Raw genomic sequence first — 112360 nt, 5'->3', positions numbered from 1 at the left:
TTCGGGCTGCTGCGGCGGACGCAGGCATCCCTGGCAGATGACCAGGGAGCGGTTGACCCTGGCATCCTGCTCGGCCTCGCTGCCGTCCTGCGCTTGCCACCACTCCTTCGAATGGGGCTGAAGTCCGGCTTGCGAGCCGTTCCGCTCGGATCGGGCCGAGGTCCGCGCTGGCTGTGCTGCTGCCCGCGGCCGATTGGGATCCTCGCCGGCGCCATCCCAGGCATAACGTGCAGGCTTGAAGGCGGGATCGGAGGCCAGATGCGCTTGTGGCGCCACGGCACATCCGGCGAGCGCCAGCGACAACAGGAGGAAGGCGGGCGCTTTGACCATGATGCGACACTCTGTACGCGAGAACTGAGGAAGGGTGCGCCGATCATGTTTAAAATTCTCTGAACGATTGCGGCCGCGCCGGCGACAAACGCGCATGCGCTATTTGATGCTTCTGCTCGCTCTGTTCGCCTCCGCCGCGCGCGCCGAGGATGCAAAGCCGTTCGATCCCTCCGACTATCCGCCCGGCGTGCAGAAGGCACTGCGCTACGCCAATGAGGAATGCACCAGCCAGGACGGTGGCGAGGTGACCTTCGCGCCCGATACGGTGCGCAAGATCGACCTGACCGGTGACGGCCGCGACGACTACATCGTCGATTTCCAGGACACCAAATGCGGCGATCGCGAGACGACCTATTGCGGAACTGGCGGCTGCGTCATCAACATCCTGGTGACGCTGCCGGACGGCAACATTCGCCCGGTGTTTGACGGCTATGTCCTCCGCTACAAGATCATGGCCCCGCCGATGAAGCGCGGCGCTGCGCGCACCGTCCGCTTCGATCTTCATGGCAGCTTCTGCGGCGGCTTTGGCCCGCAGACCTGCGTCAAGCAGAAGGCTATCACGGCGACGCCGTTTGCGTTCAAGCAACCGTAGGGGAGCCGTGCATCCGGCGGCCTTGCAGGGGCGCGGGCGATGGCGATAAATGGACTGCAATGAGCCGGCGGCCAGCGCGCCGTCAGCCCTCGAAGAGGAATTCCCATGCAGCCCCTGCGCATGTCGCGCCGCGTCATGAATCTCGCTTACATGCTGACCCAGAATGCCCGGCGGCATGGCGCGCGTCCCGGTTTCGTCTGGGGTGACAAATCCTGGAGCTGGCGGCAGATCGATGCGCAGGTCTCGGCGTTGGCCGCAGCGCTCGCCGCGCGTGGCATTGCCAAGGGCGACCGTATCCTGGTCCATTCCAAGAATGGCGACGAGATGTTCTTCTCGATGTTCGCCGCGTTCCGGCTCGGCGCGGTCTGGGTGCCCACCAATTTCCGCCTGATGCCGGATGAGGTCACCTATCTGGCAGAGGCCTCCGGCGCCAAGGCGTTTCTGTGCCATGTCGATTTTCCCGAGCATGCGGCGGCGGTGAAGGGCGGTGCGCTGGAGTTCACTTGGAGCGTCGACGGCAAGGGCGCGTTCGGCGAGCGCTCGGTTGCTGAGGCCATTGCCTCGCAGGCCGGCGCCAATGTCGCGAATGTCGCTGTCGAACACGACGACCCCTGCTGGTTCTTCTTCACCTCGGGCACCACCGGCCGCCCCAAGGCCGCGGTGCTGACCCACGGACAGATGGGCTTTGTGATCACCAACCATCTCGCCGATCTGACGCCCGGCGTCACCGAGAATGACGCCTCGCTGGTGGTGGCGCCGCTGTCGCATGGCGCCGGCGCGCATCAGTTGGTGCAGACCGCGCGCGGCGTCTGCACCGTTTTGCTGCCGACCGAGAAATTCGACATCAACGAAGCGTTCCGCCTGATCGAGACCCATCGGGTCGCCAATCTCTTCACGGTGCCGACGATCCTCAAGATGATGGTCGAGCACCCCGCCGTCGACAAATACGATCACTCCTCGCTTCGGCACGTGATCTATGCGGGCGCGCCGATGTATCGCGAGGATCAGAAGACCGCGCTGAAGAAGCTCGGCAAGGTCATCGTGCAGTATTTCGGCCTTGGCGAGGTCACCGGCAACATCACCGTGCTGCCGGCGGCGCTGCACGATCCCGTGGACGGCCCGCACGCGAAGATCGGCACCTGCGGCTTCGAGCGCACCGGCATGCAGGTCTCGATCCAGGATGATGAAGGCCGCGAGCTCGCAGCCAACCAGAGCGGCGAGATCTGCGTGATCGGGCCGGCGGTGCTCGCAGGCTATTACGACAATCCCGAAGCCAATGCGAAGGCGTTCCGCAACGGCTGGTTCCGCACCGGCGACCTCGGCCACATGGACGAGGAGGGGTTCGTCTACATCACGGGCCGCGCCTCCGACATGTACATCTCCGGCGGCTCCAACATCTATCCGCGCGAGATCGAGGAGAAGATCTTGACGCATCCCGCGGTCGGCGAGGTCGCCGTGCTCGGCGTGCCCGATCCGACCTGGGGCGAAGTCGGCGTCGCCGTCTGCGTGGCGCGCGAAGGTGCGAAGGCGGTGAGCGAGGCCGATATGGCGGCGTTCCTTTCGCCGAAGGTGCCGCGCTACAAGATGCCGAAGCGGTTCTTCTTCTGGGAGGCCTTGCCGAAATCCGGCTATGGCAAGGTGCCGAAGCGCATGGTGCGTGATGAGCTCGAGGCGCGCGGGCTGCTCGATCTCGACAAGACGAAGGCGGGCTGAGCGCAGGTGATGCGGAATATCAAGCAGCCGGGCGCGCCCATCGCGGAACGCATTCAATGGGTGGAGGCGAGGGGGCGCGCCTTCTCCTTCACGCTTCAGGCAGGTCTGCCGCTGCTGGAAGCCGCGCGGCGCGGCTTTGCGGCCGAAGGTTTTACGAGCGGCGTGCTGAACTTCAGGCAGGGCGCGCTCAAGCCTTTCGCCTATGTCATGCCGGCGCTGTCGAAGACCGGCGAGAACGCGGCGTTCTACAGCGACACGTACCGGCCCGGCGGCGTGACGCGCACGAAGCTCGGCTCCATGACGCTCGGCACGCGCGACGGCGCGCCGTTCTTTCACTGCCATGGGCTGTGGACAGAGGCGGATGGCAAGGCCAGCGGCGGCCACATGCTGCCAGACGAGACTGTTGTCGCCAAACCGTTCGAAGTCGACGCCTTCGGCATTGACGGCGCGATGTTCACTGCCGAGCCCGATCCCGAGACCAATTTCAAGCTGTTCGGGCCGGTGGCGGCTGCGCGCAGTGGCGCACGCACGACGAGCCGCGCCTTCGCGCTCCGGCTGCGCCCCAATCAGGACTTTGCCGGCGCGCTCGAAGAGTTCTGCCGTGCGCACGGCATCGCGCGCGCGAAGATCCATGGCGGCGTGGGCTCGACCATCGGCGCTCGCTTCAGCCATGGCAGGGTGACCGAGCCTTTCGCGACTGAGCTTGCGGTAACGGCCGGGCTGATCGGGCCCGGGCCCTCTGGCGCGCTCGAAGCCGCGCTCGACGCCGCGCTGGTCGACTACTCCGGCGGCTTGGCGGAGGGGCGCCTGGTCCGCGGCGACAATCCCGTGCTGATGACGATGGAGCTGGTGCTGGAGGCGCTGGACTAGGCTGCGACCGGGGCTCGCGCCGGGAGCCCCCTGCCACTTGCGTGGCATCATTGTTCCCGTTACGTTCCGGCTTGGAATGCCGGTCGCGGAACGGACGGAGAGACGGCTATGAGCCGGCGAGGTCATCGCACGATCAACCTGCCGGCGCCGTATCTGAAGCGGATCTGGCTCGACCCGTCGAAAGTTCACGATCGCGAGGCTTATCCGTTTTGCCTGCCCATCTTCCCGGATGATTTCGAGCTCAGCTTCGACACCGCCATCACGATCATCGTTGGAGAGAACGGCACCGGGAAGTCGACGATCCTCGAAGGCATCGCATCGCTCGCCGGCTACGACGATGCCGGGGGCGGCAAGGGCTACATGCCGGTCGATCATTCAGAGGCGCGCGAGAAGATGGGCGGCCAGCTCGGCAAGGCGCTGCGCGCGAGCTGGCTGCCGAAGATCAGCAATGGCTGGTTCTTTCGTGCCGAGAGCTTTTTCTCGGTCGCGCGGTATCTGGACAAGGCCGCGCGTGACGCCGGCCAGGTCGGTCCCGATTTCCTGTCGCACTCCCACGGCGAAGGCTTCCTGCGCTTTTTCGAGGAGCGCTGTCAGCGCCAGGGCATCTTCATCTTCGACGAGCCGGAATCGGCGCTGTCGCCGGCGCGCCAGATCGAGTTCTTGAAGCTGCTGCGACGCATGGAGGATTCCCGGATCTGCCAGGTCATCATGGCAACGCATTCGCCGATGCTGATGGCTTACCCGAATGCGCGGCTGCTGCGGCTCGGGAAATACGGGCTGGAGCCGGTGACGGTCGAGGCGACGGATCACTACCGGCTGATGCGCGAGTTTTGTTCGGATCCGCACGGGTTCGTCGAGGCGACGCTGGCGGAATGAATGTACCATCCGGTGCTCCTTCGCGCGGTTTCCCGTTCTCGCGGCACATCGTGCCCGAGCTTTTGCTTCACGTGCCGCCCTCAAAAATGCCGAGGGCGCAGGGAAGGCCGGGTGCCGGCTGGCACCCGCGGTCCACTGTGCGAAAGCGTGTGCTTAAAAAGCTGCACAGCGGCATACAGGTGAAGCCAAACATCCGACCTTCCCTGCGCAGTGGTTTTACGGCTTATGTCGTGATCTCCCCGGGGAGCGATGCACTATTGCCCCCGTCGCCTTGCGGATAGCTGATGCGCGCGCCCGGTCGGGCCGCAACATCACCGCAACACTTGGCGCACAGACCCCGGGCGCCAGGACCACACGATTTTGCCGTACGCAGGCTGCACCGGTCGTGTGCGCGTTAGTCCTTGCTCACGGTGTGACCCGCCCTGCAAACCACCTTCGCGCCGACGCAGCCCGCGTCCACCACGTCCCATCCCGCGTGTCGTGACGATCGCGATGCGCCCCTCGGCCGGGTTGGGATGTCCTTCTATACGATAATCCGAACTTCTGATAAAGAGAAATATTTCAACTCGGTGGCGTTGACCCTCCCATGGGTGTTTTGCCCGCCGGGTCGCGCAACAGCTTGTGGGTCGTGCCGAGCTCCGCCGCAACGGCGCCACGAACCGGTCTCCCCTCGGCCCCAAAATGCGCTAGGATGACCGCAGCGCGCATTCCAAGTCGCGCACGATCAACTGGACGTATGAGGAAACGAGATGAGGGTGACGATTGGACGGCGCACGGCCATGGCTGCGGCGCTGGCTGTGGTTGGGGCGGCAGGCTTGACGGCGACTTTGGGCCCGGCTTTTTCACCGGCGGCCTGGGCGCATGGGCCGACCCGGCAGAAGGTGCGGGAATCCATCGAGATCAACGCGCCGCAGGACAAGGTCTGGGCCGCGATCCGCAACTTCCAGGACATGGGCTGGCTTCCGCCCGTCACCAAGACCACCGGCGAGAAGGGCAACGAGGTCGGCGCGACGCGCCAGCTGACGCTGACGGGCGGGGCGACTGTCGATGAGGAGCTCTACAAATACGAGCCCGACATGATGAGCTATTCGTACCGGATCACCAAGGTCGACGTGAAGGTGCTGCCGGTGACAAATTATTCCTCGACGTTGACGGTGTCGCCGGCTTCCGACGGCAAATCCAAGCTGGAATGGGCCGGGGCGTTCTACCGCGGCTTTCCCAACAACGATCCGCCGCCGGAGCTGAGCGACGAGGCCGCGATGAAGGCCGTGAGCGGGCTCTACAAGACCGGCCTCGAAGCCCTGAAGAAGAAGATCGAGAGCGGTAGCTGATCGTGCGGATGCTGGTTCTGGCGGCGCTTGCCGCCAGCCTTTGTCATGCCAGCCTCGGCAGCGCCGCTGCCGAGGAGGCGTTCGTCACCAACCAGCTCAGCGACGATCTGATGGTCGTGGATCTCGCCGCAGCACGCAGCGTCGCGACCATCCCGATCGGCGGCAAGCCGGCCGGAATCGCCGTCAGCGCCGACGGACGCTTCGCCTATGTCACGAGCCCGGATGCCAAGGCGGTGACGGTGGTGGACGCCGCAACGCGGCAGGTGACGGGCCGGATCGAGGTCGGCGGCGGGCCGCTCGGCATTGCGGTGGCGCCCGATGGCAAGTCCGTCTATGTCGCCGATTGGTACGCGGCGGCGGTGCGGGTGATCGATGCGGCCTCGCGCAGCGTCACAGCCAGCATCGCGGTCGGCGCTTCGCCATCGGGTCTTGCGGTGACGCCCGACGGCAAGCTGCTGCTCTCGGCGGACCGCGATGACGACAGCGTCTCGGTCGTGGACACCGCGACGCGCCAGCGCAAGGCGACGATCAAGGTCGGCACCCGTCCGTTCGGCGTTACCATCGATGCCGACGGCAAGCGCGCCTACACCGCCAATGTCGGCTCCGACGACGTCTCCGTGATCGACATTGCAGAAGGGAGCGAGATCGGCCGCGTGCCGGTCGGCATGCGCCCCTATGCGGTGGCGCTGACGCTAGGCCGCGGCTTCGTCACCGATCAATATGGCGGCACCGTCAGCGTGTTCGATCTGGCGAGCCTGAAGCCGATCAAGCGCATCAATGTCGGCGACTATCCTGAGGGCATCAACGCCACCGCTGACGGCAAGCGCATCATCGTCGCGTGCTGGGAGAGCAATACGCTTGATATCATCGACGCAGCCGAGCTGAAGGTGATCGGCGAGATCAAGACCGGCGATGGCCCAAGGGCGTTCGGAGCGTTCCTGCGCAAGACGGAGTAGGGTGTGTAGGGCGGATTAGCGCAGCGTAATCCGCCATCTTGCATCGGCGATCGATCGGCGGATTACGCTGCGCTAATCCGCCCTACGATTGCACACCGCGTCTGCAATCTCCTCCATCCGCTCAAACACGTGATCCGGCCCGTGTGCCCGCAGCGCTGCCGGTGCCGCATAGCCCCAGCACACCGCGCCGCAGGCAATCCCGACGCTGCGCGCTGCCTCGATGTCGCGCACCTCGTCGCCGATCGCGATGACCTGGCCGGGCTCCACGCCGGCGCGCCGGATGACGCGGCGGAATTTCGCGGGCTTGCCGAACAGCGAGGCCGAGCAGTCGAAATGCGAAAACAGCGCGGCGGTCTCGCCAAGCTTCTCGCGCGCATTGGCCTCGCTGTCGGACGTCACCAGCGCGAGCTGCACGTCGTTGTCCGTCAGCGACCGCAGCACGGTCTCGACGCCCGCAAACAGCGAGATCTCGCCAGTTGCCTCCGCCTTCAGCCGCCGCGCATGCCCCGCGATTGCCGGTAGCTTCCACAGCGGCACTTCGAGGCGGCTGAGGATCTCCCGCGTCGAAGCATGCCGCAGCCCCTCGACGTCCTCATCCCGCACGCGGCGAAAGCCGAAGCGGTCGGCGATGTCGTTGACGGTGCGCAGGAACCACGGAAAGCTGTCGGCGAGAGTGCCGTCGAGATCGAAGATGGCGAGGGAGTAGGGCATGTGAGGAAAGGCTCCGGATGTCGCTTCGTCCATCCGGCGATTGAACTAGAATTTCCACACGGTGTCTTCGGTCCAGCCCAACGCAGCGAACTCGGCGGCCCGGAGCGGGGCTTCTCCCTCGGCAAAGAACTCGTCGAGCTGAGGCGGGGCGACGGCTGTCTCGGACAGCATGGCGTGCGCCTGACCGCGATGATGGATCTGATGCTGGAAGAGATGCATCAGGAGCCGGTCGCGGCGCTCGGTTTGCACCTGCGTGTCGCGATTGATCTTCACGATGTCATCGAGTCGTGCGGGCGTCAGCGTATCGCAGATGGCGATCAGCCGCTTGTCGAGCGCAGCTTGAGCGGGCTTCAGCGCGGCAAGGGAAGGGTAGGGCACTTCGTTTTTCCAGGCCGCCGGTCCGAGCCAGCCCCCCTCCAGCGCATCGATATAGAAGAGATCGATGACATGGATGTGGTTCAGGGTGCGCTGCAGGCTCGGAAAGAAGCCGGTGCGGTGGGCTTCGAATTCAACCTGGGACAGCGCGGCGCAAGCCGAGAGCAGCCGATGGTTGGCCCAGGCATTGTTGTGGGCGAAGGCGCGATAGGTCTGCACGAGTCCAGCGGACATGTTGGTTCGTCCCGATCGGATAGTGGCGGATTACGCTACGCTAATCCGCCCTACAGCGCTGCGGCTTCAATGCAAAGCTGCTACTCCGCCGCCTCGCTCGTGCTCCTTCGCTTCGGCTTCCGTGCCTTCTTCAGCACCGGCTCCAGGAATTTGCCCGTGTAGCTCCGCGGCGCCTTCGCGATGTCTTCCGGCGGGCCCCAGGCGACGATCTCGCCGCCGCCGTCGCCGCCTTCGGGGCCGAGGTCGATGACCCAGTCGGCGGTCTTGATGACTTCGAGATTGTGCTCGATGACGACGACCGTGTTGCCCTGTGCGACCAGCTCGTGCAGCACTTCCAGGAGCTTCTTGACGTCGTGGAAGTGCAGGCCGGTGGTGGGCTCGTCCAGGATGTAGAGCGTGCGGCCGGTGGCGCGCTTGGACAGCTCTTTTGCCAATTTGACGCGTTGCGCTTCACCGCCCGAGAGTGTTGTCGCCTGTTGGCCCACGTGAATGTAATCGAGACCGACGCGGTGCAAGGTTTGAAAAGTCTCGCGCACGCGCGGCACCGCCTTGAAGAACTCGGCGGCTTCCTCGACGGTCATGTCGAGCACGTCGGCGATTGACTTGCCCTTGAACAGGACTTCGAGCGTCTCGCGGTTGTAGCGCTTGCCCTTGCAGACGTCGCAGGTGACGTAGACGTCGGGCAGGAAGTGCATCTCGATCTTGATGACGCCGTCGCCCTGGCAGGCCTCGCAGCGGCCGCCCTTGACGTTGAAGGAGAAGCGGCCGGGCTCGTAGCCGCGCGCCTTGGACTCGGGCAGGCCGGCGAACCATTCGCGGATCGGCGTGAAGGCCCCGGTGTAGGTTGCAGGGTTCGAGCGCGGCGTGCGGCCGATCGGCGACTGGTCGATATCGATGATCTTGTCGATGTGCTCGAGGCCCTCGATGCGGTCGTGCGGGGCGGCGCCCTCGCTGGCATTGTTCAGCTTGCGGGCGATGGACTTGTAGAGCGTGTCGATCAGCAGCGTCGACTTGCCGCCGCCGGACACGCCGGTGACGGCGGTGAACAGGCCGAGCGGAATTTCGGCGGTGACGTTCTTGAGATTGTTGCCGCGCGCGTTGACCACCTTGATGGTGCGGCGGTGGTTCGGCGGGCGCCGCTCCGGCACCTCGACCTCGAGCTCGCCGGTCAGGTACTTGCCGGTCAGCGATTTCGGGTTGCGCATGATCTCGGCGGGCGTGCCTTCGGCAATGATGTTGCCGCCATGCATGCCGGCGCCGGGGCCGATGTCGAGGACGTGGTCGGCGAGCAGGATGGCGTCCTCGTCATGCTCGACCACGATCACGGTGTTGCCGAGGTCGCGCAGTCGCTTGAGGGTGTCGAGCAGGCGGGCGTTGTCGCGCTGGTGCAGGCCGATCGAGGGCTCGTCCAGCACGTAGAGCACGCCCGTCAGGCCCGAGCCGATCTGCGAGGCCAGGCGGATGCGCTGGCTCTCGCCGCCGGACAACGTGCCGGAGGAGCGCGACAGCGTGAGGTAGTTGAGGCCGACGTCGAGCAGGAAGGTCAGGCGCTCGCGGATTTCCTTCAGGATGCGGCCGGCGATCTCGTTCTGCTGCGCGTTCAGCGCCTCCGGCACGGTCTCGAACCATGCACCGGCGCCCTTCACCGACAGCTCGGAAATCTCGCCGATGTGCTTGCCGCCGATCTTGACGCAGAGCGCCTCGGGCTTGAGCCGAAAGCCCTTGCAGCCCTCGCAGGGCACGTCGTGGAAATACTTCGCCAGCTCCTCGCGCGCCCACTCGCTCTCGGTCTCGCGGTAGCGGCGGTTGATGTTGGTGATGACGCCCTCGAACGGCTTCTTGGTGTCGTAGGAGCGCACCCCGTCCTCGTAGGAGAACTTGATCTCGTCCTCGCCGGAGCCGTGGAGGATGGCGTTCTGAGTCTTCTTGGCCAGGTCCTTCCACTTGGTGGTCAGCGTGAACTTGTAGTGCTTGCCGAGCGCGGTCAGCGTCTGCACGTAATAGGGCGACGACGACTTGGCCCAGGGCGCAATCGCGCCCTTGCCGATCGCGAGCTCCTTGTCGGGGATGACGAGGTCTTCGTCGACATGCTGCTCGACGCCGAGGCCGCCGCAGGCCGGACACGCGCCGTAGGGGTTGTTGAACGAGAACAGGCGCGGCTCGACCTCGGGGATGGTGAAGCCGGAGACCGGGCAGGCGAACTTTTCCGAGAACAGGATGCGCTCGGGGCCGCTCTTGTCGTGGATCTTCGCCGTCTTCTTTTTCTCTTCCGCGGGCGCGGCCGCGGGTGCGTCGGCGAACTCGACGACGGCAAGGCCCTCGGCAAGCTTCAGCGCGGTCTCAAAGCTCTCGGCGAGGCGCTGGCCGATGTCGGCGCGCACCACGATGCGGTCGACGACGACGTCGATGTCGTGCGGGAATTTCTTGTCGAGCGTCGGCGCCTCGGCGAGCTCATGGAAAGTGCCGTCGATCTTGACGCGCTGAAAGCCCTTCTTGAGCCATTCGGCGAGCTCCTTGCGGTACTCGCCCTTGCGGCCGCGCACGACCGGCGCGAGCAGATAGAGGCGGGTGCCCTCGGGCAGCGCCAGCACGCGGTCGACCATCTGCGACACGGTTTGGCTCTCGATCGGCAGGCCGGTGGCCGGCGAATAGGGCACGCCGACGCGCGCCCAGAGCAGGCGCATGTAGTCGTAGATCTCGGTCACGGTGCCGACGGTGGAGCGCGGGTTCTTCGACGTCGTCTTCTGCTCGATCGAGATCGCCGGCGACAGGCCGTCGATCTGGTCGACATCAGGCTTCTGCATCATCTCGAGGAACTGGCGCGCATAGGCCGACAGCGATTCGACGTAGCGGCGCTGGCCCTCGGCATAGATGGTGTCGAAGGCGAGCGAGGATTTGCCGGAGCCGGAGAGGCCGGTGAACACCACCAGCTTGTCGCGGGGAATCTCGACGTCGATGTTCTTGAGGTTGTGCTCGCGCGCGCCACGGATAGTAATTGCGCGCAGGCTGGAGCCCGCGTTCTGTTGTTGGCGCTTCGCCTTGATCACTTCATCCATCCGAGTTGCCCTCAAGGAATCCCATGGGTGCGCGACCGCGCCAATAAAAAAGGCGCGCTCGCCCGGAACCGGGATCGGCGCCGATGGGGTTGTCAGCGAACGTAGGAAGAACGGAGACGGATTTCCAGTGGGACTTGCGAATCGTCAACGGAATGTTGGCGCGCTGGCGGCATCTGGCAGCAGGAGCTTTTCGGAACTGCGCGGCAAGGTGCCGCAAAAACAAAAAGGCCGGCGCAAGGCCGGCCTTTCGTGACGATGGGACGTCGGTAGCGATCAGGACTTCAGATCAATACCGGGCGACCACGGGGCCGCCGAAGGTGTAGTTGAGGCGGACGGTACCCATGTCGACGTCCTGCTTGATCCGGTCGATGCGGTCGTTGACGCCGAGGATCGTGAACGAGTTGTTGCGCTTGCCCATGAACAGATGGTCGTATTCGATCGCAACAGACCAGTTCGGTGCGAAGCCGAATTCGATGCCGGTGCCGACCGCGCCACCCCAGCGGGTCTCGCTCGCGCTATCGAGGACGACGCCACCCAGCAGACCGTTATATTTGGCGTGCGTGACGGCCGCGCCACCCTTCACGTACCAGAGCACGTTGTTCCAGGCATAGCCGACTTGGCCGGTGAACAGGCCAATTGCGTCGATCTTGGTCTGGTTGACCAGCGGGCCAAGCACCAAGCTCGTATTCGAGCCCTTCAGGTTGGCCCAGTCGCCCTGAGCTTCGAGGCCGAACACCCAATTGGCCGACTGCCAGCGATAACCGACCTGGCCGCCGACGACGCCGCCGGTCGCATTGTGACAGCCTTCAGCCGTGTCCGGACCGGCAATGCCGAAGATATTGTTGACGTCCCAGCAGTTGCGGCTCGAGGCGCCGCCGCCGTTGATACCGATGTAGAAACCGCTCCAATTGTACATCGCGATCGGCGCGACCGGAGCCTTGGTGTAGGGGCGGGCCGCCAAATCGGCCGCCGAGGCGGGTGCCAACGCGCTAAGTGCGAACAAGCTGGCCGAAGCCAGCAAAAGCTTCTTCATATCCATTCCCCAGTTCCGTTTCTCTTTCTGGACTTCCGAAAAGCGGAAGAGCCAGCGGACCTATAATGTCATTGCTTTACACCATTAAAGCCAAAGGTTGTGTCACCCGGGGGCCACATCTCTGCGAAAACGCGAGCGGGCCGGTTGGCGCGCAAAAAACAAAAAGGCCGGCGCGAGGCCGGCCTTTCGTAACGCGAGGCGTTGAAGTGTAGCTTAGTACTTGGCGACCACGGGGGCGCCGAAGTGATAGTTCACGCCGACCTGCACGGTGTGGAAGTTGAGCGTGCCGGTGGTGACCGGAGCGCCGAGACCGGAGAAGTAGGTCTCGCCGCCGAGGCTGCGATAGAGGTACTCGCCCTTGACCGACCACTGCGGAGCGAAGAACGCCTCGACGCCGGCGCCGACGGTCCAGCCCGAGTGGAACTTGCTGTCGGAGACAGTCACGCCGAGCGCGCTGACGCTGACCTTGTTGTCGATCCAGGCGTAACCACCGGTGCCGTAGAACAGCACGTTGTTGACGGCCCAGCCGATGCGGCCGCGGACGGTGCCGAGCGCGTCGGTCTTGGACGACACGGTGATGCCGAGAGCAGTCGCCGAGGCGCTGACGTCAGCCCAGGAACCATCGGCCTCGATGCCGAACACGACGTTGCCGGCCTGCCAGTTGTAGCCGGCGGTGCCGCCGACGAAGCCACCCTTCATCTTCGGGTCGCCGGAAGCGTTTTCCCAGGCGCCGCCACCGACGATACCGAGATAGAAGCCGGTCCAGTTGTAGACGGCAGCCGCCGGAGCGATCGGAGCCTTGGTGTAGGGGCGGGCTGCGAGGTCGGCCGCCGAAGCGGGCGCAGCGAGAGCGAACAAACAGGCCGAAGCCAACAAAACCTTCTTCATTTTCAACTAATCCCAGTCCCAGTTTCTGTTGTTGCCTTCCTGACCGGAAGGGCAGCGGACTCAACGGCCCAACTAACGCCGTGCTTACACCACTAAAGCCGCAAGTTGTGTCTCCGAAAAGCCACATCGGTCGAAAAGGTGATGGTTACTGACTTATTGCCCCCCGTTCATGTCTCGCCAAACGAAAAAGGCCGGCGCGAGGCCGGCCTTAAACGTCAATGATGTCAGAGGGATATCAGTACCGCGCGACGCCCTGCGCACCCCAGTTGAAGTGATAATTCACGCCTGCCTTGACCGTGTGGACGGTATCGGTCCACTCGGACCGGTTGGTCACGACGGGGCTGTACTGAATCGTGCTCTTGCCGAAATCGATATAGTTGTATTCGACCTTGGCCGACCAGTTCGGAGCGAACATGTATTCCGCGCCGGCGCCGACGGTCCAACCCCAGCGGGTGTTGTTCTGGATGAAGACGTTTCCGGGGACGCCATCGTAGCGATGCTGAATGTCGCCGACCGCAGCGCCGCCGCTGACGAAGAAGAGAGCGGGGCCGGTCGAGTAGCCGAGACGGCCCTTGATGTCGCCGAAACCGCGGATTCTCGTGAAATAGGTGTCGCCGAGGCCGGCATTGATCTCGGCCGAACGACCGTTGATGTCAGCCCAATGATAGTCGCCCTCGATGCCGAACACCCAGTTGGCCGCCTGCCAGTTGTAGCCGACCACGCCACCGACAAAGCCGCCGGTGGTGTCGTAGTTCTGACTTCCCGCAAAGAGCGCCGTATTCGGACCGCCAAAGAAGGTTTCGTCGCTGCGGCCCCAGGCACCACCGCCCTGCACACCGAGGTAGAAGCCGGTCCAGGTATAGATCGGAGCGGGGGGCGCGACCGGCGCCTTTGTATAGGGACGCGCTGCGAGATCCGCAGCACCGGCCGGAGCCGAGAGGGTCAGCGCAACCGCGCCGGCGAAGCCAAACAAAATCTTCTTCACTGTAATCTCCCCAGTCGTGTCCGCCTCTCTGAGTTCCCCAAGGCGGACGATCAGGCGCGAGGCCCATTGCATCAATTCCAGGCACGACGATAGCTCGATTCTGCGGCAGAGTCCGTGCCCGGAGTGCAACAGTTGGATGTAATCGACCTACCTCTAACTTAATGAATGTTAAGTAGTTTTTGCCGTTCACGGGAACCCGATTTGGTTCCATCCCGATTGCCATCGCAGCGCCATCTGGATGCCATCGCGTCTCCACATTTGGCGGCGATTTCTGAAGGAACAAATCTGGAACAGATCGCCGGTCGGTGCTATATGTGGGGATAACCTCGGGGGTGATGGGCTGATCAGCCCCTGCAAGCGTATAGGGTCGCCTTAACAGGGCGCAGAGGAACGCGGGCAGCGCGCTCGGCCTTAGGAAATTCAGTGGCATTCGGAGTGGAGAGCGGCGATGGCGGGAAGCGTCAACAAGGTCATTCTGGTTGGAAATCTCGGCAAGGATCCTGAAATCCGCCGCACCCAGGACGGGCGGCCGATCGCGAATCTGAGCATCGCCACCTCCGAGACCTGGCGCGACAAGAACAGCGGCGAGCGCAAGGAAAAGACCGAGTGGCATCGCGTCGTGATCTTCAATGAAGGGCTCTGCAAGGTCGCCGAGCAATACCTGAAGAAGGGCGCGAAGGTTTACATCGAGGGCGCGCTCCAGACTCGCAAATGGACCGACCAGAGCGGCGTCGAGAAGTACTCGACCGAGGTCGTGCTCCAGGGCTTCAATTCGACGCTCACGATGCTCGATGGCCGTGGCGGCGGCGGAGGAGGCGGCAGCTTCGGCGACGAGCCGGGCGGCGATTTCGGTTCCTCCGGGCCCGTCAGCAGCGCACCGCGCCGTCCCGTCGCCGCCGGCGGCGGTGGCCGCAACAGCGACATGGACGACGACATCCCGTTCTGAGCACGGACCGGGACGATGAGGGGGCGCTGGCCGGCTGAGCGGCGCCTTCTCATTTCGTGTCAGCAAACCTTACTAATCGGCAGGAAGGGCTCGGGTTTTCCGGGCCCGCTTCATGTTTGGGTTGAACTCGGATTGCCCAGCGCAATCGCGTCGAAGGGCGCGTTGACGCGCGATCGACAGGGGTCCCAGAGGCGATTTCGGAAGGCCTGTTCCCGGTCCCTCCGAGACGCTCCCCTTAAGGCCGTAAGCTATTGGAAAAATAAGCGGAAAAAGCGCTTCCCTGAAGCCTGCGAGGGTGGTTATCAGGGTCTCGATGCGCTATATGATTCCCAGATAAAACCTCACCGGATTTCCCCTTGGCTGACGACGACGACAAGCCCGGCGACCAGCCGGGGCAACCCTCGGATATTCGCCCCGTCTCCATCTTCGAGGAGATGAAGAAGTCCTATCTCGATTACGCCATGAGCGTGATCGTGGCGCGGGCGCTGCCTGATGCCCGGGACGGTCTGAAGCCGGTGCACCGCCGCATCCTGTTCTCGATGAACGAGCAGGGGCACACGCCCGACAAGAAGTACGTCAAATCCGCCCGCGTGGTCGGTGACGTCATCGGTAAGTATCACCCGCACGGCGACCAGTCGATTTACGACGCCATGGTCCGCATGGCGCAGGACTTCTCGATGCGCGTGCCGTTGATCGACGGCCAGGGCAATTTCGGCTCGGTCGACGGCGATCCCCCGGCTGCCTATCGTTACACCGAAGCGCGCCTGACCAAGGCCGCGCTGGCCCTGCTGGCCGACATCGACAAGGACACTGTCGACTTCCAGCCGAACTACGACAACAACGAGACCGAACCGTCGGTCTTGCCGGCCAAGTTCCCGAACCTTCTCGTCAACGGCGCCGGCGGCATCGCGGTCGGCATGGCGACCAATATCCCGCCGCACAATCTCGGCGAGGTCATCGACGCCTGCGTCGCGCTGATCGACAACCCCGCGCTCACCATCGACGAGCTCATCAACATCGTGCCCGGACCGGATTTCCCGACCGGCGGCGTCATTCTCGGACGGCAGGGCATCCGCTCCGCCTATCACCTCGGCCGCGGCTCGATCGTCATGCGCGGCAAGGTCGCGATCGAGACCATCCGCAAGGAGCGTGAGGCGCTCATCATCACCGAGATTCCCTACCAGGTGAACAAGGCGACGATGGTCGAGCGCATCGCCGAGCTGGTGAAGGAAAAGAAGATCGAGGGCATCGGCGACCTGCGCGATGAATCGGATCGCGAAGGCTACCGCGTCGTCATCGAATTGAAGCGCGACGCCGTGCCGGATGTGGTGCTGAATCAGCTGTACCGTTTCACGCCGCTGCAGACCAGCTTCGGCGTCAACATGGTGGCGCTCGACAGCGGCCGTCCACGGATCATGCATCTGAAGGACCTGCTCGCGATCTTCGTCGACTTCCGTGAGCGGGTCGTCACGCGGCGCACCAAGTACCTGCTCGCCAAGGCGCGCGACCGCGCCCATATTTTGGTCGGTCTGGCGATCGCGGTGGCCAATATCGACGAGATGATCCGCGTGATCCGGACCTCGCCGGACCCGACCACCGCGCGCGACACGCTGATGTCGCGCGACTGGCCGGCCCGGGACGTCGAGGACATGCTGACCCTGATCGACGATCCCCGTCACCGCATCAGCGCGGACGGCACGATCCGGCTGTCGATGGAGCAGGCGAGGGCCATTCTCGACCTGCGCCTTCAGCGCCTCACCGCACTCGGCCGCGACGAAATCCGCGACGAGCTCGACAAGCTTGCCGGCGAGATTGCCGATTATCTCGACATCCTGCGCTCGCGCGAGCGCGTGCTGGGCATCATCAAGACCGAGCTCGCCGAGGTGAAGGCCGAGTTCGCCACGCCGCGCCGCACCGTCATCATCGAGCAGGAAGGCGAGGTCGAGGACGAGGACCTGATCCAGCGCGAGGACATGGTCGTCACGGTGTCCCACGCCGGCTACGTCAAGCGCGTGCCGCTGTCGGCCTACCGTGCGCAGCGCCGCGGCGGCAAGGGCCGCGCCGGCATGCAGACCCGCGACGAGGATTTCGTCAGCCGCCTGTTCGTGGCCTCCACGCACACGCCGGTGCTGTTCTTCTCCTCGCGCGGCCAGGTCTACAAGGAGAAGGTCTGGCGTCTGCCGATGGCCGCGCCGAACGCGCGCGGCAAGGCGCTGATCAACATCCTGCCGCTGGAGCAGGGCGAGCGCATCACCACCATCATGCCGCTGCCGGAGGACGAATCCACCTGGGGCGAGCTCGACGTGATGTTCGCCACGACAGGCGGCAATGTCCGCCGCAACAAGCTGTCAGACTTCGTCGACGTCCGCCGCTCCGGCATCATCGCCATGAAGCTGGATGACGGCGAGTCGATCGTCGACGTGCAGATCTGCACCGAGCGCGACGACGTGCTGCTGACCGCCGCCGGCGGCCAGTGTATCCGCTTCCCGGTTCCTGATGTGCGCGTGTTCACCGGGCGCACCTCGATGGGCGTGCGCGGAATCGCGCTCGGCGAAGGCGACAAGGTGATCTCGCTGGCGATCCTGCGCCACGTCGAGACCACCTCGGACGAGCGCTCGGCCTACCTGAAGATGCGCCGCGCCGTCGCCGGCGAAGCTGCGGCCGAAGATGCCGCCGCGGACGCCGAGGCCGAGGAGACCTCCGGCAGCTTCCAGCTCGCGCAGGAGCGTTACGCCGAGATGTCGGCGCAGGAGCAGGTCGTGCTCACCGTCTCCGTCAACGGTTATGGCAAGCGGACATTGTCCTACGAGTACCGCACCACCGGCCGCGGCGGCAAAGGCATCGTCGCCATGAGCGTCAACAACCGCAACGGCAATCTGGTCGCGTCCTTCCCGGTGGAAGATGCCGACCAGATCATGCTGGTCACCGACAAGGGCCAGCTGATCCGCTGCCCGGTCGAAGGCATCCGCATCGCCGGCCGCTCGACGCAAGGCGTGATCGTGTTCGACACCGCCGAGGACGAGCATGTCGTCTCGGTCGAGCACATCACGGAAGAGGCCGAGAGCGGGAATGGCGAGAACGGGAACGGGGCGTGATGCCCCGTTCTACACGCCGTTCGCAAGCTCGCTCGTGAGGTCGGCAAGCGCCTCTCGCTTGCCGATCTGTGCCATCCAGCACCAGAGCTCCAGCGTGCAGTACAGCCGATAGAGATCGAGCGTCTCCTGCCAGTCGGGGCGCCCCATCTGACCACAGCCGGCGAGCAATCCGTCGCGCTTTGGCGCATCCTTCGGCGTGAAATAGTACAGCGCCTTCGCGATATCCATCAACGGATCGCCCGATGTCGCGTTCTCGAAGTCGACGATGCCCGTCAGGCGTGGTGCGCCCTGCGACGTCACCAGCACATTGCCAGCATGGAAATCGTAGTGGCACAGTCGAGGGGTGATTGCTGCCTCGAACAGTTGCTGTCGTGCCGTGACGCTGTCGCGAAGACGCGCGGCTAAAGCTGGATCGCCGCCGCGTGTGAGAAACTCCCTGAGCTTTCGGTCGAACTGCGCCGACATGTAGGCTTGGTTGCTCGGATGGGCCGTCCAGACCCCGTTGGGGCCGATATAGCCAAAGCTGTCGAGCATGACGTCGTTGATCCGGCGCAGCGTCGCGCCCATCTCGGCGTAGATCGCAAACAGCTCGGTCTCCGACAGCGTTGCCTCGCGTCGGCCGAGTACCGTGCCGTCGAGCCGGGTCATGAGCAGATAGTTCAGCTCGATCGCCGTTCGCGTGTCGTCGGCAAGCAGGATTTTGGGAATGGACGTGCCGAGGTCTCGCAGGAGCCCCAGGACGTAAATCTCCTTGGCCATCTTCCATTGCAGCGATTCCGGATAGACCTTGAGGATGCAGGGGCGCGCATCCGCCAGCGCGATCTTGAGCACGGTGCTGATCTCCCCGCCATGTAGCTCTGTGATGCCGAGCAGCGATGCCTGCGGGTAGATCCGGCGGATGATCGCTTGCACCTGATCGGCCGAGACCGGCAGGCGTGGCTTCAGCTTCAAGGAAGGAGCGTCACTGGTTGTCATGGCTTCAAGGTCAGGCTTGTATCCTGGATGGAGCGAAGCGAAATCCGGGTTCTCGCAAGGCTCAAAAGTCCCGGATTGCGCTGCGCTCCATCCGGGCTACGCGCCATGCCCTAAATCTCCAGCTCCGTGCCGAACTCTACCACCTGCTTGGTCGGAACGCCGAAGAACGCGGCCGAGCGTTCGGCGTTGCGCTGCAGGAAGGCGAACACGCCTTCGCGCCAGACCCACATGCCGGGAATGTCCTCGCTCGGAATGATGGTCTCGCGGCCGACATAGTAGGTGATGTCGGAGAGGTCGATGCCGGGCAGCTTGCTCTGGCGACAGACGAGATTCAGGCCTTCATAGATCGTCGGGTTCTGCATGAAGCCGTAATGCAGGATCACGCGGGTGATGCCGGGAATGATGTCGATCACCTCGGCGCGTTCCTCGTCCGCGATGTGCGGAAGCTCCTCGATCAGCACGGTGACCAGCAGCACGCGCTCGTGCAGCACGCGGTTGTGCCTGACGAACTGGGTGAGCGCGAGCGGCACGCCGCGCGGTGCGGAGGCCAGGAACACGGCGGTCCCGGGCAGTCTTGCGCTGCACTTGTTCACGGCGGTCTCGATCAGGTCTTCCTCGGGCTGCCGGAGCCGGCCCCTCGCGGCCTCGACCAGCTTCACGCCGGCGCGCCAGGTCAGCATCAGGAAGGCGACGAGGCCGGCGAGCAGCAGCGGAAACCAGCCGCCCTCGAACAGCTTGATCGAGTTGGCCGAGAAGAAGATCACGTCGATGACGAAGAAGGCGCCGTTCACGGCCACCACGAGCCAGGGCGAATAGCCCCACTGGATCGCGACCAGCGCGGCGAGCAGCGTCGTGATCGCCATCAGCAGCGACACCGCGATGCCGTAGGCGCCGGCAAGCGCGTCCGACGTGCCAAAGCTCAGGACCGCCCCGAGCGTCGCAGCTGCAAGCAGCCAGTTCACCAGCGGCACGTAGATCTGGCCGATCGCGTGGCTCGTGGTGTGACGGATCAGCATGCGCGGCAGGAAGCCGAGCTGGATCGACTGCTGGGTCAGCGAGAACACGCCGGAGATGATCGCCTGCGAGGCGATCACGGTCGCGACCGTCGAGAATGCGACCAGCAGATAGTGCAGGGCGTCGGGGCAGAGCTGGAAGAACGGATTTTCGATCATCGTGGGATCGGTGATCAAGAGCGCGGCCTGGCCGAAATAATTCAGCACCAGCGCGGGCAGGCAGATGGCGAACCAGGCGAGGCGGATCGGCAGGCGGCCGAAATGTCCCATGTCGGCATACATGGCCTCGCCGCCGGTCACCGCGAGAAAGGCCGCGCCGAGAATTCCGAACGAGATGTGGAAATCCTGGTGGATCAGGAAGTCGAAGGCATAGAGCGGGCTGAGCGCCACCAGCACCGCCGGCGCCTTGACGATGCCGTGGATGCCGAGCGCCGCGAGCACGACGAACCAGGCCAGCATCACAGGCCCGAAGATGCGGCCGATGAAGCCGGTGCCCTGCTTCTGCATCATGAACAGGCCGATCAGGATGGCGACGGTCACGGGCACCACGGCCGGCGCAAGCGAGGGGGCGTCGACCTTGAGGCCCTCGATGGCTGAGAGCACCGAGATGGCCGGCGTGATCGCGCCGTCGCCATAGAGCAGCGCAGCGCCGACGAGCCCGACCACCAGGAGATGGGCGCGCCATGTGCCTGGCTGGGCGTGGCGGGCATGGAGCAGCGCCAGCAGGGCGACGATGCCGCCTTCGCCGCGATTGTCTGCGCGAAGGATCAGCAGCGCATATTTCAGCGAGATGATCAGCAGCAGGGCCCAGAGGATCAGCGAGGCAATCCCCAGGACTGCATCGTGACTGAGTGTGCCGCCATGGGCAGCCGCCTTGGCGGCTTCCTTCAGGGCATAGAGCGGGCTGGTACCGATATCGCCATAGACCACCCCGAGGGCGCCCATGGTCATGGCAAGCGGTAGCGGATCAGGATGGTGGCCGGAAACGACAGCGGGCGTACTGGACAATGGCAACCCCCCGATAGGATCGCGCCCGACGGGCCATTCCGGCGGGCGCGAGCAACGCAGTCTGCGACGAGACGTCGCAAAACTCCATCGGGATTATGTGACGTGAAGCTGACAGGCCTACGGGGTGCGGTTGGCGGTCACGAGGCGGGCCTCGCGGACATTCGCCTTGGTGCCGGCCTTGCGCAGGCAGGAGGCCTCGAAATTGGGCCAGGCCTGCTGCGAGCAGTCCTTGCCGATGGCGCGGATATCGAGCCGGTCGCTCTTGGCCAGCGGCTGCGGCACGCTGGCCTCGACGCGCGGGGCAAAGCCGGGCAGGAGGGTAAGGGCGGCGGCGACACACGCAGACAGAGCGATCGCTGAAAGAGCCTTGATCATTTGACAGTCCCCTGTGATGCGGCCGCCTACGCCCAGTGTGCGGCCCGTCATTCGTTGGCCGGATTAGTAACCATGGCCAGTTTCCGGACGTCTTCGCCGGCACGGGAAATGGTTTCGTGTCCGCGCCGCTTTGTTTCGTGGTCGCCCTCAGGACGAAACAAACCGGCCATCGCCGACAGGGCCGGCGGGATATTTCGCCGGAAAATGGCTGGGGAACCGGCCCGGCTTGCCGGGCCGGGCCGGGCGCGGTAGGACGGGGCCATGCCGCGCATTGCCTTCTATCCCGGTTCCTTCGACCCCATCACCAACGGCCATCTGGACGTGGTCCGGCACAGCGTTTCCCTGTGCGACCGGCTCGTGGTTGCGATCGGGGTCCACCCCGGCAAGAAGCCGCTGTTCTCGACGGAGGAGCGGCTGCAGATGCTCCATGACGTCTGCGGGCCGCTGGCCGCCAAGGCCGGCTGCGTGCTCGAAGCCGTGACGTTTGATGATTTGTCGGTGACGGCGGCGCGCAAGCACGGTGCGACGATCATGATTCGGGGCCTGCGTGACGGCAGCGATCTCGACTACGAGATGCAGCTCGCCGGCATGAACGAGGCGATGGCGCCGGAGGTGCATACGGTCTTCCTGCCGGCCTCTCCCATGGTTCGCCCGATCACCGCCACTTTGGTGCGCCAGATCGCCGGCATGGGCGGGGACGTCTCGGCCTTCGTCCCGCCGCAGGTTGCGGCCCAGCTCAAGGCAAAATTCGCCGCATAACGGCGCGCTTCCTTTCTCTCTGATCCGGAGTTGTCATGATCCGAATTCTCGCAGTTCTTGCCGCGCTTGTGTTCGCGGTGCCGGCGGTGGCGCAGCAATTGCCGGCCAATCTCGACAAAGCCAACGCCATCGTCATCGACACCACCAAGGGCCGCATCGTCATCAAGCTGCGCACCGACATCGCGCCCCAGCATGCCGAGCGTATCAAGCAGCTCGCGCGCGAGGGCTATTACAACAACGTGCCGTTCCATCGCGTCATGGACGGCTTCATGGCGCAGACCGGCGACGGGCAGAACTTCAACGGCACCGGCGGATCGAAATATCCGAACCTGAAGCAGGAATTCTCCAAGGTGCATTTCGCCCGCGGCATCGTCGGCATGGCCCGGCGCGGCGACAGCGTCGACAGTGCCAACTCGCAGTTCTTCATCATGTTCGCCGACGGCGGCAGCCTCGATAACCAGTACACCGTAATCGGCGAGGTCGTGCAGGGCATGGAGGTCGTCGACAAGCTTAAGAAGGCTCCTCCCGGCTCCCCCGGCGGCGCCGTGACCGATCCCGACAAGATGGTGAAGGTGCAGGTCGCCGCCGACATCAAATAGGAGAAGGCGATGGCACGTTGTGGCGACAGGCTCCTGCTGGTTGCTGCGGTGCTGTTGCTCGGCGTGTCCAGTGCGGCCGCCGAGGATAGGCAGGTCAATACCATCCAGGATATCTTCCGGCACCTGCGCACCTGCTGGAAACCGCCGCCGGCCGCCAAGGCTCGCCCACTCGACATCACCGTCGTCGTGAGCTTTAACCGGTCCGGCGACATTCTGGGCCATCCGAGGATCTCCTATGAATCCGCGGAGGCCTCCGACAATGACCGGCTGCAATACCGGATCGCGGTGATGGAGGCGTTGCAACGCTGCACGCCGATGCCATTTACCGATGCAATGGCCGGCGCCGCCGCGGGGCGACCATTCGCGATCCAGTTCCGCAGCCGCAAAACGCCTGACAAGACTTCACCTCCAACGCAAGAGAGACGAGCATGAGCGCCACCGAAAACACCCTGATCCTCGAGACCACCCAGGGCCCGGTCACCATCGAGATGCGGCCCGACCTCGCGCCCGGTCATGTCGCGCGCATCAAGGAGCTGGTCCGGGAGGGCTTCTACGACGGAATCGTGTTCCACCGCGTGATCGACGGCTTCATGGCGCAGACCGGCTGCCCGCAGGGCACCGGCACCGGCGGCTCAGGCAAGAAGCTGAAGGCCGAGTTCAACAAGGAGCCGCATGTGCGCGGCACCACCTCGATGGCACGCGCCGCCAACCCGGATTCCGGCGACAGCCAGTTCTTCATCTGCTTCGACGACGCCCGCTTCCTCGACAACCAGTACACCGTGTGGGGCAAGGTCACCGAGGGCATGGAGAACGTCGACAAGATCAAGCGCGGCGAGCCGGTGCAGAACCCCGACAAGATCGTCAAGGCGCGGATGGCGGCTGACGCTGAGTAAGCAATTCCCCTCATGGTGAGGAGGCGCGAAGCGCCGTCTACGGACGATGCTTTGCATCGCCGAGCGAATCATGAAGGCCGAGCTGATGCAGCCGGGCCTTCATCCTTCGAGACGCGCGTTCCGCGCTCCTCAGGATGAGGAGTGACTGCACGGCGCTGAGCCCGACATGCGCACCGACCTGTTCGATTTCGACCTGCCCGCCGAGCGCATCGCGTTGCGTCCGGCGAGCCCGCGCGACTCCGCGAAGATGCTGGTCGTGGAGAACGGCGCACTGCGCGACCAGACCATCGCCGACCTCGCACAATGGCTGAGGCCGGGCGACCAGCTCGTCGTCAACGACACCAAGGTGATCGCGGCGCAATTGAAGGGCCGCCGCATCGGCCGCGAGACCGAGCCCAGAATCGAGGCGACGCTGATCAAGCGGCTCGACGGCTCGCGCTGGCAGGCGCTGGTGAAGCCCGCGAAGAAGCTTGTCGCCGGCGACCGCATCCGCTTCGGCAATGAAGGCAAGGTCTGCCTGCTCGGCCATCTCGATGCCGAGGTCGAGGCCAAGGGCCTCGAGGGCGAGGTCACGTTGTCGTTCTCGTTCCACGGCCCGGCGCTGGATCAGGCCATCGCCGATCTCGGCAGTCCGCCGCTGCCGCCCTACATCGCCTCCAAGCGCACGCCCGACGATCAGGATCTCGCCGACTACCAGACCATGTTCGCCGTGAACGAAGGCGCGGTCGCAGCGCCCACCGCGGGCCTGCACTTCACCCCGGCGCTGGAGCAGGCGCTGCGCGCGCGCGGCGTCGGCATCGTCAGGGTCACGCTGCATGTCGGGGCAGGGACGTTTTTGCCGGTGAAGGTGGACGACACCGAAGGCCACAAGATGCATGCGGAGTGGGGCACGATCTCCGCCGAGACGGCGGAGCAGCTCAACGCGGCACGAAAGAACGGCGGCCGTATCATAGCCGTCGGCACCACGTCATTGCGCTTGCTCGAGAGCGCCGCGAGCGAAGACGGCACCATCCAGCCGTTCGCGGCCGAGACCTCGATCTTCATCACCCCCGGCTATCGCTTTCGCGCGGTCGATATCCTGATGACCAATTTCCATTTGCCGAAATCGACGCTGTTCATGCTGGTGTCGGCGTTTTCGGGGCTGGAGACGATGAAGCAGGCCTATGCGCATGCGATCGCGAGCGGGTATCGGTTCTATTCGTATGGCGATGCGTGCTTGCTCTTCAGGTCGCGCGGCTAAGCGCTGGCGCCGTAGGGTGGGCAAAGCGAAGCGTGCCCACGTCTTTCTTGAATTGGGGGTAAGAGTGGTGGGCACGGCGCTTGCGCGCCTTTGCCCACCCTACGATACCAGTTGCTAGGACATCGACTACGCCATCACCCGCTGCGGCAACAGCTCCGCGATCTGAACCGCATTCAGCGCAGCACCCTTGAGAAGCTGATCCGCCGCCACGAACATCGAGATCGAATGCCCGGAGGGATCGCTGAGGTCCTTGCGGATGCGGCCGACCAGGACGTCGTCCTGGCCCGAGGCGTCGATAGGCATCGGGAAGTAGTTCTTGACGCGGTCATCGACGACCTTCACGCCGGGCGCCCGGGCCATGATGGCGCGGACCTGGTCCTCGGTGATCTCCTTCTCGCATTCGAAGGTGATGGCCTCGCAATGCGCGCGCAGCACCGGCACGCGCACGCAGGTGACGCCGATCGCGATCCTCTCGTCCTCGAAGATCTTGCGGGTCTCCTTGATGACCTTGGTCTCTTCGTCGTTGTAGCCGGTGTCAGGGTCGACGGCAGTGTTGTGGTTGAAAAGGTTGAAGGCGTAGGGGTGCGGCATCACCTTCGGCGTATAGACCTGCCCGTTGAGATTGGCGCGGGTGGATTCGACCAGCTCCTCCATCGCGGCCGCGCCGGCGCCGGAAGCGGCCTGGTAGGTCGAGATGATGACGCGCTTGATGCGGTTCGTCTGATGGATCGGCCACAGCGGCACCAGCGCGGTGATCGCGGCACAGTTCGGATTGGCGATGATGCCCTTGTGGTCGCGGATGCGGTTCGCGTTGATCTCGGGGATCACGAGCGGCACGTTCGGATCCATGCGGAAGGCGGAGGAGTTGTCGACCACGACCGCGCCGGACTTCACCGCGATCGGCGCAAACTTCTTGGAGATGCTGCCGCCAGCGGAGAACAGGGCGATATCGACGCCTTCGAAGGAGCGCTCATTGAGCTCCTCGATCACGACCGGCTGGCCGCGGAACGACACCGTCTTGCCAGCCGAGCGGGCACTGGCCAGCGCCTTGAGCTTGCCGACGCGAAAGCCGCGCTTGTCCATGGTGGCGATGAATTCGGCGCCCACTGCACCGGTGACGCCGACAATCGCGACGACGGGATCGTTACTCACTTTGTCCTCCATTGCATTTCGGTTGAGCTGAGATTTAGGCAACAAAAAAGCCCCGGACCAACGAGGGCGGGGCTTGCCGTAGAGCTGATGCGTTTTAGTCGACGACTACGCGCGCACGCCTCCCCGGGCCCCTGAGGCCGTGGTGGTTTTGGTCGTGCGTTTGGTGGTCGTGAACATGGCGGCGACTTATGCGGGAGAGTTTTGCGGTCGTCAATGGCTTTTCACCCCGGTCGATGCCGGGGCCGAACTCCCGTTATTTCGCCCTGGCGCCCGGCGGCTCGAGGGTGACCTCCTTGAGGTCGTCGCCGCTGACGACGACGATCGAAAAGTTGAGCCGGCCGCGTTCGCGCACCAAGCCGCCGCTGATCGCCTTGCCCGAGGCGGCGCGTTCGGCGACGCGGACAGCATCGGCGAGGCGGTGCCTGATCGCACCGAGCGCTGCGAGGTTGTCGCGATCCTCGTGGTCGAGCTCAGTGAGGGGGAGGGCGGCTTCGCCGCCGACGAGCTCGCCGGTCGATGCATTGATGGTATGGCGCCAGATCCGGTCGTTGTGCAGGGTCTTCACCCGATACACCGGCACGCGGGCGGCCCCGTCGAAACTCACATCCGCCGTGGTGGCGCCGGCGTGCCGGGCTTCGGCGATCGACATGGCCTGGCTGATCGAGATCGACGAGCTGCGGAAGCGCTCGATCTCGCGGCTGACGGCTTGGCGGTCGGCCTCGGCATCACCATCTGTGTCGCTGTGAAGGGCGGTCGGTGTACCCGCGGTCACGATCGCTCGCGCAGGCGCGGCGAGGAGCAGCGCGGAGAGGGCGATCGCAAGCAATCGCGAGATATGTCGTTCAGTTGTCTTCATGCTCGAAACCTCTGGCCGGCGAGCGGGCCTGATCATCCGAAAGAAGACGCGGCCGACCTTGGGCATCGGTCGGCCGCGGAGCGTCGTGACGGGCTGTACCCGCCGCGGCGATCGAAGCGATACGGACCTCTTTGGGGCTGGTGAAAAAGCGGTCCGTATCGCCTTATAACTAAACCATACCGTATCGTTTTATTTTGGTCAATGCCGCCGGCCTCACCCCAGTGGGGATAGATCGCGCGCTCACGGAATTGTCAGCGGGAGGGGCGGCGGCGCTGCGTGCTGCCCTTGGTGTCCTGGGCGCGGTCGGCAGGCCCCAGCGCGCCGGCCAGGAACAGCTTGATCGCCGCGCGCATGCGCTTCTCGGCGGCCTTCATCTCGAGGGCCGTTCCGAAGGTCGCCATACGGTGGGTGTGACCGACGACCACGTCGAGAAACACCTCGGCTGCAATGTTGGTGTCCTCGACGTCGAGCGCGCCTTGCGCCACCAGACGGTCGAAGAAGCGCGCCGTGGTGGCGACGGCTTTCATCCAGCCTTCCTCCTTGCCGAGCTTGGCAACGTCGGGGAAGTTGATGGCCTGCGACGTCATCATGCGGCTGAAGGCGACGGCGTCGGGTCCGCAGGTGAATGTCAGCATCTCGCGCCCGATCTCGACCAGCCGCTGCTCGACCGAGATGTCGGAGGCGCTGGAGAGCTGCGTCTCGGCGGCGGCCGACAATGGCGCAAGCCAGCGCGCAATCTCGCGCCTCAGCACGGCGGCAAACAGGCCGCGCTTGTCGCCGTAGCGGGAATAGACGGTGGGCTTGCTGACCCGGGCCGCTTCCGCGACCGCGTCGAGCGAGGTGGCGTCGAAGCCGCGGTCCAGGAACAGGCGGGTGGCGACCTCGATCAGCCGCTGGTCGCGCTCGATGGCGGCGGTCTTCGTCGGCCGGCCGCCGCGGGATTTCGGCACCTCGCGCCGCGGCGCTGCTGGTCTCGTCCTGGTCGCAGTCAATCCCATGCCCAATGATTCCTGCGCGTTTCTGACAGTCGCCATTCGCTCTATATCGCGCAGGAGGGGAGGCGTCATCGCGAATCTGGCCGAATTGGCCGTATCGTCAACGGTTTCGGCAGGGCCTCGTTCCGTCTCGGGAAGCTCACGGCACCGTCGAGCTCCAGGCCTGACCGGCAGCGGCCTTGTCATATCCGTATTGGTAGAGCGCCCGCATATAGGCGGTGTCGAACCCTTCCGACGGCGGCGCCGGATACTCGCGCGCGATGTAGGAGAGGTGGAAGCCGAGACGGTTGCGCTTGGCGAAATCATAGGTCGAGAAGATGATCGAGCGCGTCTGCGACTGGGTGATTGCCGACAGGCTGCGCGAGGCGACATCGATGGTGCCGTTGGAGACCAGCTCGAAATTGCGTTCGATCTTCTTGTTGACGAGGATGTAGATGTCCATCTTCGCGTTGCCGGGCAGGCGGTTGCCCTGGAAAAGCAGGGCTTCCGGCAGCGTCAGCACCGGCGCGGTCACGCCGCCGTCGACATGCATCTCCTGAAACTTGCGGCCCTGACCCTCGGCGTCGATCATGATCGGCGGAAACACAAGGGGGATGCTGGCGGAGGCCGCCATCACGTCGCGAAACAGTTTGAGCGCCTCGGGCGTGCCGACCGCGGCGATCTTGCCCATGTCCCAGATCGCGGTGCGCTGGGTGTCGAGATCGGTCGTCACCACCAGGAGCTTTCGGCCCTTGGCATTCTCGCGCGCGACTTGCGCCATGATCTCCGGCCCGACATAGCGGGCGACGAGCTCGCGCAGCCTCGTGTTGCCGAACAGGCCGGATCCGAACAGCACGCGCATGATGCTGGGATCGTTCAACAGGGTCTCGGCGATGCCGCTGGTATAGACCTCCTTCAGCGTATCGTCGTATTGCGAGCCCAGAAACGCGAAGGGCGCGATCAGGCCGCCGGTGCTCACGCCCGAGACGACGGAGAAGGTGGGGCGGGTTCTGGCCGCGGTCCAGCCGTTGAGCACGCCGACGCCGTAGGCGCCATCGGCGCCGCCGCCGGAGAGCGCCAGATAGGACTTCGTCGCGGTGCTGGTGTCCTTCTCGAAGCTGAATTTCGTGATGGGCTCGTCGGCGTAGCGCCTGAGGCCATCGATCTCGAGCACGCGCGATGTGCTGGCTTCTGCGGCCGTATAAGGTGTCCGGGGCATCGAGGTGCAGGCGCCGAGCACCAGGCTGCACGCCAGGACCAGAAATCCGGCCAGGCGGCCGCCTGTCTGCCTGATCCAGTCATGCGAGCGGCCGGCGACGTCAGTCGAGCAGGAAGCGAAGGGCATTGTCGGTGGCTGGCGATCACGCATTTACCGCCGCCGGCAAATTCGCCGCGGCATCTCGTCCAGTCCCCAGGATAAAACTACACTGTATCGTTTTGTTTAACAAGGGTGGCGGTACGACTTTTCGCGTCGATTATGTCCCAGTCCGAGGCACTGACCGGCCACTGTGTGGGTTGGGCGGGTTGATCGGCTTCCTCCGACACGCAATAAGCACGGCCATGAATCCGGACCATGATCTTCCCAATCACTTTGAGTTGCTCGGCACTGATGGCGCCGCGCGGACCGGGCACCTGACCACGCCTCATGGCGTGGTGCGCACGCCCGCCTTCATGCCGGTCGGCACCGCCGGCGCCATGAAGGGCATGCACTGGCGCGAGGTGCGCGATGCCGGCGCCGACATCGTGCTCGGCAACACCTATCACCTGATGCTGCGTCCAAGCGCCGAGCGGATCGCAGCCCTTGGCGGTTTGCAGAAGTTCACCGGCTGGAACGGGCCGATGCTGACGGATTCCGGCGGCTTCCAGGTGATGTCGCTGTCGGACCTGCGGAAGGTCACCGAGAACGCCGTCACCTTCCGCTCGCATATCGACGGTGCCAAGGTCGAACTGTCGCCGGAGCGTTCGATCGAGGTGCAGCGCTTGCTCGGCTCCGATATCGCCATGCAGATGGACGAGTGCGTGCGGCTGCCGGCCGAGCGCGCCGACATCGAGCGTGCGATGCAATTGTCGCTCCGCTGGGCCGAGCGAAGCAAGCGCGCCTTCGAGAGCGCGCCCGACGGCTACATGCTGTTCGGCATCGTGCAGGGCGGCGACATCCCGCAGCTTCGCCACGAGAGCGCGCAAGGTCTCGTGGCAATCGGCTTCCACGGCTATGCAATCGGCGGCCTTGCCGTCGGCGAGCCGCAGGCCGTGATGCTGGCGATGATCGACGAGACCGCACCATTGCTGCCGAAAGAGCGCCCGCGCTATCTGATGGGCGTCGGCACGCCCGACGACATCCTCGAAGCCGTCAAGCGCGGCATCGACATGTTCGATTGCGTGATGCCGACGCGCAATGGCCGGCACGGCGTCGCCTTCACCCGCTTCGGCCAGGTGAATTTGCGCAATGCCCGCCACGCCGACGATCCGCGTCCGCTGGATGAGGAGAGCTCATGGCCGTCGGCGCGCAACTGCGCGCGCGCCTATCTGCATCATCTCGTCAAGGCGGGCGAGACGCTGGGGGCGATGCTGCTGTCTGAAATCAATATCGCTTACTACCAGTTCCTGATGCAGGGCATCCGGGACGCGATCGCACATGGAAAATTCGATGAGTTCTATCAGCGTACGCGCGCGGACTGGGCGAGGGGCGATATCGCCCCGCGCTAGATCAACGGTCCAAGCTCAGTTGCACACGATCCGCTGCTTGACGGCGTGCTTGGTGACAAAGCCATAGCCGCAATTGTCGCAGGTCCAGAGATAGCTGATGAAATGGTCCGACACATACGCAGATGCTTCGGCGGCGACCATGGAGTCGGCGCACACGGGACAGGTCGGCAACTCGCTGCAACGCGGATCACGCCTTAGCGCTACGGTCGGCATCACTTCAGCAACTGCTGACATCGTGTGACCTCCCTGCTTTGAGACCTAAGTCTAACATAAGCAGAATCAGTTGACGAGGTCGCAACACAAATGCGTTGGTTTTCTGCTAATTGAAGCTCACCGCGATTTTGCGATGCAGCGTATTTAACATGTGCCGCATTCTCGCTTGCGTGTCGTCGCAGGCTATCCGTAACTGCGCATGAGCTGCGTAAGAAGCGCAGGTGTCGTCACAGGGAGTTCATCATGGACGCATCGTCCACCACGGGTGCAGCGCACCAACCCGGCCGCGGCCGGATCTATGACTCGATCGTCGACGCCTTCGGCAATACGCCGACCGTGCGCTTGCGCCGGCTGCCCGGCATGCACGATGTGAATGCCACGATTTTGGCAAAACTTGAATATTTCAATCCGGCCGCGAGCGTGAAGGACCGCATCGGCGCGGCCATGATCATCGCGATGGAGAAGGCGGGAATCGTCAAGCCCGACACCGTGCTGATCGAGCCGACCTCCGGCAATACCGGCATCGCGCTCGCCTTCGTGGCGGCTTCACGCGGCTACCGCCTCAAGCTGGTGATGCCGGAATCGATGTCGATCGAGCGGCGCAAGATGCTGGCCTTTCTCGGTGCCGAGCTGGTGCTGACGCCGGCGGCGCAGGGCATGAAAGGCGCGATCGCCGCCGCCGAGGAGCTGTTGAAGACGACGCCGAACTCGGTGATGCCGCAGCAGTTCAAGAACCTCGCCAATCCCGAGGTGCACCGCCGCACCACCGCAGAGGAGATCTGGAACGACACCGGCGGCAATATTGATTTCTTCGTGGCCGGGGTTGGCACCGGCGGCACGATCACCGGCGTCGGCCAGGTGCTCAAGCCGCGCAAGGCCTCACTTCGCGTGGTCGCGGTCGAGCCGGAGGAAAGTCCGGTGCTGTCAGGCGGACAGCATACGCCGCACAAGATCCAGGGCATCGGCGCTGGCTTCGTTCCCGACATCCTCGACCGCGCCGTGATCGACGAGATCGTGAAGATCAACTCGACGACGGCGATCGAGACCTCGCGCGCGCTGGCGCGGCATGAGGGCATTCCAGGCGGCATCTCCTCGGGCGCGGCGATCGCTGCGGCGATCCAGATCGGCAAGCGGCCGGAAGCGGCGGGAAAGACCATCCTGGCGATCGTGCCGTCCTTCTCGGAGCGGTATCTTTCGACAGCGCTGTTTGAGGGAATCTAGGACATGGCGGATCAACCCCCGAGGCGGCCGCGCACGCTCGGAGATGCCAGGACCGAGGCCGAGGCGGCATTCAAGAAGGTGACAGCCAAGGTCGCCGCAGCGCCGCCGAAGCCGAACGTGGCGCCGGGAATCAGGGAGCAGGTGACGCTGCGCATCGATCAGGACGTGCTGGAGTTTTTCCAGGAGGGCGGACCGGGTTGGCAGGACCGCATCAACGATGCGTTGCGCAAGGCCGCGGGGAAGTAGCCAACCTCGCAATGGCGGGCATGCTGCGACACCGTCGCACCAAAGAAAAAGCCCGGTGGGAGCCGGGCTTTTGTGTTTTCAAGCTTACCGCATCTCAGCGGCGGAACATGCCGCCCATCATGCCACCGACGACGCCGCCCACGAACGCCGCGCCGGCAGCATCGCCGGGATTGCTGCGCTGGGGAGCCGGTGCCGGTGCCGGTGCGCTGCTGCCTGCGGGCGCGGCGGCACGGCGGGCCGCCTTCTGGCTGTTGTCGCTCGCGGTCGGCGGGGCGGCCTGGACCTCCGAGATCAGGGCCTTGTGCTGGTGCTTGTTGAGGTAACCCGATGAGGGATAGCCGCGCGCGGCCTGCCAGCGCTTGAGCACGGTCCGGGTCTCATCGCTGAACACGCCGGTCTGCTTGGTGTCGAAGCCGAGCCCGGTGAGGCGACGCTGCACGTCGCGGCGCTGGGTCTTGTCGAGGCCGATCTGATCCTCGGTGAGCTGGGTGGCCTCGTCGGTGAAGGTCGCGGGATCGACGCCGGCGTTGAGGGTGCGTGTCGCGGTCGACGGGCCGCTCTTGATGGCCGCGAGGCGTGCCAGCGCCAGCGCCTTGAACTGACCGTTCGGATAGGCGGAGAGATAGGCGTTGAGCTCTTCCGGCTTGTTGGACTCTTTCACCGAGCGCCAATATTCGAGCTCGACGCCGTCCGAGCTGCCGCTCGCCGCCGGCACGATGCCAGAAGCGGTCGGCGCCGCGTTGGCGACCTGGGTTGTCGGAGCCTGGTTGAGATAGACCGAGCCGGTCAAGTTGGTGTGGCCCCAGGGCAGCTGACCCTTGCGGGTCTCTTCATTGACCTGGGCGCGCACCGACGTCATCGCCTGCTGGATCTCGATGCCGGGCTTGGTGATGTTGTCGATCAGCGCACGGGTGAAAGGGCTGTTGTTGCCCTCCTGACCGTCGAGCGCGGTCTGGCCAGGGCCGGTGGCGAACGCGATGAGGGTGCCTTCGCCGGATTTCATCTCGGCAAGACCGCTCTGCACGTTGACGCTGCGCGTCGCGGAGTTCGACTTGATCTTGGCGGCGAACGGGTTGTCGCGGCAGGCATCCAGGAAGACGAGCTTGACCTTGGCATCGCCCATGGTCTGCTCGAGCGTCAGATCGATGTTGATGGCGGCGCCCAGCTTGACGTCCATCTCCGACTTGATGTCGGCGTCGACCGGCAGCAGGTAATTGGTGCCGCTGACGGCGATGCCGTGGCCGGCATAATAGAACAGCGCGATGTCGGAGCCCTGCGCCTTGCGGCCGAAGTCGAGCAGCTTCTCCGTCATCTGGTCGCGGCTGAGATTGGAGCCTTCGATCACCTCGAAGCCGACATTGCGCAGCGTCGCCGCCATCGCCTTGGCATCGATCGGCGGGTTCGGCAATTGTGCGACGTTCTTGTAGGAGCCGTTGCCGACGACGAAGGCGACACGACGGTCGGCCTTCGCGGCACTGACCGACAGTGCCACGCACATGAGCGAAGCGAGGAGGGTGAGATAGCGCATTCTGAAATCCCCAGAATCGAATTGCAGGCAGCAACGAATTGGCAACGAACCTACACGAAGTGCCCGACTTCGCGCCACCGAAACGGCGGTCCGTTGCGTGCAACCCGCTGCTGTGTGGCCGAATGTGCACGACGGGAATGATTCCCAACGTGATCCAAATCACACGGCCACTTTGTTTTGTCGCGCGAGGCAGCGCGAGGTTCACGGCGCGCGGGCGGGAACCGCTGAGGCCGGCTTCAAATTCAGCAGATTGCCACACAGGATCAGCACAGCGCCGAGCACGGTCCAGGCGTCGAGCCGCTCGGAATACAGCAGCCAGCCGGCCGTCGCAGTCAGTGGAACCCGGAGGAAGTCCATGGGAACCACGATCGTCGCGTCGGCATGTCGGAGCGCGCTGGCAAGGCAATAGTGCGAGAAAGTGCCGCAGACGCCGATGACGAACAGCCATCCCCAAAGATAGGCTGACGGCCAGGTCCAGACGGCGAATGTCGGCAGCAGGCCCACGACCATCTGCACGATGATCATCCAGAACAGGATCGACAAGGCGCTCTCGGTCCGAGTCAGCGACTTCGCCAGGATCATCGAGACGCTGAAGCCGATTGCAGCCCCGAGCGCGATCAGTTGGCCCGGATTGATCTCGCTGGTGGCGGGTCGCACGATCATGACGACGCCGACGATGCCGAGCACGACGGCGGCGATCTTCCAGATCGTCATGCGTTCAGACAGGAACGTTGCGGCCAACACCGCAGTCCAGATCGGCATGGTGAACTCGATCGCCACCACCTGCCCGATTCCGATCAGCGTCAGTGCGTAGAACCAGCCGAGCTGCGCGAAATAATGGACCCCATTGCGTGCAAGGTGCTGCGGCAGGCGTTTGGTCGCGACCGCCTTGAAGCCGCCGGCGCGGTAGATGAGCGGCAGGAGCAGCGTGAGACCGATCACCGAACGCACTTCCATGATCTGGAAGACGTTGAGCTCCCGCGTGGTCTCGCGCCCGGCAACCGCCATGACCAGCATCAGCGACAGCCAGCCGGCCATCCACAATGCAGCCATCGTTTTGGACGGTGTCGCGCTCATTGAGGCAGGGTGCTGGTGGATGGAATGTGAAAGGACGGCCGGTATCGACGACATCGCCGCCGTTTGCAACGGCCAAATCTGCGGATGCAGCGATGCACCGCAACGTGCTAAGGCATCAACGAACAACGACAAAAAATGGGAGAACTCAGCTCATGCAGATCCTGCAGCCGGCCGAATGGAAAAAACCGCGCGGCTTCTCTCACGGCATTGTGGCGGAAGGCCCTGGCCGCTGGGTGGTTTTGGCCGGCCAGACCGGCGGCGACGAGGCCGGCAATTACACGCCCGACATGGCCGCGCAGGTCGCGGCCGCGCTGAAGCGGATCATCAAGCTTCTGGCCGAGGCCGGCGCCGGCCCCGAGCACATCGTCCGCCTGACCTGGTACCTGACCAGCCGCAGCGAATATGAAGCAGCCGGTGCCGGCATCGGCGCCGCCTGGAAGGAAACGCTCGGACGCAATTTCCCGCCTTCGACGCTGCTCTATATCGGTGGCCTCGTGGACGAGCGGGCCAAGGTCGAGATCGAGGTCACGGCGTTCGTGCCCGGCGCATAAAAAAAGTCGACCCGGCGCGCTCGCCGGATCGACTGCCGTGTCGCTTTACGGTCTTACTTCGACAGCGAGATGTTGGCGCCGCGGAATTGGCTATCCGCGCGGATCGAGACGTTCTGCTTGTTGCCGGACGTCTTCAGCGAGAGGTTGGCATTGAAACCGGCGGCCGAGGCGACCAGCTCGTAGTTTCCGCCGGCACCGCGGCCCTGAAGCGAGCCAGAGATGTTGCGGCTGGCCTCTGACCAGCTGCCGGCGATCGCGCCGCCTTCAGCCTTGACGTTGGCTCCGAGGTTGAACTTGTAGGCGTCGCTGGCGCAGGTCAGCGACATCTCCATGGTCGGTCCGATCGGGGCGTATCTGGCCCGGCAGCGGATCCGCTCGGTCGAGCCGTCGTCCAGGGTGACGACGCCGCCGCCGCTCCAGGTACCCGCCAGCGGGGCGAAGGGGCCCGACTGGGCCATGCTTTCGGTGTTGGCGATCCCTGCCGCAAACAAAACGGCGGCCGCAATCAGCAGCCGCCGGTTCCGGGCGCGAGACTCAATTGGTTTATTGGCGCGATGCTTCCCACCGCCCGCTGCACGGTATGCCTGCAGATGCTCCATTCCACTTCCCCGATCCGGCGTTGCCGCTGAGTTGACCGTTGGCATATGCACCATTGATCGAAACTTTCACAAGTCCCCCGCTGCCGATGGTGCCGGAAACGTTAGCGCCGGGCGCGGTGATCCGGCCGTCGGCAACCGTCAGCATGGAGCTTGCGGTCGGCTCGCAGGTGCCGCTCTTGGTGACGATGATGACCTGCCAGTTGCCGTCATAGGGGCTCTGGGCGAGGGCGGGAGCGGCGAGGGTGCCGGTCAAAACTGCAGCGGCACAGAACGCCGCGATGCGACCAAAACGCATGAATTCCGTCCTTGAATTTGTCTGATATGCTGACGCTTATTCGGACGAAATGTGACGGAAATTTGTTGCAATGCCAAATCGAAAATTGTTCCTGTGGAAACAATGGTTTATTTGCGATCCCGGCTCCAATTTTCGAAGCGGAATCAAGGCCCCTTCACGTTAAGGTTAAACGTCAGGAGAGACTCGGTGCAGAGGTCGCGAACTGCTCGTCCTGAGTCTTGGACGGCAGCGCCTTGTGGACCTTGGCATAATCGATTACGTCGGCGAGCAATTTGAGGCCGAGCGGAGCGAGCGCGCGCTCCCAGAGCTCGCGGGCGGTCTCGCCCTTCTTGACGAAGCACCAATCCTGGGCGGCGATGGCGCCAGCGTCCATGCGGTCGGCGAGATGATAGATCGTGCCGCCGGCAATCGGATCGCCTTCCTTGATGGTCCATTCCACGGCGGCCTTGCCGCGATGGCGTGGCAGCAGCGAGGGGTGGTAGCCGATCCCGCCGAACTTGGCGGCGGCGAGCGCGTCCCTGCCGATCCGGGCGTGGCTGTGCGCCGTGATGATCAGGTCGGTATCGGGGGCAATCTCGGAGGCCACCACCAGCTTCGGATTGGCTTGGACCGCGACCTCGATGCCGGCCGCCTTGGCGGACGCGGCCAGCCGATCCTCGGCATCGGCGACGACGACCCGGACGACCGAGACGCCGTGCTCCCGGAGCATGTTCAGGGTGGTCACGCCGAAATGGCGGGAGCCGACGAGGGTAATGCGCATGGGTGTCCGATCCGGTCTCGCAACTGCGTCATCCTCCCGATAACACGTCCGGACGCCCTGTCACCCCCCGCGCGGCGTTTGCGCCGGTTATCAACAATGTGCCGGCGGGGCGCGACGGATTTCGCGATTGCGCAGGCGACCGTTCCGGTGCTCCATAGCTGCATTGCACGGCTCGGGAGCGAGTGCATGCGAGGCGCCTGGCTTTTCCTTTTCGCGATGCTGATCGTAGCCCCTCCGGCCCATGCCGGCGGGCCGTACCCTGCTGTGCCGCCGGAGACCGGAGTCGCGCCGTTCGTGGGGCCGACCTGGGACGCCTATCGTTGCGCCGGAGGGCCTGTCACCAATTTCTATCACGGTGCCTATTACGGTGAGGAGCCGCCGGCGCTCTATCGCAGCTACGCTTACCGGCCGCACTATCGCTACGGCGCCTATCGCAGATATCCGCGCACCTATTTCTGCGTCACGGACTAAAGCGTGATCCGGAGAACCGCTGCGCACTTTTCCGGAGCATGTTTTGGCGTTGCCGCACGGCCACGACGGGCCTGCATGCAGGCGATAAAACCGGTTCCTGTGTTTCGTTTTTAACAGAGGTATTTGCGGCCGGCTGCTAGACCTGCGCCTACCGGGGCTGGCGACATTTCAACCCGCATCCGTTTTCGAACCCGGCTTTGGCCGCTGGCATAATCGCCAGCGGCCTTTTCGTGCCACGCATCACGAAATCATCGAATGGTAACACGATCTCAACCAGCCTGGCGTATCGACGAATCCGTCGCGGATTTGTATTGCGTACCGCGACACCGAAAATGTCCCGCCGGCCTTTGTGCGCCGCGCGGGCCTTTTTCGCCGGGACAGATTTCATGCCGAGCGCAATTGAGCAGATTGTCGACAGCTATGTGCGGCTGAAGAACCGGCGCGGGCTCGATCAGCTGATGATGCACAGACAGCGGCTCGCGGTCGATCTGAAGAGCAGGTCCGGCTATGATTTCAGCCTGCCGATCGGCCAGATCGACGAGGAGATCGCGATCATCGAGGCCGGCCTTGGCCGGCTCAAGGCGGAAAATTCCAACGCGGTCTAGCGGGGGCGGCGAGGCGGGCTCCCGCGCGGAGTGGGGACGACGCATCGTCGCAGGCCGAAAACCGGTTCATGCATGGTTCAGGCCGGCCATGTCTCAATCCCCGGGTTGTTTCGTGGGACACGAATCCTGCTAGGCTTGTCCCCGTGATTTGGAGGAGACGTCATGATCGAGCTTGCGCTGGCCGGCCTGCTTGCATTCGCAACCGTGCCTGCGGCATCGCCGGAGCCCATGGTGCAGCAAGTTCAGTTCAGGGGTGGTCCGGGCGGACAATGTCCGCACGGCTATGATTACAACCACTCGAACGGCCGCTGCTATCCCAACGACTATCATTCGCCGGGTGTCTATACCCGGGATCCAGGGCCAGGCGAATACTACGGACGACGACGCGGCGGCGGCCTCTGTCCGCACGGCTACGACTACAATTACTCGAACGGCAGCTGCTATCCGAACGGGGCGCACGGGCCCGGCGCTTACGGGCGTCCCGAAGCCTACGGCGGACGACGCGGCGGACTCTGCCCGGACGGCTACGATTACAACTATTCGAGCGGACAGTGCTATCCGAACCGCGCACGCGCGCCCGGCATGTACGGGCGGTAATCGATCGCCGTACTGAGGCGGGCGCTCAGTCGCGCCGGCCGCCGTCGATCACCGTGAATAGCGGCCGAGCCGGGGTCGGCTCGACCAGCAATTCCTCCACCAGCGCGGTGGCTGCATCGACATATTTGCGTGTCGGCTTGTCGAGAGGGCGCTTGGCCTCGTCGTCGAGCGCGATCTTTGCGGCTTCGACAAGCTTGCGCATGCGCGCCGCATGGTCGTCGCCCGCCGTCAGCGTCGCGCGCGCCAATGAGCGCAGCACGAACAGCTCGCCCTCGAGACGGAGCAGGCGGTCGTTGAGCCTGGTAAGGACGGCGTTGAGGTCGGCCATGTCTGCTGTTCGGCGCGAAGGATCCGTCCTGATCTAGCGGCGATCGGTGAACGGAGTCCAAACGGTACCGGTGCAATTCGGCCGATCCTCCGGTCCGTCCAGGATGACTGGCACGGCGCAATCAGAGATTGGACAGCCTACCACTCGACGTCGGCCCAGCGCTTGCCGAACACGGGCGGCCGTGTCTTCACGGCTTGCCAGCCGAAGAAATGATGCTTGCCGGACCAGGCATGCACCACGCCGCTACAGATGCTGCATTTGAAGCTGCCGGTGTGGGCTTCGCTGTGCTCTTCCCTGGTCGCGGTGTAATTCATGCCGCAACCTGCACAGGAGAATTCTTCGATCGTCCAGATGCTGTTGGCCATTTGATGGAATGCTTTTTGTTGACCTCGACCCAAGGTAGTCACGGGCGTTTGCAACGGCGTAAACCGGGGCAGGGAAATCCGGTTAACGGGCGTTAGCCAAGCCCGGCCGCCGTCGCGGGCTGCGCAGCCGGATCAGCTGCCGTTTCGCATGTCCCGGTCGATGCGCATCTGCACTCGCCTGATTGCGAGCTGCCGCAGCCTGCCTTGCACCCGTCCGGAGCGGACCCTGCCGCCGATCGCATAGGCATATTGCCAATAGCCCGGCGCGGCGTTCGGCCTCAGGGAATAGCGGATACCGCGGTGCATTCCCGCGCGTGCATCGGATTCGCCGGGAGGGTCTGTCATCGTCTTTCGAATGCGGGATGGCCCCGATGTGTTCCTAATCGTGGGTCCCGGCAGTTCCAGTCGCCTTGACGCCGGATGCGTTGCTGGCAATAACGGCTAGACCTCGCAAGCACCGGAAGTTGCGTTCATGCCGCAAGGAAAGCAGTGCCAGTGAAAAGTCTCCGTCAGCTCCTGACGGGAGAGGATGTCATCCAGCTCGTGATCCGGCTCGGCCTGCTCGCCCTGCTGATCATCTGGACCTTCCTGATCATCCGCCCGTTCGTGCCGATCCTGGCCTGGAGCGGCGTGCTCGCGGTCGCGTTCTATCCGGCCTTCAGCTGGGTCGCAAAAATCCTCGGCGGCCGGCCCAAGACGGCAGCAGTGATCCTGACCCTGATCACGCTCGGCATCGTCATCGGCCCGGCGACCTGGCTTGGCATCAGCGCGGTGGACGGCGTGCGTGAGCTGGCGCATCAGCTCGGCACCGGCGATCTGGCGCTTCAGGCCGCGCCCGAACAGCTCAAATCGTGGCCGCTGGTCGGCCCCTTGCTCTACGAACTCTGGGACCAGGCCTACACCAACGTCCGCGCGGTGGTACGCGAGGTGGCACCGTATCTGCAGCCGCTGGCGGGACCGCTGCTTTCGCTCGCCGGCGATGCCGGCGTCGGCACGCTCCAGTTCCTGGTGTCGGTGTTCGTGGCGGGCTTCTTGTTTCCACATGGGCCGCGGCTGGTCGCGGCCAGCCGCGGTTTCCTGTTTCGCATCGTGCCCGAGCAGACCGAGCATTTCCTGTCGCTCGCGGGTGCGACCATCCGCGCCGTGGCGCAGGGCGTGATCGGCGTCGCGATCGTCCAGGCGCTGCTCGCCGGCATCGGTTTCAAGCTCGCGGCGGTGCCCAGCGCCGGCCTTCTCGCCTTCATCGTGCTGCTGCTCTCGATCGTGCAGATCGGCGCCTTCCTCGTGCTGCTGCCTGTCATCATCTGGATCTGGACCGCCAAGGACGTCACCACGGCGCTGCTCCTCACCGTGTTTCTCGTCGTCGTCGGCTTCCTCGACACCATGTTGAAGCCGCTCGTGATGGGACGCGGCCTGACCACGCCGACCATCGTGATCTTCGTCGGCGTCATCGGCGGCACGCTGGCCCATGGCATCGTCGGCCTGTTTATCGGGCCGATCATCCTGTCGGTGGCCTGGGAGATGATGATGGCCTGGATCAGGACGGAGGATCGGGCGGGGGCGTCCGAGGGCTGATCTCGCCTCGAACGGCGCGATCCTTCCGCCGTGTCGCGCCAGGACCCGAGGGATCGCGGCCTGTGATCAAGACGTGCCGGGAACTTGTCTGTTCGACTAGACCAGTTACGATCGGGACGATTCTGGTTTCAATGACGGCAGCAATGGCGAAGTCTTCCAAACTGGTTGCCGCCCGGCGCGGCAAGGTCTTGTTGGTCAGACGCCGGTCGGACGGCCTGTGGATGTTCCCGGGCGGTCGCAAGCGCGCGCGCGAGTCCGACAAGGATTGCCTGCGGCGTGAGATCAGGGAAGAGCTGCCCAAGCTGAAGCTTGGCAGGATCAGCCTCTGGAAGGAAGTGACGGCGAGGAACAAGCGTTCCGGTCGCAAGATGAGCGACGCGATCTTCATTGCCAAGACCGCCAAAGGCAGGCTGGCGATCGGCGACAAGAAGGAGATCGACCGTGCCGCCTGGCAGAAGCCGCGCGGCATCCGTCTGACGCCGACCTCGCGCTATATCCGCGACCGCCTGTTTCCGAGGAAGCAGAGGCGGCGGTGAGCTAGGCTAGTCCTCGCGTCCCGCTGATCGCGTTCGTCCGGCGAACCTCCTCGACTGCGCTCCCTGCGGTTCGGGCGCAGCAAGCTTCGCGGCCTCGGCCTCGCGCATCTCCTTGCGGACCTTGCGCGCATCGCGCATCGCGCGCTTGACGAAGGGATGTTGGGAATCCTCGGCGAAGAACAGCACCACTTCGCAGCTCGGACATTGCCTCGAATAGCCGTCCTGCAACCGCCCGGCGCGATCGCGAAACACGTTCTTGCACCGCGTGCACTGAATCTGGACTGAACTCATGCGCGCACAACAATGACTTTGGGAAATGGATCATCAGCTGATCCCAAATGTCTGAAGAAAGCTTGAATGCCTTGGTGGCGGAATGCTCGCAGACCGCGCGGGCAAGCGCCATCGGCCGGCCGTGGCCGGCGGTGGAAGAGGCCGGCTGGAACAGCCGGGCAGTCGCTATTGCTTGGCCGCCATCGTGTCCAGGCACTGGTTGAGAAAGGCGGTGCGATCCCTCGGGAGCACTTTCTCGAGATCCGCCTTCAGCGCGCATTCGCGCTGGCGCAACTGCTCGGCCCGGCGCTTCTCGGCCGCCTCGCGGAATTCGGGAGCAACCTTGTTGGGATCGACCAGCGGCTGTGAGCGTGCGGGAGCCGTCGCAAGCAGTGCAATGGCGGCGATGAAAATGACTGGTTTCAAATGAGCCTCCGTAAAATGAGGCATCCTAGCGCGCGACGGGTGCGCGCTCAAACCGGGGAATGCGGTACTCCGTTCCGGCGTGCTTTGCCGCGCGGGCGAACCTCCGCCGGCGACTTTGGAACGACTTGGCACGGCAAACGTCGAATCCTGGCTCCCGGCCCATCCCCAAGCCCCAAAACCCCCAGGCCGGGAGTAAACCTTCCCCACAAAGGTTGGCGACCTCGGTCTCACCGAGGTCGTTTGTTTGGCGTGTGTGAACCAGTTCACAAGCGCGAGGTGAAATCGCTGCTATGAAGACGTCATTGCTTGACCAGTTCATTTTGCTCGAAACGCCCCAGCGTGGCTCCAAGCGCTGGGGTTTTTCGTTTCTCTCCGGGCGCAGAATGTTTACAATCGCGCCAAGCGTCGCATCGACAGACGCAGATCTCGCGCCGCGCTAGTTCCGGCCCGAGCTCGATCAACAGCCAAATTGTCGGGATCGCGGCGCCGCGCCGAACGTTGCCACCAGGCGTGCGTTCACCGGGCAAATCCCATATGCAAGGCGAGAAGTCGCCGAATCGGAATGAGGGCGGCTGGCGTTCAGTTGACGACGGCTTACGACCAGAAACGGATTCAAGTGAGGCTTACCAAAAAGGCGCGGGTGGCCAAGACGCCGCCGAAGAAGGCGTCACCGCACAAGACGTCACCGAGCAAGACGTCGCCACGCAAGGCGCTGCCAACCAAGACGTCGCCAAGGAAGAGCAAAGCGGCGCAGCGCGCTGCGATCCCGTCCTCGTCGCCGCTCGGCATGCTGGCGCTCCATCTGCTTGCCCAATGGACGCAGTCCGGACGCAGCGGCATCGTCTTTCTCGCCGAGAACGAGAACAGGGCGGAGCGGCTCGGCAGTGTCATTCATGCGCTCGACCCCTCCTGTGAGGTCCTGGTATTTCCGCGATTGAACACTCTGCCGTTCGATCAGCTCGAGCCGTCGCACGAGCTCGCAGGGCGCAGAGCCTCCGTCCTGAGGCGCCTTGCGAAATCCAAGAAGCCGCTCTTTCTCGTCTCGACCGCCGAAGCCGTGATGGAGCGACTGCCGCCGCCGGCGAGCCTGTCGCGCCTGAGCGTGAGCCTGAAGGTGGGCGGCACGTTCTCCGAACAGGACCTCGAGACGCACCTCGAAGCGCTCGGATACGATCTCGACGACGAGCCGGATTATCCGGGTGGGGCGCTGTTCCACGGCCAGACCTTCGAGATATTTCCGGCCGGCGCGCTGGGGCCGTTCCGGATCGAGCATTCGGATCGCGCGATCAGGCGGATCGTGGCGTTCGATCCGAACGAGCACAGGATCATCTTCGAGACCAGGGAGCTTGTCGTCGATCCCATGTCGGAGCGGCTTGGCCTTGCCGGCAAACGCGGCAAGCGCGCGAGCCTGTTCGACTATTGCGGACGCGCCAAATGGATCGCCGATGCGGGCGTGCCGGTGCATGCCGACGGCTGGTTCGACACGATCGAGGAGGCCGCACCGCGTGCGGAGCGTGAGCGCGAATATCTCGGACGGCGGGACTGGAAGCAGCTCTCCCGGGGCATGAAGGTGTTGCCGCGCGCGTCGTCCTTCCAGACGGTCCCGGAGTTTTCGAAACTGACTTCCTCCAGGAAAGCGCTGCGTGCCTTCGTCGAGGAGACGCGCCGGGCCGGATCGCGACTGATCCTCGCCGCAGCGCATGAGGACGATCTGCGCGTGATGGAGCGGATGAGCGGCCTCAAGGCGCAGCGTTGCGAAGATTGGGACGACGCGGCGCGCGGGCGGAGCGGCGAGGCGGCGCTGCTGGCCGATCTCGATGCAGGCTTCGTGATGCCGGGCAAGAAGCCTCTCGTCGTCGTGACGGCGTCCGACGTGCTCGGCAGCCGGGCGCATCATCCGCAGCCGATGGCGCGCGCCTGGAGCGCGGCCTTCGATCATGCCGACGTGCCCGAGCAGGGCACGGTGGTCGTCCATCTCCAGCGCGGCCTTGGCGTGCTCGACGGCCTGCAGACCGTGAATACCGGCGGAGGCGCAATGCGGGAGATGATCCGCCTGAAATTCGCCGGCGACAATGCGGTGCTGGTGCCGCCGCCCGATCTGGCCTTGATGTGGCCTTACGCGGCCGAGCTCGGCAAGCTCTCGCTCGACAAGGCGGACGGCAGCACGTGGTGGGCGCGCCGCGGTGAGGCCGAGCGCGAAATCCAGGTCGCCGGCAAGGCGCTCGCCAAGCACATCAGCCAGCGCCGCAAGCGGCGCGGCGAAAAGCTGGTTCCGCCAGGATCGGCCTATGAGAAGTTCGTCGCGCGTTTTCCTTACTTCACGACGACCGACCAGGCCAAGGCGGTCGCCGACGTGCTGGACGATCTTGCCTCCGGCCACCCGATGGACCGGGTGATTTGCGGCGACGTCGGATTTGGCAAGACCGAGGTGGCGCTGCGTGCGGCGGCCGCCGTCGTGCTGTCCGGCAAGCAGGTGGCGATCGCAGTGCCGACGACAGTGCTGGCACGGCAGCATGTCGCAACGTTTCAGAAGCGATTTGCGCCGTTCGGCATCGAGGTCGGAAACTTGTCGCGGGCGACCTCGGGCGCGGAGTTGCGCGAGACCAAGGAGGGACTGCGCAGCGGCCGGATCAAGGTCGTGATCGGCACGCAGGCGCTCGGTGGCAAGGATGTCAGGTTTGACGATCTCGGCCTGGTCATCATCGACGAGGAGCAGCATTTTGGTGCGGCCGAGAAGGCCAAGCTCTCGGGCCTCGCCAAGAACGTCCATGTGCTGATGATGAGCGCGACGCCGATCCCGCGCACGCTCGCCGCGGGCCTGGCTGGCTTCCGCGATCTCAGCGTGATCGCTTCGCCCCCGGTGCACCGGCTGCCGGTCGCGACCAGGATCGCGCCGCTGTCGGATGCGGCGATCGCCTCCGCGCTGCTGCGCGAGCAGCGCCGCCACGGCCAAAGTTTCCTGATCTGTCCGCGCATCCAGGATCTCGATCCCATGCTGGCGCGGGTGCAGGCCGTGGCGCCGGACTTAAGCATTGTCTGCCTGCACGGCAGGTTGGCGGCCGACGAGATCGACGACCGCATGATGAGTTTCGTTGAGGGCAGGGCCGACGTCCTGCTCGCGACCAACATCGTCGAGAGCGGCCTCGACATTCCCCGTGCCAACACCATCGTGGTGTGCTGGCCTGAAAAGTTCGGCCTCGCCCAGCTGCATCAGCTGCGCGGGCGCGTCGGCCGCGGCGGCATCCGCGCCTTCGCCCATCTGTTGACCGAGACGCAGTCCGGACAATCCGAGAAGCGGCTGGCTGTGCTCGAAGAGTTCAGCCGGCCCGGCGCGGGCTTTGCCATCAGCGAGCGCGACCTCGATCTGCGAGGCGCAGGCGATCTGTTCTCGGAGCAGCAATCCGGCCACGTCCAGGTGTTCGGGCCGGTGCTCTACAGCCACCTCCTGAAGATGGCTTCGGAGAAGCTCGACGAGGGGCAGGCGGTGTGGGTGCCCGACCTGAACCTGCCGGTCGCGGACATGCTGCCCGAGACCTATGTGCAGTCCGAGCCGGTGCGGCTCGAGCTCTATGCGCGCGCCGCAAGATGCACCGACGAGGACGACCTCGAAGACCTCGAGGAGGAAACCGCCCGCCGCTTCGGCCCGCTGCCGAAGGTCGCGCGCGACTTCTTCGCCGCAGCCAGGCTCAGGCTGGAATGCAAGCGCAGAGGCATCATCCGCCTCGACGTCGGCCCTGAAGCTGCGGCCGCAACGTTCCTGCCCGGACGCCTGCGGAAGTCGAAGGGAAGATCGCTGCAACGCGACGGCGACCGCGTGGTCCATCACGCCAAGATGCAGGACGCGCCGTTCGAGCGGGTGGAGGAGCTGTTCGAGCTGCTGGACGAGGGGTGAGGGCTCGCGCGTTCGTCAGCGCGAACAACTGCGAATTCGTAGCGGAGTCCCTGTTCCACCATTATAGTTAATCGGGGCGTGGCGAAGGAGATTGTCCGATGTCACATGCCATTCCTCCGATCATTGTCGCGATTGTCGCAAGCTCGTGTCTGTTGGCCCTGGTGCAAGCAGGCGGCGCAAATGCCGGGTCGGCAGGAGCGGGCATGGGAACGGGACCGGGTAGCGCTGGCGGCTCGGCGCCTTCCGGAATGGGAACGGGTGCGGGCAATGCAGGTCCTTCCGCACCCGCGGGGATGGGGACGAAGGACACCGCCGCCGGCGGAGATCTGGGCACCAACAGCCAACCGACCAATCCGAACGTTCAGCCCGCCACGCCCGCGAGGTCGCGGGCGGCAACTCAGGCTGCGAGAAATGCCGGGGTTGGTCACGCTCAAAATGGCCTGCCGATCGGCGCGATTGGGAGCGGCACGAGCAATGAGGATCAAAAGGCCACTGGTTCGGCGTCCTCCCAAAACAGATTGCGGCCTGCAACACAGGCTCAGGGAAACACCGGCGTTGGCTCGGATGCTCTCGCAGGGAGAGGCTCGAGCCTTTCAGACCAGCGAGCCGCACGAGCTGGAGACAAGGTGCTGGATGCCAAGGCCCAGGTCGAGCGGCGAACGACTGTGTCGCGCAAACGCGGTACGAGCCCGATAGGACCAGGTTTGTAATCTGCGAGTGGATGGAGGAGCTGTTCGAAGTGCTGGATGAGGGGGAGAGCGCATCAAAATGCGAAAACAACCCCATGCACAGTAGCTAAGTGCGGCTGGCACAAGGTGTTTTGAAACCGGCGGCAAGGCTCGTTCGCTCCGTCGGGCAAAACAGGGGCATTCTGCCAAATTCGGAAAGGTCTTTGGTCAGATGCTGACCTAGGAACGGCTGCCGTAGGGTGGGCAAAGGCGCAGAGAACGCCTTTGCCCACCCTACGGCAGCTGTCAGCGTAGCGCCTCTGGTCTTCGCACGTTCCCCGTAATCGGCCGGGGGCGGCGTAGTCGGCCGCTAACGTGGAATTAATCCAAAATGCTCACAATTTTAGGCAGTTGTGTAAGGGTGCTGCGTACAAGGGGTCGTCGCGCGGGCGGTCCAGGGGCGGTTTCCTGTTGCTCGCTCACTGGGGTCAATGCAAATGACCACGACCTTCGAAATGCAAAGCTTCGCCCAAGAACTCGACGCAGTAGCACTTGCAGCCGCCGCAGCGGAGCAGGAACCCGCGGTCCAGGAAGCCCCGGTTCCGATCAAGCAGTCCAGCCGGAAATCGGTCCTGGCCCTGTCGGTGTGTGCCTTGGCCATCAACGGCGCGGCGGCCATCTACACCTCGCCGTCCGATTTTCGGTCGCTGAATGTCGGCAGCCTGGCTGAACTGCTTCCGCGCCTGGAAGCATCCGTGCCAAAGCCTGATCCGGTCGTCGCGGTCTTGAAGGACATTCAGTCGGCCCAGCAGCAACACACCGCGTTGCTGCAACAGACCAATCAGGCAACGGACCAGAACTCGGTTTTGCTGCAGCAGGATTCAATGGTGCTGCTGTCGCTGCGACAGAGCATCACGGACGAACGGGTCGACGTGAAGAAGATATCGTCGCAGCTGTCCACGCTGATCGCGAAGATCGATACGCTGCAAAATGCGATGACGTCGGACGTCACCTCGTCCATCCGAAGAGCGCATGCGCGCTACGGACTATCCGCCGCGATGCGCAAGCGGATGGTTCGCGAAGCAAAGCCCCTCGGTCCCGTTTCGGTCGGAGGCGCGCCGTTGACTGTGCCGGCTGCGACGGCGGCTCCGGAAAGCTGACGACTGCAACTTCGGGATTGACCGAGGTCGCCCGGATTGACCGTCAGGCCTGACAGTCCGTCACTTCGCGACGTGGTCGATCTTGTGCTGCAGATGCCCGGTGTCGTGATCGCGACGCAACTGGCTCAGCGATGTCTCGTTCAGCTGCAGCAGGACCTCGCTGAGCTCAGTCGTATCGGGATAGCCGGCCGCAAAACCCCTTCCGTAAATCTTGCGCAACGTGCCGACCAGCGTGTTGCCGTGCTTCTTGCTGATCGCGCCATCCTTGTCACGGTGGCGGCCATCCAGGCCGTGTTCCTTCATGGTTCGCTCCCTGTGCGGCGTCTTGAGCGCCTCGAGAGAGCCTGCTCCCAAACGAGTTGACTGGCAATGGCATGGTGCGCGGCTGTTGCGAGCTGCCTGCACCAGCGCAGGTGCCCGCGCTTCTCTCCTGCTTGTGAAGCCGCAATCGGTTGTGGTGAGCCGATCGGCGCATCAGATGACAGCGGGCGATTGCTCGATTGGAGTTGATGCGATGCGCTCTCTTCTTGCCATGGGTCTGCTGCTGGCGCTGTGCACCGCTGCAAATGCCGCGCCGGTGCATCGCGCACGCCATCCTGCGGTGGAACGCCCCCGCGCGAATGCTGGTCCGCCGGCGCGCTTTGCGGTCCCTGGCTGGAGCGACGATGCAACGCTGCGCTGGCTGAACAACGCCTCGTCAAACGTCGGCCGAGGCGGATAGCCGCGGAAACGGGCGCTGATGATGGATCGAATGGCTCGGATGGCGAAGCGGCTAGGCGGCCTGCTCTTCGAACGAGGTGTAGACCCGGCCGGCGGGATCAACGACCTGAACGTCCCAGCACCCGTCCTCTGTAAGCTCTTTGGCTTTCTTGAGGGCGGCGGCGAGTGACAGCCGCTTGAGACTGACGACGCCCGCCGTGTCGAAACCGTTGATTTCAAACATGCCGTTCCTCCGGTTTTGGTGAATCCTACACGTTTCCGGCGGGTTGTCAGCGGGTTTTTGAGAGTGGCTCCCGGAGCGGCTGCAGATGCCAGGCACTAGCAGGGAGCGGTAGGAGGCACTGTCGCCGGCAGGCGTGGAGCGCGATCAGCAACTTCGGCCTCAAGTCAGTGGGATGGTGTGTCCACCCGCAGACAGGGACGGCACTGGCAGGCCTGTACTGCGGGAAGCGTGAAGATTGCAGGCAGCGTGGCCAAAAACGTCATCGGCCGTCTGCACTTGGAGCAGATCAGAACGGGCGGGCTGTCTTTCGCTACGCAGATCATCGTCAAAATGCCTGGAGGGGAAGGGCACAATAGGCAGATGTTGCGTGGAGTTCATCTCGGGGCGACTACTGGGCTCTATCGGAAATTGGGCGGTTTCTTTGCGATAAGAGTGCCGTTCGGGAGACCGGTCGCGGTGGCGCTGCTTGCAACGAACGATGGGATTCGAAAGTGCTCAACCCATTCTACGTGCTACATGGGCAAGGTCGCGAATGGGGGACTGAGACCACTTTGGCTTTGACGAGATCGCCATCGTGGTTGGACATTCGAGAAGCGTGTCTTGCCGCTACGCCAACAAAACTTCGGCCGCACGTCCTCGCCTTCATTAACTTTTGGCTGAAGCAACATATGTTGGTGCCGGAACAGCGCCGGGAGATTTTAGTCCGATTGCATCATTGTCCCGATTGGTCCAGCGACGGGCCAATCCAAGTTTCTTCGAAGCTTGGTTGGGGGCTTGCACGACATGCGAGAACATCATGGTCAAGCGGTTGACGCCGCTGTGCTGCTGCGTGAAGGCCTAGAACAGCTCACGTCTCAATTATTCGAATTGGAAAGTCTTCGCGCTCGCGTGCTTGTGGCGGGGCGGCGCGCACAGATCACCGCCGATCCCGATACGCTGACAGCGCGGGGAACAGCGTTCCGTGATCCACGTCAACAACGGGCCCCCGTCAGCCCTTCGCAATCATCCCGGCCATGACTCCGAACGACGAACCACCGGCCCCGCCGAGACCAAAGCCCGCGCGCGACACGCGGCGCATGGACGAGGCCTTGGCTAACCTCGAAGCGTATGCGGACGATCTGCGGGAGCTGATCAGGAAGCTCCGGAGGCGATTGCATTGACGGTCCGTTGCCCCGGACGCTGCCGAACTTGGGCCCGGCCGGAGGCTCACAACGCACCTACGTGCTGCAGACCCCGAAAGCTGAAGACAAGTCGAGCAAATCAGTTGGACGATGTCCGCAAAAAGTGGCCCGCGGGATTCGCGGCGCGCCTTTTTAGGGCCGAGTCGGGGCAGTCGCAGTCTTCCGCTCAAGCATGGCCATTTCAACTTGGTCAGCCAGGACCGTGAGGTGGCTTGCAAGCCGGTCGAACACTTCGCGCTTGCCTGGATCGGTTGCCAAATCGCGGATCAGGGCGCATTCGGCCGCATCTTTCCGGAGCTTCTCGATCTGAGCCAGATAATCCTTCATTGGGCCATTGCTCCGTTCCCCGCAAATGGAACGTACAGGCAATGTACGAAAGCGAACAGAAGTGATTGCCGCTTTTTCCTAGTCTACGGTGGCTTGGCCTTCCCCAAAGGTCCAAGCACCTCCAGCGGCCCCGGCCTCCCCACCCCAGAAGCCCCCCACCGCCGGGGCCGTCACTGGCGATAGCCCGACCGATCGATCGTATCCCGGGAAGTTGATCTTCTCCGCGTTCGCGATATGGGGGCCTTGAGCCATTTTTGCAGCGGACGCGCTGCGACGATGCGCGGCACTTTCAATGGGAACTGTCCCCTCGCCACCGCATTTCCGATCGCATAGTTTTCCCGGTTGTCTCGGTCGGTCTTTGAGTGGCCCAAGGGGCGTACAATGGGCATTGGTGATCACACCGCTGTGCTGAAACAGCGTTTCGACGAGCTCGCTTCCGGGCTCTCCGAGTTGGAAAATTTGCGCTCCCGCGTGATCGCGGCCGAGCAAATGCAGAAGATGCGTAGCGCCGACCGCAAACCGGCCGCACCAACCCACCGGACTGCTAAACCCAAATCATCGTCGGCAAAATCCGATCGGCCAAAGAGGCGCCTGGCGCGGCCGCCCGGCGTCGGGCAATGACGTCGACGCCGGGCTACCGGCAATGCCAATGCCGGCTAGATTTTGGCAACCGTCATCAGCATTCGAGCGTGGCCGAAATACTCAACTAGTGAACTACGCGAAGAAAATAGTAGCCGACGCCGCCGATGACGAGCACCGTAGGGACGGCCCAGAGTATGAATACCGGCATGTCTACCTCCTCCAGTTACCTCCGGTAGCGGGATAACTTGGCAGAGATGGTGCCGTTCCAGCCTTCTAGGGGCGGGGATCCGATCTTCGCGTTGCACGGCTTGAGCTTCGTGAGATTCAGATTAGCGCGTTGAGCACTTGCGAAACCCATCGCAGGCAAGTTGGTCGGTCACTTCGCGGGCTTTTGAGGATCGCTCCGATAATCGATCGCGGATCGCAGCGGCGCTGATCGCAACGAGTGATGGGTTTTGCAAGAGCTCAAACCGACTTACGCGCCGAGTGCTATGCCAGCGGAATGGTGTCGACGCGCAGACAGGGGCGGCACTGGAAAGCATGGACTGCAGGCAGATTGAGGATGGCGGGAAGCGTGGCCAAAAACGTCATCGGCCGTCCGCACTTGGAGCAGATCAGAACGGGCGGGCTGTCTTTCGCTACGCAAACCATCGCCAAAATGCCTGGAGGGGTAGGGCACAATAGGCGCATGCTGCGGGGAGTTCATCTCGGGGCGACTACTGGGGTTTATCGGAATCTGGCACTCGTTTGCGGCGACGAGCTACCAGAGCTCTATTGCGCATGAACTCGAGTGCGAACCATGTCGACGTCGAAATCGCGACCGGCCGTCACCGAATTGTACATTCCTCATTCCGGAGACGTCGATTGCGTTTTTAGCCTTACGCCGCGCTACCTTCCGAAGTTCGCGCGCGACGAGGTCGCAGGGGGAGGAGCTTCTCGGGCCCTGCTCAAGCTCAATTGGCAGGTCAAAAGTCCTCGGTCGGGTGCGCTTCTACAGCGGCAAGTACGGACCAGCGACAGAAAAGTGCGATTTTTAGAACCCGCTGTCGCTAGACGTCAGCGCATGTCGAGATGGAACGACATTTCGTTCGGAGACCGCGTCCTCGGGCTTGCGGGACTGACGCGCCAAAGCGCCCCCCCGAAAGGGGATGGGGACTTTTCGCGTAGGCCTAGTGCAACACGCGCGCGGCCTCGGCGAGCCGAACCCTTTCTCTGAGCTCCTCGAGTTCCTGAAGCATTTTCAGGAGATCGGGCAGGACATTTGCCCGCTTCAAAATTCGGGTCGTTTGTCCCATCGCTATACGCCTCCATGGCCTCCTGACGGCGAGCCACATCAAGGCGCACACAGGCAAATTTTCCCCTGCAAGAGAATGAACAATCTTAACCAGATCAGTGGTGGGATGATCGCGGAGCCTGGACAACGCGAAGCGATCCTTTGCCGGGGATTGCGCGTCATCCGCGATAGGCGGGCCATCGGCCTTGCCGGGCCTCATCGGCTCAGCGGTTGCCACAGGCAGCGTAGACAAAGCGCGGCTCGATGTCAGACAGGCGGACAACATCAGGCCAGCGATCGGCGCTCAACGCTACGTGATGGCCGCAATGGTGGTAGAACACAACGCCCTGCAAGCCATCTCGCGCATCTTGCCGAACGTGATCTTCACCGGTCGGCCGTCCGCGTGCGTGGGCGTGGGCGTGTGGCGTCGAGCAGAGCCGGGCATGCCGCTATCGAAGCGCGCCGCAAGCCGGAGTCGAGTTATCAATTACTTGGGCTTCGGAATGCGCCCGAGCTAGCGCCCCGTAGGTGTGCAAAGATCACTGTGACGATCTAACCCCGGGGCTGGTCGCCCTTGGAAAACTTCACCCTGGCCTTCGTGATGATTGCACCCACGCGATCGAGATAACGCGCAACCAGTTCCGTCGCGAGTATGTCCTCAAACTCCGCAGGAATGTTCTTCATGTTCACGCGCAATCGATTCGCCAACACGGGGCCCACGCAGAGTTTTTCGGTTCGGCTGGTCTTGTTGGCCAAGCTATTGATCCGGCTGTTGGTGAGCGCGCTGGGGCTCGAACCCAGGACCCCGTGATTAAAAGTCACGTGCTCTACCGGCTGAGCTACGCGCTCCCATGGCCGCTGATGGCACGTCAGAGATCGCCATCGTGGTCGGACATTCGAGAAGCATGTCTTGCCGCTGCGCTTAAGCTGGCGTCGCGGGGAAAAACCGGCTGTTTCCGGATCATGCTTTCGGCCCGCGCTGTGTAGGGGGATGGGGCGCTGAGGTCAATAGCGTGGGTGGTTGCTGAAAGTCGCGGCAGGGGCGGGGATTTGCTCGCGGTTTCCGCCGCTTAAGGCGGAAAGCTCAACCCGATTGGCGGGCCGTCATCCACGCCGAACTGTCAGGGGTCGCCGGACCGGCTCGGCCTGCATGGTTCGAGACGCCCGCTTTGGCGGGCTCCTCACCATGAGGGTTTGTCAGTTCGTCTCCCGCCGCACCTCGTTCGGCACGGGCTGCGGCGTGCCGGGGGCCGGCAGCGCGACCGGGCGCAGGCCGATCAGCTCGGCGGTGCGGATCGCGCTGTCGCGCCAGAACTGGAACGAGTTGATGCGGCTGAGCTCGAGGATGGCGATGGCGACGGCGGCCAGGAACGGCAGGCTCTGCAGCACCAGCACACCGGCGAAGATGTAGATCTCCGTGATCTGGCGGTAGCTGTTGGAGGCGATCAGCACGCCGGCGCCGATCACGAGCAGGGTGCCGATCACGGCCTCCCAGAACGCCTGGAACTCGATCGACATCCTGGACAGGCCGCCCTTGGAGGTGCGGGCGAAGGCGATGTGCTCGGTGATGAGGCCCTGCGCCACCGCGCGCGACACCGTCCACTGCACGCTCATCGCGGCGATCATAGCGCCGAGCATCTGGCCGGGCTTGATGGCGACGCGGGCGCGGTACATCGACAGGAAGTGCGCCAGCGAGACGATGAAGGCGCCGATGATCGGCAGCGTCAGGATCTTGTCGGGAATGGCGATGTCGGCGAAGGCGACGATCGGCACCCAGATGAGGTTGAGCAGCGCCACGACCACGCCGAGGCTTTCGGCGCCCAGCCAGTTCAGCCAGCCCAGGCCATATTCGCGCTTCTGGTCGGGCGTCAGCCGGCTCTTGCCGGGCAGGAAGTAGCGCCAGTGCTTCTTCACGATCTGGAGGCCACCATAGGCCCAGCGGTGACGCTGCTTCTTGAAGGCCTCGTAGGTGTCGGGCAGGAGGCCCTGGCCGTAGCGGTGGTTGGTGTAGTGGGTGGTCCAGCCGAGCTCCTGGATCGCAAGGCCGAGATCCGAATCCTCGCAGATCGTATCTGACGACCAGCCGCCGGCCATGTCCATCGCCGCGCGGCGGATCAGGCACATCGTGCCGTGCACGATGATGGCGTTGGCCTCGTTGCGCTGGACCATGCCGATGTCGAAGAAGCCGGCATATTCGCCGTTCATGATGTAGTGCATGATCGACAGATCGCCGTCGCGATGCTCCTGCGGCGCCTGCACGAGGCCGACACGCGCATCGGCGAAGGCAGGCACGAGGTCCTTCAGCCAGTCGGGATCGACGGCATAGTCGGCGTCGAGGATGCCGATGATCTCGGCATCCGCCGCTGTGCGGTCCATCGCAATCCGAAGAGCGCCGGCCTTAAAACCCTGCACCTTCTCGGCGTTGATGAACTTGAAGCGTTCGCCGAGCGCGCGGCAATGGTCCTGGATCGGCTGCCAGAACGCAGGATCCGGCGTGTTGTTGATGATGACCACGCATTCGTAGTTCGGATAGTTCAGCCGCGACAGCGCATCCAGCGTCTGCTTGAGCATCTCGACCGGCTCGAAATAAGCGGGAATGTGGATCGAGACCTTTGGGCAGTAATTCTCGGGAACATTCTCGACCGGCTTGCCCTTGCTGAGCAGTCGCTGCGGCGACCGGCCGAAGGCGACCGCTGCGATCTCGTCGATGCGGGCCATCGCAATGAGGACGAGCGGAACAAGCAGGATCATGCCGAGCGTCAGCGCGAAGGCGGAGCCGAAGATGAAGTAATGGCTGTTCCAGAACGCGAACACGGTCGCGGCCCAGGCGCCGACGCCGTTGGCCGTCGCCGACAGCAGGAAGGCCTGCTTCGCGGTCGGCTTTTCAATCCGCAGGATCGGCAGCGACAGCAGGATGCCGACCAGGAGCGCGATGCCCATCAGCTTCCAATAGTCGGGGTTCTCGACCGGACCGGTCCAGGCGAATTTCGGCTCACGGCTGGCGTTGAGGATGCCCCAATACGGACCGACGCCGCCTTCGAAGAATTTCCAGGGCTGATCGATGGCCTCGACGATGTTGTATTCCATGCCGATGGCTTCGGCGCGGCTGACGAAGTTGCGCAGGATCAGAGCCTGCTGGAATGGGCCCGGATCGGCGTTGCGCAGATTGTAGCCCTGGCTCGGCCAGCCGAACTCGGCGATCACGATGCGCTTGCCGGGGAACAGGTTGCGCAAGAGATTGTAGCGGTCGACGGCCTGGTCGACCGCCTGGTCCGAGCGGAAGTTTTCCCAGTAGGGCAGCACGTGGGCGGCGATGAAATCGACGCTGGAGCCGAGGTCGGGATTGTCGCGCCAGATGTTCCAGATCTCGCCGGTGGTTACGGGCACGCGGACCGAGCCCTTCACCTTCTTGATCATGTCGATGAGGTCTTCGACCTTCTGCTCGCCGCGGTAGATCACCTCGTTGCCGACGACGACGCCGACGACGTTGCTGTTCTTGCGGGCGAGCTCGATGGCGGCCTTGATCTCGCGCTCGTTGCGATCCTTGTCCTTGTCGATCCAGGCGCCGACGGTGACCTTGAGGCCGAACTCGGCCGCGATCGGCGGCACCAGTTCCACGCCGCCGGTGGACGAGTAGAGGCGGATCGCGCGCGTCATGGTCGACAGCGTCTTCAGGTCTGCGCGGATTTTCTCGACCGTCGGGATGTTGTCGATATCGGGGTGAGCCGAGCCTTCGAACGGCGCGTAGGAGACGCTCGGCAACAGGCCCTTGAAATCGGGCGCGGGTTCCTTGTCGCGCAAGACTCCCCACAGCCCAGCGTGAAGCGCGGAGACGAGCAACAGAACGGCGGCGACAACGCGCATCGCGGCTAAACCTGAAGGGGCTGAGGGGGCAGGGAAGCGGATCCGACCCCGAGATCCGACCAAGTCCGCGGCAAAGGGAGCATATCTCCGCCGCACGGTTTCACAACTGTCATGGCCTCATGTCCTTATGAGGGCATGGCCTTTTTCGAACGACGCGCGGCAGTGCCAACCGCGTCTATGGCCGATCGTTCCTGAACGACAGCTGAAACGGCCAAGGCTATTTAAGACCTTGGGCTATTTCTGGGGCGCCGGCGTCGGGCTTGCCGCGGGCGATGGGCTGGCGGTCGGCTGCGGCTGCGCATTGTTGGCAGCGGGAGCGGCCGGCTGTGCCGCTGCGGCCGCCGCCTGCTGCGGCTGGGCCGCCGGGTTGATCCAGCAGGCGTGCACGCGGCTGTCCAGGGTCTCGGCGACCTTGGGATCGATCTGGCCGCCGAACCGGGTCAGGCAGCGGAAGGCGGCCTGGATGTGACCGCCGGGGCAGCCGAAACGGTCGTAGAGGTCGAGATGGCGGAACGCGGTATCGAGGTCATCCCGCCACATCAGGCGCACCACGCGGCGGCCGAGCCAGACGCATTCGGGATTGCCGGCCGGGCCGTTGATGACCTGGGCCGCTTCGGCGAATTCGTCGGTGCGGCGCTGGTTCTGGGCCGCATCCTTGGCGGCGTCGGCGGGCTGGGCGGCAGCCTTGCCCTGGTCCGGTGCGGGCGTGCCGCTCTGGGCGGAAGCGCCACCGAGACCGGCGAGAACGAGAAGGCAGGAGACGGCCAAGGTGGCGGCGAACTGCCGCAGGACCGCATTTCGTGACTCGAACACCCGTTGCCGCATGAATTCCCCAATGTATCCGCTGGCCGTCCGCGTCAGGATCCCGCGGACGCGCCGGTGATGGCGTCCAAATGGGTCTCCAATGCGGCGGAAAAGTCTTTCCGAGTCCATGACCTGTATTTGGAATTTTGTCCAGCAAAGTCACGATGCTAGGCCCCGGTCGAAGGGCCGCAGCCCAATTCCTTTGGGGCAGGCGCGGATCCTTGAGTGTGGATCGGCATTTGGACCCCCGCTTGGACACCCGCTTTGGGCACCCCCTTGGCAGACGGCGTGCAAGCAGGTAATCGACGGACCCTTCGCGGAGGACGGAACCGATTTCTCTTCGTACGCCACTGGCGCTTCTGCTCGTTTCACTGGGTGCGATTGCTGCCGTGTGGTGGTGGTTGGCGACGCCGATCACGCTTGCACGCGCCCCGATCGATCCCGCCGAGAAGGTCCAATGCGTCTCCTACGCGCCGTTCCGCGGCGAGCAGACGCCGCTGAACGCGTGGACCCATATCGACGCCGAGCAGATCGAGCAGGATCTGCGCCAGCTCAAGGAAATCACCGACTGCGTCCGCACCTATTCGATGGAGAACGGGCTCGACCAGGTGCCGGCGATCGCCGCCAAGGTCGGCGGGCTGAAAGTGCTGCAAGGCATCTGGCTCTCCAGCAACCGCAGCAAGAATTTTGAGCAGGCCGCCCTCGCCATTCGCCTCACCAAGGAATTCCCAGCCATCATCACCGCGGTCATCGTCGGCAACGAGGTGCTGCTGCGCGGTGAGATGACGACGGCGGACCTCGTCTCGATCATCCGCCTGGTGAAGACGCAGGTCAGCGTGCCCGTCACCTATGCCGACGTCTGGGAATTCTGGCTGAAGAACCGCGAGGTCTATGACGCCGTCGACTTCGTCACCATTCACATCCTGCCTTATTGGGAGGATATGCCGGTGAAGGCGAAATTCGCCGCCGCCCATGTCGAGGCGATCCGCGAGCGCATGGCGGTGGCGTTTCCGGGCAAGGAAATCCTGATCGGCGAGACCGGCTGGCCGAGCGAAGGGCGCATGCGCGACGGCGCGCTGCCCTCACGCACCAACCAGGCGCGGGTGGTCTCGGAAATCCTCAGCTTGGCGAAGGCGCAGAAGTTTCGCGTCAACCTGATCGAGTCCTACGACCAGCCGTGGAAGCGCAAGCTGGAAGGCACCGTCGGCGGCTATTGGGGCCTGTACGATTCGGTGCGCCGGAGCCTGAAATATCCGCCGGGCGAGCCGATCAGCAATTTCCCGTACTGGAAATGGTACATGGGCGCGGGCATGGGCCTGTCCGTGCTGGTGTTCGCGGTCGCGCTCATCACGCTGCGCCGGCGGCCGTGGACGCCGCGCTTCTCGGCCTGGCTCGGCGTCGCCATCTCGGCGACGACGGCGGGCAGCCTGCTCGGGATCGGCGCCGACAAGCTTTATTATGAGAGCTACGGCATCGGTGGCTGGCTGCTCTGGGGCGCGCTGCTCGCGGCCGGCATCCTGTCGCCGATCTTCTGTGCGCAGGCGATGGTGATCGGCCGCAGCCTTCCGACCTTCCTCGACCTGCTCGGTCCGCGCGAGGGGCGGAAATGGTCGAAGCTCACCGCCGTGCTCGGCCTGACGCTGGCGGTGACCGCGGTGATCGCGGCGGCGACCGCGCTCGGCTTCGTGTTCGACCCGCGCTACAAGGATTTCCCCTACGCCGCGCTGACGATGGCGGTGGTGCCGTTCGCGCTTTTGATGCTGAACCGGCCGCAGATCGGCCAGCGTCCGATCGCGGAATCGGTGTTCGCGGGCGTGCTGGCGCTGTCGGCCGTCTTCGTGCTCTTCAACGAGGGCCGCGACAATTGGCAGTCGCTGTGGACCTGCACGATCTATCTGTTGTTCGCGCTTACGCTGTGGCGGGCGCGGGCCGAGCAAATCCAAGAATGAACAGGCCGATCGCCAGGCCCGACAGCACGACATTGTAGAGCACGATGCCGAGGCCGGCGGCGATGATGCCGACGGTGAGCAGCACGATCGACGGCCGCATCAGGTTCAGCGTCGCAACCACCAGCGCGACGATGCCGAACACCGAATTCTTGAACAGCACCGTCGAGACCGACCGCGCCTTGCAGATCATCGTCTGCAGCCCGGCGTCGCAGGCGAGAGCGACCTGCGACAGCTCGATCGCGAGGTAGCGCAGATAGAGCGCATAGCCGACGGACGCGAAGCCGACGACGATCAGGAACTGCACCTGGTAGGGCGAGAGGCGGAAGGGCTTTTTTGTCATGGCGGCAATATGGTCGTGATGGCGCGGGCAGGCAACAGGGCAGGCGATGTTTCTGTTGATCCGGCTCGCCCAATGCGTGCGCGAGGGCCGTCAAAGCCGGCCTTGCATCACCCGTTTCTGGTCCGCGAGCCGTCGCTCGTATTTCTCAGCCAATGCGAGCAGGCGTTTCCTGATGTAGGGATCCGCCTGCTCGGCCAGCTCGCGGATCAACGCGAGTTGCTCCTCCAGAAACTTCCCGTCCGTCATCTCCGCTCCGAATCAAATCCGTCGCGGATACTGCCGTCTTACGCGGACCTCTTCCGTATCATTTGGTATGTGCGCTATTTCAATCCGAGCCGGCGCTCGACCCAGCCGAGAACGAACAGCACGAGCAACGTGACGGCGATCGCTGCGGCGACCAGCAGCCAGGCTCCGAGCGCGCAGGCAATTCCAAGGCCCGCCGCAATCCAGACAGTCGCCGCGGTCGTGAGGCCGTGCACGGTCTTCGCCTTGGCGTCGTGCAGGATGACGCCGGCGCCGATCAAGCCGACGCCGGTCAGCACACCGGCAACGACGCCCTGAATGACCCGGGAGATCGCGTCCGGGTGGTCGCGCAGATTCTGGAACTCGATCACGGAGATCGAGACCAGCGCGGAGCCGAGAGCGACCAGCGCCAGGGTGCGCATTCCGACCGGCTTGTCGTTCATGTCGCGGTCGATGCCGATCAGCAGCCCTGTTCCCGCCGCGACGAGAAGCCTCAGCACATCATCCAGCTCGTTCATCGATGCTCGCGCGTTTCGGGAGACGGACGCTTGGCGTGCGCCCGGCAGATCGGGACTAAACGCCCGCTTGGTGAGAAAGAGCCGCTGAGATCCGAGCGTCCGATGGTCGCATGCTCGCGCAACTCCGAGCGATCATCGACGATCAGGCGGAGAGCCGCCGTTCGACAAGGCGATGGCGCCGACCAGTCCGGTCGGCGCCATCCGTCAGAGCTGAACGCGACCGCGCACCGTCACTTCTTGCTGGTGTTCGAGCCCGTGGTGTTCTGCATCTTCTGTCCCGGCGCGCTTTCCGAGTGGCCCGGTCCTGCGGTGGTATTGGTCTGGTGACCAGGGGCGTATTCGGACGCGCCGGGTCCCGTCGAAGGCTTCTTGGTGTTGTGCATTTGCTGACCCGGCGCGTTGCTCGACGCGCCCGGCGATTTCGTCGTTTGCGCGAGCGCCGGAGCTGCCGCCAGAAGCGCGGCCGTTGCGATGATCAATGTCTTCACGTGTTTCTCCCTTGGTATGGAGACGGGCGCGAACGATTTCACATGTCGGCCGCTCCGGTTCACGACCGGGACAACTTGGCAATCGGCAGGTGGTTTCTCTTCTCGGACCGAAATTTAGGTTCATCGGCGCGTGGAAAAGCACGCCGGCGTTCACCGCGCGTTCAGGTGCAATGTTTATCGCCTGAAGAACGACGACAGCGTCGATCCCGCGGACGCAGACGCAGTCTCCGGCTTCACCGGAGCCGGCTGTGCCGCAGGCGGGGGCGCGGGCTTCTCGCGCTTCGACGAGCGCTTGGAGGAGTAGCTGCGGCGGCGTTGCGGCTTCTCGGGCTTTGCGCTCGGCGCGGGCGCGGTTTCGGCTTGCGGGACCGCGTCCTGGCTCTTCTCGGAGTTCTTCTCTTGAACTCTGTCCTGGGACTTCTCTTGTCCCTTCTCCGAACCGCCGCGCATCGACAGGCGCTGGCCGTCGAAGACGGTGGTCTCGCAGTGACGATCGTTCTCGGCGAGGCTCGCGCAGAATTTTGCGGCGGCGGCGGCGTTGACCAGCGGGCCGGCACCCAGGCGGAGCTGCATGCCGAGGCCGGTGTTGCCTTCCTTGATCATGATGATCGGTCGCAGCGCTGCAATCTCCGGATTGGATTTGCTCAGGCCGCGCCAGAGCGCGCGCAGGCCGTCGATCGAATTTGCGCCGCCGAGGTCGATCGCAAAACGCGTCTGCTGGACCGCGATGGCGGGGGATTCGTTCTCGGCTGCCTCAGGCGCCTTCGCGGCTGTCGCGACGACCTCGGTCGGGGCGGGCGCCGGCTCGACCTTCTTTTCAGCGGCCTTCTCGTTTGACTCGGGCTGAATCAATTTCGACGCCGCCGGATCGGGCGGCGCCATGATCGACTTGGACGGCACCAGCGGTATGGTCGGCAGCGCCGAAGTCGTTGCCAGCGGCTGCTGCACGAGCGAGGCGGCGGCGGCAGTCTGCGGTGGCAGACTCGACGGCTCCTTTGAAACTTCCTTGAGCGTATCCTTGACCGTTTCCTTCGGGGTATCCTTGGGCGTGTCTTTGGGCGTGTCCTTGGCGGCCTCGGTCCGCGGCTTGTCGCCGGCGGAGGCGGGGGTCGAGGCGACGGGCGCGACGCTGGGGGCCGTGGGCGCGGCATCCTGCGGCTTGCCGGCCTGCGGCGGGGTGGTGGGCTGCTTGGCGATGGCGCCGGTGACGGAATCGAGCCCTTGCTCGACCACAGTGACGCGCGAATAGAGCCGATCGCGATCTGTGTTCAGTGTCTCGATGGCGGCCGCGAGCCGGCGGGCCTCGTTCTGGCTCTCCTTGGCCAGCGCCTGGAGCCGCTCCGCCTGGCGCGCGAGATCGGCGGACGCGACCTGGTCGCGCCGCCATCCGAGCTGGGCCTGATTGGCCATCACCGCGATGACGACGGCGCCTACCGCCGCAACACCCCAAGAGCCCAGCCGCCACATCATGCGGCGGTCGAACGCGCTTTCCTCGGCTACAAGTCCGGAGAACAGCCCGCCGGTCTCCTTGGTGCCGAAGGCATCCGCCAGTGGGTCGGAATCCTTTGCCATGAACGTTAAGTGCCCAGCCCTGTCCGGCTTCCCCGAATCAATCAGGGAACATTAACAGGAAATGCGTGTCGCACTTGAATTCCGGGCGTTTGCGGGGGTAGCAAGGCAAGAGCTTTTGAGGGTGGCTGCCCGCCCGTCGCGCCAATTTGATTCGGCCTTATCTGACAGGATTTCGATGACCGCCCGTTCCAGCCTCACGATCGTGCTCGCCGCCGGCGAAGGCACGCGCATGCGATCGAGCCTGCCGAAAGTGCTGCATCCGGTAGCCCACCAGACCTTGCTCGCCCACGTGCTCGCCGCGGCGCCCAAGGGAACCGGCACCTCGCTCGCGGTCGTGATTGGTCCCGACCACCAGGCCGTCGCGGACGAGGCAAAGCGCATCAGGCCCGACGCGCTCACCTTCGTGCAAGCCGAGCGGCTCGGCACCGCGCATGCTGTGCTGGCGGCGCGCGAGGCGATCGCGCGCGGCGTCGATGATCTCCTCATTGCCTTCGGCGATACGCCGCTGATCTCGGCCGAGACCTTTGCGCGGCTGCGCGCGCCGCTCGCCAGGGGCGCTGCGATTGCCGCACTCGGCTTTCGCGCCGCCGATCCCACCGGCTATGGCCGTTTCATCGTCGAGGGCGAACGCCTGGTCGCGATCCGCGAGCAGGCCGATGCCAGCACAGAGGAGCGCGAGATCGATCTGTGCAATGCCGGCGTGATGGCGATCGACGGTCGCCGGGCGCTCGCGATCCTGGACAAAATCAGCAATGCGAATTCCAAGGGCGAATATTATCTGACCGACGCCGTCGGCATCGTCCGCGAACAGGGATGGGAGTCTGTGGTGATCGAGACCAGCGAGGACGAGGTGCGCGGCATCAACACCAAGGCACAGCTTGCGGAAGCAGAAGGCGTGATGCAGGCGCGCTTGCGCAAAGCGGCGATGGAAGCCGGCGTCACGCTGATCGCGCCGGAGACGGTGTATCTCGCCGCCGACACAGTGTTCGGCAAGGACGTGACGATCGAGCCTTTCGTGGTGATCGGCCCCGGCGTGTCGATCGCCGACGGCACCGTGATCCATTCCTTCTCGCATATCGTGCAGACGACGCTGGGCAAGAACGTTTCGATCGGCCCCTATGCGCGCTTGAGGCCCGGCACCTCGCTCGGCGACGGCGCGCGCATCGGCAATTTCGTGGAGACCAAGGCAGCGACGCTGGAGGCCGGCGTCAAGGTCAATCATCTCTCCTATATCGGTGACGCCACCGTCGGCGCCAATTCCAACATCGGCGCCGGCACCATCACCTGTAACTACGACGGCTTCAAGAAGCACAAGACGATCATCGGGCAGGGCGCCTTCGTCGGCACCAATTCCTCGCTGGTTGCCCCGGTGAAAATCGGCAATGGCGCCTATATCGGCTCCGGCTCGGTCATCACCCGCGACGTGCCCGACGACGCCATGGCGCTGGAGCGCAACCAGCAGACCATCCGGGAAGGCGGCGCGGCGCGCTATCGCGAGCTGAAGACGGGCGGGAAGAAACCGGAGAAATAGGCACTATTCTGTTGTGTCGCAGCGCACTCCGCCCTGATCCTGAGGGCCCGCTGGAAGCGGGCGTCTCGATGGACGGCCGCGGGCGAGATGCGGGCCTTCATGGTTCGAGACGCGCTTCTCACCATGAGGGGCTTCTTACGTGGCCTTACTCGTCGTCGGCGAATTCGGAGAAGATCGCGCGGGTCAGGCGCCAGCCGCGCGGCTTGGCGCGTTTGGCCGGCTCGCCTTGAGCGTGCTTCAGGAAGACCGGCTTGCTTTCCTTGCCGCGCTGGGGCGGTGGCCAATGCGCCAGGTGCGTGCCCGTGGTTTCGCTGGCGCGCAAGTACATCGATGACAGACCTTTGCGGTCGGACGAGCCTTTCATGGCTTTGCTCTCCTGCACCGGAATCGTTGGTCAAACATATTGACAACAAGTTAACGTGCGCGGTCTAAGGCCGGCCAATTCGACGCAGGCGAAGCTCAGGTTGCGGTCCATGCTGTCTCAATCCGCAATAAATATTGAGTATATGGTTCCCTGGGATTTTCGCTAAAAACCGAGCGCGTCGTTTAGGCGATTTTTCGACGATTTGGGGGATAGTGATCCGCATGTGCGGGATTGTCGGCATTCTCGGGCGCGAGCCGGTTGCAGAGCAGCTGGTGGATTCGCTCAAACGTCTTGAATATCGCGGCTATGACTCGGCGGGCGTCGCCACGCTCGAAGGCAAGCACCTTGAGCGCCGGCGCGCCGAGGGCAAGCTGAAGAACCTGGAGAAGCGGCTGGAAGCCGAGCCGCTCCTGGGCACCACCGGCATCGGCCACACCCGCTGGGCCACCCACGGCAAGCCCACCGTCAACAACGCCCATCCGCACGCGACCGATCGCGTCGCCGTGGTCCACAACGGCATCATCGAGAATTTCCGCGAGCTGCGCGAGGAACTCGAGAAAAAGGGCACGGTGTTCCACACCGAGACCGACACCGAGATCGTGCTGCATCTGGTCGACGATTTGCTCACGCGCGGCAACAAGCCGGTCGAAGCCGTCAAACTGGCGCTGGGGCGGCTCCGCGGCGCCTTCGCGCTTGGCTTCATCTTTGCTGGCGATGGCGACCTGATGATCGGTGCCCGCAACGGGCCGCCGCTGGCGATCGGCTACGGCGACGGCGAGATGTATCTCGGCTCGGATGCCATCGCGCTCGGCCCGTTCACCGACACGATCAGCTATCTCGAGGACGGCGACTGGGCGGTGCTGACCCGCAAGAGCGCGTCGATTTTCGACAAGGACGGCAATGCCGTCCAGCGCGACAAGATCAAGCATGCCGCCTCGACCTCGCTGGTCGACAAGGCGAACTATCGCCACTTCATGGCGAAGGAGATCCACGAGCAGCCGGAAGTGGTCGGCCATACGCTGGCGCGATACGTCGACATGGCGACCGAACGTGTCGCGCTGCCGGTCAAGCTGCCGTTCAACTTCAAGAACATCCAGCGCATCAACATTACGGCGTGCGGCACCGCGAGCTATGCCGGCTACGTCGCAAAATACTGGTTCGAGCGCTTTGCGCGCGTGCCGGTCGAGGTCGATGTCGCCTCCGAATTCCGCTACCGCGAGGCGCCCTTGCGCAAGGGCGATCTCGCCATCTTCATCTCTCAGTCGGGCGAGACCGCCGACACGCTTGCGGCACTGCGCTATGCCAAGGCCGAGGGCGTGCATACGGTCGCCGTCGTCAACGTCCCGACCTCGACGATCGCGCGCGAGAGCGAGACCGTGCTGCAGACGCTCGCGGGCCCCGAGATCGGCGTCGCCTCGACCAAGGCCTTTACCTGCCAGCTCATGGTGCTGGCAAACCTTGCGATCGCGGCCGGCAAGGCCAGAGGCGAATTGTCCGATGAGGACGAGACCAAGCTGGTCCATGGCCTCGTCGAGGTCCCGCGCCTGATGGCGGATGCGCTCACCACCGAGCTGCAGATCGAAAAGCTCGCGCACCGGATCGCCAAGTCCCGCGATGTGCTCTATCTCGGCCGCGGCACCAGCTTCCCGCTCGCGCTCGAAGGCGCGCTGAAGCTGAAGGAGATCTCCTACATCCACGCCGAAGGCTATGCCGCCGGCGAGCTCAAGCACGGGCCGATCGCGCTGATCGACGAGACCATGCCTGTCGTCGTCATCGCGCCGCACGACCGGGTGTTCGAAAAGACGGTGTCAAACATGCAGGAGGTCGCCGCCCGCGGCGGCAACATCATCCTGATGACGGACGCGAAGGGTGCGGAAGAGGCGACCGTCGAGTCCCTCGTCACCATCGTCATGCCCGACATGGCGGCGGCCTTCACCCCGATGGTCTATGCCGTCCCCGTCCAGCTGCTCGCCTATCACACGGCCGTCGTCATGGGGACCGACGTCGACCAGCCTCGCAATCTCGCGAAATCGGTGACCGTGGAATAGGCGGAAGGGATATCAGTCGGTCGCGGTCTTCCAAAACCTGCTAGAAGACCCTAGCTTGTGAGCTGTGACCGACCTGGAACCCGAATGACCCCCCGCGACGACGCGCCTGCGCCTCTTGATCCGCTCCCGGAACCGCATACCGGCCTGATGGGCCGCTTCCGCAACTATTTTCTGACTGGCCTCGTGGTGACGGGGCCGATTGCCATCACCCTTTATCTGGTCTGGTGGTTCGTCACCTGGGTCGACGGCGTGGTGCGGCCGTTCGTTCCGCTGGCCTATCGGCCGGAAACCTATCTGCCGTATGTCGTTCCCGGCTGGGGACTGGTTGTCGCATTTTTCACGCTGACGCTGGTCGGTTTCCTCGCAGCCAATCTGATCGGCCGGACACTGGTCGATGTCGGCGAAACGTTCCTCGGCCGGATCCCGGCGGTGCGCGCCATCTATCGCGGCCTGAAGCAAGTGTTCGAGACGCTGTTCTCGGGCAAGGGCTCGAGCTTCCGCAAGGTCGGACTGGTCGAGTTTCCCTCGCCGGGCATGTGGTCGATCGTGCTGATCTCGCAATCGCCGAACGAGGACATCGCGCGCAACCTGCCGGGGCAGGAGGAGCACGTCTCGGTGTTCCTGCCGTGCTCGCCGAACCCGACCACCGGCTTCTTCTTCTATGTCCCGAAGAGCAAGATCATCGAGGTCGACCTCACCGCCGAGGACGCGGCGACGCTGATCATGTCGGCAGGCGTGGTGCAGCCGGGCTCGGCACCCGATCCGAAAAAGGCCGCGGCACTCGCGGGCATGGCGAATGCCGCGCGCATCGCCAACGCGTCCGCGCTTCAGCCCGAGCCTGCGAAGGTGGAGTAGGGCCATTCCGCTGCGGGATGGCCGTCGGTCACGCGCGCGTTCGCATCCTCTGATAGTCTCCGGTTCGCCTGAGCGCCTCGCTCGGAGTTCGATCTGGAGTACATGATGTCCAAGACCATTGCGATTCTCGCACCCGGCGCCATGGGCGGCGCCGTCGCCCGCCGCCTCGTCGAGCATGGCGCGCGCGTGCTGACGTCTTTGGACGGGCGGAGCGAGGCGACGCGGAAACGCGCGGCGGAAGCCGGCATGGTCGGTGCCGATGACAATCAAATTGCGGGCGCCGACATCATCCTCTCGATCGTGCCGCCGGGCGAAGCCGTCGCGCTGGCTGAACGGCTGGCCGCGCTGATCGTCAGGCGCGACAAGAAGCCAATCGTGGTCGATTGCAACGCCGTCAACGTCGATACCGTGCAGAGAATTGAAGAGATCATCGGCTCGGCGCAGGCGCCGTTCGTCGATGGCGGCATCATCGGTTTTCCGCCGCAGCCGGGCGGCAAGAGCCCGGCCTTTTATGTGTGCGGCGAGCACGCGAAGGACGTCGCGGTGCTGAAGGATTTTGGCCTCGATGTGCGAATCGTCGAGGGCCCGGTCGGCGCGGCGTCGGCTCTAAAGATGTCCTACGCCGGCATCGTCAAGGGCCTCGCCGGCATCGGCTCGGCCATGGTGGTCGCGGCGACGAAAGCGGGCGCTGCGGACGCGTTGCGGAACGAACTGGCGCTGAGCCAGCCGGCGATCCTGGCGCGGCTCGACTTCGCCCTGCCCGACATGATCCCCAAGGCCTAACGCTGGGTCGCCGAGATGCGTGAGATTTCCGGTTTCCTCGGCCCGGATCATCCGGCCAGCCAGATCTATGAAGGCTTTGCCAGATGGTTCGAGCATCTTGCAAAGGATGCGAGCGGCGAGGCGGCGGATGCGGCGCTGATGAAGGCGTTTGCCACGGGGATCGCGCGGAAGAAGGCCTAGTGGCCCCGCACCATCGCTCCGGCAGTTTGGTCGAAGTGCGCGGGTCTGTGTGTCCATGCGTCATTGCTTCGCTGCGCTCGCAATGACGAGGAGGAGACGTCGCGCCTGAACCTCAGCCCGCCCCGATCAGCGGGATCGCCTCGTCGCGCTCATACAGATACAAGAGGCAGCGCAGAGCTTCGCCGCGCTCGCCCTTCAGCTTTGGATCGTCCTTGAGGATGCGCAGCGCCTCGTCTCTGGCCTGGGTGATGAGCTGGCCGTGGACCTCCGAGCGCGCGATGCGGTAGCCGGGCAGGCCGCTCTGGCGCACGCCCAGCACGTCGCCTTCGCCGCGCAGCTTGAGGTCTTCCTCGGCGATGCGAAAACCGTCGGTGGTCTCGCGGATCACCTTCAGCCGTGCCTTCGACATCTCGCCGAGCGGCTCCGAATAAAGCAGCAGGCAGGTCGAAGCCTCCGAGCCGCGTCCGATGCGGCCGCGCAGCTGGTGCAGCTGGGCAAGGCCAAAACGCTCGGCATTCTCGATCACCATGATGGTCGCCGCCGGCACGTCGACGCCGACCTCGACTACGGTGGTCGCGACCAGCAAGCCGATCTCGTGGGCGGCGAACTGGCCCATCACGCGGTCCTTCTCGGTGCCCTTCATCTGGCCGTGGACGAGGCCGACGCGGTCGCCAAAACGCTTCTGCAGGCTCTCGAAACGTTTCGTCGCGTTGGTGAGGTGTTCGGTGCCTTCTGCCTCGGATTCCTCGACCAGCGGGCAAATCCAGTAAACCAGCTTGCCGGCCTGCAGCGCGCGGCCGATGCTGTCAGTGACTTCGGCGAGGCGGCTGATCGATATGGTGCGGGTTTCGATCGGCTGGCGGCCGGCCGGCTTTTCGCGCAGCTCGGAAATGTCCATGTCGCCGAAATAGGTCAGCACGAGCGTGCGCGGGATCGGCGTCGCGCTCAGCACCAGCACGTCGACCGCCTCGCCCTTGGACGTCAGCGCGAGGCGTTCGCGCACGCCGAAGCGGTGCTGCTCGTCGACGATGGCGAGGGCGAGATCGTGGAAGATCACGTCGTCCTGGATCAGGGCATGGGTGCCGACGACGAGGTCGATCTCGCCGGCTTCGAGTTGCGCCAGCAGCTCGCGCCGCTCCTTGCCCTTTTCGCGGCCGGTGAGGATCGCGACCCGCATTCCCGCGCGCTCGGCGAGCGGCGCGATGGTCTTGATGTGCTGCCGCGCCAAAATTTCGGTTGGGGCCATCAGCGCCGCCTGCTTTCCCACTTCGGCGACGGCTGCGGCCGCGAGCAGCGCGACCACGGTCTTGCCGGAGCCGACGTCGCCCTGCAACAGACGCAGCATGCGCACCGGCCGTTGCAGGTCCTCGGCGATCGCCGCCGCTGCGCTGCGCTGAGAGGGCGTCAGCGCATAGGGCAGGGCGTCGATGATCTTGTTGCGCAAATGCCCGTCGCCGGCGTTGCGGACGCCGGCCGGGCGGCGGAGTTGCGCGCGGATCAGGGCGAGCGCGAGCTGGCCGGCCAGCAGCTCGTCAAAGGCGAGGCGCGACCAAAACGGCTGGTCGGGCAGGATGTCCGTCAGCTCGACCGGTTGATGCACGCGGTTGAGCGCTTCGGCGATCGGCGGGAAACTGCAGCGGCGCATCACCTCCGGGCTGATCCATTCCGGCAACGAAGGCAGCTTCTGCAGCGCCTGGGCGATCGCGCGGCGGAGCGAGCCGAGCGCCAGGCCTTCCGTCAGCGGATAGACCGGATCGATCCCTGAGAGTTTCGAGATCGCTTCCTCGTCCAGCACGCGGTCGGGATGCACGATCTGCGGGATGCCCTCGTACATCTGCAGCGTGCCGGAGACGTAGCGCTTCTCCCCCATTGGCAGCAGTTTTTCGACATAGCCCGGCTTGGCGCGAAAGAAGGTCAGCACGACGTCGCCGGTGTCGTCGCTGGCATAGACGAGATAGGGCGCGCGGGCATTGCGGGGCGGAGGCGGGCGGTGGCGGTCGACGGTGACCTCCAGCGTCACCATGGTTCCGACCGCCGCGTCGCGGATTTTTGGCCGCGCCCGGCGGTCGATCACCTGGCTCGGAAGGTGCAGGAGCAGATCGACCAGCCGCGGCGTCTCATTGCGGCTGAGCAAATACTGCAGCAGCTTGTCCTGCTTCGGACCGACGCCGGGCAGGCTGGTCACGGGGGCAAACAGCGGATTGAGCAGGCTGGGGCGCATGGATGCGAATCTAGGATCGTTTCGGCCCGTCATGCCCGGCTTTATGCCGGGCATCCACGGCTTTTTTCGCGGCCGCAACCCGGGCGGCAGGCTTGCCAAATCGAGGGCTGACACGGCCACCTCGAATGGCTATATCAGCCCCGCCCGGCACGTCCGGGCTTTCTGCGTTTGACTGGATTTGAGACATGACGGGAACGACACGATCGAGCAGCGGGCTGGACGACCGCCGCAAGCGGCTTTTGTTCCGCTGCTGGCACCGCGGCACGCGCGAGATGGACCTGATCCTCGGCCGCTTCGCGGATGCCGAGATCGGCAATCTGTCCGACGCCGAGCTCGATCAGCTCGAGACGCTGCTCGAGGTCAACGATCCCGATCTCTATGCCGCCATCACCGGTGACAAGGTGCTGCCGGCCGATGTCACCGGCGCGCTGTTTGCCCGCATCAAGGCCTATCCGATCGCGGACCGCGACGCATGAAGCAGGGAATGAAATCTCCGGCCGAGCTGCTTGCGCCCGGCCGTGTGCTGACGCTCGCCAATGTCGCGGAAGGCGCCGAAGGCCTTGTCGTCTCCGATCTCGCCCGCGCCATCGCGGCGCGGCCGAAGAAGCCGGCCGTCAGCCTTGCCGTGGTCTGCCGCGACGGTCCGCGCATGCAGCAGCTCGAACGCGCGCTGCAGTTCTTCGCTCCCGATCTGCCGGTGCTGACTTTCCCGGCCTGGGACTGCCAGCCCTATGACCGCGTCTCGCCGCATGGCGGCATCTTGGCACAACGCCTGACCACGCTGGCACGGCTGGCCTCGCTCACCGGCAGTGACAAGCCGCTGATCGTGCTGACCACGGTGAACGCGGTGGTGCAGCGCGTGCCCGCGCGCGAGCTCGTTGCGGCGCAGGCGCTGTCGGTTGCGCCCGGCAACGTGGTGCCGATGGACACTATCGTCGCCTGGCTCGAGCACAACGGCTACAACCGTTCCTCGACCGTGCGCGAGCCCGGCGAATACGCCGTGCGCGGCGGCATCCTCGATCTGTTTCCGGCCGGCCTCGATCAGCCCGTCCGCTTCGATTTCTTCGGCGACAGCCTGGAATCGATCCGCTCCTTCGATGCCGAGACCCAGCGCACGCTGCTCGACATGCGCTCGCTCGACCTGGTGCCGATCTCGGAATTCCAGCTCGTCACCGACACCATCCGCCGATTCCGCATGGGCTATGTCGCCGAGTTCGGCGCGCCCGAGCGCGACGATGCGCTGTATGAGGCTGTCAGCGAGGGCCGCCGCCATCCCGGCATGGAGCACTGGCTGCCGCTGTTCCAGGATCGGATGGACACGCTGTTCGACTATCTGCAAGGCGCGCCCATCGCGATCGAGCCGCAGGCCGAGGACGCCGTCCGCGAGCGCTTCAAGCAGATCCAGGACTATTACGAGGCCCGCCGCGACGCCATGGAGCATCCCGGCGGCGGCGCCATTTACAAGCCGCTGCCGCCAGACCGGCTTTATCTGACCGGCGAGGAATGGACCAAGCGCGAGAGCGACATGCCGCTGCTGCGGCTGACGCAGTTCTCGGTTCCGGCTGACGGGACCAGTGTCGTCGACGCCGGGGCGCGCAAGGGCCGCGATTTCGCGCCGGAGCGCAACGACACCACAGTCAATGTGTTCGAGTCCGTGGTCAGTCACGTCATGGCGCTGCACGCCCAGCGCAAGAAGGTCGTGATCGCGCTCTGGAGCGAAGGCTCGCGCGACCGCATGAATTCGATGCTGCGCGACCACAAGCTCGCCCATACCACCAGCGTCAACTCCTGGCGCACGGTGCAGGCGACCCCGCGCAACGAGACCATGCTCGCCGTGCTCGGCCTCGAAAGCGGCTTCGAGACCGACGAGATCGCGCTCATCAGCGAGCAGGACATCCTTGGCGATCGCCTGGTGCGGCCGCGCAAGGCCAGCCGCAAGCTCGACAATTTCATCTCGGAGGTGACGAGCCTTGCCGCGGGCGACATCGTCGTCCACGTCGATCACGGCATCGGCCGTTTCATCGGCCTCCAGACCCTCGATGTCGCGGGTGCGCCGCATGACTGTCTCGAGCTGCATTATGCCGCCGAAACAAAACTGTTCCTGCCGGTCGAGAACATCGAGCTATTGTCACGCTACGGCTCGGACCAGACCACGGTCGAGCTCGATCGCCTCGGTGGCGGTGGCTGGCAGACCCGCAAGGCCAAGCTCAAGAACCGCATCCGCGAGATCGCGGGCGAATTGATCAAGATCGCCGCCGCGCGCCATCTGCACGAAGCGCCCAAGCTGCCGGTGCAGCAGGGCCTCTATGACGAGTTTTGCGCGCGCTTCCCCTATGACGAGACCGAGGACCAGCTAGGCGCGATCGAATCCACGCTGAAGGATCTCGAACTCGGCCGTCCCATGGACCGGCTGATCTGCGGCGACGTCGGCTTCGGCAAGACCGAGGTCGCGCTCCGCGCGGCCTTTGCCGTGGCCCTCGAAGGCAAGCAGGTCGCCGTCGTGGTCCCGACCACGCTGCTGGCGCGCCAGCACGCAAAGACCTTCACGGAGCGCTTCAAGGGATTTCCGGTCAACGTTGCGCAGGCCTCGCGCCTGGTCGCGACCAAGGAGCTCAATCTGGTCAAGAAGGGCATCGCCGACGGTTCGGTCGACATCGTGGTCGGCACCCACGCGTTGCTCGGCAAGGCGATCAAGTTCCGCGACCTCGGCCTCGTCATCGTCGACGAGGAGCAGCATTTTGGCGTGACTCACAAGGAGCGACTGAAGGCGCTGCGCTCCGAGGTGCACGTGCTGACGCTGTCGGCAACGCCGATTCCGCGCACGCTGCAACTGGCGCTGACCGGCGTTCGCGAGCTCTCGATCATTGCCTCGCCCCCGGTCGATCGCCTCGCGGTGCGCACCTTCGTCGCTCCGCATGATCCGCTGATGATTCGCGAGGCGTTGCTGCGCGAGCGCTATCGCGGCGGCCAGGCGTTCTACGTGGTGCCGCGCATCGACGACCTCGCCGAGGTCAAGGATTTCCTCGACAAGAACGTGCCGGAGATGAAGGTCGCGGTCGCGCACGGCCAGATGCCGCCCGCGGTGATTGAAGACATCATGACCGCGTTCTACGACGGCAAGTTCGACATCCTGCTGTCCACCACGATCGTCGAGTCCGGCCTCGACATTCCCAACGCCAACACGCTGATCGTGCACCGTGCCGACATGTTCGGTCTGGCCCAGCTCTATCAACTGCGCGGCCGCGTCGGCCGTTCCAAGCTGCGCGCCTATGCGCTGTTCATACTGCCGGCGCAGCAGAAGATCACGGCGCAGGCCGAGCGCCGGCTCACGGTGCTGCAATCGCTGGAGACGCTGGGGGCCGGCTTCCAGCTTGCCTCGCACGACCTCGACATTCGCGGCGCCGGCAATCTGCTCGGCGAGGAGCAGTCGGGCCACATCAAGGAGGTCGGCTTCGAGCTCTATCAGTCGATGCTGGAGGAGGCGATCGTCAACCTCAAGGCCGGCGTCTCCGAGCCCGCCGCCGACCGCTGGTCGCCGTCGATCACCATCGGCATGCCCGTGCTCATCCCGGAGGATTACGTCGGCGATCTCTCGGTACGGCTGTCACTGTACCGGCGTTTGGCCGATCTCGACACCGAGGAGGAGATCGAGAATTTCGGCGCCGAGATGCGCGACCGCTTCGGCGTGCTGCCGGACGAGGTGCGCTACCTCTTCAAGGTCGCCGCGATCAAGGCGTTCTGCCGAAGGGCCAATGTCGGCAAGATCGACGCCGGCCCGAAGGGCGCCGTCATCGCCTTCCGCGACAATTCCTTCGCCTATCCCGACCGCCTGGTGTCGTTCATCCGCAGCTACGGCCAGGCCGCCAAGGTGCGGCCCGACATGAAGGTGGTGTTCCTGCAGGACTGGGAGACGCCGGAAGAGCGTCTCGTGGGGACGACGGAGATCATGCGGCAGCTGGCGCAGCTCGCGGAGAGCAAGAAGGCGGCGTGAGGATCGGGCGAGAGGTGCCGTAGGGTGGGCAAAGGCGCTGTGCGCCGTGCCCACCATCTTTCAATAATTATCAGGCGTGGGCACGCTTCGCTTTGCCCACCCTACGGCAGCGAGGTTGTAATTACGACGCCGCTCGCGACGCATCCGCGGACAACCGCCCCAGCAACGACCTTGCCGTATCCGACGGCGACAGCGAATCCACGCTGACGACGGGCTCGCTGCGCATCTCGTGCTTGCCGTTGGAGGTGTGACGCATCACCGCCGAGAGGCGGCGGGCGATCATGTGGGCGGTGCGGAAGTCGGTTTCCGCGAACACGACGATGACCGAGCCGTCCTTCTGCGCCGCGCCGAAATCCATCTGCCGCATCAGACGGCTGAGGATGCGGGCGGCATCGAGCTGGGCGCGGGAATTGCCGGGGTCGAAGGCGAAGCGTGCGACGGAGAGACCGCCGCCGCGGGCCAGCGTCTGCTCGACCGCCTTGGCGAAATCGCGGGCGAAGGCTTCGACCGTCAGCAGGCCGCTGCGCGGATCGAGCCAGCCGCCGGCATCGATCGAGCGCAGCGTGCGGCTCAATTGTGCTTCCATCGCATGCTGGCGGATCAGGGGCAGCGCATTGGCCGCGACCTTCGCCGGCTCGCCCGGGATCAGCTCGAGATTGGGCAGGTCGTAAGTCTGCGTCAGCTGGTGTGCGGTGACGACGACGGGCAGGCTGCGAAAGCGGGTGTCCTCGGCGAGCACCGTGAGAAAGGCGTCGGTGACGCGCGCGGTAAAACCTTCGGCGAGCACGACGCCGTCGAGGTCGCGGGTGTTGAGGTGTTTCGCGGCGGCCTCGATCGAGAGCGCGCCGACCACGCCGGCGCGTTCGCCGAGTGCGACAGAGAGCGCGGGATAGGCCGAGCCGCGGCCGATCAGGAGCACGGTGGCATCGCGGGCCGGATCGCCTTCCGGCAACCCGACCTTCACTTCCGGCAGCCGGCGCAGCACCGTGGCGTGCAGGGTGCGCACGCGCAAGGCGGCGCGAAGCCGCGCGATCAGGCGGTCGGAATTGCCGCCGCGCGAGGAGAACGGCAGGGCGTTGTGAGGCAGCATGCCCATCGCATCGAGGGCCACGAAGGGAAGGTAAAGCGGCTGGTCGGCGATCTTCTTGGCGAGCGGCGCAATATGCGGCTCGTGACCGCCGGACATCTGGGCGAGAACCGCGGCCGGCTGGACCTGCTCGACCGCGCGCGCTGCGCTGGCCCAGTCGGTGTCGACGACGGGAAAGAGCCGGGCCTCGTCCAGCGCCGCAATGAAGGGCGGCCGCTCGGCATTGGACACAAACAGGATCGGGCCCGCCTGGGACATTCGCAAACTCTGATCACGCGACAGATGCCCCGCAATCTAGTTTGGCCGCCTTAATGCAGCGTCAACGCACCAGGCGAAACTGCGGCTAGACCGGCCCGGAACGGTCGCGAAAAGCTTCGACCATCAGGGGGTTAAGCCCGAGCTCGCTGAGCGCCTCGCGGGCCCGGGTATTGTCCTGGGCGCGTCCGGCCAGCCGGTGGCCGGACAGCCGATCGGGCAGCGCGGTGAGCAGGGCGCCCTGGCCGAGCCGGCGCGCCCATTCCTGGAGGTCGTTGGAGAGGAAGCGGTAGCCGCCGACGGCCATGATACCGGAGGGGGGCGCGGTGATGCAGATTGCGCCGCTCGGACGGTCGAGCCGGGCGGCATAGCCGGTGTCGACATAGTCTCGCGGCGGCTGCGCGATCAGCGTGTCGCCGACCGGCTGCGGCGGGGCATAGGCCGCGATCGGCACCATCGCGCCGCGCAGGCCGAGCGTGCCCTTCGGCGTCAGCAGGATCTCGCCGGCAATGGACGAGCCGGATTGCTCGCGCGGAGCGCCATGCGGCCCGGGCATCACCGCAACGGGCATGCCGTCCTCGCCGCGGCGGGCGCCGAACAGCCCGGCCTCGCCGAACAGGTAGACGTCGGTCAGCGGGGCATGTGGCGCGATCCAGGCATCGCTCGCCGCCACCTGCTCGGGCGCGCGCCACAGACCGACGACGTTGCGCAAGGTCGGCATCCGCGCCGCCAGGTCGGCATCGCCGAGCCGCAAGGCAAGCTGCGCCGGCGCGATCAGCACCTCGCATCCATGCTCGTTGATCTGCTGCTCCAGCACGTCGTTCTCGAACGGATGATGCAGCGCCAGCGCGCCGCCGGAGAGCAGCCACACAGCAAGCGAGGAGGCGAGCCCTGCGAACGACATCGGTGTGAATGCCGCCATCACGGTCGCGCCCTGCCGGATGTCGGCTTCCAGCGACATCGCAAGGCCACCGGCGATCACGCTGAAATGCGGTCGCGGTACCGGGCGAAAGCCTTCCGCGGTGACGTCGAAGGAGATCATCGCCGCCTTGCGGCCGTCCTGGATCACGGCGCGCGTGGTGCCCGGCGGGCGGGCCAACACGTCGTCGAGCGAAGCCATGCCTTCGGGCAGATCGGTGCCGAAGCCGCAGACGTGACGGATCGAGAAGGCTTCGGCGGCCGCATGCATCGCCAGATCGGCATAGCTGACGCCGTCGACCGTGCTCATGGTGACGATCGCGCGCGCCGCGGTGCGGTTGAGCGCGGCGGTGAGTTCCGCGTGCCGCCAGAGCAGCGGCAGCACGGCGACGACGAGGCCGGCGCGATGGGCGGCGAGCACCGTCAGCACGAACTCGACCGTATTGGGCAGCTGGATGGCGATGACGGAATTGGCCGGCAGGCCCGATTCGACGAAATAGGCCGACAGCGCCTCGATGGCCGTGTCTGCCTCGGCGTAGGTCATCCGCCGCGGCTGATGCCCGGTCACGCGGGCCTTGTTGAGCGGGTCGAGCAGGGCGGGCGCGTGCGGCTGCCGCATCAGCGTGCGCTGAAACAACGTGTCGAGCGTCGGCGATATTGCTGGCTGGTTCACGGCGTCACTTTGCTTGATGAGCTTGCGGCTGCCCCTTCGACCACCAGGTCTCCGGCAGATAGCCTGAGAGCGAGGTGGCCTTGGGCCGTTCTATCCGATTCCAGCGCGCGATCCATTGCTCGGATACGTTAAACAGGGGGATTGTGTAGAAGCCCGCGATCAGGGCGCGGTCGAGCGCCCGCACCGACGAGACGAAATCCGTATGTTCACGGGCCTCGAGCAGGGCGGCGATCATGGCATCGACCGCGCCATCCCTGGCGCCCATGTAGTTGCGCGTCCCCGGATTGTCCGCGGCAGCGCTGCCCCAGTAGAAATATTGCTCGTTGCCGGGCGACAGCGACTGGTCCCAGCGGTTCTGGATCATGTCGAATTCGTAAGCGAGCCGACGCTGGTCGAACTGCACGGGGTCGACCGTTCGCACGCTCGGCTCGATGCCGGCGCGCTTGAGGTCGCGCTGGAACGCGAGCGCGATGCGTTCCTGATCGCGGGTCGTGACCAGGATCTCGAAGGTGAAGGGCGCCTTGGTCGCGCGGTTGCGCAGCACCGTGCCGTCGAGATCGTAGCCGGCGTCCGACAACAGTTTCAGCGCCGCGCGCAGCGTGGTGCGATCGCGTCCCGATCCGTCGGTCACGGGAAGGCGGTAGCTGCCGTCCATGATATCGGGCCGAATTTGTGCGGCGAAGGGTTTGAGCAGCTCGCGCTCGCGCGCGTCCGCAGGCCGGCCATAGGCCGACAGGTCCGAGCCGGCGAAATAGCCGGCCACGCGCGAATAAAGTCCGAAAAAGTAGTTGCGGTTGACCAGCTCGAAATCGAACAGAAGCGTCAGCGCCTGGCGCACGCGGATGTCGGCGAAGATCGGACGGCGGGTGTTGAACACCAGGAATTCGGAAGGTTGCGGCAGGCCCGGCTTGACGGTGTCACGGATCACCTCGCCGCTTTTTGCGGCCGGAAAATCGTAGCCGTCGTGCCAGCGCAGCGGCTCGTGCTCGACGCGGAAATCATAAAGGCCGCGCTTGAATGCTTCGAACTGGCCGTTGGCCTCGCGAAAATAGTCGAGCCGGATCTCGTCGAAATTGTAGAGCCCGCGGTTGATGGCAAGGTCGCGGCCCCAATAGTCGGGATTGCGCGTCAGCGTCACGCTGGCGCCGGGCTTCACGGCCGTGACGCGATAGGGTCCGGAGCCAATCGGGCTCGTCAGCGTCGTCTCCTCGAAGGTCGCGACGTCGACCGCTCGCTTCGACAGGATCGGCATCAGGCCGAGGATCAGCGGCAGCTCGCGGTCGTTGGCGCCTGCGAGGTCGAAGCGGACGGTGAGGGGATCGGTCGCCTCGGCCTTGGCGACTTTGGCGTAGTACTGCCGGTGGTTGGGACGGCCATGATCGCGCAGCAGCTGCCAGGAGAACAGCACGTCTTCGGCCATGACCTGCTTGCCGTCGGAGAAACGGGCGCGCGGATCGAGGCGAAACGTGACGAAGCTCCGCTCGTCGTCGGTCTCGACGCTCCTGGCGAGCAGGCCATAGAGCGTGAACGGCTCGTCGTTGCCGCGCGCGAGCAGGCTCTCGACCACGTAGCCCCGCATCTGCTGCACGGCCAATCCCTTGACGATGAAGGGATTGAGGCTGTCGAAGGTTCCGAGAACACCCCAGGTCAAGCGGCCGCCTTTGGGGGCATCGGGATTGGCGTAGGGCATGTGGGTGAAATCGGCCGGCATGGCCGGCTTGCCGTGCATGGCGATGGCGTGGGCTTGCTCGGCCCGCGCGCCGCCAGCGGACAGCCCGAGCACGAGCATAGAGGCAAGGACGTAAAGGCGGAGACCGGGGCCCTCGAAAAGGCGCTGGAACTTGAACATCGGCACACGTTGATTCGAGGACCGGCTAGCCTCGAATCCTATCACAGGGAATTTCACCGGGCGCAGCCGCGGATGTGGCCAAAGACGGTTGTCGGCATTGATCTTTTCGTCGGCCACGTTAAGAAGGCGGGCAATCGCGCAAGAGCGCCGAGCCCGTCACTTATCTGCCTCAATTGACGGGAAGAGAGCCGCGCCCAAGGCGGCTTGGTTCGGCGCTTCGGAGCGGTTCGGGCGCTTCCCGTTCAGAAAGGGTTTTCCGCAATGAATTTCCGTTACTTGGCCGCGTCCGTCCGGCCGCGTGGGCGACTTCTCGCCCTGTTGACGGCGACGGCGTTGGCCGTTCCGTTTGCCGCCGAGGCCCAGACCCCGGCGCCGGCCCCGGGTGCGCCCAAGGCGACTCCGGCCCCGAAAGCGCCTCCCAAGGCCGCCCCGAAGGCTCCGGCACCGGCCGCTCAGGCCCCCGCCCAGCAGGCCCCCGCTGCAGGCGCTCCGGCGCAGCAGGGCGCGGCTCAGCCGGCGGATCAGCAGATCCAGCTGATCTACGCCCCCTGGACCAAGTTCTGCCTGAAGGGCCAGGACGCCAACGCCAAGCAGGTCTGCTTCACCGGCAAGGACGGCCGCATCGAATCGGGCCAGCCGGTCATCGCCGCCGTCATCATCGAGCCGGAAGGCGAGCCCAAGAAGATCCTGCGCGTGACGCTGCCGCTCGGGATGCAGCTCGTGCACGGCACCCGCATCATCGTCGACAGCAACGCGCCGCTGCAGCAGCCCTATGTGATCTGCTTCCAGAACGGCTGCATGTCCGATTACGAGGCGACGCCCGAGCTCATCAACAGCATGAAGAAGGGCCAGAATCTCGTTGTCCAGGCGATCAATGCCAACGGCGCGCCGCTGACCCTGCCGTTGCCGCTCGCCGGCGAATTCCAGAAGGCCTATGACGGTCCGCCGACCGATCCGAAGGTGTTCGAGGAAAATCAGAAGAAGCTCCAGGAAGAGCTTCAGAAGAAGGCTGATGAGCAGCGCAAGAAGCTCGAGCAGAGCGGTGCTGCCCCAGGGGCCGCTCCGGCCGGCCAGAAGTAATCGGGACCAGGATCCTGGACATGAAAAAGGCGCTCTCACGAGCGCCTTTTTTGCTAGCGGTCTGCCAGTGAAATTCAGTTCAGCGAGGGATTGCGCGGGCGGTAGCCGCCATCCTTGTTCTTGATGAAGATCTCGGCCACCTGCGAGTGCCGGATCGGCTCGCCGGATTCGTCCGGCAATAGGTTCTGCTCGGACACGTAGGCGACGTATTCGGATTCCGCGTTCTCCGCGAGCAGGTGGTAGAACGGCTGGTCCTTGTGGGGCCGCACCTCCTCGGGGATCGACAGCCACCACTCCTCGGTGTTGTTGAATTCCGGATCGATGTCGAAGATCACGCCCCGGAACGAGAAGATCCGGTGGCGTACGACCTGTCCGATCTGGAATTTGGCGGTCCGCGCTTTAATCATTCCCCGTCGATAGACCAGGATTGTGGCCGATGCTAGTGGCCTCATCTGGAATTAACGTTCACTTCAGGGGCAGATAGCCCCCAAGTCTTCAGAAAATACTTCACCGATGGTCGATATCCTCAATCTAGCGCTACCTTATTTCGGTTTGATCTTCGTCGGTTTTGCCTGCGGCAAGGCCAAGTCTCTGCCGGAATCGGGCCTCGCCTGGATGAACTTCTTCCTGCTCTACGTGTCGCTGCCGGCGCTGCTGTTTGCGATCATGTCGAAGACGCCGTTTGCGGAATTGAACAACCCGCCGTTCCTGGTCGCGACCACGCTGTCGACGGTGGCGGCATTCACCCTGGCGCTGGTGGTCGGCAAGGTTCTGGGACGGCTTACATTGCGCGAGGCGACGCTGGCAGGTCTGTCCGGCGGCTACGGCAATATCGGCTATATGGGTCCTGGCCTGGCGCTCGCTGTGCTCGGGACCAAGGCTGCGGCGCCGACCGCGCTGATCTTCTGCTGCGACAGCATCTTCCTGTTCACGATCGTGCCGCTCCTGATCGAGCTCTCCGACCGCGACCATCCCTCGATCGTGCATGCCTTCGGCGTCGTGCTGAAGCAGATCGTGCTCAACCCGCTGATCATGTCGGCCTGCTTCGGTGCCGCGGTCGCGGCGCTGCATATCGAGCTGCCGGTCGCGCTCGACCGCACCATCACCTTCCTCCAGAACGCCGCCGCTCCGACCGCTCTGTTCGTGCTCGGCGTGACCGTGGCGCTCCGTCCGTTCGACCGGGTGCCGTGGGAAGTGCCGGGCGTGATCGCGGTCAAGCTCCTGATCCATCCGCTGGCGGCGTTCGGCCTGATGCTGGCGTTCGGCCCCTTCGCGCAGCCCTGGGCTGCGACCGCCGTGCTGATGGCCTCGCTGCCGCCGGCGCTGAACGTGTTCGTCATCGCCCGGCAGAACGATGCCTGGATCGAATCGGCTTCCGTCGCGGTGCTGCTCGGGACCTTTGCATCCGTGGTCACGCTGACCAGCGTGATGTGGCTGCTTCAGAGCGGACGGCTGGTGTTTCCGTGAGAGCCAGAACTGCTGGCGATACGAACGGTGCGCCCCCTCTCCCGCTTGCGGGGGAGGGTTGGGGAGGGGATATCTCCACATTGGGATTGTCTGAAGTCTGCAGAGAAAATCCCTAAAAGGAGAGAGCCCCCACCCGGCGCTTCGCGCCGACCTCCCCCGCAAGCGGGAGAGGTTGCACCGAGCCCGCGGCTCGATCGAACTTAATCCAATTCATCGCGCGCTATCGCGCCTGAGAAACTACCTTCGCCAGGTCGGCGTCAGGCCTTCGCGCATCGCAAATCGCCGGAGCGGGCCGATGGCGCCGAGCAGGTGCATGCCGACGGCGCGGACCGGCTGGAGCGGCAGGAAATCGTTGAGCAGCGAGCGGTTGGCGATGTCGATCGCAAAGGTGCGGCTCAAAACGTCCGGACGCCGCGCGCGGTCGTAGCGCTTGAGCAGGTCGGGCGCGCCGGGATCCTGGCCGGCTGCGATGACCTCGCCCGCGAGCCTGGCAATGTCGGCGGCATCGCGCAGGCCGAGATTGAGGCCCTGGGCACCGATCGGCGGAACCACATGGGCTGCTTCGCCGACCAGCGCAACGCGGTCGCGGCCGAAGGATTTTGGACGTTCGATCGCGAGGGGGAACAGGTTGCGCCCGGGCTCGACGGTCATGCGCCCGAGGATCGAATGCGACTGCTTCTCGATCGCGGCCGACAGCTCGGCATCGCTGAGGCCGCGGAGCCGTTCGGCCTCCGCAGGCGCCGAGACCCAGACGATGCTGGAGCGGTCGCCGGGCAGGGGCACGAACACGCAAGGGCCATGCGGCGTGTGGAACTCGGTCGAGACATTGCGATGCGGCCGCGTGTGAGCGACGTTGAAGGTCAGCGCCGTCTGCGTCAGCTCGCGCCGCGTCACCGCGATGCCGGCAGCTTCCCGGCACAGCGAATGCCGGCCGTCGGCGCCGACCACCAGGTGGGCCGAGAGAAATTGCGCGGAGGCCGTGCGGACCGCGACGTCGTCGGCTTCGATGACGACGCTTTCAGCCTCGTCGTCGAAACGGACGAGATTGGGCAGCTCAGCCGCACGCGCTTCCAGCGCCAGCATCAGCGAGCGGTTGTCGATGTTGTAGCCGAAGGCGTCGAGCGCGATTTCGTGACAGGAGAACCGGACCTCCGGCGCGCGGAACAGCCGGCCGGTGTCGTCGACGAGGCGCATGACCTCTAGCGCGGCGGCCTTGTCCTTGCAGCGGGACCAGACGTCGAGCGTCTCCAGCAGTTCGACGGAGGCGCCGAGCAGCGCGGTGGTGCGGTTGTCGGCATAGGGAATGCGCCGCGCCACCAGTGCTGTCCGGGCACCCGCCTGCGCCAGCGCGATCGCTGCGGCAAGTCCGGCCGGTCCACCGCCGATCACGGCGGCGTCATGGAGTGTCGATGCGTCTGTCATGGAACGACAAATGACACGCCCGGCGGCAAATTCAAGCCCGCTGATTCCGCCTGATTTTCTGACTGATTGTGCGACCGGGCGCCGCAATGGCGGATGTGCAAACCGGCCTCATTCTGATAGCAGAAGCCATGGATACCCAGCAGGATTCCCTGAAGCCGAAACCGGCGATCCGCGCCGCGGCCTTTTCGGTGCACATCTTCACCGCGTTCGGCGCGGCGATCGCGCTATTGGCGATGCTGGAGGCCGTGCGCGAGCACTGGGCGGCGATGTTTCAATGGTTGGGCGTCGCCCTGATCATCGACGCGGTCGACGGGCCGATCGCGCGCCGGCTCGACGTCAAGAACGTGCAGCCGAACTGGTCGGGTGACGTGCTCGATCTCGTGGTCGACTTCGTCACCTATGTCTTCGTGCCGGCCTACGCGATCGTCGCCAGCGGCCTGCTGCTGCCGGTCGCGGCGCCCTTGCTCGGCGTCGCCATCATCGTCACCAGCGCACTATATTTCGCCGATCTGCGCATGAAGGCGGACGACAATCATTTCCGCGGCTTCCCGGCGCTGTGGAATGCGGCGGCGTTCTATCTGTTCCTGCTGCACTGGCCGCCGCTGTGGTCGACGCTGCTGGTGGCAGCGCTCGTCGTGCTGACCTTCGTGCCGTTTCACGTGCTGCATCCGGTCCGTGTCGTGCGGCTGCGCTGGCTGACGATGTCGCTGATCGCGATCTGGGCGCTGCTCGCCCTCTACGTGCTGGAGATGGATTTCCGCGTCGGCGCCGGCGTCACCGTCGCACTCTGCGCGATCGCGCTCTGGATCAGCTTCAGCGATGCGTTGATACGACTGGTAAGATCCTTCGCATGATGCATCTGTTGACCAGCCCCGAAGCCTGGGCCGCGCTGCTCACCCTGACTGCGCTCGAGATCGTGCTCGGCATCGACAACGTCATCTTCCTGTCGGTGATCGTCTCGCGCATCCCCCAGCAGCAGGCCGATCGCGCCCGCAAGATCGGGCTCGCTCTCGCGCTGGTCTTCCGCATCATGCTGCTCAGCGTCCTGGTCTGGCTGATCGGCCTGACCGCGCCGGTCTTTTCATTCAAGGGTTCGGACTTCTCCTGGCGCGACCTCATCCTGATCGGCGGCGGCCTGTTTCTGATCGCGAAGGCGACGCACGAGATCCACGCCGAGGTCGAGGCCGATGACGGCGAGGGCGATCAGAAATCCGGCGGCAGCGCCTTCTTCTGGGTGATCATCCAGATCATCGTCATCGACATCGTGTTCTCGCTGGATTCGATCATCACCGCGATCGGCATGGCCCAGGACGTCGAGATCATGATCGCGGCGGTCGTGATCGCCTGCCTGATCATGTACATTTCGTCGGGCCCGGTGTCGCGCTTCGTCGCGGAGCATCCGACCACGAAAATGCTGGCGCTGGCGTTCCTCGTGCTGATCGGCGTCGCGCTGGTCGCGGACGGATTCCAATTCCATATTCCGCGGGGCTACATCTATTTTGCAATTGCGTTCTCGGCGGCCGTTGAATTCTTCAACGTGCTGGCCAAGCGCAATCGCAGGAAGACCAGCACGCCGTCGGTTTAGGCGTTCCAGCTACATCGAGTTGACAAGGCGGGCGCGATGTCTTTCGCTGGCCTTTGAGAAGAGGAGGTCAGGTGATGACCAAAGCGGTCCGTGTGCACAAGGTCGGGGGCCCAGAAGCCCTGGTCTATGAGAGCGTCGATGTCCCGGCGCCCGGCCCCGGCGAGGTGCGCATCCGCCAGCATGCGGTCGGCCTGAACTTCATCGACGTCTATTACCGTACCGGTCTCTACAAGGCGCCGGGGCTGCCCTTCATTGCCGGCAACGAGGCCTCGGGCGAGGTCATCGCCGTCGGGCCCGGCGTGACGCATTTCCATCCGGGCGATCGCGTTGCCTACTACCACAATCTCGGAGCCTATACCGGCGAGCGCAACATTCCCTGGGAGAAGCTGGTCAAGCTGCCCGATCACATCACCCACGAGCAGGGCGCCGTGCTGATGCTCAAGGGGCTGACGGTGTGGTATCTCCTGCACAAGACCTTCAAGGTCGAGCCGCATCACCGCGTGCTGGTTCATGCCGCCGCCGGCGGCATCGGCCTCTTGGCCTGCCAATGGGCGAGGGCGCTCGGGGCCCACGTCATCGGCACGGTCGGCTCGCGCGAAAAGGCCGAGCTCGCCGAGGCCAATGGCTGCGATCACGTCATCCTCTACAACGAGGAGGACTTCGTCGCGCGCGTCAAGCAGATCAGCCGCAACGAGGGCTGTGACGTCGTCTATGACGGCGTCGGCAAGGCGACCTTCCCGGGCTCGCTGTCGTGCCTGAAGCCGCGCGGCATGTTCGTCTCCTTCGGCAACGCCTCCGGCCCGGTGCCGCCGTTCGCGATCGCCGAGCTCAACAATCACGGCTCGCTGTTTGCGACGCGGCCGAAGCTCAACGATTACGTCGGCACGCGCAAGGAGCTGCTCGAAGGCGCCGACACGCTGTTCGCCGCCGTCATCAACGGCAAGCTGCACGTGCCGATCAACCACGCCTACGCGCTGAAGGATGCCGCGAAGGCGCATATCGATCTCGAAAGCCGCAAGACCACGGGGGCTTCGATTTTGAAGCCCTAGGTTCCCGTCATTGCGAGCGAAGCGAGGAAATCCAGAACTGTCTCCGCGGATGCTGCTCTCGTAGGGTGGGCAAAGGTGCGAAGCGCCGTGCCCACCATTTCTGAGTGGTGGACACGCTTCGCTTTGCCCACCCTACGGTACTGCCTCCAGGAGAACGAGACAGTTGCTACGCCACGCGCCGTGCCGCGCCGGCCTTGGTCAAGATCCCATCGAGACAATCGATCATCTCGGCGATCTCTGCCTTCGCGACGTTCAGCGCCGGCATGAAGCGCAGCGTGTCGAGCTGCGGCGCGTTGAGGAGCACGCCTTCCTCGAACGCCTGCGCGACGATGCCGGGCGCGATCGGCAGCTTGAGGTCGAGCGCGAGCAGCAGCCCGCGTCCCCGCACACCGCCGAGGCCGTGCCGGGCCGAGACCTTCTGCAGCTCGCTCTCGAGCAGGAGGCCAGTCTCGGCGACCTGCTTCAGGAAGTCGGGCTTGCTGACCTCCTCGAGCACGGCGAGCCCCGCCGCGCACATGATCGGGTTGCCGTTGAACGTGCCGCCCTGGTCGCCGTGCTCGAAGCACGAGGCGCGTTCGGTTGCGAGCAGGGCAGCGAGCGGCACGCCGCCGCCGATACCCTTGCCGAGCGTCACGATGTCGGGCGCGATGCCGGTGTGCTCGTAGTGGAAGAGTTTTCCGGTCCGGCCCATGCCGGTCTGGATCTCGTCGAAAATGAGCAGCAGGCCGTGCGCATCGGTCAGCGCGCGTAGCTGCTGAAGGAACGCATCGGTCGCCGGCCAGACGCCTGATTCACCCTGGATGGGCTCGAGCATCACCGCGACGGTGTTGTCGTTGATCAGCTTCTCGACCGAGGCGATGTCGTTCAGCTTCGCCTTCTTGAAGCCTGATACTTTCGGCTCGAACAGCGGCTCGAACGCCTTCTTGCCCGAGGCCGACATCGTCGCCAGCGTTCGGCCGTGAAAGCCGCCTTCGAAGCTGATGATCTCGAACGCGCCGCCTTTGTGCAGGCTGCCATATTTGCGCGCGAGCTTGATCGCGCCCTCGTTGGCTTCCGCGCCGGAATTGGCAAAGAACACCTGGTCGAAGGCGCTGTTCGCGACCAGCGCTTGCGCCAGCTTGAGGCTCGGCTCGTTGTAGAACGCCGGGCTCGGCGTCAGCAGCCGCCTGGCCTGTGCGGAAAGCGCGTCGGCAACCGCGGCCGGGGAGTGGCCGAGGCAGTTCACGGCCCAGCCCTGCACGAAATCGAGATAGCGCTTGCGGCCGTCGTCCCAGAGGTAGGAGCCCGCGCCGCGGACGAACACGGCCTTGGGCCGTGCGGTGATGTCCATCAGCGCGTCATACGGATGCGTGGTCATGTCGAACTCCTCTGGAGGCGGGTGGAAAACGGGCGCAAAAAGCAGAAAGGCCGCACCTTGCGGGTGCGGCCTTCTCGAAAACTTCAGCTGAATTCAGTGGTTCAGCGGCGTCGTCGGACATGGCGCACCCTCTCATCGTCGCGGGAGCGACGACGGAGCATTTCGGTGCGCAGGTTGGTCCGGGCGTTGATCATGGGGCGCGTCCGTACAGCCGAATAGCAGGGCTTGTCAAGCAGGCTTTTTGCAGGATGCTCGCCGAGCGTGCATCGTCACGTCGGGTGCGCGGCCTCCGCGGCCTCTTCATCGCCCCAATCCGCGTCCGCGATCGCGGTGTCGATCAGTTCGCCGCGCAGCAGCTTGAGCGGCGAATTCCAGTACAGAGCGATGTTGTGGAAGGGGTCGGTCAGCACCTTGAACACCCAGACGAGGCCGGTCGTGACGTCACGCGTGGCGAAGAGCTGGAGCATGCGGGCAAGACCGCCACTGACGCCGATCGCGAGCCAGAGCGTGCCGACGTGACGGACGAAATCGAGACGCGTGGCGGGCGGATCGAACAGCCCGAACAGGGAAGGGAACGCGTACAGCGCAACCGGTGCGCTGCCCCACACCAGCAGCAGGATGATCTTGCGGGTCTGGTTGTAGCCGACCTTGACCGCTTCCTTGTAGTCGTTGCTGACGTCGTTGACGGTATCATAGCCGTTCGGCTCGAAGAAGAAATGCCCGGTCTGCCGCGTCAGCATCGCAAGCCAGCCGACGATGCCCGCGAGCGCTGCGTCCTTGAACAGCAAGGCGTAGCAGCCGAGAAAGATCACGGCGCTGACGAGATGCAGGGTCTGGTTGACGGTGCTCTGGTGGTAGAAGCGGTAATCGTCGAAGCGCTGCCTGCGCAGCATGTTCGAGAGACGGCTCATTCTCATTCCTCGCTCGCGTTGAAAGGCGCGGCAGAACTAGGACGAGTCCGTGACCTCTGCGTGAATGCACTATAGTGTCACATTCCTGCGTGACGGTTACTCGACGCCGTAATGCGAGAATACATCGGCGATGTCGGCATTGATTGCCTTTGCGGCCGCGATGTCGCGCTCGGCGCCTTCACCGTCACCCTTCTTGCGCTTCGCCAATCCGCGGCCGTAGAGCGAGCCGTCGAGCCTCGGCTTGATGCTCAGCGCGGCATCGTAATCGGCAATCGCCGCGTCGAGGTTGCCGAGCTTCAGATGGGCGAGGGCGCGGCTGTCCAGCGTGTCGGCATCGTTGGGAGCCATCTTCAGCGACTGCTCGCAATCGGCCAGCGCCTCCTGCAGGCGGCCGACGATCGCGCGGGTGAAGCATCGCGAATTGAACACGTCCGCACGGCTCGCATTCGCTCTGATGGAGTGGTCGTAATCGTCGAGCGCCAGCGTGTAGTCGTGCGTATCGAAATACATGTTCGCGCGCGCATAGAAGTCGCGGTCGTTGTTCGGACTGAGATCGATCGATCTGGCGAAATCGGCCAGCGCTCGGGGACGGTCGCCGCGGTCGCGATAGACGCGGGCGCGGTTGCCGTAGGCCGGCCCGTAGTTCGGGTTGAGCTTGATCGACAGATCGAAGTCCGCAAGTGCGCTCGCGTTGTCGCCGTGGTTGCTGAAGGCGGTGCCGCGATTGAAATAGGCGAGCGCGAAATTCGGATCGAGCTTGATGGCCTGATCGTAGTCGGCCATCGCGCGCTCGTACGCCTTGTTGTGAATGTGGGAGTTGCCCCGGTTGTTGTAGTAGAGCGGGTCGCGGGCGTTCAGCCGGATGGCACGCGTGTAGTCGGCAATGGCGTGATCTTTCTCGCCGAGATCGTCATGGGCAATTCCCCTGTTGTACCAGAGGTCGGAATGCCCAGGATTGAGCTCGATCGCACGGTTGAAGTCCACCAGCGCACGCGCGGCGTCGCCCTTGCGCCGAAGCATCTCGCCGCGATTGGCGAGGGCATGCACATCGTTGGGATTGGCCTTGAGCACGGCCGAGCAGCCCTCGATGCGCCGTTCCTCGTGGCCCACGTCGTCGTCCTCGTAACACCATTGGCGCAGCTGTGCGGCTGAGGGGGATCGCGCCGTAGCGGGGGTGGACAGCGCGAGCAGGGCCATCGCCATGCCAATGGCCGCCAGCTTGAACCAAATTCCTGATGTTTCGTCGTATTCCATTTGCGTACCGCATCGAAACCATTGCGCCTCTAGCGCGTTTGTGATCGAAGGACGCGACTTGGTTCGAACCGGACGCAATTCGGGCGAGACCAAGAGGGACGGGACCAACCAGACAGTTTTCAGCCTTGTCCGATACGCCTTATCCCATCGACCTCGACAGCATTCGCGGCGCATTTCCGCCGGGTATCGAAGCGCCGCCGCTGCTGGTCGACTTTGCCACCTGGCTCAAGGGGCGACCCTGGGGCAGCGTCGGCTGTTTCTCGCTGCAGGGCCAGTTCTCGGATCACGCGCCGATCACCGACGGCAGCCCCTTGCGGGACAGGTTTTCGCTGTTCATGCGGCTGCCGGACGGCTCGGCCGTCGGCGGCTGGTACGGCGCCGGTCTCGACCGCGACAATCCGCCGATCGTGGGACTGGGCTCGGAGGGCGACTACGAGCTGCTGGCGCCGAGCCTCGACGGCCTGCTCGCCAAACTGACATCGCAACAATTCGACAATGCCTGGAGCGATCTCAAGCCGCATGACGAGGTCGAGCCCCAGACGGTCGAGCTCGCGCAATGGCTGGCCGGACGGCCGCTCGGCGAGCCGGCGACGCCCGACGAGAATTCGTCGGAACTGCCTGACTTCCGCGGCTTCATGGAAAAATGGAGCCGGGATCGCGAAGACTACTGGGCCAATCACCGCCTGATGGCCGAGCTCGGCTGGCGGCTGGCCGCCCATCTGCCCAAGGGCAAGAAGCCCTGGGACCGGACGAGATTCGAGATAGCGATCGTCGGCAAGCAATACGAGGCGCGCGTGCTCTCGCACGGACCACAGCCGTTCGAGGAAGCCGCCTCGATCGAATCCCTGCTGCGCGACCTGCGCGAGGAGATGCGCCGCGCCCAGCCCGAGCTTGGCCTGTGGTACGCGATGAATTTTGGGCTCTATGCCGACGGCCGCGTCATGCCGAATTTCGAATACGATCTACGCCCGACCATCGACGGCGAGCCGGCGCTGCTCTCCGAGGCGAAAGCCGACCTCGCCCGCGCACCCCGACCTGAGCGCTGGGTGCCGAAATGGCTGGCGACCTCCTGAACCTTCGGAATTCCGCGGGGCTGCCGTGCAGCCGGGCGCGCCGAGACCTTCCGCTGTCGCGCCATCAGTGCGTTCTAGCCCTTGCTTGACCTCGCGGGGACGGCACCTTCGATCCCTCTTGACTTAGAGCGCGCTCGAAGGGGTATCTGTACGTGCGTCAGTACGAGAACGGGCACACATGAAGATCGGCGACCTTGCAAGACGAACGGGCTTGTCGACTCACACGCTGCGCTATTATGAGCGCATCGGGCTGCTTCCATACGCTGACCGGGATCGCTCCGGTCAACGTGATTTTGACGCATCAATCCTCACATGGATCGAATTCCTCGGTCGGCTCAAGACCACCGGAATGCCAATCCGGGACATGTTGCGTTACGCGGCGCTTCGTGATGACGGCGACGCCACCGGGCCAGCCCGGCGGCAGATGCTGGAAATCCATCGCGAACAGGTTCGCACGCAGATTGCCGAACTCCAGGAATGCCTGCTCGTCCTTGATACCAAGATTGCCGGCTACGCCGGCGACGAACAGAGGACGAAGGAAAATGACGCACGCCCAAACACACGCCGAAAGCCGCTTCGATCGCGGCCAGCGGGCCCTGTCACGCATTGACGGGAAGGCGGGCGAAAAGGTCGTCGCCTCACTCGCCGACATCGCTCCGGATTTCGCACGATACGTGATCGAGTTTCCCTTTGGCGACATTTACTGCCGCCCGGATCTCGGCCTGCGCGATCGAGAGATCGCGACGATCGCCGCGCTGACGGCGCTCGGAAATGCCGCGCCTCAGCTCAAAGTGCATATCGAGGCGGGGCTGAACGTCGGGCTTTCTCGCGACGAGATCGTGGAGATCATCATGCAGATGGCCGTCTATGCTGGCTTCCCGGCGGCAGTGAACGGGCTGTTCGAAGCCAAGGAGGTGTTCGCCGCGCAGCACGGACAGCAGGCGTCAGGCAACGCGACGTAACGGACTAGCGCCAAACATTCCGTCTGCTCGGCAGCCTGGGCATTGCGGCCTCCCGCACGCCTTGCCCCGGCGTCCGGAACGCTCGGTGCCGAAATGGCTGGCGTAAGCTTAATCGCGACTTCGCACTTGCGCCCGGCGCGCGCTTGGTGATGCTGCCTCAAGGCAGTTCGATGGTACCAGGGGCACAGTTGATAAGATCAATACAGTTCGAGAGGATTGGCGCTGCGCCGACGTTTCCCGGTTTCTCGCTTGCCGCGAGCGGGGTTGCGGGCGAATCGCTGCTGTTCTTGTACGTCGAGGACGCCGGACGTGACGCCGTGTTCGAGAGCGACCGTGGTGGTATCGGCTCGTTTCCGCGAGCAAGAATGGACGGTCTAAAGCGATTTCGACTCCTGCGGGAAAACGCATGTCCGAGGCGGAGATTCTGTTTTCAGGGCAATATGACGATCCACCCGATGTGGCCTACATCGGACGATTGGATCGAGACGGGACTATCCTTGTCAGGCGAGCACGCCTGTTGATGCCCGACGGCTCGGGCCGCCCGCCCGGCCGATTGCAGGGCCGCGGCAAGCGTCTTTATCATTTCGGCGAGGATGGCGTTTACCGGGCGATCGTGGACTAAAGGCCGTTGGCGAACGCCGTCAGAACCCCGAGACGCTCCCGTGCAAATCGTATTGGTCGGCGCGCTCGATCTTCGCGGTGACGATCTCGCCGACGCGCAAGGGGCGGCGGCTCGTCAGATACACCGCGCCGTCGATCTCCGGAGCATCGGCCTTGGAGCGGCCCTTGGCCACCGTCGGGCCGACCTCGTCGATGATGATCTGCTGGCGGGTGCCGACCTTGCGCTTCAGCCTGCGCGCGGAGATCTTCTGCTGCCGGGCCATCAGAGCGTTGTAGCGCTCCTGCTTGACCTCTTCCGGCACCGGGTTCTCGATCGCGTTCGATGTCGCGCCCGCAACCGGCTCGTATTTGAAGCAGCCGAGCCGATCGATCTCGGCTTCATCGAGCCAGTCGAGCAGATAGGCAAAATCGGCGTCGGTCTCACCGGGGAAGCCGACGATGAAGGTCGAGCGCAAGGCAAGATCAGGACATTCCTCGCGCCAGCGCTTGATCCGCGCCAGCGTCTTGTCCTGCGCCGCCGGACGCTTCATCGCCTTCAGCACCTCGGGGCTCGCATGCTGGAACGGGATGTCGAGATAGGGCAGCACCTTGCCCTCGTTCATCAGCGCGATGACCTCGTCGACGTGCGGGTAGGGGTAGACATATTGCAGCCGGACCCATGCGCCGAGCTCACCGAGCTCGCGCGCGAGGTCGAGGAATCTGGCGCGGACCTGGCGGTCCTTCCACGGGCTCTCGGCGTATTTGAGATCGACGCCATAGGCCGAGGTGTCCTGCGAGATCACCAAGAGCTCCTTGACGCCGGCGCCGACCAGGCGTTCGGCCTCGCGCAGCACGTCATTGGCCGGACGCGAGACGAGGTCGCCGCGCAGCTTCGGAATGATGCAGAAGGTGCAGCGGTTGTTGCAGCCCTCGGAGATCTTCAAATAGGCGTAGTGGCGCGGCGTCAGCTTGATGCCCTGCGGCGGCACCAGGTCCAAATGCGGATTGTGAGCGGGCGGCAGCGCGCGGTGCACGGCGTCCAGCACGCTCTCGTATTGCTGCGGACCGGTGATCGAGAGCACGCCGGGATAGGCCTGCTCGATCTGCTCGGGTTCCGCGCCCATGCAACCCGTTACGATGACCTTGCCGTTCTCGGCCATGGCCTCGCCGATCGCCGACAGCGATTCCTGCTTGGCGCTGTCGAGGAAGCCGCAGGTGTTGACGATGACGATATCGGCGCCATCGTGCTTGCGGGCAAGCTCATAGCCCTCGGCGCGCAGGCGCGTGATGATGCGCTCGGAATCCACCAATGCCTTGGGACACCCGAGCGACACGAAGCTGACCTTGGGCGCAGCCGTCTGATCCATATCCAAATCTGCCTGATTGACCGGCCTGAGCTAGTCCCAATTGCCCACAATTACAACCCTTTGCAGGGCGTTCCGGCGTGCTATGGATGAATCACCTGCCGTGAGTGAGCTATGAGCGCCGAACAGTCGCCCAAAATCGTGATCGTCGACGAAAGCCCGATCCGCGCTGCGATCCTGGAGGAAGGATTGCGGGAGGCCGGATTCACGCAAGTGGTCCATATCCGCGAGATGCAGAGCCTGCTTGCCCGTATTTATGCGGTCGACCCCGATATCATCCTGATCGATCTCGAGAACCCCAGCCGCGACGTGCTGGAGGCGATGTTCCAGGTCAGCCGCGCCGTGAAGCGGCCGATCGCCATGTTCGTCGACCAGAGCGATTCAGCCTCGATCCAGGCCTCGGTCGAGGCGGGGGTATCCGCTTACATCGTCGACGGGCTGAAGAAGGAGCGCATCAAGCCGATCCTCGACCTCTGCGTGTCCCGCTTCAACGCCTTTGCCAAGCTCCAGGAGGAGCTCGAGCGCACCAAGTCGCAGCTTGAGGACCGCAAGATCATCGAACGCGCCAAGGGTATCCTGATGAAGGTGAAGGGCCTCACCGAGGACGAGGCCTACGTGCTGCTGCGCTCCACCGCCATGCGCGAGAAGAAGAAAATCGGCGAGATCGCGCAGTCGATCATCACCGCGTCGGAGATGCTGAAATGACCGTTCCCCTCCGCATCGGGTTCATCCCGCTGGTCGATGCCGCAGCGCTGATCGTCGCCGTCGACAAGGGATTTGCCGCCGCCGAAGGGCTCGAGGTCGAGCTGGTGCGCGAGGTGTCGTGGTCCAACGTTCGCGACAAGCTCAATATCGGCCTGTTCGACGCGGCTCATCTGCTCGCGCCCGTGGCGATCGCATCTTCGCTCGGGCTCGGTCACGTCAAGGTGCCGATCGCCGCGCCCTTCAGTCTCGGCATCAACGGCAACGCGATTACGGTGTCGCCGGCGCTCCATGCCGCGCTGATGGAGGAGATCGACGGCGACCGTTTCGATCCGATGGCCACGGCGAAAGCGCTGGCGAAGGTGGTTGCAAAGCGGCGCAAGGCGGGTGCCGAGCCGCTGACTTTCGGCATGACCTTCCCGTTCTCGACCCACAATTACCAGCTGCGGTTCTGGATGGCGGCGGCTGGCGTCGATCCCGACGAGGACGTGCGCCTCGTGGTGCTGCCGCCGCCCTACATGGTCGACAGCCTCAAGAGCGGCCATGTCGATGCGTTCTGCGTCGGTGCGCCCTGGAATTCGATCGCCGTCGATCTCGGCATCGGTCACATCCTGCATTTCGTTTCCGACATTCTGGTCCGCGCGGCGGAAAAGGTGCTCGCCGTCCGCCAGACCTGGGCCGACAAGAATCCGGACGTGGTCGCTGCGCTGGTGCGCGCAGCAGTGAAGGCCGCCGCGTTCATCGAAAGCCCTGAGAACCTGACCGAGGCCGCGCAGATCCTGGCGCAACCCGAGCGGATCGGTGTCGATGCCGAGGTGATCCAGCGCTCGCTCGTCGGCCGCCTGAAGATATCGCCCGAGGGCGAGGTGCGCGAAAGCGGCCGCTACCTGCTGGTGGGGCGGGAAGAGGCGGGGCGGCCCGATCCGGTCCAGGCAGCCTGGCTCTATGCGCAGATGGTGCGCTGGGGGCAGACGGTGCTCAGTCCGGAGGGCGTCAAGACGGCGATGGCCGTTTTCAGGCCCGACCTCTACGATGCGGCCCTCGGCCGCCGGCCGCCCGAGCAGGCTCCCGCCGCGTTCGGGGCATTCGCGGGCCCGGTGTTCAATCCCGACGACATCCAGGGGCATCTTAGGGCCTTCGAGGTCGGGCGATGGAAGGCTTGATTCGGGTCTGCGTATTTTTTAGGCAGTAAGTTTCATTGCCCAAAGTTTGATCCGGCTGCCCGAATTTCGTGAAAGCTTGCCGCCCGGGAATTCCCGGGGTGGCGCCTAATCATCTGAAATAGCGATATTTTCCATTTTGGCCAAGCTGGCACGCAACTTGAATGTTGCAGTGCGGCCAGCTTGTCACAGGTGCCTGCTGAGCCGTGTCCCGCAGCAACGAAGCTGATCGGACCGTCGGGAAACGAAGCCGGCTCTTAAGGGCCAGCCCAGTTCCTCGCGGGTCGCGCCAATGTCCGTCGATGCCACCCAGGTGGCCGCAGGAGCTTCGTTACCGACCATGAAAATCGATACGCTCGCAGTCGACTTTACCGACGAGCAGAAACGCTATCTCGAAGGTTTTACGACCGGTCTGCAGATCAGCCGGGTCGGTCGCGGTCTCGGCGGCGGAGGCGGCGCCGGCAAGCCGAACGCCGAGCCTGTTGGTCCCGATGCCGTGCACATCAAGGCGCAGGACAAGGTCATCGCGTCGGGCAAGAAGCTCGCCGACCAGGAGAAGTTCAAGCGCGACGAGCATCCCTTCGATGCTTATCCGCGGCTGCGCCAGCAGGCGCTCGAGAATACGCCGCCGAGCCCGGCGGACAATTTCCGCTGGCGCTATTACGGCATCTTCTACGTCGCGCCGACGCAGGACTCCTACATGAGCCGCCTGCGGATTCCGAACGGCATCATGAAGCACTGGCAGATGTCGGGTCTTGCCGATCTCGCCGACGAGCTCTGCGGTCCCTACAGCCACGTCACGACGCGCGCCAATCTCCAGCTTCGCGAGATTCCGCCGAAGAATGCCGTGAAGCTGATAGAGGGCATCCAGGACCTCGGCCTGTGCTCGCGCGGCTCCGGCGCCGACAACATCCGCAACGTCACGGGCACGCCGACGGCCGGCATCGATCCGCAGGAAATCATCGACACGCGGCCCTATGCGCGCGAATGGCACTACCACATCCTCAACGATCGCTCGCTCTACGGCTTGCCGCGCAAGTTCAACGTCGCCTTCGACGGCGCCGGCAGGATCGCGGTGCTCGAGGAGACCAACGACATCGCCTTCACGGCGTATGAGGTGAAGGACGGCTTTGGCGTCGAGCCCGGAATCTGGTTCCGCCTCGGCCTCGGCGGCATCACCGGCCACAAGGACTTTGCGAAATATTCCGGCATCATCGTCAAGCCGGAGGAGGCGACGGCTGTCGCCGATGCCATCGTGCGGGTGTTCATCGACCATGGCGATCGCACCAACCGCAACAAGGCGCGGCTGAAGTATGTGCTCGACGCCATGGGCCATGACGGCTTTCTCAAGCTCGTCGAGGAACGGCTGAAGACGCCGTTCACGCACGTGCCGGAAGAGGCGTTCGCGCCTCGGCCCGCGGCGGACCGCATGGCGCATGTCGGCGTGCACAAGCAGAAGCAGGACGGCCTCAACTGGATTGGCGTCTCGCTGCCGCTCGGCAAGCTCAGCTGCGATCAGATGCGCGGTCTTGCCAAGGTCTCGCGCGACCTCGGCGACGGTGAGGTCCGCCTGACGGTCTGGCAGAACCTACTGATATCAGGGGTGCGCGACGAGAACGTCGCGCTCGCCGTCGCCGCCATCAAGCAGATCGGGCTCGCGGTCGAGGTTTCGCACATCCGCGCCGGACTGATCGCCTGCACCGGCAACGCCGGCTGCCGTTTCGCGGCGTCCAACACCAAGCGCAGCGCGGCCGAGATCGGTGATTGGTGCGAGCCGCGCGTCGCCATGGACAAGCCGGTCAACATCCACGTCACCGGCTGCCACCATTCATGCGCACAGCATTACATCAGCGATATCGGCCTGATCGGTGCGCGCGTGCCGGTGAACGAGGACGACACGGTCGAGGGCTATCACCTCTTCACGGGTGGCGGGTTCGGCCCCGACGCCGATGTCGGGCAGGAGGTCTATCACGACCTCAAGGCCGAGGACGCACCGAAGACGGTCGAAGGACTGCTCAAGGCCTATATCGCCCATCGCTCGTCACCCGACGAAACCTTCCTGTCCTTTGCGCGCCGCCATGACGGCGAAACGCTGCGCAAGCTTGCCGATGCACAGGTGTCCGCATGAACCAGATCACGCCTCCGCCGAAACTCGATATCATCCCCGCCAGCGCCCCGTTCTCCGATGCGCAGCGCTCCTGGCTGAACGGCTTCTTTGCCGGGTTGCTCTCGCCCGATGTCGCCGCGCCGCTGTCGGCGGAGCAGGGCGCCGCCGTCATGCAAGGCGCAGCCGGCGACGGTGACGACGGCGAGGCGCCCTGGCACGACCAGACCATGCCGATCGCCGACCGGATGAAGCTTGCGGAGGGCCGTCCCGTCCGCCGCAAGATGATGGCGGCGATGGCGCAGCAGGATTGCGGCCAGTGCGGCTACAATTGCCACGATTATTCGGAGGCGATCGCGGGCCGCAGCGAAGCACGGCTCAACCTCTGTGTTCCCGGCGGCAAGGAAACCGCGCGGATGCTGAAGTCGCTGTACGAGGAGCTGGACAAGGCGCCGGCGGCCAAGGCGGCTGACAAGACGGACGCGGTGACCGCGCCGGCCGTGACCGTGACGATCGCGGAGCCGGGCCGCTCGCGCGACAACCCCGTGACCGCGACATTTCTCTCGCGCCGTCTGCTCAACAAGGGCAAGTCCGAGAAGGAAACCTATCACGTCGAGTTCGATCTCTCCGAGAGCAAGCTCGACTACGTCGTGGGCGACAGTTTTGGCGTGTTCGCGCGCAACGAGGTCGGCCTCGTCGACCAGATCATCGCGCTGCTCGGCGCCTCCCACACCACCAAGGTCAACGGCAAGACGTTGCGCGAGGTGCTGATCGACGACGTCTCGCTGTCGCCGGCACCCGACACGCTGTTCGAATTGATCTCCTTCATCACCGGCGGCGCGCAGCGCGAGAAGGCGCGGGCGCTGGCGCAGGGCGAGGATCCCGACGGCGATGCTGCCACGCTCGACGTCATGGCGGCGCTGCAGAAGTTTTCGGGTACGCGGCCGCATCCGGAGGCTTTCGTCGAGGCGCTGGAGCCGCTGCAGCCGCGGCTCTATTCGATCTCGTCCTCGCACAATGCGACGCCCGGAAAGCTGTCCCTGACGGTCGATTCCGTGCGCTACGTCGTCGGCAAGCGCAAGCGTCTCGGTGTCGCCTCGACCTTCCTCGGCGAGCGCATCACAGAAGGCGAGAATCTCAAGGTCTATGTGCAGAAGGCGCACGGTTTCGGCCTGCCGCAGGACCCGAAGACGCCCGTGATCATGATCGGTCCCGGCACCGGCATCGCGCCGTTCCGCGCCTTCCTGCTCGATCGCAAGGCGACCGGCGCGCCGGGCAAGAACTGGCTGTTCTTCGGCCATCAGCGCAGCGATTGCGACTTCTTCTACCAGGAGGAGCTCAATGCGATGAAGACCTCGGGTCTGCTGACGCGCATGTCGCTGGCCTGGTCGCGCGACGGCGAGAAGAAGTTCTATGTGCAGGACCGCATGCGCGAGGTCGGCCGCGAGGTGTGGACCTGGCTCGCCGAAGGCGCGCATCTCTACATCTGCGGCGATGCCAAGCGCATGGCCAAGGACGTCGAGCGTGCGCTGGTCGACATCGTCGCCCAGTTCGGGGCGCGTTCGACCGACGAAGCCGTCAGTTTCGTCGCCGAGCTCAAGAAGACCGGCCGCTTCCAGGCTGACGTGTACTAAGGCGATCGTCACGCTACTGTCATCCGAGCCGGTTCCAACCGGCTCGGATTTGAACGAATAAGATTCTCGGAACCTGCACCTGGAGAGAATTTACGTCTGCGATGCGGCCGCTTCGGAGGAGGCGCATCGCTATTTCCTCCGGCATCTTGCCTCCCGCCCTGGTTGATCCCTCATAATCCCGCAAATGGGGCGTTGGAGATCGACCATGCGCGAACTATCGGCGGAAGCCAGGCTGCACTTCTACGCGCGCTCGCTCTCGCGTCGGACCGGGGCGAGCATGCATCATTTCGCGCTCTACAGTGCGTTTGCCGTGATCGCGGCGATCGTGTTCGGCACGTTGTCGATACACCCGTTCTAAGATCCTGCTCGGTCTCGTAGGGTGGGCAAAGCGAAGCGTGCCCACCGCCTGTGTCAATCATGCAGAGATCGTGGGCACGGCGCTATGCGCCTTTGTCCACCCTACGGCACCGCGGCACCTGATGGGCCTCACGCCCCGCTCTTGAACGGCGCCACTTCGATCCCTGCATCCTTCAACGCCTGACGCAAGGTCCGCGCGATCTCGACGGCGCCGTGCGTGTCGCCATGAATGCACACCGTGTCGGTGCGCATCTTGATGACCTTGCCCGTCACCGAGACCACCGCGCCGTCCTGCACCATGCGCACCACGCGGTCGGCAATCGCCTTGGCGTCGTGCAGCACCGCGCCGGGCTTCTTGCGCGAGACGAGATTGCCGTCGTCCTCATAGGCGCGGTCGGCGAACACCTCGTGCACCATCGGCAGATTGGCGGCTTCGCCGGCCTTCACCAGCTTGGAATTGGCGAGCACGACGAAGATCAGGCTGGGATCGACCGCCCGGATGCCGGCGGCGATCGCCTTCGCCGTCATGTCGTCCTCGCAGGCGACGTTGGAGAGCGCGCCATGCGCCTTCACATGCGTGACCTTGTGGCCGGCCGCGGTCGCAATCGCCTGCAATGCGCCGATCTGGTAGGCGACGAGGTTCTCGATCTCGGACGCCTTCAGGCCCGCGATCGGATGGCGGCCGAAACCGTGCAGGTCGCGATATCCGGGATGGGCGCCGACCGAGACGCCGCGCGCCTTCGCCAATTCCACCGTCCGGCGCATGATGTCGGGGTCGCCGGCATGGAAGCCGCAGGCGACGTTGACCGAGCTTGCCAGCTCGATCATCGCGGGGTCGTTGCCCATCTCCCACGCGCCAAAACCTTCGCCGAGGTCGCAATTGAGATCGATCGTCTTCATGGGTTGCTCTCCGCCTCTGGTCGTCGTGTCGTTTATGGCTCCGCCGTCACCTGCCAGGTCCCGGCGTCCACGGCGCTGACAGCATAGCCCGCGACGTTGGCATCGCTGAGCGCCTCGATGTTGAGCGCGACGGTGTCGGCAGAGCGCAGGCGATCGGGCAGGTTGCGGATCAGTTGCGCAAATTTCCTCGCCTCGTCCTGAGCCTCGGCCATGCTCACAGCCCTGAAGCGGAACGCGGTTCCCGCCGAGGTCTGGGCGAGGCGGCCGACGTCGGCGGTGATGACGGTTGCGATCTTCGGATAGCCGCCGGAGGTGCCGCGGTCCATCATCAGCGCGATCGGCGAGCCGTTGCCGGGCACCTGGATGCTGCCGTTGACCGTACCGTCGGAGACGATGTTGTGGCCGTGCAGATGCTTGATGGCGGGGCCCTCGAGCCGGTAGCCCATGCGGTCGGAGGTCGCCGAGATCTGCCACTCGCTGTCCAGGAACAGCGCCTTGTTGGCGTCGTCGAACTCGTCGTCCTGCGGCCCCAGCACGACGCGGATCGGACCGCTCACGGGCTTTGGCAGCTCGATCCGCAATTCCGGGGCGCCGCTCGCGGCATCGACCGAAAATTCATCACCGGCCTGGAGCGGGCGCGGGTAGGGGCTGCCGAGGCCGGCGCGGGCATTCACCGCGAGACTGCCGAACACCATCTCGCCTTTGATGGCGCCTTCGATGGCGAGATAGGTGAACGCGCCGCCGCGGGCAAAGCCTAGCGTCAGCGTCTCGCCGTCCTTCAGCGTCACCGACGTGTCCATCGCGACCGGGTTTCCGGCGACGTCCGCATTGCGCGGCGCGCCTGAAAATGCAACACGCACGGCGCCATCGCGCGCGGTGAAGGCGGCGCCGAACGGGCCGATCTCTACAGTGGCCGCGAACGGCTCGTTGCCGACCAGCGTGTTCGCCGCAGCCAGCGACAGGCGGTCCATGGCGCCGCTGACCGTCAGACCATAGCGCTGTGCGCCGTGGCGTCCGCCGTCCTGCACGGAGCTTGCCGGGCCGATGCTGGCGACGACGAGCCGGCTCATGCGTCCACCTGCTCGGCGACGATCGCGCCGGCTTCCGCAGCGCGGTCCAGCTCCTCGAAGGTCTTGTGATCGATGGAGAAGAACGTCACGCGGTCACCGGGTTCGGTGAGGAAGGTTGGATCGCGGTGGAGCTGATAGGTTCTGACAGGCGTGCGGCCGAGCAGATGCCAGCCGCTCGGGGCGGCGAGGCACTGGATCCCGGCCTGGACGCCACCGATCGAGATCGTGCCGGCGGGCGTCAGCAGCCGAGGATTTTGCCGGCGCGACATGTGCAGCGATTTGTCGAGGCCGCTCAGATAGGACCAGCCCGGCGTGAATCCGATCATGGCGACCTTGTAGTCGCCGCCCGCATGCCGGGCGACGATGTCATCCGGCGTGGTGTTCAGCGCCTTGGCGACATCCTCGAGGTCGATGCCATGCTCGCCGCCATAGGCGACGGGAATGCGCCAGCGCCGCGCTTTGGTGACCGGCGGCGGCGGCTGGATAGCGATCGGGAGCAGTTGGTCGCCCAGCGCATCGAAACCGATCTTGCCGGGATCGTAGTGCACCAGCAGCGAGCGATAGGTCGGCACCGTCTCGGTGACGCCATCGATCGGGCTTGCTGCGAGCGCCTTGTCCAGCGCCAGCACGCGTTGGTTGGCAGCGTCGTCGATGGTGCGGCTGAACTCGACCGTGACGGCGCTGTCGCCACTGGGCAGAAGGCGGGGCGGGGAGAGCGTCGCGGCCATTGAGCTGTCGAAGAGCTGTCGAAATCGGGCTTTTGCGGGAGCGGGCTCGACCTTGAGTTCCGCCTCACCCCTGCTTCGCGTAAATGCGCCCGCAAGTCCAATAAATTAATGCAGGAGGCCACGATAAGGCTTTGTTATCGCGTCGCATAACAGCCCACCGGCCCTGCGTTATTGATAGCCTCTTGGCCCTTGACGCAAAGCGCCCGGCTCGCAAGATGCGCTCGTTCTTTCCCGCCCATCCGGAGCTCGTCTGTTTCCATGTCGCTGTCCCCCGAAGCCCGCAAGATCCTCGCCGGCATCACCACTGCCACCATCACCACGGTCCTGCTGAAAAAGGGCCTGCGCAACGTGTGGATGCGGGGCGCGCGGCCGCTGCGCCCCGGCCTGCCGCGTCTGGTGGGGCCGGCCTTCACGCTGCGCTTCGTGCCGGCGCGCGAGGATCTGGCGACGCCGGAATCCTGGTCGTCGCCGATCTCGACCCGCACCGCGATCGAGGCGATGCCCGAGGGTTGCATCGCCGTGGTCGATGCCATGGGCATCACCGATGCCGGCATCTTCGGCGACATCCTCTGCGCCCGCATGATGAAGCGCGGTGTCACCGCGCTCGTCACCGACGGCGTCGTGCGTGACGTCGAGGGCGTGCTCGGCACCAACCTGCCGGTGTGGTGCGACGGCTATGCCGCGCCGCCTTCGGTCGCCGGCCTGACCTTCGTCGGCTGGGGCGAGCCGATCGGCTGCGGCGGGGTTGCTGTTTTTCCGAACGACATCGTGGTCGCCGACCAGGACGGCTGCGTGCTGATCCCGCAGGCGATGCTCGAGCACGTGCTCAACGAGGGCGTCGAGCAGGAGCGGATGGAGGCCTGGATCGTCAACGAGGTGAACAACGGCGCGGTGCTGCCCGGCCTCTACCCCATGAACGCGGAAACCAAGGCGCGCTACGCCGCCAGCAAGAAGTAACGAAGCGAGGACCCCATGGAGATCACTGTTGCCGGCACGCGGCTGACCCGCCGCGCGCCCAAGGAAAACTTCACCGGTACCGTGTGGCAAGACCCCATCATCATGGCGCCCGCGCCGGCACGGCTGAACTGCTCGCGCGTCGCCTTCGAGCCCGGCGCGCGCACCAATTGGCATCACCATCCGCTCGGGCAGACGCTCTACGTCATCTCTGGCGTCGGCCGCGTCCAGACCAAGGGCGGTCCTGTCAGGGAGATCCGCCCCGGCGACACCGTCTGGATCCCGCCGGGTGAATTGCACTGGCACGGCGCTTCGCCGACCAACGGCATGTGCCACATCGCCATGCAGGAGGCGCTCGACGGGACCTACTCGACCTGGCTGGAGCCGGTGACCGACGCGGAGTACGGCGCGGCGCTGGGCTGAGACGCACATGTCCCGGATCAGCGGCGCAGCGTTACCGGACGATGCTTCGCTGCACCGCGCCCGGGACACGGCAACCTACATCCGTTCCGCCGTCCACGTGCCCGTGCACAGCGCGCCGCGCCAGGTGCCGGAGCCCGAGGTGCCGCTGAGCCGGCCGAAGCCGACGGCGCGCTTGATGCCGGTGCTCAAGGTGACGTTGATGCTGCCGGCGTCCGCCACGCGGCCCGATGCCGTCACCGCGGCGCTGGTCGATGCGATCTGCCCATTGTTGATACCGATCGCGACGGTGGCGCCGTTGCCGCAGGTCTCGCTCGAGGACGAGATCCGCACGTTCCAGGCGCCGTCGAAGCTGGTCGATGCTGCATTTGCCTGTCCGCAGAGCAGGGCGGCGGCCCAGATCGCGGCGAAGATACCCTTGCAAAGATGTCGCATGACACGCCCCATTGGCTGAACCTGCGGGGCATCGTGTCACGACATGGGGCGGACCGATGTGAGGGGTGTCACGGATGCGGGCGGATGGTCCAACGCGATCGTGTCGGAGCGCCGCCGCATCAGCCGGGCAGAGCCGTGCAAGCAGGCGTTCGTGCCATCACCTTGCTTTCGCGGTCCGATCGATCACGCGCGCCAGCGAGACGGCGGAGTTTGTATCGACCAGCGGGGCCTTGCCGACTGTCTTTCGCAATGCGAACGCCTCGGACGCAAAAAGCTTGTCCGGATCATCAGGGGCGTCCTTGATGCCGGTAAGCAGGCGGATCTGCATGCCCTTCAGGAGCTCCGTCACGGCCGGTTTGGCGATTGACTTGTCGTTGGGGTCGGCCAGGAGTGCCTCTTCCCAGCCGCGGTGAGCATTCTTGGGTGTCACGCGCTCCACAAGCTTATCGTAGCTGGTCTGGTAGGCGCCGATGGCCACGAGGCGATCGTTTTCGGCGAGCTCAGGCGAAGTGATCACCTCGGAGCGCAGAGTCAGCATCTGCTCGTCTGCATGCTCCAGCTCCCGCTTCATGATGCTGCTTGCAACACCCTGCCAGTGTCGGTGAAATCCGAGCTGCGTGAGAGGGTTGATCGTATCAGGCCCCTCGGGCAGCAGGCTGGCCGTGAACTCTATGGCCAGGAGGCAATAGTCCAGGCCAGACACGCGCTGGCCGTCCAGCAGCAATCTGTCGTCGGTCACCACCAGTCGCTTGGCAACCGCTTCGTCCAGGTCGGGGCCGGCAACCAGGAGATAGCCGCTGCGGGCGAGCGCATTGCCGTCGGCATAGGAGAACAAGGGCGTGACGATGTTGAGTCCGAACAGGCCCGCGACCCGGTCGTAGATCTTTTCAGCCACGCGCAACCCGTCGGAAACGCCCGGCGCGAGCCCGGTCTGTGTGGTCAGGTCGGCCGCCAGTTGCAGGATCTGTTGCGCGACGTCGTGAAACGGAAGGCGGAACAGCCCGACGAACAGGGACAAATTGTCCTGCTTCATGGGCGCGCGCCTGACGGCGTAGATATTCTTGAAGTCGACATACCCCGGAGCGGCACCGGCGGCCTTCAGCTGAGCGGCGATCTCGTCATTGCTCAGGATCGTGGGTCGGCGCTGACGCCCGTCGCCGAAGCTGAACTCGGTGAGCACGACGCCGAGCGGAAGGAACGAGCTGAAAAACTTGCCGCCCTCGCGCAAGCCCATTTCGACCATGCGCACGCCGAAATAGCTCGCTTCGGGCAGGAAGGTCTGTCCCGCGGTCATCGCGTTGCCACCGCTCGACGCGACGTAACCGACATAGGGGCGCCGCAACTCGCGGCTCGCCCAGTGCTCCACGACGTTCTTGAGTGTGGCCCAGACTGTCATGACATCCTTCCGCTCCAAGCAGCTCAGTGGTTGCTCACTGGCAGCGAGCTGCCCAATCGGTCGACTGCGCCAGCAAGATCGGTGAGAGCCAGATCGGACTTTCTTCGTCGTAGTTCAGGCTTTCCCACGATGCGCGACAGGCTTTGCGGAACGCGACGCAAACGGACCGCGTCTTGTGGAGCTCGTCATAGAACTCCCTGGCGAACTGCGGCGCGCGTTCGTCCTCGACATTCCATCGGAAGCCCAAGGCGTAGGGGATTCCGTTCATCACCAGTTGCTGAACGCAGCCCTTCGAGATGCCACGGCAGGCCGAGAGGTAGACCAGTGTTGTCGTTGAAAGCCCGTCGGATGCCGCCACCCTGTCGAGCTTCAGGCCGACCGCTTGCTGCGGTTGCAGTCCGGGAAGGACGAGGGTTGCGGTTTTCTGGCCATCGCTCCAGGCGTGACCGGCGTAGTGGAGAATGGTCGGCCGGAATGCGTCGAGCTGCTTCAGCAGATAGGGGGCGGCCTCGCCCGGAGGGGCGTCCGACAAGTTGACGACCTTCAAATCGAAACAGCCCGCGGCACCCAGCTCTGTCACGTGCTTCAGTTCGGTATCGATATTGCCAAGCTTGTCGAATTTCTTGCCATCGCAGATCGCGCTGTCGAGCTTCAGATCGGGATGTTCGCCGATCTGAGAACGAACGAACATCAGTTTTGCGCCCGGTTTGATCCGCGCCCGCTCACTGGCCCTTCCGCGGACAAAGGATGGAATGCGCCGGACGATCGGCGCATAGAGCAGCACGAATGGCCCATTTTCCTCCGAGAGATAACGTACACTCGCCTCGAAGGGCACCGGATAAAAGCCGGCATCGCTGATGACGAACCGAAACGACAGTCCCACCAGCCCGCCCGCGGACTTCTCGATCTGCGAGAACAGATGTTCGCCGATCGCTTTGACAACGAAGCTCTTGAACAAGCGTGTTCCGATGTCCCGCGTTTGGCCGAGCCAGTTGTTCAGCGGCATCTCATCGCGCGCATAGGTTTGAGCGGCAGATTTGAGGTCATCGAGATCGCTGATGGTGTTCCAGCGAAGCATAGGAGAGCCGTCTTCACCCGTTCCGAGCCGGCATTCCACCTTGGCGCTATGGATTTCGATCTCGATCACGCGGAACGCGCCCGGAATCGCATCCGTCTCGTCGGGATGCCCGGTGAGCATCGCAATGAACGGGCGCAAGATCCGATGCCGGTGCAGCTGCAGCGCGTCCATCGGCAGGATCAACGCATTGCCTGCTGCTCGGCACTCTTCCTCCAGGTCCGCGCAGGTTCCGAACGAAGGTGCGATGACCAGCACGGAGGTGTGGGGGTCCTGGGCCAGGACCACGGTGTTGAGCACGTGCTTTGCGCCAAGGGTCGTGCGTGTGTCGAATACGGCGCTGGGGTCAGTCGGCAACCGGGCGTCGAGCACGAGCAATTCAGTCTCATTCGCGATGAGCCACTCGCTGGTCTGGTCCGGGGTCATCAGAGGCTTGTCGTACAAGTCCTCCAGGGCCACTCCGGCCGCGAGCAGATGTCCCCGCAGGGTTTCGAACATGCTTGGTTCGGCGGTGGCTATGGCAATCTTTGCTGTCATACCGGTGCCTCCTGCGCGCACAATGGCAGGTTGAACTCGAGTCCCGCGCCGTCCAACTCGACCAGAGTGCCGTCGTGCTGCTCGGCAGCCTTGCGTATCGCCTCGATCGCGATGCTAGCCATCTGCCGTGCCCGGTGCTGACTCTGCTCGATCGGATCCGCCGCCGACGGTGCCAGAGCGTCGACAATCGTCGCGGGCAGGCGCATGGACACCGAGAGGCGATGCGGCGGCCGTTCCGCGATCGTCACGGTCAACCTGTCGTTCGGCGTGATGCGCAACAACAGCAGGGAGCTGAGGGCGGAGCGAAATGCAAAGCTCAACCTCTTCGTCCATCCCTTGACCAACACCGGATGACGCATCGCAATCTGGTCGACGAGGTCGATCGCGGCACGATCCTCGACGGGAAGGCCTTCGACCTCGTGATAAAGCACTTCCAATACGTCGAATTGCTCGGGGGCCTCCTGCGGCGTCTGCTGAACGGTCAGACGATCGGACAGACGTTCGAAAGTCAGGTCGGCCCTCAGCAGGTGGTTGGCGGCCTGCTCGAGCAGCTCGGCGCAATTTCTCATGAGCTCTGGTTTGCTCAGGAGCGATGCGGCGCCGCGCAGCAGGCCGTCGGCCATCAACAGTGGGGCGCGGGTCTCGCGTGCAACGGCCGTGACGGTCTCTTCCAGATATCCCCAGTCGCTCTCCCGGCTTTGGTCCGCAAGGCTGGTAAACAGCCAGAGTTGATGACCATAATCGTCATTCAACGGCTCGCGATTTGCGAGAGTCGTCAGCTCGGTGCGCGGTGCGTCGCCGATCGTCAGGTGGATGTGAAGACGGTGCTGGATCCCGCATTCCGCGAGTTGCACGGAATCTTCGTTCCGGGCGCCAAATGACGAGAGCTTCTTGTCACGCGCCTGGCCGAAGATGTTCTCGGCTGCACCATTCATGTGGCAGATCGTTCCAACGGCATCCACGATCACGGCCGCCTGCTCGATTCTATCCATGAGCGCGTGCTCGATCGCTTCGTGCCAGCGAGCCGCAAAGATCTGTTCGCAGTCGGCGGCGAGGCCACTTGCCGCGTCCTGATCAGGCCCCCGGAACGCGTTGAACTCCGATGATTCCATGTCCAGGATCAGTTCGATCTTGCCATTCACGAACAGGGGCACTGTCATGGCGGATCGCTGATCGGGTGCGGTTTTGATGAAGCCGTAGTTCCTCTCGGTATCGCTGATGTCAGGAACAACCAGTATGCTCCGCTCGGCCAGGCAGCTGCCGAGCATGCCGCTGGACAGCTCCTGGGTGTACTCGGCCCTGCGGTCAGGAGCTTTCACGAGCAGGTTTCGGTCATTCTTGACGTGCTCGGCGACCAGCACGAACTTGCTGCGGCGGCGATCGACCCGGAACACGCCGACATACTCCCAGCCCAGACATTTCGTGGTGCCTGTGGCCAGCAGCTCAGCGATGGCGCGTGCGCTCGCTGCCTTGTTCAAATCGTCCTTGAGTTTGCGCAAGGCGCGTGCCTGGGCGTGTTCCATGGCGGCGTCTGCGGCCTGCAATATCTCCTCGACGCCGAGATTTTGCAGCGTGCGCAGATCCGAGGCGGTGTATTGGTGCTTGCGGGACAGCAGAGCAAGCGAACTTCCAAACCGGCCTCCGGCTTTGCGGATCGGCAATACGATCATCGACTCGAATTCGTCGGCGATGATGGCCTTGCTCACCGGATTATCCATTTCCTCCGGATTGAGGCGCTCGACGAACGCGGCCAAATTGTTGTCCCACGTCTTGCCCTGCTCGAGCCAATCGATCACGCCGGGCGGCACCTTGAACCAACGCGTGCTCCACTCCCAGCTGGGTCTGGGAAAGACGGTGACCGCTCGCCAATAATCGCTGAGATCGTTGTAGACCCCGAACGTGCTCATTTCGAACGGGATGACTTTGCCGATGGCCTGAAGCGTTGCCTCGATGATCTCTTGCGGATCATCGTGCTCGGCTAGAATCGTCTTGAGCTCACGACGGGCGCGATCTTCGGCAAGAGGAGCGAACAGCACCAACAGCCCTGCCGAGCTGTTCGGTGCTTCCATGTAAGGTGTTCCGCTCACCCTTGCCAGAACGGAACGACCGTCTTTCGGGCGGAGCCTGACGAAGCTCGAGAAGCCCGTTTGTTTGGTGATCCATTCGGCGAACAGGTTCGTCGTTCCCTCGTCCTCGGATCCGAACACGAGGGAGAGCGACATCTCCTTGAGTTCTGATTCCGAGAAGCCCAGAACCTGCACCGCGCGCTCGTTTGCGAACCGGATCTTGCCTGTCAAGTCGGTGCGGAGCACGCCATCCTGCAAGGCATCGAGGCGGCTCTGTTCAGCGCTCTGGTCGAGCAGGAGTGCGTAATTGCCCGGCTTTCCATCCTCGTCGCGCAACGGGCCAATCTCGACTCTGACCTGACGAACCGTTTCGTCGGTCTGGATGTCCGCGCGCAAACTCGTGTTGTGATTTGCCCGGAGGGCCATGCACACGTCGGCTGCACGGGGTCCGAACAATCCGGAGAAAGCAGCGCCGCGCCTGCAGGGAATGAGCTTGTCGAATGCCGCATTCGAATAGACGATGCGGCCGTCGTTCGCCAGTTCGACGAAGGGAATCTCGCTGTAATGTGCGGCTTCATCGAGCGCGTCATACCGATCCGACAATACGCTCAGCATGGTATTTTGCGATTGCAGGATTTTGCCGACGGTCTGAGCGTCGAAACCGAACTCCGAAACCAGCATCCGCGCTTGCTCGTTGACCAGTGGCTGCAGCGCGGTCGTCAAGCTTGTCTGCCGACTTCGGAGCGCGCCGATCACATGGCGTCGTATGCTTTCCTCCGACATCAACAAGCCGGGGCCCCAGTCACCTGAGACTAGCGATGGCGTCGCACGGAGTTCCTCCATAACAACCTCGCTCGCTTACGCAACTATCGGCGCCGAAAGAAGATCGGCAAATGACTTTTTCGGTTTACTCAATCTCGGCGAAACGGTGCCGACTGCGCGGTAGACAGGTCGCAAATAGTCTGGCGATCAATCCAGACTAGAAGCAACTTCGGCGGGCAGAGTATGAAATGGTTCACAATGGGGGCATTTGAATCGAGCGGTCCTACGATACGAGGCCTCGGCTCGCATGGGCGGGGATAGCGACGACTATCCCGGCCAGTCGGATCATAGATTGCAGGTTGTGTGACGAAAACGGCAGCCTACCTGCGCCAGGTTGGCTCACGTGCAATCAGCGCCGCTCAATTCACCCGCGTCCAGGTCTGGCCGCCGCAGAACATGCCGCCGAAGGCGCAGCCCTGCACGCGCAGGCGGTCGGTGCCCTTCATCGCGATCGTCGAATCGTAGGTCGAGCCGGAGTTCGGATCGAGGATGCGGCCGGACCATTTCTGGTCCTTGCTGGGCTTCATGTTGATCAGAACCTGCTCGCCATTCTGGTTCGATTTAAAATCAACCGAGTAGCCGCAGAGATTGCTGCCGCATTGCTCGATGCGGACCTTGCCTTCCTTTTCCTCGGTGAGCCAAACGCCGAGCGGCGAGCTGAGATCGCGTGTGGCCGCGGCTGCCGGAGCCGGCGTGGCTGCGGCCGCCTGGACGGGAGCGGCGGCAGGCGCCGGGGCGGGCGGCGCCGATGGCGCAGTAGCGACGGTCGGAGCGGGCGGTGGCGCCACGGTGGGCGCTGCCTGCTGCTCAGCGGGCGCAGGGGCCGGGGGCGGCGCAGGTGGCGGCAGCACGGCCGTGTCAGCCGGCGCATTGGTGGCGGTCGTGGTCGGCGGAGGCGCCGGCGGTGGTGGCGCAGGAGGCGGCGCCACGGCTGCAGCAGCCGCGGGCGCCGCGGGCGGGGCGGCGGGAGCGGGAGCTGGAGCGGCTGGTGCCTGCGGATCGACCGTGGCCTGCTGCGGCGCCTGGTCGTTCTTCTTGGCCTTCTTGGCCTTGGCCTGGCCGGTGTTGTCGTACACGCCGGGAATCTGCACCGTGCCGCGGTCCGGATCGATCCGGATGGTGCGTCCGCCATATTCGAAAGTGTACTGTGCTTGAGCAGCTGTACTCGCCAACAGGAATGCGGCCGCGGCCAACAGCTTCCTCATTTCCATCTCCTGAGCAGATAGTCCCTGGACCGACGCTTACGCCCCGGTTCGATCTTCAAAAGTGATCCAGATCACTGTCCTCGGTATAAGTCGTGCGCGTGCCGACCTTGGTTCAATAACGCCGAACTCTGCCCGGAGTTGGGCAGGGCGGCCCCGCTCCGATTTGGCGCGCCTGAGCGGCGAAGATTCAGCGCGCCGCGTCTACCTCCGCGGACAACCCGCATTGGCGGCCTGGTGGGCGCGGGCAAGCGCTGCGTCGTTCGCCTTATCGGCATGAACATCGACCGAACCAACGAGGCAGGCCTTCGTGCCATCGATCGCGAACACGGAGAGCTCCTGGAGCTCCTTCTCATCCTCGCCGACCTGTCGCCAGGTGCGGATCACCGCGGCCCTTGGCACGCCGGCTCGCATGATCCACTGCACCTTTTCGCCGAACGACTTGCCGGCGCCGCGCCATTGCGCGGTCGGCCCGGACACCTTCTCGATTGCGCTCCGAGGCGCAATCGTGACTGATACGATGTTGCCTTCGTCGGCAAAGCTCACCACGTAACCGGCCGGACCCGGGCAGGTCCACAGGCCGAGTTCATTTGTCGACTCGTCCTTGCAGGCCGGCCCTGTCGCGGGCGTGAACTTCGTCTTCGCGACCGCACCGTGGACCCCGCCGATCCCGAGCGCGATTGCGATTGCCAATTCCCGTCGCATTGCTAGTCGAACCACGCTGCATAGATCTTCTTGTAGCTGCCGTCCTCCATCGAGATATGCAGCCATTGGTCGACGAAGGCCTTCAGCGCCATGTCGCGCTGGAGCCAATAGGCCTTCTCGGAGAAGTCGAACGGTTTTTCGGGATGCACCGCGCAGAGCACGCCGGCGTGCTGCTTCTGCTGGTAGCGCGTCTCGGAGGCGTCCGTCATCATCAGATCGGCGTTGCCCTTGGCGATCTCGTCGAAGATCACGGTATTGTCGGAGAAGACGGTGATCTCGGCGTCCTTGATGTTGGCACGCGCAAAGCGCTCGTTGGTGCCGCCGGGATTGACGATCACGCGGGTGCCCTTCTTGTCGATATCAGGGAGCGTCTGGTACCTGCCGACGTCGGCGCAGCGCGCGATCGGCGTCTTGCCTTCGCGCATGATCGGCGTCGAGAAGAAGCCCTTCTTCTGCCGGTCGAACGTGACCGATACGCCGCCCATGGCGATGTCGAACTGGTCGGCCTCGAAATCCTTCATCAGCTTCGGCCAGGCGGTCGGAACGAACTCGACCTTGACCCCGAGCGCCTTGCCGAGCGCCTCCGCCATGTCGACGTCGAAGCCGCTGAATTTTTGCGTCGCCTTGTCCAGATAGGTGAAGGGCTTGTAGTCGCCGGTCATGCCGACGCGCAAGGTGCCGCGCTTGACGATCTCGTCGAGGCGCGAGGTCGCCTGCTGCGCGTGAGCCGAAATGTTCGTCAGCAACGCCACGGCCGCAGCCGCCAAGATTCGAACAGCCATCCGTACGATCATGTCTTTTCTACCCCTGCGCGAGCTGTCATTGTGCAGCTCTTGAGGGGTGGATTTAGACCAGATGCCAGTCGCTGGCGAGATGGAATTGAAGGGAATCTTGACGTGACGATCTCGATGTACGAGGCCTCTGTCGGCCTCTTCGTCCCGCATTTGCGCAACCTGTCGGGACTGCTCGACAAGGGCGTGGCGTATGCGGAGGCGCGCAAGTTCAATCCGGCCGTTCTGCTCGGTATGCGGCTGGCCCCGAACATGTACGATCTGGCGCAGCAGGTCGGCGAGGCCTGCCGGCATGCCGTGGTCGCCCCGGCCTTGCTGGCGGAGCTCGAGCCGGTGGCGCTGCCGGCGCTGGAGCACGACATGGCCGGGCTTCAGGCGCGGATCGCAACCTCGATCGAGTTCATCGAAGGCCTGC

The 112360-nt window shown here is 64.5% G+C and carries 107 protein-coding genes, 1 tRNA gene and 1 pseudogene (2 of these 109 running past the window's edge); 51 read left to right on the top strand and 58 right to left on the bottom strand.

Annotated elements, in window-relative coordinates; genetic code table 11:
- Window positions 1-330: the 5' portion of a hypothetical protein gene (locus tag GGD65_RS02740; protein ID WP_018317901.1), read on the bottom strand. 30 nt of this gene lie to the left of the window's left edge; the window shows 330 of its 360 coding nt (coding positions 1-330); it begins with the start codon at window positions 328-330; the stop codon falls past the left edge of the window.
- A 94-nt stretch (window positions 331-424) separates the two neighbouring features.
- On the opposite strand from GGD65_RS02740, the gene GGD65_RS02735 reads away from it, so the two are divergent.
- The 6 genes from GGD65_RS02735 to GGD65_RS02710 all read left to right on the top strand — a co-directional run bounded on the left by GGD65_RS02735 (window position 425) and on the right by GGD65_RS02710 (window position 6668).
- Window positions 425-922, top strand: coding sequence for a hypothetical protein (locus tag GGD65_RS02735; RefSeq protein ID WP_183234348.1), 498 nt, complete (start codon window positions 425-427; stop codon window positions 920-922).
- 105 nt (window positions 923-1027) lie between these two features.
- The gene (locus GGD65_RS02730; RefSeq protein ID WP_183234347.1) at window positions 1028-2635 is read left to right on the top strand and encodes an acyl-CoA synthetase; all 1608 of its coding nucleotides are present in this window, start codon (window positions 1028-1030) and stop codon (window positions 2633-2635) included.
- Between the two features lie 9 nt (window positions 2636-2644).
- Window positions 2645-3505 (top strand): PCC domain-containing protein, encoded by an 861-nt coding sequence (locus tag GGD65_RS02725; protein ID WP_183234346.1) that lies wholly within the window; start codon window positions 2645-2647, stop codon window positions 3503-3505.
- A gap of 108 nt (window positions 3506-3613) precedes the next feature.
- Window positions 3614-4381, top strand: coding sequence for an AAA family ATPase (locus GGD65_RS02720; RefSeq protein ID WP_179736603.1), 768 nt, complete (start codon window positions 3614-3616; stop codon window positions 4379-4381).
- A 749-nt stretch (window positions 4382-5130) separates the two neighbouring features.
- Window positions 5131-5712: an SRPBCC family protein gene (locus tag GGD65_RS02715; RefSeq protein WP_026201933.1), complete on the top strand. Its 582-nt coding sequence runs from the start codon at window positions 5131-5133 to the stop codon at window positions 5710-5712.
- A 2-nt stretch (window positions 5713-5714) separates the two neighbouring features.
- Window positions 5715-6668 carry a cytochrome D1 domain-containing protein gene (locus GGD65_RS02710; protein WP_183234345.1) on the top strand — a complete coding sequence of 318 codons (954 nt, stop codon included), beginning with the start codon at window positions 5715-5717 and terminating at the stop codon, window positions 6666-6668.
- 72 nt (window positions 6669-6740) lie between these two features.
- Here GGD65_RS02710 and GGD65_RS02705 read toward each other — a convergent pair whose 3' ends face one another.
- The 3 genes from GGD65_RS02705 to uvrA form a co-directional block, all read right to left on the bottom strand.
- Entirely contained in the window at window positions 6741-7379 is a 639-nt protein-coding gene (locus GGD65_RS02705; RefSeq protein ID WP_183234344.1) for an HAD family hydrolase, read from the bottom strand.
- Between the two features lie 45 nt (window positions 7380-7424).
- A complete protein-coding gene (locus tag GGD65_RS02700) occupies window positions 7425-7988 on the bottom strand; it encodes a DinB family protein (protein WP_179736611.1) in 564 nt (187 codons plus the stop codon).
- An 80-nt stretch (window positions 7989-8068) separates the two neighbouring features.
- Complete coding sequence (gene uvrA / locus GGD65_RS02695) at window positions 8069-11044, bottom strand: excinuclease ABC subunit UvrA (RefSeq protein ID WP_104464777.1); 2976 nt, start codon at window positions 11042-11044, stop codon at window positions 8069-8071.
- Between uvrA and GGD65_RS02690 the strand changes: the two genes are divergently transcribed.
- Complete coding sequence (locus GGD65_RS02690; protein ID WP_183234343.1) at window positions 11028-11297, top strand: hypothetical protein; 270 nt, start codon at window positions 11028-11030, stop codon at window positions 11295-11297. The two genes, uvrA and GGD65_RS02690, sit on opposite strands and share 17 nt — an antisense overlap.
- 33 nt (window positions 11298-11330) lie before the next feature.
- On the opposite strand, the gene GGD65_RS02685 is transcribed toward GGD65_RS02690, so the two are convergent.
- The 3 genes from GGD65_RS02685 to GGD65_RS02675 form a co-directional block, all read right to left on the bottom strand.
- Window positions 11331-12077, bottom strand: a complete 747-nt coding sequence (locus tag GGD65_RS02685; RefSeq protein ID WP_026201934.1) for an outer membrane protein — start codon at window positions 12075-12077, stop codon at window positions 11331-11333.
- A gap of 213 nt (window positions 12078-12290) precedes the next feature.
- Entirely contained in the window at window positions 12291-12965 is a 675-nt protein-coding gene (locus tag GGD65_RS02680; protein ID WP_018317911.1) for an outer membrane protein, read from the bottom strand.
- A 235-nt stretch (window positions 12966-13200) separates the two neighbouring features.
- Window positions 13201-13950 carry an outer membrane protein gene (locus GGD65_RS02675; protein ID WP_018317912.1) on the bottom strand — a complete coding sequence of 250 codons (750 nt, stop codon included), beginning with the start codon at window positions 13948-13950 and terminating at the stop codon, window positions 13201-13203.
- A gap of 448 nt (window positions 13951-14398) precedes the next feature.
- Between GGD65_RS02675 and GGD65_RS02670 the strand changes: the two genes are divergently transcribed.
- Together GGD65_RS02670 and gyrA are read left to right on the top strand one after the other, a co-directional pair.
- Complete coding sequence (locus tag GGD65_RS02670; RefSeq protein ID WP_018317913.1) at window positions 14399-14896, top strand: single-stranded DNA-binding protein; 498 nt, start codon at window positions 14399-14401, stop codon at window positions 14894-14896.
- Between the two features lie 356 nt (window positions 14897-15252).
- Complete coding sequence (gyrA, locus tag GGD65_RS02665) at window positions 15253-17991, top strand: DNA gyrase subunit A (RefSeq protein WP_179736615.1); 2739 nt, start codon at window positions 15253-15255, stop codon at window positions 17989-17991.
- 9 nt (window positions 17992-18000) lie between these two features.
- Here gyrA and GGD65_RS02660 read toward each other — a convergent pair whose 3' ends face one another.
- From GGD65_RS02660 to GGD65_RS02650, 3 genes are all read right to left on the bottom strand, one after another.
- A complete protein-coding gene (locus tag GGD65_RS02660; RefSeq protein ID WP_183234342.1) occupies window positions 18001-18966 on the bottom strand; it encodes a phosphotransferase family protein in 966 nt (321 codons plus the stop codon).
- Between the two features lie 110 nt (window positions 18967-19076).
- Window positions 19077-20930, bottom strand: coding sequence for a potassium transporter Kup (locus GGD65_RS02655; RefSeq protein ID WP_183234928.1), 1854 nt, complete (start codon window positions 20928-20930; stop codon window positions 19077-19079).
- 174 nt (window positions 20931-21104) lie between these two features.
- Window positions 21105-21362, bottom strand: coding sequence for a hypothetical protein (locus GGD65_RS02650; RefSeq protein ID WP_183234341.1), 258 nt, complete (start codon window positions 21360-21362; stop codon window positions 21105-21107).
- Between the two features lie 261 nt (window positions 21363-21623).
- Here GGD65_RS02650 and coaD point away from each other — a divergent pair, with 261 nt between their 5' ends.
- The 5 genes from coaD (at window position 21624) to queA (ending at window position 24853) form a co-directional block, all read left to right on the top strand.
- Window positions 21624-22121: a pantetheine-phosphate adenylyltransferase gene (gene coaD / locus GGD65_RS02645; RefSeq protein ID WP_018317918.1), complete on the top strand. Its 498-nt coding sequence runs from the start codon at window positions 21624-21626 to the stop codon at window positions 22119-22121.
- A 35-nt stretch (window positions 22122-22156) separates the two neighbouring features.
- Window positions 22157-22720, top strand: coding sequence for a peptidylprolyl isomerase (locus tag GGD65_RS02640; protein ID WP_183234340.1), 564 nt, complete (start codon window positions 22157-22159; stop codon window positions 22718-22720).
- Between the two features lie 9 nt (window positions 22721-22729).
- Window positions 22730-23152, top strand: coding sequence for a hypothetical protein (locus tag GGD65_RS02635; RefSeq protein WP_018317920.1), 423 nt, complete (start codon window positions 22730-22732; stop codon window positions 23150-23152).
- The gene (locus GGD65_RS02630) at window positions 23149-23613 is read left to right on the top strand and encodes a peptidylprolyl isomerase (protein ID WP_018317921.1); all 465 of its coding nucleotides are present in this window, start codon (window positions 23149-23151) and stop codon (window positions 23611-23613) included. Before GGD65_RS02635 ends, GGD65_RS02630 begins: the two co-directional genes overlap by 4 nt.
- A gap of 166 nt (window positions 23614-23779) precedes the next feature.
- Window positions 23780-24853, top strand: coding sequence for a tRNA preQ1(34) S-adenosylmethionine ribosyltransferase-isomerase QueA (queA, locus tag GGD65_RS02625; RefSeq protein ID WP_183234339.1), 1074 nt, complete (start codon window positions 23780-23782; stop codon window positions 24851-24853).
- Window positions 24854-24979: 126 nt separating this feature from the next.
- On the opposite strand, the gene GGD65_RS02620 is transcribed toward queA, so the two are convergent.
- From GGD65_RS02620 to GGD65_RS02605, 4 genes are all read right to left on the bottom strand, one after another.
- A complete protein-coding gene (locus GGD65_RS02620; RefSeq protein WP_018317923.1) occupies window positions 24980-26017 on the bottom strand; it encodes an aspartate-semialdehyde dehydrogenase in 1038 nt (345 codons plus the stop codon).
- Between the two features lie 241 nt (window positions 26018-26258).
- Entirely contained in the window at window positions 26259-26861 is a 603-nt protein-coding gene (locus GGD65_RS02615; RefSeq protein WP_179736625.1) for a PepSY domain-containing protein, read from the bottom strand.
- Between the two features lie 251 nt (window positions 26862-27112).
- Window positions 27113-27859 carry a TetR/AcrR family transcriptional regulator gene (locus GGD65_RS02610; protein WP_179736627.1) on the bottom strand — a complete coding sequence of 249 codons (747 nt, stop codon included), beginning with the start codon at window positions 27857-27859 and terminating at the stop codon, window positions 27113-27115.
- Window positions 27860-27995: 136 nt separating this feature from the next.
- Window positions 27996-29204 (bottom strand): patatin-like phospholipase family protein, encoded by a 1209-nt coding sequence (locus GGD65_RS02605; RefSeq protein ID WP_183234338.1) that lies wholly within the window; start codon window positions 29202-29204, stop codon window positions 27996-27998.
- Between the two features lie 191 nt (window positions 29205-29395).
- Between GGD65_RS02605 and tgt the strand changes: the two genes are divergently transcribed.
- Window positions 29396-30541 (top strand): tRNA guanosine(34) transglycosylase Tgt, encoded by a 1146-nt coding sequence (tgt, locus tag GGD65_RS02600; protein WP_183234337.1) that lies wholly within the window; start codon window positions 29396-29398, stop codon window positions 30539-30541.
- Window positions 30542-30556: 15 nt separating this feature from the next.
- Here the strand turns inward: tgt and GGD65_RS02595 are convergent, their stop codons facing one another.
- Window positions 30557-30775 (bottom strand): hypothetical protein, encoded by a 219-nt coding sequence (locus GGD65_RS02595; RefSeq protein WP_018317928.1) that lies wholly within the window; start codon window positions 30773-30775, stop codon window positions 30557-30559.
- A 222-nt stretch (window positions 30776-30997) separates the two neighbouring features.
- Here GGD65_RS02595 and cysK point away from each other — a divergent pair, with 222 nt between their 5' ends.
- Both cysK and GGD65_RS02585 read left to right on the top strand, forming a co-directional pair.
- Complete coding sequence (cysK, locus tag GGD65_RS02590; protein ID WP_018317929.1) at window positions 30998-31975, top strand: cysteine synthase A; 978 nt, start codon at window positions 30998-31000, stop codon at window positions 31973-31975.
- 3 nt (window positions 31976-31978) lie between these two features.
- Window positions 31979-32221, top strand: coding sequence for a BrnA antitoxin family protein (locus GGD65_RS02585; RefSeq protein ID WP_018317930.1), 243 nt, complete (start codon window positions 31979-31981; stop codon window positions 32219-32221).
- Between the two features lie 94 nt (window positions 32222-32315).
- Here GGD65_RS02585 and GGD65_RS02580 read toward each other — a convergent pair whose 3' ends face one another.
- A complete protein-coding gene (locus GGD65_RS02580) occupies window positions 32316-33749 on the bottom strand; it encodes a caspase family protein (protein WP_018317931.1) in 1434 nt (477 codons plus the stop codon).
- 201 nt (window positions 33750-33950) lie between these two features.
- On the bottom strand, window positions 33951-34826 hold the full coding sequence (locus tag GGD65_RS02575; protein WP_179736636.1) for a DMT family transporter: 876 nt from the start codon (window positions 34824-34826) through the stop codon (window positions 33951-33953).
- A gap of 152 nt (window positions 34827-34978) precedes the next feature.
- Between GGD65_RS02575 and GGD65_RS02570 the strand changes: the two genes are divergently transcribed.
- Window positions 34979-35377 (top strand): RidA family protein, encoded by a 399-nt coding sequence (locus tag GGD65_RS02570; protein WP_183234336.1) that lies wholly within the window; start codon window positions 34979-34981, stop codon window positions 35375-35377.
- A 53-nt stretch (window positions 35378-35430) separates the two neighbouring features.
- Here the strand turns inward: GGD65_RS02570 and GGD65_RS02565 are convergent, their stop codons facing one another.
- The 3 genes from GGD65_RS02565 to GGD65_RS02555 form a co-directional block, all read right to left on the bottom strand.
- On the bottom strand, window positions 35431-35976 hold the full coding sequence (locus GGD65_RS02565; protein WP_183234335.1) for a hypothetical protein: 546 nt from the start codon (window positions 35974-35976) through the stop codon (window positions 35431-35433).
- Window positions 35921-36271 carry a hypothetical protein gene (locus GGD65_RS02560; protein ID WP_026201935.1) on the bottom strand — a complete coding sequence of 117 codons (351 nt, stop codon included), beginning with the start codon at window positions 36269-36271 and terminating at the stop codon, window positions 35921-35923. Before GGD65_RS02560 ends, GGD65_RS02565 begins: the two co-directional genes overlap by 56 nt.
- A 172-nt stretch (window positions 36272-36443) precedes the next feature.
- Window positions 36444-37031, bottom strand: a complete 588-nt coding sequence (locus GGD65_RS02555; RefSeq protein ID WP_018317936.1) for a formyltransferase family protein — start codon at window positions 37029-37031, stop codon at window positions 36444-36446.
- Between the two features lie 186 nt (window positions 37032-37217).
- Here GGD65_RS02555 and GGD65_RS02550 point away from each other — a divergent pair, with 186 nt between their 5' ends.
- The 3 genes from GGD65_RS02550 (at window position 37218) to GGD65_RS02540 (ending at window position 38704) form a co-directional block, all read left to right on the top strand.
- A complete protein-coding gene (locus GGD65_RS02550) occupies window positions 37218-37502 on the top strand; it encodes a hypothetical protein (RefSeq protein ID WP_183234334.1) in 285 nt (94 codons plus the stop codon).
- A 386-nt stretch (window positions 37503-37888) separates the two neighbouring features.
- Window positions 37889-38107: a hypothetical protein gene (locus GGD65_RS02545; RefSeq protein ID WP_183234333.1), complete on the top strand. Its 219-nt coding sequence runs from the start codon at window positions 37889-37891 to the stop codon at window positions 38105-38107.
- Between the two features lie 162 nt (window positions 38108-38269).
- Window positions 38270-38704: a hypothetical protein gene (locus tag GGD65_RS02540; RefSeq protein WP_018317939.1), complete on the top strand. Its 435-nt coding sequence runs from the start codon at window positions 38270-38272 to the stop codon at window positions 38702-38704.
- Between the two features lie 25 nt (window positions 38705-38729).
- Here GGD65_RS02540 and GGD65_RS02535 read toward each other — a convergent pair whose 3' ends face one another.
- The 3 genes from GGD65_RS02535 to GGD65_RS02525 all read right to left on the bottom strand — a co-directional run bounded on the left by GGD65_RS02535 (window position 38730) and on the right by GGD65_RS02525 (window position 39742).
- Complete coding sequence (locus GGD65_RS02535; RefSeq protein ID WP_018317940.1) at window positions 38730-39032, bottom strand: hypothetical protein; 303 nt, start codon at window positions 39030-39032, stop codon at window positions 38730-38732.
- A 137-nt stretch (window positions 39033-39169) separates the two neighbouring features.
- Window positions 39170-39397, bottom strand: a complete 228-nt coding sequence (locus GGD65_RS02530) for a hypothetical protein (protein WP_018317941.1) — start codon at window positions 39395-39397, stop codon at window positions 39170-39172.
- Between the two features lie 132 nt (window positions 39398-39529).
- Window positions 39530-39742 (bottom strand): hypothetical protein, encoded by a 213-nt coding sequence (locus GGD65_RS02525; RefSeq protein WP_026201938.1) that lies wholly within the window; start codon window positions 39740-39742, stop codon window positions 39530-39532.
- A gap of 150 nt (window positions 39743-39892) precedes the next feature.
- Between GGD65_RS02525 and GGD65_RS02520 the strand changes: the two genes are divergently transcribed.
- Both GGD65_RS02520 and GGD65_RS02515 read left to right on the top strand, forming a co-directional pair.
- The gene (locus tag GGD65_RS02520) at window positions 39893-40972 is read left to right on the top strand and encodes an AI-2E family transporter (RefSeq protein ID WP_018317943.1); all 1080 of its coding nucleotides are present in this window, start codon (window positions 39893-39895) and stop codon (window positions 40970-40972) included.
- Window positions 40973-41115: 143 nt separating this feature from the next.
- Window positions 41116-41508, top strand: a complete 393-nt coding sequence (locus GGD65_RS02515; RefSeq protein ID WP_018317944.1) for an NUDIX hydrolase — start codon at window positions 41116-41118, stop codon at window positions 41506-41508.
- Between the two features lie 6 nt (window positions 41509-41514).
- Here the strand turns inward: GGD65_RS02515 and GGD65_RS02510 are convergent, their stop codons facing one another.
- Both GGD65_RS02510 and GGD65_RS02505 read right to left on the bottom strand, forming a co-directional pair.
- Window positions 41515-41799, bottom strand: coding sequence for a hypothetical protein (locus GGD65_RS02510; RefSeq protein ID WP_092257955.1), 285 nt, complete (start codon window positions 41797-41799; stop codon window positions 41515-41517).
- Between the two features lie 165 nt (window positions 41800-41964).
- Window positions 41965-42204: a hypothetical protein gene (locus tag GGD65_RS02505; protein WP_018317945.1), complete on the bottom strand. Its 240-nt coding sequence runs from the start codon at window positions 42202-42204 to the stop codon at window positions 41965-41967.
- 562 nt (window positions 42205-42766) lie between these two features.
- Here GGD65_RS02505 and GGD65_RS02500 point away from each other — a divergent pair.
- Window positions 42767-46096: a DEAD/DEAH box helicase gene (locus GGD65_RS02500; protein ID WP_409362731.1), complete on the top strand. Its 3330-nt coding sequence runs from the start codon at window positions 42767-42769 to the stop codon at window positions 46094-46096.
- Between the two features lie 1159 nt (window positions 46097-47255).
- Window positions 47256-47924, top strand: coding sequence for a hypothetical protein (locus GGD65_RS02495; protein WP_183234332.1), 669 nt, complete (start codon window positions 47256-47258; stop codon window positions 47922-47924).
- Between the two features lie 60 nt (window positions 47925-47984).
- On the opposite strand, the gene GGD65_RS02490 is transcribed toward GGD65_RS02495, so the two are convergent.
- On the bottom strand, window positions 47985-48227 hold the full coding sequence (locus tag GGD65_RS02490) for a hypothetical protein (protein WP_026201940.1): 243 nt from the start codon (window positions 48225-48227) through the stop codon (window positions 47985-47987).
- 211 nt (window positions 48228-48438) lie between these two features.
- On the opposite strand from GGD65_RS02490, the gene GGD65_RS02485 reads away from it, so the two are divergent.
- A complete protein-coding gene (locus tag GGD65_RS02485) occupies window positions 48439-48645 on the top strand; it encodes a hypothetical protein (protein WP_179736647.1) in 207 nt (68 codons plus the stop codon).
- A 51-nt stretch (window positions 48646-48696) separates the two neighbouring features.
- Here the strand turns inward: GGD65_RS02485 and GGD65_RS02480 are convergent, their stop codons facing one another.
- Complete coding sequence (locus tag GGD65_RS02480; protein ID WP_018317950.1) at window positions 48697-48867, bottom strand: hypothetical protein; 171 nt, start codon at window positions 48865-48867, stop codon at window positions 48697-48699.
- Window positions 48868-50180: 1313 nt separating this feature from the next.
- Entirely contained in the window at window positions 50181-50375 is a 195-nt protein-coding gene (locus GGD65_RS02475; RefSeq protein ID WP_018317951.1) for a hypothetical protein, read from the bottom strand.
- 381 nt (window positions 50376-50756) lie between these two features.
- On the opposite strand from GGD65_RS02475, the gene GGD65_RS02470 reads away from it, so the two are divergent.
- Window positions 50757-50996, top strand: coding sequence for a hypothetical protein (locus tag GGD65_RS02470; RefSeq protein ID WP_183234331.1), 240 nt, complete (start codon window positions 50757-50759; stop codon window positions 50994-50996).
- 1786 nt (window positions 50997-52782) lie between these two features.
- Here GGD65_RS02470 and GGD65_RS02465 read toward each other — a convergent pair.
- From GGD65_RS02465 to GGD65_RS02450, 4 genes are all read right to left on the bottom strand, one after another.
- Window positions 52783-52986 (bottom strand): hypothetical protein, encoded by a 204-nt coding sequence (locus GGD65_RS02465; protein WP_183234330.1) that lies wholly within the window; start codon window positions 52984-52986, stop codon window positions 52783-52785.
- A 17-nt stretch (window positions 52987-53003) separates the two neighbouring features.
- Window positions 53004-53079 (bottom strand) — tRNA-Lys (locus GGD65_RS02460).
- 348 nt (window positions 53080-53427) lie between these two features.
- The gene (locus GGD65_RS02455; RefSeq protein ID WP_018317954.1) at window positions 53428-56094 is read right to left on the bottom strand and encodes a glycosyltransferase; all 2667 of its coding nucleotides are present in this window, start codon (window positions 56092-56094) and stop codon (window positions 53428-53430) included.
- A 234-nt stretch (window positions 56095-56328) separates the two neighbouring features.
- Window positions 56329-56919, bottom strand: a complete 591-nt coding sequence (locus GGD65_RS02450) for a hypothetical protein (protein ID WP_018317955.1) — start codon at window positions 56917-56919, stop codon at window positions 56329-56331.
- Between the two features lie 368 nt (window positions 56920-57287).
- On the opposite strand from GGD65_RS02450, the gene GGD65_RS02445 reads away from it, so the two are divergent.
- Complete coding sequence (locus GGD65_RS02445) at window positions 57288-58847, top strand: beta-(1-6) glucans synthase (protein ID WP_183230751.1); 1560 nt, start codon at window positions 57288-57290, stop codon at window positions 58845-58847.
- Here GGD65_RS02445 and GGD65_RS02440 read toward each other — a convergent pair.
- From GGD65_RS02440 to GGD65_RS02420, 5 genes are all read right to left on the bottom strand, one after another.
- Window positions 58807-59187 carry a hypothetical protein gene (locus GGD65_RS02440; protein WP_018317956.1) on the bottom strand — a complete coding sequence of 127 codons (381 nt, stop codon included), beginning with the start codon at window positions 59185-59187 and terminating at the stop codon, window positions 58807-58809. The genes GGD65_RS02445 and GGD65_RS02440 overlap by 41 nt on opposite strands.
- 90 nt (window positions 59188-59277) lie before the next feature.
- A complete protein-coding gene (locus GGD65_RS02435) occupies window positions 59278-59433 on the bottom strand; it encodes a hypothetical protein (RefSeq protein ID WP_183234329.1) in 156 nt (51 codons plus the stop codon).
- A 74-nt stretch (window positions 59434-59507) separates the two neighbouring features.
- Window positions 59508-59948 (bottom strand): MgtC/SapB family protein, encoded by a 441-nt coding sequence (locus tag GGD65_RS02430; protein WP_183234328.1) that lies wholly within the window; start codon window positions 59946-59948, stop codon window positions 59508-59510.
- Window positions 59949-60178: 230 nt separating this feature from the next.
- Window positions 60179-60436, bottom strand: coding sequence for a hypothetical protein (locus GGD65_RS02425; protein WP_018317959.1), 258 nt, complete (start codon window positions 60434-60436; stop codon window positions 60179-60181).
- Window positions 60437-60610: 174 nt separating this feature from the next.
- Window positions 60611-62008 carry a hypothetical protein gene (locus tag GGD65_RS02420; RefSeq protein WP_183234327.1) on the bottom strand — a complete coding sequence of 466 codons (1398 nt, stop codon included), beginning with the start codon at window positions 62006-62008 and terminating at the stop codon, window positions 60611-60613.
- Between the two features lie 175 nt (window positions 62009-62183).
- On the opposite strand from GGD65_RS02420, the gene glmU reads away from it, so the two are divergent.
- On the top strand, window positions 62184-63539 hold the full coding sequence (glmU, locus tag GGD65_RS02415) for a bifunctional UDP-N-acetylglucosamine diphosphorylase/glucosamine-1-phosphate N-acetyltransferase GlmU (protein ID WP_183234326.1): 1356 nt from the start codon (window positions 62184-62186) through the stop codon (window positions 63537-63539).
- Between the two features lie 145 nt (window positions 63540-63684).
- Here glmU and GGD65_RS02410 read toward each other — a convergent pair whose 3' ends face one another.
- A complete protein-coding gene (locus GGD65_RS02410; RefSeq protein ID WP_018317962.1) occupies window positions 63685-63903 on the bottom strand; it encodes a hypothetical protein in 219 nt (72 codons plus the stop codon).
- A 221-nt stretch (window positions 63904-64124) separates the two neighbouring features.
- Here GGD65_RS02410 and glmS point away from each other — a divergent pair, with 221 nt between their 5' ends.
- The 3 genes and pseudogenes from glmS to GGD65_RS02395 all read left to right on the top strand — a co-directional run bounded on the left by glmS (window position 64125) and on the right by GGD65_RS02395 (window position 67769).
- On the top strand, window positions 64125-65951 hold the full coding sequence (glmS, locus tag GGD65_RS02405) for a glutamine--fructose-6-phosphate transaminase (isomerizing) (protein ID WP_183234325.1): 1827 nt from the start codon (window positions 64125-64127) through the stop codon (window positions 65949-65951).
- 84 nt (window positions 65952-66035) lie between these two features.
- Window positions 66036-66806: a DUF502 domain-containing protein gene (locus GGD65_RS02400; RefSeq protein ID WP_018317964.1), complete on the top strand. Its 771-nt coding sequence runs from the start codon at window positions 66036-66038 to the stop codon at window positions 66804-66806.
- A gap of 105 nt (window positions 66807-66911) precedes the next feature.
- Window positions 66912-67769 (top strand): annotated as a pseudogene (locus tag GGD65_RS02395) (DUF1932 domain-containing protein).
- A 112-nt stretch (window positions 67770-67881) separates the two neighbouring features.
- Here the strand turns inward: GGD65_RS02395 and recG are convergent.
- Window positions 67882-69990, bottom strand: a complete 2109-nt coding sequence (recG, locus tag GGD65_RS02390) for an ATP-dependent DNA helicase RecG (protein ID WP_183234324.1) — start codon at window positions 69988-69990, stop codon at window positions 67882-67884.
- A gap of 185 nt (window positions 69991-70175) precedes the next feature.
- Here recG and GGD65_RS02385 point away from each other — a divergent pair, with 185 nt between their 5' ends.
- Window positions 70176-70466 carry a succinate dehydrogenase assembly factor 2 gene (locus GGD65_RS02385; protein ID WP_179736662.1) on the top strand — a complete coding sequence of 97 codons (291 nt, stop codon included), beginning with the start codon at window positions 70176-70178 and terminating at the stop codon, window positions 70464-70466.
- Window positions 70463-73981: a transcription-repair coupling factor gene (gene mfd, locus GGD65_RS02380; RefSeq protein ID WP_183234323.1), complete on the top strand. Its 3519-nt coding sequence runs from the start codon at window positions 70463-70465 to the stop codon at window positions 73979-73981. Before GGD65_RS02385 ends, mfd begins: the two co-directional genes overlap by 4 nt.
- 121 nt (window positions 73982-74102) lie before the next feature.
- Here mfd and GGD65_RS02375 read toward each other — a convergent pair whose 3' ends face one another.
- The 3 genes from GGD65_RS02375 to GGD65_RS02365 form a co-directional block, all read right to left on the bottom strand.
- Window positions 74103-75326 carry a GGDEF domain-containing protein gene (locus tag GGD65_RS02375; protein ID WP_183234322.1) on the bottom strand — a complete coding sequence of 408 codons (1224 nt, stop codon included), beginning with the start codon at window positions 75324-75326 and terminating at the stop codon, window positions 74103-74105.
- 85 nt (window positions 75327-75411) lie between these two features.
- Window positions 75412-76914, bottom strand: coding sequence for a class I adenylate-forming enzyme family protein (locus GGD65_RS02370; protein ID WP_183234321.1), 1503 nt, complete (start codon window positions 76912-76914; stop codon window positions 75412-75414).
- A 4-nt stretch (window positions 76915-76918) separates the two neighbouring features.
- Complete coding sequence (locus tag GGD65_RS02365) at window positions 76919-78763, bottom strand: extracellular solute-binding protein (RefSeq protein ID WP_183234320.1); 1845 nt, start codon at window positions 78761-78763, stop codon at window positions 76919-76921.
- Between the two features lie 261 nt (window positions 78764-79024).
- On the opposite strand from GGD65_RS02365, the gene GGD65_RS02360 reads away from it, so the two are divergent.
- The gene (locus tag GGD65_RS02360; protein WP_018317972.1) at window positions 79025-79843 is read left to right on the top strand and encodes an invasion associated locus B family protein; all 819 of its coding nucleotides are present in this window, start codon (window positions 79025-79027) and stop codon (window positions 79841-79843) included.
- Between the two features lie 74 nt (window positions 79844-79917).
- On the opposite strand, the gene hspQ is transcribed toward GGD65_RS02360, so the two are convergent.
- A complete protein-coding gene (gene hspQ, locus GGD65_RS02355; protein ID WP_018317973.1) occupies window positions 79918-80250 on the bottom strand; it encodes a heat shock protein HspQ in 333 nt (110 codons plus the stop codon).
- 106 nt (window positions 80251-80356) lie between these two features.
- On the opposite strand from hspQ, the gene GGD65_RS02350 reads away from it, so the two are divergent.
- A complete protein-coding gene (locus tag GGD65_RS02350) occupies window positions 80357-81310 on the top strand; it encodes an AEC family transporter (protein ID WP_183234319.1) in 954 nt (317 codons plus the stop codon).
- Between the two features lie 237 nt (window positions 81311-81547).
- Here the strand turns inward: GGD65_RS02350 and GGD65_RS02345 are convergent, their stop codons facing one another.
- The gene (locus GGD65_RS02345) at window positions 81548-82732 is read right to left on the bottom strand and encodes a UbiH/UbiF family hydroxylase (protein WP_183234318.1); all 1185 of its coding nucleotides are present in this window, start codon (window positions 82730-82732) and stop codon (window positions 81548-81550) included.
- A gap of 86 nt (window positions 82733-82818) precedes the next feature.
- Between GGD65_RS02345 and pcsA the strand changes: the two genes are divergently transcribed.
- From pcsA to GGD65_RS02330, 3 genes are all read left to right on the top strand, one after another.
- A complete protein-coding gene (gene pcsA, locus GGD65_RS02340; protein ID WP_026201945.1) occupies window positions 82819-83586 on the top strand; it encodes a phosphatidylcholine synthase in 768 nt (255 codons plus the stop codon).
- Window positions 83583-84317 (top strand): TerC family protein, encoded by a 735-nt coding sequence (locus tag GGD65_RS02335; protein ID WP_018317977.1) that lies wholly within the window; start codon window positions 83583-83585, stop codon window positions 84315-84317. Before pcsA ends, GGD65_RS02335 begins: the two co-directional genes overlap by 4 nt.
- Window positions 84318-84391: 74 nt before the next feature.
- Window positions 84392-85366, top strand: a complete 975-nt coding sequence (locus GGD65_RS02330) for a quinone oxidoreductase (protein WP_018317978.1) — start codon at window positions 84392-84394, stop codon at window positions 85364-85366.
- 166 nt (window positions 85367-85532) lie between these two features.
- Here the strand turns inward: GGD65_RS02330 and GGD65_RS02325 are convergent, their stop codons facing one another.
- The 3 genes from GGD65_RS02325 to GGD65_RS02315 all read right to left on the bottom strand — a co-directional run bounded on the left by GGD65_RS02325 (window position 85533) and on the right by GGD65_RS02315 (window position 88888).
- Window positions 85533-86723 (bottom strand): acetylornithine transaminase, encoded by a 1191-nt coding sequence (locus GGD65_RS02325; protein WP_018317979.1) that lies wholly within the window; start codon window positions 86721-86723, stop codon window positions 85533-85535.
- A 269-nt stretch (window positions 86724-86992) separates the two neighbouring features.
- Window positions 86993-87634 (bottom strand): hypothetical protein, encoded by a 642-nt coding sequence (locus tag GGD65_RS02320; RefSeq protein WP_183234317.1) that lies wholly within the window; start codon window positions 87632-87634, stop codon window positions 86993-86995.
- A 96-nt stretch (window positions 87635-87730) separates the two neighbouring features.
- Entirely contained in the window at window positions 87731-88888 is a 1158-nt protein-coding gene (locus tag GGD65_RS02315; RefSeq protein WP_183234316.1) for a tetratricopeptide repeat protein, read from the bottom strand.
- A 125-nt stretch (window positions 88889-89013) separates the two neighbouring features.
- Between GGD65_RS02315 and GGD65_RS02310 the strand changes: the two genes are divergently transcribed.
- The 4 genes from GGD65_RS02310 (at window position 89014) to GGD65_RS02295 (ending at window position 91545) form a co-directional block, all read left to right on the top strand.
- Complete coding sequence (locus tag GGD65_RS02310) at window positions 89014-89961, top strand: hypothetical protein (protein WP_183234315.1); 948 nt, start codon at window positions 89014-89016, stop codon at window positions 89959-89961.
- A 178-nt stretch (window positions 89962-90139) separates the two neighbouring features.
- Window positions 90140-90571, top strand: coding sequence for a MerR family transcriptional regulator (locus tag GGD65_RS02305; protein ID WP_091963536.1), 432 nt, complete (start codon window positions 90140-90142; stop codon window positions 90569-90571).
- On the top strand, window positions 90504-90923 hold the full coding sequence (locus tag GGD65_RS02300) for a carboxymuconolactone decarboxylase family protein (protein ID WP_183234314.1): 420 nt from the start codon (window positions 90504-90506) through the stop codon (window positions 90921-90923). Before GGD65_RS02305 ends, GGD65_RS02300 begins: the two co-directional genes overlap by 68 nt.
- Before the next feature lie 406 nt (window positions 90924-91329).
- Window positions 91330-91545, top strand: coding sequence for a hypothetical protein (locus GGD65_RS02295; protein WP_183234313.1), 216 nt, complete (start codon window positions 91330-91332; stop codon window positions 91543-91545).
- Between the two features lie 19 nt (window positions 91546-91564).
- On the opposite strand, the gene rimO is transcribed toward GGD65_RS02295, so the two are convergent.
- A complete protein-coding gene (gene rimO, locus GGD65_RS02290) occupies window positions 91565-92890 on the bottom strand; it encodes a 30S ribosomal protein S12 methylthiotransferase RimO (protein WP_183234312.1) in 1326 nt (441 codons plus the stop codon).
- Between the two features lie 111 nt (window positions 92891-93001).
- Between rimO and GGD65_RS02285 the strand changes: the two genes are divergently transcribed.
- From GGD65_RS02285 to GGD65_RS02265, 5 genes are all read left to right on the top strand, one after another.
- Window positions 93002-93592, top strand: coding sequence for an ANTAR domain-containing response regulator (locus tag GGD65_RS02285; RefSeq protein ID WP_008564898.1), 591 nt, complete (start codon window positions 93002-93004; stop codon window positions 93590-93592).
- Window positions 93589-94752, top strand: a complete 1164-nt coding sequence (locus GGD65_RS02280; RefSeq protein WP_179736686.1) for a CmpA/NrtA family ABC transporter substrate-binding protein — start codon at window positions 93589-93591, stop codon at window positions 94750-94752. The genes GGD65_RS02285 and GGD65_RS02280 overlap by 4 nt, the downstream gene beginning before the upstream one ends.
- A 337-nt stretch (window positions 94753-95089) precedes the next feature.
- Window positions 95090-96877, top strand: coding sequence for a NirA family protein (locus GGD65_RS02275; RefSeq protein ID WP_183234922.1), 1788 nt, complete (start codon window positions 95090-95092; stop codon window positions 96875-96877).
- Complete coding sequence (locus GGD65_RS02270; RefSeq protein WP_183234311.1) at window positions 96874-98487, top strand: sulfite reductase subunit alpha; 1614 nt, start codon at window positions 96874-96876, stop codon at window positions 98485-98487. The genes GGD65_RS02275 and GGD65_RS02270 overlap by 4 nt, the downstream gene beginning before the upstream one ends.
- A gap of 205 nt (window positions 98488-98692) precedes the next feature.
- Complete coding sequence (locus tag GGD65_RS02265; protein ID WP_165637618.1) at window positions 98693-98845, top strand: hypothetical protein; 153 nt, start codon at window positions 98693-98695, stop codon at window positions 98843-98845.
- A 128-nt stretch (window positions 98846-98973) separates the two neighbouring features.
- On the opposite strand, the gene GGD65_RS02260 is transcribed toward GGD65_RS02265, so the two are convergent.
- The 3 genes from GGD65_RS02260 to pxpB are packed head-to-tail and all read right to left on the bottom strand — an operon-like array spanning window position 98974 to window position 101542.
- Window positions 98974-99744, bottom strand: coding sequence for a LamB/YcsF family protein (locus GGD65_RS02260; RefSeq protein WP_183234310.1), 771 nt, complete (start codon window positions 99742-99744; stop codon window positions 98974-98976).
- Between the two features lie 32 nt (window positions 99745-99776).
- Entirely contained in the window at window positions 99777-100814 is a 1038-nt protein-coding gene (locus GGD65_RS02255) for a biotin-dependent carboxyltransferase family protein (RefSeq protein ID WP_183234309.1), read from the bottom strand.
- Window positions 100811-101542, bottom strand: a complete 732-nt coding sequence (pxpB, locus tag GGD65_RS02250) for a 5-oxoprolinase subunit PxpB (protein ID WP_183234308.1) — start codon at window positions 101540-101542, stop codon at window positions 100811-100813. Before pxpB ends, GGD65_RS02255 begins: the two co-directional genes overlap by 4 nt.
- Window positions 101543-101800: 258 nt before the next feature.
- Here pxpB and GGD65_RS02245 point away from each other — a divergent pair, with 258 nt between their 5' ends.
- Together GGD65_RS02245 and GGD65_RS02240 are read left to right on the top strand one after the other, a co-directional pair.
- Window positions 101801-102499: a ribonuclease activity regulator RraA gene (locus GGD65_RS02245; protein WP_018317993.1), complete on the top strand. Its 699-nt coding sequence runs from the start codon at window positions 101801-101803 to the stop codon at window positions 102497-102499.
- 15 nt (window positions 102500-102514) lie between these two features.
- Complete coding sequence (locus tag GGD65_RS02240) at window positions 102515-102919, top strand: cupin domain-containing protein (protein ID WP_018317994.1); 405 nt, start codon at window positions 102515-102517, stop codon at window positions 102917-102919.
- A 75-nt stretch (window positions 102920-102994) separates the two neighbouring features.
- Here GGD65_RS02240 and GGD65_RS02235 read toward each other — a convergent pair whose 3' ends face one another.
- The 7 genes from GGD65_RS02235 to GGD65_RS02205 all read right to left on the bottom strand — a co-directional run bounded on the left by GGD65_RS02235 (window position 102995) and on the right by GGD65_RS02205 (window position 111936).
- Complete coding sequence (locus GGD65_RS02235; RefSeq protein ID WP_092258046.1) at window positions 102995-103351, bottom strand: hypothetical protein; 357 nt, start codon at window positions 103349-103351, stop codon at window positions 102995-102997.
- Window positions 103352-103508: 157 nt separating this feature from the next.
- Window positions 103509-104600 (bottom strand): hypothetical protein, encoded by a 1092-nt coding sequence (locus GGD65_RS02230; protein ID WP_183234307.1) that lies wholly within the window; start codon window positions 104598-104600, stop codon window positions 103509-103511.
- Window positions 104601-104781: 181 nt separating this feature from the next.
- Window positions 104782-106359 carry a CHAT domain-containing protein gene (locus GGD65_RS02225; protein WP_092258052.1) on the bottom strand — a complete coding sequence of 526 codons (1578 nt, stop codon included), beginning with the start codon at window positions 106357-106359 and terminating at the stop codon, window positions 104782-104784.
- Entirely contained in the window at window positions 106356-109148 is a 2793-nt protein-coding gene (locus GGD65_RS02220) for a PAS domain-containing protein (protein ID WP_183234306.1), read from the bottom strand. Before GGD65_RS02220 ends, GGD65_RS02225 begins: the two co-directional genes overlap by 4 nt.
- A 458-nt stretch (window positions 109149-109606) precedes the next feature.
- Window positions 109607-110452 carry a DUF2147 domain-containing protein gene (locus GGD65_RS02215; protein ID WP_183234305.1) on the bottom strand — a complete coding sequence of 282 codons (846 nt, stop codon included), beginning with the start codon at window positions 110450-110452 and terminating at the stop codon, window positions 109607-109609.
- Window positions 110453-110653: 201 nt separating this feature from the next.
- Window positions 110654-111142 carry a hypothetical protein gene (locus GGD65_RS02210; protein WP_183234304.1) on the bottom strand — a complete coding sequence of 163 codons (489 nt, stop codon included), beginning with the start codon at window positions 111140-111142 and terminating at the stop codon, window positions 110654-110656.
- 14 nt (window positions 111143-111156) lie between these two features.
- Window positions 111157-111936, bottom strand: coding sequence for a transporter substrate-binding domain-containing protein (locus GGD65_RS02205; protein WP_183234303.1), 780 nt, complete (start codon window positions 111934-111936; stop codon window positions 111157-111159).
- 126 nt (window positions 111937-112062) lie between these two features.
- Here GGD65_RS02205 and GGD65_RS02200 point away from each other — a divergent pair, with 126 nt between their 5' ends.
- Window positions 112063-112360, top strand: the 5' portion of a protein-coding gene (locus GGD65_RS02200; protein ID WP_179736802.1) for a DUF1993 family protein. It continues 200 nt past the right edge of the window; 298 of the gene's 498 nt are visible here — the first part of the coding sequence; the start codon lies at window positions 112063-112065; its stop codon lies off the right edge, out of view.

Origin of the sequence: Bradyrhizobium sp. CIR18 (assembly GCF_014198295.1) — a bacterium.
GTDB lineage: Bacteria > Pseudomonadota > Alphaproteobacteria > Rhizobiales > Xanthobacteraceae > Bradyrhizobium.
Note: the sequence above shows the minus strand (reverse complement) of the source record. Positions and strands in the feature narration are given on the sequence as shown.

Bases quoted from the DNA above. Each gene is read 5' to 3' on its own strand.
- GGD65_RS02735 (WP_183234348.1), top strand. From the start codon at position 425: ATGCGCTATTTGATGCTTCTGCTCGCTCTGTTCGCCTCCGCCGCGCGC.
- GGD65_RS02730 (WP_183234347.1), top strand. From the start codon at position 1,028: ATGCAGCCCCTGCGCATGTCGCGCCGCGTCATGAATCTCGCTTACATG.
- GGD65_RS02725 (WP_183234346.1), top strand. From the start codon at position 2,645: ATGCGGAATATCAAGCAGCCGGGCGCGCCCATCGCGGAACGCATTCAA.
- GGD65_RS02720 (WP_179736603.1), top strand. From the start codon at position 3,614: ATGAGCCGGCGAGGTCATCGCACGATCAACCTGCCGGCGCCGTATCTG.
- GGD65_RS02715 (WP_026201933.1), top strand. From the start codon at position 5,131: ATGAGGGTGACGATTGGACGGCGCACGGCCATGGCTGCGGCGCTGGCT.
- GGD65_RS02705 (WP_183234344.1), bottom strand. From the start codon at position 7,379: ATGCCCTACTCCCTCGCCATCTTCGATCTCGACGGCACTCTCGCCGAC.
- GGD65_RS02700 (WP_179736611.1), bottom strand. From the start codon at position 7,988: ATGTCCGCTGGACTCGTGCAGACCTATCGCGCCTTCGCCCACAACAAT.
- uvrA (WP_104464777.1), bottom strand. From the start codon at position 11,044: ATGGATGAAGTGATCAAGGCGAAGCGCCAACAACAGAACGCGGGCTCC.
- GGD65_RS02685 (WP_026201934.1), bottom strand. From the start codon at position 12,077: ATGAAGAAGCTTTTGCTGGCTTCGGCCAGCTTGTTCGCACTTAGCGCG.
- GGD65_RS02680 (WP_018317911.1), bottom strand. From the start codon at position 12,965: ATGAAGAAGGTTTTGTTGGCTTCGGCCTGTTTGTTCGCTCTCGCTGCG.
- GGD65_RS02670 (WP_018317913.1), top strand. From the start codon at position 14,399: ATGGCGGGAAGCGTCAACAAGGTCATTCTGGTTGGAAATCTCGGCAAG.
- GGD65_RS02660 (WP_183234342.1), bottom strand. From the start codon at position 18,966: ATGACAACCAGTGACGCTCCTTCCTTGAAGCTGAAGCCACGCCTGCCG.
- GGD65_RS02655 (WP_183234928.1), bottom strand. From the start codon at position 20,930: ATGACCATGGGCGCCCTCGGGGTGGTCTATGGCGATATCGGTACCAGC.
- GGD65_RS02650 (WP_183234341.1), bottom strand. From the start codon at position 21,362: ATGATCAAGGCTCTTTCAGCGATCGCTCTGTCTGCGTGTGTCGCCGCC.
- coaD (WP_018317918.1), top strand. From the start codon at position 21,624: ATGCCGCGCATTGCCTTCTATCCCGGTTCCTTCGACCCCATCACCAAC.
- GGD65_RS02640 (WP_183234340.1), top strand. From the start codon at position 22,157: ATGATCCGAATTCTCGCAGTTCTTGCCGCGCTTGTGTTCGCGGTGCCG.
- GGD65_RS02635 (WP_018317920.1), top strand. From the start codon at position 22,730: ATGGCACGTTGTGGCGACAGGCTCCTGCTGGTTGCTGCGGTGCTGTTG.
- GGD65_RS02630 (WP_018317921.1), top strand. From the start codon at position 23,149: ATGAGCGCCACCGAAAACACCCTGATCCTCGAGACCACCCAGGGCCCG.
- queA (WP_183234339.1), top strand. From the start codon at position 23,780: ATGCGCACCGACCTGTTCGATTTCGACCTGCCCGCCGAGCGCATCGCG.
- GGD65_RS02620 (WP_018317923.1), bottom strand. From the start codon at position 26,017: ATGGAGGACAAAGTGAGTAACGATCCCGTCGTCGCGATTGTCGGCGTC.
- GGD65_RS02615 (WP_179736625.1), bottom strand. From the start codon at position 26,861: ATGAAGACAACTGAACGACATATCTCGCGATTGCTTGCGATCGCCCTC.
- GGD65_RS02610 (WP_179736627.1), bottom strand. From the start codon at position 27,859: ATGGGATTGACTGCGACCAGGACGAGACCAGCAGCGCCGCGGCGCGAG.
- GGD65_RS02605 (WP_183234338.1), bottom strand. From the start codon at position 29,204: ATGCGTGATCGCCAGCCACCGACAATGCCCTTCGCTTCCTGCTCGACT.
- tgt (WP_183234337.1), top strand. From the start codon at position 29,396: ATGAATCCGGACCATGATCTTCCCAATCACTTTGAGTTGCTCGGCACT.
- GGD65_RS02595 (WP_018317928.1), bottom strand. From the start codon at position 30,775: ATGTCAGCAGTTGCTGAAGTGATGCCGACCGTAGCGCTAAGGCGTGAT.
- cysK (WP_018317929.1), top strand. From the start codon at position 30,998: ATGGACGCATCGTCCACCACGGGTGCAGCGCACCAACCCGGCCGCGGC.
- GGD65_RS02585 (WP_018317930.1), top strand. From the start codon at position 31,979: ATGGCGGATCAACCCCCGAGGCGGCCGCGCACGCTCGGAGATGCCAGG.
- GGD65_RS02580 (WP_018317931.1), bottom strand. From the start codon at position 33,749: ATGCGCTATCTCACCCTCCTCGCTTCGCTCATGTGCGTGGCACTGTCG.
- GGD65_RS02575 (WP_179736636.1), bottom strand. From the start codon at position 34,826: ATGAGCGCGACACCGTCCAAAACGATGGCTGCATTGTGGATGGCCGGC.
- GGD65_RS02570 (WP_183234336.1), top strand. From the start codon at position 34,979: ATGCAGATCCTGCAGCCGGCCGAATGGAAAAAACCGCGCGGCTTCTCT.
- GGD65_RS02565 (WP_183234335.1), bottom strand. From the start codon at position 35,976: ATGGAGCATCTGCAGGCATACCGTGCAGCGGGCGGTGGGAAGCATCGC.
- GGD65_RS02560 (WP_026201935.1), bottom strand. From the start codon at position 36,271: ATGCGTTTTGGTCGCATCGCGGCGTTCTGTGCCGCTGCAGTTTTGACC.
- GGD65_RS02555 (WP_018317936.1), bottom strand. From the start codon at position 37,031: ATGCGCATTACCCTCGTCGGCTCCCGCCATTTCGGCGTGACCACCCTG.
- GGD65_RS02550 (WP_183234334.1), top strand. From the start codon at position 37,218: ATGCGAGGCGCCTGGCTTTTCCTTTTCGCGATGCTGATCGTAGCCCCT.
- GGD65_RS02545 (WP_183234333.1), top strand. From the start codon at position 37,889: ATGCCGAGCGCAATTGAGCAGATTGTCGACAGCTATGTGCGGCTGAAG.
- GGD65_RS02540 (WP_018317939.1), top strand. From the start codon at position 38,270: ATGATCGAGCTTGCGCTGGCCGGCCTGCTTGCATTCGCAACCGTGCCT.
- GGD65_RS02535 (WP_018317940.1), bottom strand. From the start codon at position 39,032: ATGGCCGACCTCAACGCCGTCCTTACCAGGCTCAACGACCGCCTGCTC.
- GGD65_RS02530 (WP_018317941.1), bottom strand. From the start codon at position 39,397: ATGGCCAACAGCATCTGGACGATCGAAGAATTCTCCTGTGCAGGTTGC.
- GGD65_RS02525 (WP_026201938.1), bottom strand. From the start codon at position 39,742: ATGACAGACCCTCCCGGCGAATCCGATGCACGCGCGGGAATGCACCGC.
- GGD65_RS02515 (WP_018317944.1), top strand. From the start codon at position 41,116: ATGGCGAAGTCTTCCAAACTGGTTGCCGCCCGGCGCGGCAAGGTCTTG.
- GGD65_RS02510 (WP_092257955.1), bottom strand. From the start codon at position 41,799: ATGAGTTCAGTCCAGATTCAGTGCACGCGGTGCAAGAACGTGTTTCGC.
- GGD65_RS02500 (WP_409362731.1), top strand. From the start codon at position 42,767: ATGAGGGCGGCTGGCGTTCAGTTGACGACGGCTTACGACCAGAAACGG.
- GGD65_RS02495 (WP_183234332.1), top strand. From the start codon at position 47,256: ATGCAAATGACCACGACCTTCGAAATGCAAAGCTTCGCCCAAGAACTC.
- GGD65_RS02490 (WP_026201940.1), bottom strand. From the start codon at position 48,227: ATGAAGGAACACGGCCTGGATGGCCGCCACCGTGACAAGGATGGCGCG.
- GGD65_RS02485 (WP_179736647.1), top strand. From the start codon at position 48,439: ATGCGCTCTCTTCTTGCCATGGGTCTGCTGCTGGCGCTGTGCACCGCT.
- GGD65_RS02480 (WP_018317950.1), bottom strand. From the start codon at position 48,867: ATGTTTGAAATCAACGGTTTCGACACGGCGGGCGTCGTCAGTCTCAAG.
- GGD65_RS02475 (WP_018317951.1), bottom strand. From the start codon at position 50,375: ATGAAGGATTATCTGGCTCAGATCGAGAAGCTCCGGAAAGATGCGGCC.
- GGD65_RS02470 (WP_183234331.1), top strand. From the start codon at position 50,757: ATGGGCATTGGTGATCACACCGCTGTGCTGAAACAGCGTTTCGACGAG.
- GGD65_RS02455 (WP_018317954.1), bottom strand. From the start codon at position 56,094: ATGCGCGTTGTCGCCGCCGTTCTGTTGCTCGTCTCCGCGCTTCACGCT.
- GGD65_RS02450 (WP_018317955.1), bottom strand. From the start codon at position 56,919: ATGCGGCAACGGGTGTTCGAGTCACGAAATGCGGTCCTGCGGCAGTTC.
- GGD65_RS02440 (WP_018317956.1), bottom strand. From the start codon at position 59,187: ATGACAAAAAAGCCCTTCCGCCTCTCGCCCTACCAGGTGCAGTTCCTG.
- GGD65_RS02435 (WP_183234329.1), bottom strand. From the start codon at position 59,433: ATGACGGACGGGAAGTTTCTGGAGGAGCAACTCGCGTTGATCCGCGAG.
- GGD65_RS02430 (WP_183234328.1), bottom strand. From the start codon at position 59,948: ATGAACGAGCTGGATGATGTGCTGAGGCTTCTCGTCGCGGCGGGAACA.
- GGD65_RS02420 (WP_183234327.1), bottom strand. From the start codon at position 62,008: ATGGCAAAGGATTCCGACCCACTGGCGGATGCCTTCGGCACCAAGGAG.
- glmU (WP_183234326.1), top strand. From the start codon at position 62,184: ATGACCGCCCGTTCCAGCCTCACGATCGTGCTCGCCGCCGGCGAAGGC.
- GGD65_RS02410 (WP_018317962.1), bottom strand. From the start codon at position 63,903: ATGAAAGGCTCGTCCGACCGCAAAGGTCTGTCATCGATGTACTTGCGC.
- glmS (WP_183234325.1), top strand. From the start codon at position 64,125: ATGTGCGGGATTGTCGGCATTCTCGGGCGCGAGCCGGTTGCAGAGCAG.
- GGD65_RS02400 (WP_018317964.1), top strand. From the start codon at position 66,036: ATGACCCCCCGCGACGACGCGCCTGCGCCTCTTGATCCGCTCCCGGAA.
- recG (WP_183234324.1), bottom strand. From the start codon at position 69,990: ATGCGCCCCAGCCTGCTCAATCCGCTGTTTGCCCCCGTGACCAGCCTG.
- GGD65_RS02385 (WP_179736662.1), top strand. From the start codon at position 70,176: ATGACGGGAACGACACGATCGAGCAGCGGGCTGGACGACCGCCGCAAG.
- mfd (WP_183234323.1), top strand. From the start codon at position 70,463: ATGAAGCAGGGAATGAAATCTCCGGCCGAGCTGCTTGCGCCCGGCCGT.
- GGD65_RS02375 (WP_183234322.1), bottom strand. From the start codon at position 75,326: ATGTCCCAGGCGGGCCCGATCCTGTTTGTGTCCAATGCCGAGCGGCCG.
- GGD65_RS02365 (WP_183234320.1), bottom strand. From the start codon at position 78,763: ATGTTCAAGTTCCAGCGCCTTTTCGAGGGCCCCGGTCTCCGCCTTTAC.
- GGD65_RS02360 (WP_018317972.1), top strand. From the start codon at position 79,025: ATGAATTTCCGTTACTTGGCCGCGTCCGTCCGGCCGCGTGGGCGACTT.
- hspQ (WP_018317973.1), bottom strand. From the start codon at position 80,250: ATGATTAAAGCGCGGACCGCCAAATTCCAGATCGGACAGGTCGTACGC.
- GGD65_RS02350 (WP_183234319.1), top strand. From the start codon at position 80,357: ATGGTCGATATCCTCAATCTAGCGCTACCTTATTTCGGTTTGATCTTC.
- GGD65_RS02345 (WP_183234318.1), bottom strand. From the start codon at position 82,732: ATGACAGACGCATCGACACTCCATGACGCCGCCGTGATCGGCGGTGGA.
- pcsA (WP_026201945.1), top strand. From the start codon at position 82,819: ATGGCGGATGTGCAAACCGGCCTCATTCTGATAGCAGAAGCCATGGAT.
- GGD65_RS02335 (WP_018317977.1), top strand. From the start codon at position 83,583: ATGATGCATCTGTTGACCAGCCCCGAAGCCTGGGCCGCGCTGCTCACC.
- GGD65_RS02330 (WP_018317978.1), top strand. From the start codon at position 84,392: ATGACCAAAGCGGTCCGTGTGCACAAGGTCGGGGGCCCAGAAGCCCTG.
- GGD65_RS02325 (WP_018317979.1), bottom strand. From the start codon at position 86,723: ATGACCACGCATCCGTATGACGCGCTGATGGACATCACCGCACGGCCC.
- GGD65_RS02320 (WP_183234317.1), bottom strand. From the start codon at position 87,634: ATGAGCCGTCTCTCGAACATGCTGCGCAGGCAGCGCTTCGACGATTAC.
- GGD65_RS02315 (WP_183234316.1), bottom strand. From the start codon at position 88,888: ATGGAATACGACGAAACATCAGGAATTTGGTTCAAGCTGGCGGCCATT.
- GGD65_RS02305 (WP_091963536.1), top strand. From the start codon at position 90,140: ATGAAGATCGGCGACCTTGCAAGACGAACGGGCTTGTCGACTCACACG.
- GGD65_RS02300 (WP_183234314.1), top strand. From the start codon at position 90,504: ATGACGCACGCCCAAACACACGCCGAAAGCCGCTTCGATCGCGGCCAG.
- GGD65_RS02295 (WP_183234313.1), top strand. From the start codon at position 91,330: ATGTCCGAGGCGGAGATTCTGTTTTCAGGGCAATATGACGATCCACCC.
- rimO (WP_183234312.1), bottom strand. From the start codon at position 92,890: ATGGATCAGACGGCTGCGCCCAAGGTCAGCTTCGTGTCGCTCGGGTGT.
- GGD65_RS02285 (WP_008564898.1), top strand. From the start codon at position 93,002: ATGAGCGCCGAACAGTCGCCCAAAATCGTGATCGTCGACGAAAGCCCG.
- GGD65_RS02280 (WP_179736686.1), top strand. From the start codon at position 93,589: ATGACCGTTCCCCTCCGCATCGGGTTCATCCCGCTGGTCGATGCCGCA.
- GGD65_RS02275 (WP_183234922.1), top strand. From the start codon at position 95,090: ATGAAAATCGATACGCTCGCAGTCGACTTTACCGACGAGCAGAAACGC.
- GGD65_RS02270 (WP_183234311.1), top strand. From the start codon at position 96,874: ATGAACCAGATCACGCCTCCGCCGAAACTCGATATCATCCCCGCCAGC.
- GGD65_RS02265 (WP_165637618.1), top strand. From the start codon at position 98,693: ATGCGCGAACTATCGGCGGAAGCCAGGCTGCACTTCTACGCGCGCTCG.
- GGD65_RS02260 (WP_183234310.1), bottom strand. From the start codon at position 99,744: ATGAAGACGATCGATCTCAATTGCGACCTCGGCGAAGGTTTTGGCGCG.
- GGD65_RS02255 (WP_183234309.1), bottom strand. From the start codon at position 100,814: ATGAGCCGGCTCGTCGTCGCCAGCATCGGCCCGGCAAGCTCCGTGCAG.
- pxpB (WP_183234308.1), bottom strand. From the start codon at position 101,542: ATGGCCGCGACGCTCTCCCCGCCCCGCCTTCTGCCCAGTGGCGACAGC.
- GGD65_RS02245 (WP_018317993.1), top strand. From the start codon at position 101,801: ATGTCGCTGTCCCCCGAAGCCCGCAAGATCCTCGCCGGCATCACCACT.
- GGD65_RS02240 (WP_018317994.1), top strand. From the start codon at position 102,515: ATGGAGATCACTGTTGCCGGCACGCGGCTGACCCGCCGCGCGCCCAAG.
- GGD65_RS02235 (WP_092258046.1), bottom strand. From the start codon at position 103,351: ATGCGACATCTTTGCAAGGGTATCTTCGCCGCGATCTGGGCCGCCGCC.
- GGD65_RS02225 (WP_092258052.1), bottom strand. From the start codon at position 106,359: ATGACAGCAAAGATTGCCATAGCCACCGCCGAACCAAGCATGTTCGAA.
- GGD65_RS02215 (WP_183234305.1), bottom strand. From the start codon at position 110,452: ATGAGGAAGCTGTTGGCCGCGGCCGCATTCCTGTTGGCGAGTACAGCT.
- GGD65_RS02205 (WP_183234303.1), bottom strand. From the start codon at position 111,936: ATGGCTGTTCGAATCTTGGCGGCTGCGGCCGTGGCGTTGCTGACGAAC.